At 37.0% G+C, this 115,343-nt stretch carries 122 protein-coding genes, 16 tRNA genes, 2 pseudogenes and 1 other annotated feature (2 of these 141 cut by a window edge); of the genes and pseudogenes, 28 read left to right on the top strand and 112 right to left on the bottom strand.

The window, feature by feature from the left end:
- The 14 genes from EL194_RS03475 to EL194_RS03410 all read right to left on the bottom strand — a co-directional run.
- Positions 1-453 carry the beginning of a hypothetical protein gene (locus EL194_RS03475; RefSeq protein WP_003775301.1) on the bottom strand. Its footprint begins 1,131 nt before the window's first position, so the window shows 453 of its 1,584 coding nt (coding positions 1-453); the start codon lies at positions 451-453; the stop codon falls past the left edge of the window.
- A complete protein-coding gene (locus tag EL194_RS03470; RefSeq protein WP_003775299.1) occupies positions 443-1,141 on the bottom strand; it encodes an ABC transporter ATP-binding protein in 699 nt (232 codons plus the stop codon). The genes EL194_RS03475 and EL194_RS03470 overlap by 11 nt, the downstream gene beginning before the upstream one ends.
- A 70-nt stretch (positions 1,142-1,211) precedes the next feature.
- On the bottom strand, positions 1,212-1,676 hold the full coding sequence (locus EL194_RS03465; RefSeq protein ID WP_003775297.1) for a hypothetical protein: 465 nt from the start codon (positions 1,674-1,676) through the stop codon (positions 1,212-1,214).
- Positions 1,676-2,293, bottom strand: a complete 618-nt coding sequence (locus tag EL194_RS03460; RefSeq protein WP_003775295.1) for a cyclase family protein — start codon at positions 2,291-2,293, stop codon at positions 1,676-1,678. Before EL194_RS03460 ends, EL194_RS03465 begins: the two co-directional genes overlap by 1 nt.
- A gap of 249 nt (positions 2,294-2,542) precedes the next feature.
- Complete coding sequence (locus EL194_RS03455) at positions 2,543-3,061, bottom strand: tryptophan transporter (RefSeq protein WP_034886755.1); 519 nt, start codon at positions 3,059-3,061, stop codon at positions 2,543-2,545.
- Positions 3,062-3,152: 91 nt separating this feature from the next.
- Positions 3,153-3,388 (bottom strand) — a binding site (T-box leader).
- A gap of 45 nt (positions 3,389-3,433) precedes the next feature.
- Positions 3,434-4,912 (bottom strand): ATP-binding cassette domain-containing protein, encoded by a 1,479-nt coding sequence (locus EL194_RS03450; RefSeq protein ID WP_003775291.1) that lies wholly within the window; start codon positions 4,910-4,912, stop codon positions 3,434-3,436.
- A gap of 149 nt (positions 4,913-5,061) precedes the next feature.
- A complete protein-coding gene (gene murJ / locus EL194_RS03445) occupies positions 5,062-6,588 on the bottom strand; it encodes a murein biosynthesis integral membrane protein MurJ (protein ID WP_003775289.1) in 1,527 nt (508 codons plus the stop codon).
- Positions 6,589-6,761: 173 nt separating this feature from the next.
- Positions 6,762-6,837, bottom strand: a tRNA-Arg gene (locus EL194_RS03440).
- A gap of 8 nt (positions 6,838-6,845) precedes the next feature.
- Positions 6,846-7,328 carry a pantetheine-phosphate adenylyltransferase gene (gene coaD, locus EL194_RS03435; protein ID WP_003775287.1) on the bottom strand — a complete coding sequence of 161 codons (483 nt, stop codon included), beginning with the start codon at positions 7,326-7,328 and terminating at the stop codon, positions 6,846-6,848.
- A 360-nt stretch (positions 7,329-7,688) separates the two neighbouring features.
- Positions 7,689-8,111 carry a flavodoxin domain-containing protein gene (locus tag EL194_RS03430; protein ID WP_016357287.1) on the bottom strand — a complete coding sequence of 141 codons (423 nt, stop codon included), beginning with the start codon at positions 8,109-8,111 and terminating at the stop codon, positions 7,689-7,691.
- A gap of 69 nt (positions 8,112-8,180) precedes the next feature.
- Entirely contained in the window at positions 8,181-8,486 is a 306-nt protein-coding gene (locus tag EL194_RS03425) for a PTS sugar transporter subunit IIB (protein WP_003775282.1), read from the bottom strand.
- Positions 8,487-8,561: 75 nt separating this feature from the next.
- Positions 8,562-10,091, bottom strand: coding sequence for a helicase HerA-like domain-containing protein (locus EL194_RS03420; protein WP_003775280.1), 1,530 nt, complete (start codon positions 10,089-10,091; stop codon positions 8,562-8,564).
- Between the two features lie 80 nt (positions 10,092-10,171).
- Positions 10,172-10,480, bottom strand: a complete 309-nt coding sequence (locus EL194_RS03415; protein ID WP_013853133.1) for a PTS lactose/cellobiose transporter subunit IIA — start codon at positions 10,478-10,480, stop codon at positions 10,172-10,174.
- Positions 10,481-10,714: 234 nt separating this feature from the next.
- A tRNA-Thr gene (locus tag EL194_RS03410) sits at positions 10,715-10,790 on the bottom strand.
- A gap of 52 nt (positions 10,791-10,842) precedes the next feature.
- Here EL194_RS03410 and EL194_RS03405 point away from each other — a divergent pair.
- Positions 10,843-11,346: pseudogene (locus EL194_RS03405) on the top strand (LURP-one-related/scramblase family protein); the annotation flags it as partial.
- 28 nt (positions 11,347-11,374) lie between these two features.
- Here EL194_RS03405 and EL194_RS03400 read toward each other — a convergent pair.
- From EL194_RS03400 to EL194_RS03290, 23 genes are all read right to left on the bottom strand, one after another.
- Complete coding sequence (locus EL194_RS03400) at positions 11,375-11,791, bottom strand: PPC domain-containing DNA-binding protein (protein ID WP_013853134.1); 417 nt, start codon at positions 11,789-11,791, stop codon at positions 11,375-11,377.
- Between the two features lie 98 nt (positions 11,792-11,889).
- Complete coding sequence (locus tag EL194_RS03395; RefSeq protein ID WP_003775271.1) at positions 11,890-13,386, bottom strand: ATP-binding cassette domain-containing protein; 1,497 nt, start codon at positions 13,384-13,386, stop codon at positions 11,890-11,892.
- A 115-nt stretch (positions 13,387-13,501) separates the two neighbouring features.
- Positions 13,502-13,984 (bottom strand): nucleoside 2-deoxyribosyltransferase, encoded by a 483-nt coding sequence (locus EL194_RS03390; RefSeq protein ID WP_003775269.1) that lies wholly within the window; start codon positions 13,982-13,984, stop codon positions 13,502-13,504.
- An 11-nt stretch (positions 13,985-13,995) separates the two neighbouring features.
- Positions 13,996-15,684: a Na/Pi cotransporter family protein gene (locus EL194_RS03385; RefSeq protein WP_013853137.1), complete on the bottom strand. Its 1,689-nt coding sequence runs from the start codon at positions 15,682-15,684 to the stop codon at positions 13,996-13,998.
- A gap of 122 nt (positions 15,685-15,806) precedes the next feature.
- Complete coding sequence (locus EL194_RS03380; RefSeq protein WP_034886753.1) at positions 15,807-17,510, bottom strand: Na/Pi cotransporter family protein; 1,704 nt, start codon at positions 17,508-17,510, stop codon at positions 15,807-15,809.
- A gap of 127 nt (positions 17,511-17,637) precedes the next feature.
- Positions 17,638-18,072 carry a GNAT family N-acetyltransferase gene (locus tag EL194_RS03375; protein WP_003775263.1) on the bottom strand — a complete coding sequence of 145 codons (435 nt, stop codon included), beginning with the start codon at positions 18,070-18,072 and terminating at the stop codon, positions 17,638-17,640.
- Between the two features lie 138 nt (positions 18,073-18,210).
- Positions 18,211-18,286, bottom strand: a tRNA-Ala gene (locus EL194_RS03370).
- Between the two features lie 22 nt (positions 18,287-18,308).
- Positions 18,309-18,385 (bottom strand) — tRNA-Ile (locus tag EL194_RS03365).
- 352 nt (positions 18,386-18,737) lie between these two features.
- Positions 18,738-18,813: transfer RNA gene (locus tag EL194_RS03360), tRNA-Ala, on the bottom strand.
- Between the two features lie 19 nt (positions 18,814-18,832).
- A tRNA-Ile gene (locus EL194_RS03355) sits at positions 18,833-18,909 on the bottom strand.
- Positions 18,910-19,074: 165 nt separating this feature from the next.
- Entirely contained in the window at positions 19,075-19,515 is a 441-nt protein-coding gene (locus EL194_RS03350) for a Dps family protein (protein ID WP_003775262.1), read from the bottom strand.
- Between the two features lie 163 nt (positions 19,516-19,678).
- A tRNA-Ala gene (locus EL194_RS03345) sits at positions 19,679-19,754 on the bottom strand.
- Between the two features lie 275 nt (positions 19,755-20,029).
- A tRNA-Ala gene (locus EL194_RS03340) sits at positions 20,030-20,105 on the bottom strand.
- A 19-nt stretch (positions 20,106-20,124) separates the two neighbouring features.
- Positions 20,125-20,201, bottom strand: a tRNA-Ile gene (locus EL194_RS03335).
- 169 nt (positions 20,202-20,370) lie between these two features.
- Positions 20,371-20,778, bottom strand: a complete 408-nt coding sequence (gene rpsI / locus EL194_RS03330; RefSeq protein WP_003775261.1) for a 30S ribosomal protein S9 — start codon at positions 20,776-20,778, stop codon at positions 20,371-20,373.
- 8 nt (positions 20,779-20,786) lie between these two features.
- The gene (rplM, locus tag EL194_RS03325; protein ID WP_003775260.1) at positions 20,787-21,224 is read right to left on the bottom strand and encodes a 50S ribosomal protein L13; all 438 of its coding nucleotides are present in this window, start codon (positions 21,222-21,224) and stop codon (positions 20,787-20,789) included.
- A gap of 104 nt (positions 21,225-21,328) precedes the next feature.
- Positions 21,329-22,066 carry a tRNA pseudouridine(38-40) synthase TruA gene (gene truA / locus EL194_RS03320; RefSeq protein WP_003775259.1) on the bottom strand — a complete coding sequence of 246 codons (738 nt, stop codon included), beginning with the start codon at positions 22,064-22,066 and terminating at the stop codon, positions 21,329-21,331.
- On the bottom strand, positions 22,063-22,860 hold the full coding sequence (locus tag EL194_RS03315) for an energy-coupling factor transporter transmembrane component T family protein (protein ID WP_003775258.1): 798 nt from the start codon (positions 22,858-22,860) through the stop codon (positions 22,063-22,065). Before EL194_RS03315 ends, truA begins: the two co-directional genes overlap by 4 nt.
- Positions 22,857-23,705 (bottom strand): energy-coupling factor transporter ATPase, encoded by an 849-nt coding sequence (locus tag EL194_RS03310; protein WP_003775257.1) that lies wholly within the window; start codon positions 23,703-23,705, stop codon positions 22,857-22,859. The genes EL194_RS03315 and EL194_RS03310 overlap by 4 nt, the downstream gene beginning before the upstream one ends.
- On the bottom strand, positions 23,681-24,508 hold the full coding sequence (locus EL194_RS03305; RefSeq protein WP_003775256.1) for an energy-coupling factor transporter ATPase: 828 nt from the start codon (positions 24,506-24,508) through the stop codon (positions 23,681-23,683). Before EL194_RS03305 ends, EL194_RS03310 begins: the two co-directional genes overlap by 25 nt.
- Before the next feature lie 16 nt (positions 24,509-24,524).
- Complete coding sequence (gene pepT / locus EL194_RS03300; RefSeq protein WP_003775255.1) at positions 24,525-25,751, bottom strand: peptidase T; 1,227 nt, start codon at positions 25,749-25,751, stop codon at positions 24,525-24,527.
- 81 nt (positions 25,752-25,832) lie between these two features.
- Positions 25,833-26,015: a hypothetical protein gene (locus tag EL194_RS03295; RefSeq protein WP_003775252.1), complete on the bottom strand. Its 183-nt coding sequence runs from the start codon at positions 26,013-26,015 to the stop codon at positions 25,833-25,835.
- Between the two features lie 138 nt (positions 26,016-26,153).
- Positions 26,154-28,322 carry a 5'-nucleotidase C-terminal domain-containing protein gene (locus EL194_RS03290; RefSeq protein WP_003775250.1) on the bottom strand — a complete coding sequence of 723 codons (2,169 nt, stop codon included), beginning with the start codon at positions 28,320-28,322 and terminating at the stop codon, positions 26,154-26,156.
- A 202-nt stretch (positions 28,323-28,524) separates the two neighbouring features.
- Here EL194_RS03290 and EL194_RS03285 point away from each other — a divergent pair, with 202 nt between their 5' ends.
- The gene (locus EL194_RS03285) at positions 28,525-28,989 is read left to right on the top strand and encodes a hypothetical protein (RefSeq protein WP_003775247.1); all 465 of its coding nucleotides are present in this window, start codon (positions 28,525-28,527) and stop codon (positions 28,987-28,989) included.
- A gap of 10 nt (positions 28,990-28,999) precedes the next feature.
- The gene (locus EL194_RS03280; protein WP_003775244.1) at positions 29,000-29,206 is read left to right on the top strand and encodes a helix-turn-helix transcriptional regulator; all 207 of its coding nucleotides are present in this window, start codon (positions 29,000-29,002) and stop codon (positions 29,204-29,206) included.
- Here EL194_RS03280 and EL194_RS03275 read toward each other — a convergent pair.
- The 39 genes from EL194_RS03275 to EL194_RS03080 form a co-directional block, all read right to left on the bottom strand.
- Positions 29,201-30,094, bottom strand: a complete 894-nt coding sequence (locus tag EL194_RS03275; RefSeq protein ID WP_003775242.1) for an N-acetylglucosamine kinase — start codon at positions 30,092-30,094, stop codon at positions 29,201-29,203. The two genes, EL194_RS03280 and EL194_RS03275, sit on opposite strands and share 6 nt — an antisense overlap.
- A complete protein-coding gene (locus EL194_RS03270) occupies positions 30,091-31,179 on the bottom strand; it encodes a DUF871 domain-containing protein (RefSeq protein WP_003775240.1) in 1,089 nt (362 codons plus the stop codon). Before EL194_RS03270 ends, EL194_RS03275 begins: the two co-directional genes overlap by 4 nt.
- 381 nt (positions 31,180-31,560) lie before the next feature.
- A complete protein-coding gene (locus tag EL194_RS03260; RefSeq protein WP_003775236.1) occupies positions 31,561-32,841 on the bottom strand; it encodes a PTS sugar transporter subunit IIC in 1,281 nt (426 codons plus the stop codon).
- Between the two features lie 344 nt (positions 32,842-33,185).
- Complete coding sequence (gene rplQ, locus EL194_RS03255) at positions 33,186-33,548, bottom strand: 50S ribosomal protein L17 (protein WP_003775234.1); 363 nt, start codon at positions 33,546-33,548, stop codon at positions 33,186-33,188.
- 11 nt (positions 33,549-33,559) lie between these two features.
- The gene (locus EL194_RS03250; protein WP_003775232.1) at positions 33,560-34,519 is read right to left on the bottom strand and encodes a DNA-directed RNA polymerase subunit alpha; all 960 of its coding nucleotides are present in this window, start codon (positions 34,517-34,519) and stop codon (positions 33,560-33,562) included.
- Positions 34,520-34,551: 32 nt separating this feature from the next.
- Positions 34,552-34,941, bottom strand: a complete 390-nt coding sequence (gene rpsK, locus EL194_RS03245; RefSeq protein WP_003775229.1) for a 30S ribosomal protein S11 — start codon at positions 34,939-34,941, stop codon at positions 34,552-34,554.
- Positions 34,942-34,970: 29 nt separating this feature from the next.
- Positions 34,971-35,336 (bottom strand): 30S ribosomal protein S13, encoded by a 366-nt coding sequence (gene rpsM, locus EL194_RS03240; RefSeq protein ID WP_003775228.1) that lies wholly within the window; start codon positions 35,334-35,336, stop codon positions 34,971-34,973.
- A 15-nt stretch (positions 35,337-35,351) separates the two neighbouring features.
- A complete protein-coding gene (gene rpmJ / locus EL194_RS03235; protein ID WP_016357297.1) occupies positions 35,352-35,465 on the bottom strand; it encodes a 50S ribosomal protein L36 in 114 nt (37 codons plus the stop codon).
- Between the two features lie 23 nt (positions 35,466-35,488).
- Positions 35,489-35,707: a translation initiation factor IF-1 gene (gene infA, locus EL194_RS03230; protein WP_003775226.1), complete on the bottom strand. Its 219-nt coding sequence runs from the start codon at positions 35,705-35,707 to the stop codon at positions 35,489-35,491.
- Complete coding sequence (gene map, locus EL194_RS03225) at positions 35,704-36,474, bottom strand: type I methionyl aminopeptidase (protein ID WP_003775225.1); 771 nt, start codon at positions 36,472-36,474, stop codon at positions 35,704-35,706. The genes infA and map overlap by 4 nt, the downstream gene beginning before the upstream one ends.
- Positions 36,471-37,121: an adenylate kinase gene (locus EL194_RS03220; protein WP_003775223.1), complete on the bottom strand. Its 651-nt coding sequence runs from the start codon at positions 37,119-37,121 to the stop codon at positions 36,471-36,473. Before EL194_RS03220 ends, map begins: the two co-directional genes overlap by 4 nt.
- Positions 37,122-37,139: 18 nt before the next feature.
- Entirely contained in the window at positions 37,140-38,438 is a 1,299-nt protein-coding gene (gene secY / locus EL194_RS03215) for a preprotein translocase subunit SecY (protein WP_003775221.1), read from the bottom strand.
- A complete protein-coding gene (gene rplO / locus EL194_RS03210; RefSeq protein ID WP_003775219.1) occupies positions 38,438-38,878 on the bottom strand; it encodes a 50S ribosomal protein L15 in 441 nt (146 codons plus the stop codon). The genes secY and rplO overlap by 1 nt, the downstream gene beginning before the upstream one ends.
- 12 nt (positions 38,879-38,890) lie before the next feature.
- On the bottom strand, positions 38,891-39,397 hold the full coding sequence (gene rpsE, locus EL194_RS03205; protein WP_013853151.1) for a 30S ribosomal protein S5: 507 nt from the start codon (positions 39,395-39,397) through the stop codon (positions 38,891-38,893).
- Between the two features lie 14 nt (positions 39,398-39,411).
- Positions 39,412-39,768 carry a 50S ribosomal protein L18 gene (gene rplR, locus EL194_RS03200; RefSeq protein WP_003775216.1) on the bottom strand — a complete coding sequence of 119 codons (357 nt, stop codon included), beginning with the start codon at positions 39,766-39,768 and terminating at the stop codon, positions 39,412-39,414.
- A 21-nt stretch (positions 39,769-39,789) separates the two neighbouring features.
- Positions 39,790-40,335 (bottom strand): 50S ribosomal protein L6, encoded by a 546-nt coding sequence (rplF, locus tag EL194_RS03195; protein ID WP_003775214.1) that lies wholly within the window; start codon positions 40,333-40,335, stop codon positions 39,790-39,792.
- Between the two features lie 15 nt (positions 40,336-40,350).
- A complete protein-coding gene (gene rpsH, locus EL194_RS03190; protein ID WP_003775212.1) occupies positions 40,351-40,749 on the bottom strand; it encodes a 30S ribosomal protein S8 in 399 nt (132 codons plus the stop codon).
- Between the two features lie 21 nt (positions 40,750-40,770).
- The gene (rpsN, locus tag EL194_RS03185; RefSeq protein WP_003775210.1) at positions 40,771-41,040 is read right to left on the bottom strand and encodes a 30S ribosomal protein S14; all 270 of its coding nucleotides are present in this window, start codon (positions 41,038-41,040) and stop codon (positions 40,771-40,773) included.
- On the bottom strand, positions 41,040-41,585 hold the full coding sequence (gene rplE / locus EL194_RS03180; protein WP_003775209.1) for a 50S ribosomal protein L5: 546 nt from the start codon (positions 41,583-41,585) through the stop codon (positions 41,040-41,042). The genes rpsN and rplE overlap by 1 nt, the downstream gene beginning before the upstream one ends.
- Positions 41,586-41,599: 14 nt before the next feature.
- Positions 41,600-41,908 carry a 50S ribosomal protein L24 gene (gene rplX / locus EL194_RS03175; protein ID WP_003775207.1) on the bottom strand — a complete coding sequence of 103 codons (309 nt, stop codon included), beginning with the start codon at positions 41,906-41,908 and terminating at the stop codon, positions 41,600-41,602.
- A gap of 9 nt (positions 41,909-41,917) precedes the next feature.
- Positions 41,918-42,286 (bottom strand): 50S ribosomal protein L14, encoded by a 369-nt coding sequence (gene rplN / locus EL194_RS03170; protein ID WP_003775205.1) that lies wholly within the window; start codon positions 42,284-42,286, stop codon positions 41,918-41,920.
- 12 nt (positions 42,287-42,298) lie between these two features.
- Positions 42,299-42,559, bottom strand: a complete 261-nt coding sequence (rpsQ, locus tag EL194_RS03165) for a 30S ribosomal protein S17 (RefSeq protein ID WP_003775202.1) — start codon at positions 42,557-42,559, stop codon at positions 42,299-42,301.
- A gap of 14 nt (positions 42,560-42,573) precedes the next feature.
- A complete protein-coding gene (gene rpmC / locus EL194_RS03160) occupies positions 42,574-42,777 on the bottom strand; it encodes a 50S ribosomal protein L29 (RefSeq protein ID WP_003775201.1) in 204 nt (67 codons plus the stop codon).
- Positions 42,774-43,196, bottom strand: coding sequence for a 50S ribosomal protein L16 (gene rplP / locus EL194_RS03155; protein ID WP_003775199.1), 423 nt, complete (start codon positions 43,194-43,196; stop codon positions 42,774-42,776). The genes rpmC and rplP overlap by 4 nt, the downstream gene beginning before the upstream one ends.
- Before the next feature lie 2 nt (positions 43,197-43,198).
- Positions 43,199-43,975 (bottom strand): 30S ribosomal protein S3, encoded by a 777-nt coding sequence (rpsC, locus tag EL194_RS03150; protein ID WP_003775197.1) that lies wholly within the window; start codon positions 43,973-43,975, stop codon positions 43,199-43,201.
- 14 nt (positions 43,976-43,989) lie between these two features.
- Positions 43,990-44,325 (bottom strand): 50S ribosomal protein L22, encoded by a 336-nt coding sequence (gene rplV, locus EL194_RS03145; RefSeq protein WP_003775195.1) that lies wholly within the window; start codon positions 44,323-44,325, stop codon positions 43,990-43,992.
- A 1-nt stretch (position 44,326) separates the two neighbouring features.
- The gene (gene rpsS, locus EL194_RS03140; RefSeq protein WP_003775192.1) at positions 44,327-44,602 is read right to left on the bottom strand and encodes a 30S ribosomal protein S19; all 276 of its coding nucleotides are present in this window, start codon (positions 44,600-44,602) and stop codon (positions 44,327-44,329) included.
- A 21-nt stretch (positions 44,603-44,623) separates the two neighbouring features.
- Entirely contained in the window at positions 44,624-45,460 is an 837-nt protein-coding gene (gene rplB / locus EL194_RS03135) for a 50S ribosomal protein L2 (RefSeq protein ID WP_003775190.1), read from the bottom strand.
- Between the two features lie 80 nt (positions 45,461-45,540).
- Positions 45,541-45,825: a 50S ribosomal protein L23 gene (gene rplW / locus EL194_RS03130; protein ID WP_003775188.1), complete on the bottom strand. Its 285-nt coding sequence runs from the start codon at positions 45,823-45,825 to the stop codon at positions 45,541-45,543.
- Positions 45,825-46,454, bottom strand: a complete 630-nt coding sequence (gene rplD, locus EL194_RS03125) for a 50S ribosomal protein L4 (RefSeq protein WP_003775187.1) — start codon at positions 46,452-46,454, stop codon at positions 45,825-45,827. Before rplD ends, rplW begins: the two co-directional genes overlap by 1 nt.
- Positions 46,447-47,139, bottom strand: coding sequence for a 50S ribosomal protein L3 (gene rplC, locus EL194_RS03120; protein ID WP_003775186.1), 693 nt, complete (start codon positions 47,137-47,139; stop codon positions 46,447-46,449). The genes rplD and rplC overlap by 8 nt, the downstream gene beginning before the upstream one ends.
- 15 nt (positions 47,140-47,154) lie before the next feature.
- A complete protein-coding gene (rpsJ, locus tag EL194_RS03115) occupies positions 47,155-47,466 on the bottom strand; it encodes a 30S ribosomal protein S10 (RefSeq protein ID WP_003775184.1) in 312 nt (103 codons plus the stop codon).
- 250 nt (positions 47,467-47,716) lie between these two features.
- On the bottom strand, positions 47,717-48,244 hold the full coding sequence (locus EL194_RS03110; RefSeq protein WP_003775183.1) for an HdeD family acid-resistance protein: 528 nt from the start codon (positions 48,242-48,244) through the stop codon (positions 47,717-47,719).
- Positions 48,245-48,399: 155 nt separating this feature from the next.
- The gene (tuf, locus tag EL194_RS03105; RefSeq protein ID WP_003775179.1) at positions 48,400-49,584 is read right to left on the bottom strand and encodes an elongation factor Tu; all 1,185 of its coding nucleotides are present in this window, start codon (positions 49,582-49,584) and stop codon (positions 48,400-48,402) included.
- A 90-nt stretch (positions 49,585-49,674) separates the two neighbouring features.
- Positions 49,675-51,741 (bottom strand): elongation factor G, encoded by a 2,067-nt coding sequence (gene fusA, locus EL194_RS03100; protein ID WP_003775178.1) that lies wholly within the window; start codon positions 51,739-51,741, stop codon positions 49,675-49,677.
- A gap of 30 nt (positions 51,742-51,771) precedes the next feature.
- Entirely contained in the window at positions 51,772-52,242 is a 471-nt protein-coding gene (rpsG, locus tag EL194_RS03095) for a 30S ribosomal protein S7 (RefSeq protein WP_003775176.1), read from the bottom strand.
- Positions 52,243-52,272: 30 nt separating this feature from the next.
- Positions 52,273-52,692, bottom strand: coding sequence for a 30S ribosomal protein S12 (gene rpsL / locus EL194_RS03090; RefSeq protein ID WP_003775175.1), 420 nt, complete (start codon positions 52,690-52,692; stop codon positions 52,273-52,275).
- A gap of 215 nt (positions 52,693-52,907) precedes the next feature.
- Complete coding sequence (gene ytvI / locus EL194_RS03085) at positions 52,908-54,002, bottom strand: sporulation integral membrane protein YtvI (protein ID WP_013853156.1); 1,095 nt, start codon at positions 54,000-54,002, stop codon at positions 52,908-52,910.
- Between the two features lie 56 nt (positions 54,003-54,058).
- Positions 54,059-54,580, bottom strand: coding sequence for a thermonuclease family protein (locus EL194_RS03080; protein ID WP_003775170.1), 522 nt, complete (start codon positions 54,578-54,580; stop codon positions 54,059-54,061).
- A 120-nt stretch (positions 54,581-54,700) separates the two neighbouring features.
- Here EL194_RS03080 and EL194_RS03075 point away from each other — a divergent pair.
- The 8 genes from EL194_RS03075 (at position 54,701) to EL194_RS03040 (ending at position 56,369) form a co-directional block, all read left to right on the top strand.
- Positions 54,701-54,791, top strand: a tRNA-Ser gene (locus tag EL194_RS03075).
- A gap of 29 nt (positions 54,792-54,820) precedes the next feature.
- Positions 54,821-54,896, top strand: a tRNA-Asp gene (locus tag EL194_RS03070).
- Positions 54,897-54,903: 7 nt separating this feature from the next.
- Positions 54,904-54,977 (top strand) — tRNA-Gly (locus EL194_RS03065).
- A gap of 244 nt (positions 54,978-55,221) precedes the next feature.
- Positions 55,222-55,297 (top strand) — tRNA-Asp (locus EL194_RS03060).
- A gap of 3 nt (positions 55,298-55,300) precedes the next feature.
- Positions 55,301-55,374 (top strand) — tRNA-Gly (locus tag EL194_RS03055).
- Between the two features lie 23 nt (positions 55,375-55,397).
- Positions 55,398-55,473: transfer RNA gene (locus tag EL194_RS03050), tRNA-Asp, on the top strand.
- A gap of 3 nt (positions 55,474-55,476) precedes the next feature.
- A tRNA-Gly gene (locus EL194_RS03045) sits at positions 55,477-55,550 on the top strand.
- Positions 55,551-55,652: 102 nt separating this feature from the next.
- Entirely contained in the window at positions 55,653-56,369 is a 717-nt protein-coding gene (locus EL194_RS03040) for a hypothetical protein (protein ID WP_003775167.1), read from the top strand.
- A gap of 10 nt (positions 56,370-56,379) precedes the next feature.
- On the opposite strand, the gene EL194_RS03035 is transcribed toward EL194_RS03040, so the two are convergent.
- The 8 genes from EL194_RS03035 to EL194_RS03000 form a co-directional block, all read right to left on the bottom strand.
- The gene (locus EL194_RS03035; RefSeq protein WP_003775164.1) at positions 56,380-58,383 is read right to left on the bottom strand and encodes an FtsX-like permease family protein; all 2,004 of its coding nucleotides are present in this window, start codon (positions 58,381-58,383) and stop codon (positions 56,380-56,382) included.
- A gap of 84 nt (positions 58,384-58,467) precedes the next feature.
- A complete protein-coding gene (locus EL194_RS03030) occupies positions 58,468-58,866 on the bottom strand; it encodes a GyrI-like domain-containing protein (RefSeq protein WP_003775162.1) in 399 nt (132 codons plus the stop codon).
- A 63-nt stretch (positions 58,867-58,929) separates the two neighbouring features.
- Positions 58,930-60,879 (bottom strand): FtsX-like permease family protein, encoded by a 1,950-nt coding sequence (locus tag EL194_RS03025; RefSeq protein ID WP_003775161.1) that lies wholly within the window; start codon positions 60,877-60,879, stop codon positions 58,930-58,932.
- Between the two features lie 11 nt (positions 60,880-60,890).
- The gene (locus EL194_RS03020) at positions 60,891-61,064 is read right to left on the bottom strand and encodes a translation initiation factor IF-2 (protein ID WP_123244838.1); all 174 of its coding nucleotides are present in this window, start codon (positions 61,062-61,064) and stop codon (positions 60,891-60,893) included.
- A gap of 114 nt (positions 61,065-61,178) precedes the next feature.
- Positions 61,179-63,140: an ABC transporter permease gene (locus EL194_RS03015; RefSeq protein WP_003775156.1), complete on the bottom strand. Its 1,962-nt coding sequence runs from the start codon at positions 63,138-63,140 to the stop codon at positions 61,179-61,181.
- Positions 63,130-63,897 (bottom strand): ABC transporter ATP-binding protein, encoded by a 768-nt coding sequence (locus EL194_RS03010; RefSeq protein ID WP_003775155.1) that lies wholly within the window; start codon positions 63,895-63,897, stop codon positions 63,130-63,132. Before EL194_RS03010 ends, EL194_RS03015 begins: the two co-directional genes overlap by 11 nt.
- A gap of 131 nt (positions 63,898-64,028) precedes the next feature.
- The gene (locus EL194_RS03005; protein WP_003775152.1) at positions 64,029-65,033 is read right to left on the bottom strand and encodes a sensor histidine kinase; all 1,005 of its coding nucleotides are present in this window, start codon (positions 65,031-65,033) and stop codon (positions 64,029-64,031) included.
- A complete protein-coding gene (locus EL194_RS03000) occupies positions 65,023-65,697 on the bottom strand; it encodes a response regulator transcription factor (protein ID WP_003775151.1) in 675 nt (224 codons plus the stop codon). Before EL194_RS03000 ends, EL194_RS03005 begins: the two co-directional genes overlap by 11 nt.
- 102 nt (positions 65,698-65,799) lie before the next feature.
- Between EL194_RS03000 and EL194_RS02995 the strand changes: the two genes are divergently transcribed.
- A complete protein-coding gene (locus EL194_RS02995) occupies positions 65,800-66,591 on the top strand; it encodes a CorA family divalent cation transporter (protein WP_003775147.1) in 792 nt (263 codons plus the stop codon).
- Here the strand turns inward: EL194_RS02995 and EL194_RS02990 are convergent.
- Positions 66,588-67,175 (bottom strand): LexA family protein, encoded by a 588-nt coding sequence (locus tag EL194_RS02990; RefSeq protein ID WP_003775145.1) that lies wholly within the window; start codon positions 67,173-67,175, stop codon positions 66,588-66,590. The genes EL194_RS02995 and EL194_RS02990 overlap by 4 nt on opposite strands.
- Positions 67,176-67,299: 124 nt before the next feature.
- Here EL194_RS02990 and dinB point away from each other — a divergent pair, with 124 nt between their 5' ends.
- Positions 67,300-68,520 carry a DNA polymerase IV gene (gene dinB, locus EL194_RS02985; protein WP_003775143.1) on the top strand — a complete coding sequence of 407 codons (1,221 nt, stop codon included), beginning with the start codon at positions 67,300-67,302 and terminating at the stop codon, positions 68,518-68,520.
- 28 nt (positions 68,521-68,548) lie between these two features.
- Here the strand turns inward: dinB and EL194_RS02980 are convergent, their stop codons facing one another.
- Positions 68,549-69,796 carry a sensor histidine kinase gene (locus EL194_RS02980; protein ID WP_232012995.1) on the bottom strand — a complete coding sequence of 416 codons (1,248 nt, stop codon included), beginning with the start codon at positions 69,794-69,796 and terminating at the stop codon, positions 68,549-68,551.
- Between the two features lie 94 nt (positions 69,797-69,890).
- Positions 69,891-70,619 (bottom strand): LytR/AlgR family response regulator transcription factor, encoded by a 729-nt coding sequence (locus EL194_RS02975; protein ID WP_003775139.1) that lies wholly within the window; start codon positions 70,617-70,619, stop codon positions 69,891-69,893.
- Between the two features lie 216 nt (positions 70,620-70,835).
- Here EL194_RS02975 and EL194_RS02970 point away from each other — a divergent pair, with 216 nt between their 5' ends.
- A complete protein-coding gene (locus tag EL194_RS02970) occupies positions 70,836-71,174 on the top strand; it encodes a hypothetical protein (RefSeq protein ID WP_013853163.1) in 339 nt (112 codons plus the stop codon).
- A gap of 153 nt (positions 71,175-71,327) precedes the next feature.
- On the opposite strand, the gene EL194_RS02965 is transcribed toward EL194_RS02970, so the two are convergent.
- The 4 genes and pseudogenes from EL194_RS02965 to EL194_RS02950 all read right to left on the bottom strand — a co-directional run bounded on the left by EL194_RS02965 (position 71,328) and on the right by EL194_RS02950 (position 77,226).
- A complete protein-coding gene (locus tag EL194_RS02965) occupies positions 71,328-72,530 on the bottom strand; it encodes a hypothetical protein (RefSeq protein ID WP_013853164.1) in 1,203 nt (400 codons plus the stop codon).
- 200 nt (positions 72,531-72,730) lie between these two features.
- Positions 72,731-73,084, bottom strand: a pseudogene (locus tag EL194_RS08735) (DUF262 domain-containing protein); the annotation flags it as partial.
- Between the two features lie 238 nt (positions 73,085-73,322).
- Positions 73,323-76,175, bottom strand: a complete 2,853-nt coding sequence (locus EL194_RS02955; protein ID WP_115354972.1) for a DUF3427 domain-containing protein — start codon at positions 76,173-76,175, stop codon at positions 73,323-73,325.
- Positions 76,176-76,197: 22 nt separating this feature from the next.
- On the bottom strand, positions 76,198-77,226 hold the full coding sequence (locus EL194_RS02950) for an NAD(P)/FAD-dependent oxidoreductase (protein WP_003775133.1): 1,029 nt from the start codon (positions 77,224-77,226) through the stop codon (positions 76,198-76,200).
- A gap of 180 nt (positions 77,227-77,406) precedes the next feature.
- On the opposite strand from EL194_RS02950, the gene EL194_RS02945 reads away from it, so the two are divergent.
- The 3 genes from EL194_RS02945 to pepF all read left to right on the top strand — a co-directional run bounded on the left by EL194_RS02945 (position 77,407) and on the right by pepF (position 82,274).
- Positions 77,407-79,725, top strand: coding sequence for an HAD-IC family P-type ATPase (locus EL194_RS02945; protein WP_003775132.1), 2,319 nt, complete (start codon positions 77,407-77,409; stop codon positions 79,723-79,725).
- A gap of 59 nt (positions 79,726-79,784) precedes the next feature.
- A complete protein-coding gene (locus EL194_RS02940) occupies positions 79,785-80,402 on the top strand; it encodes an ankyrin repeat domain-containing protein (RefSeq protein WP_003775131.1) in 618 nt (205 codons plus the stop codon).
- A gap of 69 nt (positions 80,403-80,471) precedes the next feature.
- Positions 80,472-82,274 carry an oligoendopeptidase F gene (gene pepF / locus EL194_RS02935; RefSeq protein WP_003775130.1) on the top strand — a complete coding sequence of 601 codons (1,803 nt, stop codon included), beginning with the start codon at positions 80,472-80,474 and terminating at the stop codon, positions 82,272-82,274.
- Positions 82,275-82,323: 49 nt separating this feature from the next.
- Here pepF and EL194_RS02930 read toward each other — a convergent pair whose 3' ends face one another.
- From EL194_RS02930 to nagA, 3 genes are all read right to left on the bottom strand, one after another.
- Positions 82,324-82,719, bottom strand: coding sequence for a hypothetical protein (locus EL194_RS02930; protein WP_034886744.1), 396 nt, complete (start codon positions 82,717-82,719; stop codon positions 82,324-82,326).
- 92 nt (positions 82,720-82,811) lie between these two features.
- Positions 82,812-83,648 (bottom strand): M15 family metallopeptidase, encoded by an 837-nt coding sequence (locus EL194_RS02925; protein WP_003775126.1) that lies wholly within the window; start codon positions 83,646-83,648, stop codon positions 82,812-82,814.
- A gap of 60 nt (positions 83,649-83,708) precedes the next feature.
- The gene (gene nagA, locus EL194_RS02920) at positions 83,709-84,863 is read right to left on the bottom strand and encodes an N-acetylglucosamine-6-phosphate deacetylase (RefSeq protein ID WP_003775124.1); all 1,155 of its coding nucleotides are present in this window, start codon (positions 84,861-84,863) and stop codon (positions 83,709-83,711) included.
- 155 nt (positions 84,864-85,018) lie between these two features.
- On the opposite strand from nagA, the gene EL194_RS02915 reads away from it, so the two are divergent.
- Complete coding sequence (locus EL194_RS02915; protein WP_003775123.1) at positions 85,019-85,741, top strand: glucosamine-6-phosphate deaminase; 723 nt, start codon at positions 85,019-85,021, stop codon at positions 85,739-85,741.
- Between the two features lie 41 nt (positions 85,742-85,782).
- On the opposite strand, the gene EL194_RS02910 is transcribed toward EL194_RS02915, so the two are convergent.
- Positions 85,783-86,112 carry a zinc ribbon domain-containing protein YjdM gene (locus EL194_RS02910; RefSeq protein WP_003775120.1) on the bottom strand — a complete coding sequence of 110 codons (330 nt, stop codon included), beginning with the start codon at positions 86,110-86,112 and terminating at the stop codon, positions 85,783-85,785.
- A 202-nt stretch (positions 86,113-86,314) separates the two neighbouring features.
- On the opposite strand from EL194_RS02910, the gene agaF reads away from it, so the two are divergent.
- Positions 86,315-86,749 carry a PTS galactosamine/N-acetylgalactosamine transporter subunit IIA gene (gene agaF / locus EL194_RS02905; RefSeq protein WP_003775118.1) on the top strand — a complete coding sequence of 145 codons (435 nt, stop codon included), beginning with the start codon at positions 86,315-86,317 and terminating at the stop codon, positions 86,747-86,749.
- Between the two features lie 26 nt (positions 86,750-86,775).
- Here agaF and EL194_RS02900 read toward each other — a convergent pair whose 3' ends face one another.
- The gene (locus tag EL194_RS02900) at positions 86,776-87,963 is read right to left on the bottom strand and encodes a helix-turn-helix domain-containing protein (RefSeq protein ID WP_003775116.1); all 1,188 of its coding nucleotides are present in this window, start codon (positions 87,961-87,963) and stop codon (positions 86,776-86,778) included.
- Positions 87,964-88,012: 49 nt separating this feature from the next.
- On the bottom strand, positions 88,013-91,072 hold the full coding sequence (locus tag EL194_RS02895) for a polysaccharide lyase 8 family protein (RefSeq protein WP_034886742.1): 3,060 nt from the start codon (positions 91,070-91,072) through the stop codon (positions 88,013-88,015).
- A gap of 266 nt (positions 91,073-91,338) precedes the next feature.
- Here EL194_RS02895 and EL194_RS02890 point away from each other — a divergent pair, with 266 nt between their 5' ends.
- Positions 91,339-91,902 carry a TetR/AcrR family transcriptional regulator gene (locus EL194_RS02890; protein WP_003775112.1) on the top strand — a complete coding sequence of 188 codons (564 nt, stop codon included), beginning with the start codon at positions 91,339-91,341 and terminating at the stop codon, positions 91,900-91,902.
- Positions 91,903-91,914: 12 nt separating this feature from the next.
- The gene (locus tag EL194_RS02885) at positions 91,915-92,322 is read left to right on the top strand and encodes a DUF2871 domain-containing protein (protein WP_003775111.1); all 408 of its coding nucleotides are present in this window, start codon (positions 91,915-91,917) and stop codon (positions 92,320-92,322) included.
- A 54-nt stretch (positions 92,323-92,376) separates the two neighbouring features.
- On the opposite strand, the gene EL194_RS02880 is transcribed toward EL194_RS02885, so the two are convergent.
- A complete protein-coding gene (locus tag EL194_RS02880) occupies positions 92,377-94,095 on the bottom strand; it encodes a DUF885 domain-containing protein (RefSeq protein ID WP_003775108.1) in 1,719 nt (572 codons plus the stop codon).
- 3 nt (positions 94,096-94,098) lie between these two features.
- Positions 94,099-94,905 (bottom strand): alpha/beta hydrolase, encoded by an 807-nt coding sequence (locus EL194_RS02875; protein WP_003775106.1) that lies wholly within the window; start codon positions 94,903-94,905, stop codon positions 94,099-94,101.
- A gap of 179 nt (positions 94,906-95,084) precedes the next feature.
- On the opposite strand from EL194_RS02875, the gene EL194_RS02870 reads away from it, so the two are divergent.
- Positions 95,085-95,846, top strand: coding sequence for a putative ABC transporter permease (locus EL194_RS02870; RefSeq protein ID WP_003775104.1), 762 nt, complete (start codon positions 95,085-95,087; stop codon positions 95,844-95,846).
- 18 nt (positions 95,847-95,864) lie between these two features.
- Here the strand turns inward: EL194_RS02870 and EL194_RS02865 are convergent, their stop codons facing one another.
- The 7 genes from EL194_RS02865 to EL194_RS02835 form a co-directional block, all read right to left on the bottom strand.
- On the bottom strand, positions 95,865-96,377 hold the full coding sequence (locus tag EL194_RS02865; RefSeq protein ID WP_051009467.1) for an ECF transporter S component: 513 nt from the start codon (positions 96,375-96,377) through the stop codon (positions 95,865-95,867).
- Positions 96,378-96,467: 90 nt separating this feature from the next.
- A complete protein-coding gene (locus EL194_RS02860) occupies positions 96,468-97,490 on the bottom strand; it encodes a LacI family DNA-binding transcriptional regulator (RefSeq protein WP_003775100.1) in 1,023 nt (340 codons plus the stop codon).
- A 92-nt stretch (positions 97,491-97,582) separates the two neighbouring features.
- Positions 97,583-99,499: an alginate lyase family protein gene (locus EL194_RS02855; RefSeq protein ID WP_003775098.1), complete on the bottom strand. Its 1,917-nt coding sequence runs from the start codon at positions 99,497-99,499 to the stop codon at positions 97,583-97,585.
- 64 nt (positions 99,500-99,563) lie between these two features.
- A complete protein-coding gene (locus EL194_RS02850) occupies positions 99,564-100,379 on the bottom strand; it encodes a PTS system mannose/fructose/sorbose family transporter subunit IID (protein ID WP_003775095.1) in 816 nt (271 codons plus the stop codon).
- Complete coding sequence (locus EL194_RS02845) at positions 100,366-101,163, bottom strand: PTS mannose/fructose/sorbose/N-acetylgalactosamine transporter subunit IIC (protein ID WP_003775094.1); 798 nt, start codon at positions 101,161-101,163, stop codon at positions 100,366-100,368. Before EL194_RS02845 ends, EL194_RS02850 begins: the two co-directional genes overlap by 14 nt.
- 52 nt (positions 101,164-101,215) lie before the next feature.
- Positions 101,216-101,704 (bottom strand): PTS sugar transporter subunit IIB, encoded by a 489-nt coding sequence (locus EL194_RS02840; protein WP_003775092.1) that lies wholly within the window; start codon positions 101,702-101,704, stop codon positions 101,216-101,218.
- 14 nt (positions 101,705-101,718) lie between these two features.
- A complete protein-coding gene (locus EL194_RS02835) occupies positions 101,719-102,915 on the bottom strand; it encodes a glycoside hydrolase family 88 protein (RefSeq protein WP_003775090.1) in 1,197 nt (398 codons plus the stop codon).
- A gap of 272 nt (positions 102,916-103,187) precedes the next feature.
- Here EL194_RS02835 and EL194_RS02830 point away from each other — a divergent pair, with 272 nt between their 5' ends.
- The 4 genes from EL194_RS02830 to EL194_RS02815 all read left to right on the top strand — a co-directional run bounded on the left by EL194_RS02830 (position 103,188) and on the right by EL194_RS02815 (position 106,726).
- Positions 103,188-104,165: a bifunctional 4-hydroxy-2-oxoglutarate aldolase/2-dehydro-3-deoxy-phosphogluconate aldolase gene (locus EL194_RS02830; protein WP_003775088.1), complete on the top strand. Its 978-nt coding sequence runs from the start codon at positions 103,188-103,190 to the stop codon at positions 104,163-104,165.
- 13 nt (positions 104,166-104,178) lie between these two features.
- Positions 104,179-105,201 carry a sugar kinase gene (locus tag EL194_RS02825; RefSeq protein ID WP_003775086.1) on the top strand — a complete coding sequence of 341 codons (1,023 nt, stop codon included), beginning with the start codon at positions 104,179-104,181 and terminating at the stop codon, positions 105,199-105,201.
- Between the two features lie 14 nt (positions 105,202-105,215).
- Positions 105,216-106,010 (top strand): gluconate 5-dehydrogenase, encoded by a 795-nt coding sequence (locus EL194_RS02820; RefSeq protein WP_003775084.1) that lies wholly within the window; start codon positions 105,216-105,218, stop codon positions 106,008-106,010.
- Positions 106,011-106,084: 74 nt separating this feature from the next.
- Positions 106,085-106,726 carry an RpiB/LacA/LacB family sugar-phosphate isomerase gene (locus tag EL194_RS02815; protein WP_013853184.1) on the top strand — a complete coding sequence of 214 codons (642 nt, stop codon included), beginning with the start codon at positions 106,085-106,087 and terminating at the stop codon, positions 106,724-106,726.
- A gap of 328 nt (positions 106,727-107,054) precedes the next feature.
- On the opposite strand, the gene EL194_RS02810 is transcribed toward EL194_RS02815, so the two are convergent.
- The 4 genes from EL194_RS02810 to EL194_RS02795 form a co-directional block, all read right to left on the bottom strand.
- Positions 107,055-109,178 carry a hypothetical protein gene (locus tag EL194_RS02810; protein WP_003775080.1) on the bottom strand — a complete coding sequence of 708 codons (2,124 nt, stop codon included), beginning with the start codon at positions 109,176-109,178 and terminating at the stop codon, positions 107,055-107,057.
- 91 nt (positions 109,179-109,269) lie between these two features.
- Complete coding sequence (locus EL194_RS02805) at positions 109,270-110,391, bottom strand: hypothetical protein (RefSeq protein ID WP_003775079.1); 1,122 nt, start codon at positions 110,389-110,391, stop codon at positions 109,270-109,272.
- Positions 110,392-110,497: 106 nt separating this feature from the next.
- The gene (locus EL194_RS02800) at positions 110,498-111,670 is read right to left on the bottom strand and encodes a BaiN/RdsA family NAD(P)/FAD-dependent oxidoreductase (protein ID WP_034886739.1); all 1,173 of its coding nucleotides are present in this window, start codon (positions 111,668-111,670) and stop codon (positions 110,498-110,500) included.
- A 50-nt stretch (positions 111,671-111,720) separates the two neighbouring features.
- On the bottom strand, positions 111,721-112,896 hold the full coding sequence (locus EL194_RS02795) for a MalY/PatB family protein (protein ID WP_003775075.1): 1,176 nt from the start codon (positions 112,894-112,896) through the stop codon (positions 111,721-111,723).
- 97 nt (positions 112,897-112,993) lie between these two features.
- On the opposite strand from EL194_RS02795, the gene EL194_RS02790 reads away from it, so the two are divergent.
- A complete protein-coding gene (locus tag EL194_RS02790) occupies positions 112,994-113,404 on the top strand; it encodes a hypothetical protein (protein WP_003775073.1) in 411 nt (136 codons plus the stop codon).
- A 10-nt stretch (positions 113,405-113,414) separates the two neighbouring features.
- A complete protein-coding gene (locus EL194_RS02785; RefSeq protein ID WP_003775071.1) occupies positions 113,415-113,627 on the top strand; it encodes a hypothetical protein in 213 nt (70 codons plus the stop codon).
- A 58-nt stretch (positions 113,628-113,685) separates the two neighbouring features.
- Here the strand turns inward: EL194_RS02785 and EL194_RS02780 are convergent, their stop codons facing one another.
- Positions 113,686-114,585 (bottom strand): hypothetical protein, encoded by a 900-nt coding sequence (locus tag EL194_RS02780; RefSeq protein WP_003775069.1) that lies wholly within the window; start codon positions 114,583-114,585, stop codon positions 113,686-113,688.
- 69 nt (positions 114,586-114,654) lie between these two features.
- Positions 114,655-115,343 carry the 3' portion of a hypothetical protein gene (locus EL194_RS02775; RefSeq protein ID WP_003775067.1) on the bottom strand. Its footprint extends 664 nt past the window's final position, so only the last 689 of its 1,353 coding nucleotides appear in the window; its start codon lies beyond the right edge, outside the window; it ends in the stop codon at positions 114,655-114,657.

Genomic DNA, 115,343 nt, shown 5'->3' with positions numbered 1-115,343 from the left:
CACACTTTGGTCATACATCACGACCGTAAACATAATAGCAATACAATAAAGTATGCGTTCAATGATGTCATGATGCAAACGGAAATGATAATAAGATTTAAAGTCAACTTTGAAAGAACGAATTAAGGTCCATTTTTCAATCGAATCATCACTTGAAATTGTGGTCACACACGCTCTTATGATTACCAATAGAAACCAAATAAATTCAACGGGCACTTGTGGTAATGCTTGAGCAAGTATCCCAAAAATAAGAAATAAGTAAATAAACTGATTCGCAATCATTTTAAGATAATGAAGAACCGTTACAATACGACCAAGCTTCTTTTTTCGTTCTGTATTCTCATAGACGTTAGCATAAATAACCTTTCGTAATGGTTTAATCGAACGCAGATAGTATAGAAATCGATTTGTTCGATTTACAACGTTAATATCTTTTAGGACACTATGATTCATGATTATCACTTAAGATATCAATAATATCTTCCTCAAATGAAGAGTCGTGTAAGCGATCTGAATCCAAAAGTGTTGCATTGCCATGATGCAAGATAATCACCTCATCACAAATATCTTTAGCAATCTGCATCATATGCGTTGATAAAACCATAATGCAGTCTTCTTTGAGCGCAACAAGTTGACGTTTCATTTCAATGGATGCAACCACATCAAATGAAGTGAGCGGCTCATCCAAAAACAGTACTTTCGGCTTCAACATCATGATGCATAACATTTGAAGTTTATTTCGCATACCATGTGAATAATCTTTAATCAGTTTATAGCGATCATCTTGGTTAAATTGAATCGAATCAAAATATGCATGAACATCCTCGCGTATAAAACCTTGATCTTTATGAATATCAATAAAAAACGTTAAAAATTCAATTCCCGTTAAAAATTCCGGCAACATCGGATTTGTATAAACAAATCCTACATCATGTTGTGTTAAGAGGCTACCGTCATCAAAACACGCGATACCACTATCACGTGGTATTTCTTGACTAATACAATTAAAGAAAGTGGTTTTCCCTGCACCATTTCTCCCCAATAACGCATAAATTTTACCCTTCTCAAGCGTTAAGTTAATGTCTTTCAAAACATCTTGATGATCAAAAGATTTCGAAAGATTCTTAATCTCTAATTTCATACTTCCACCTCTGTATCGTTACACCAATACATTACCACACCGTATTCAGTGAATCAATAAAAAATGCACGCTATTGCGTGCATTTAAAGTTTTGTTGTGTTCGATATGTTTTAAGTGCTTCTAAAGACAACACAGATTGCTCAAATGTTGTTGTAGCGATCTGAAGTTCATTTGAACCCATCATATCAAATAGATAACGATGAGAAATTAAAAAGGTTCCTGTACTGTAATCTTGGTCTGTACTTACCATTGTAAAACGTAGGTGTTCTTGATTCAAAATTTCTTTAAACATTACAATTTCCTTTTGAGGAAGTTGTGTTAAAAACCAGTCATCAACACTCTCTTTCAAATCGCTTATTTGAAAGGTATGCAAACGTTCTACGGTATAATTATTGACCAGTGTATCACGATAAGTCTCATGTACAAGACTTCCATCCACAACATAATCCTTTTCACAGACTAGCTGCTGATTCCTTTGACATCCTGTTAGCCCTAAAAGTACTACCGAGCAAATACATCCCCAATACCGTTTCATTATTTTAATACTGCATATGCGCGAACAGGACTTGCTTCCGCTTCGATTTTTAGGGGTACTGCAGAAATAATAAAGTCTTTATGGTAGCGCAATGAATCCAAATTATTTAAATTTTCTAAAATCATAATATCCGCATCCATAAGAATGTTGTGAACATAATAAGGTTCTAAATCGGGTGATGGAATGTCCATCCCAACCATTTTGATTTGTTTTTCTACAAGAAACATTGCCAGTTCCTCTGTAAATACCGGATGATCTTCAAAATAAACCTTTTCACCACGGCGCTCATCAAATCCAGTATAAAACACAACCACATCCCCTTGGTTCACCAAGAGCTCATAGTCCGGTTTATAATCAATTTCTTTTTGATTGCGAACATCAATCATAACTCCACGACCAATAAAGCGGTCAATGGGGAAATTACTGATAAATCGCTCGTCACTTGATAAATGCATTGGAACTTCCACATGGGTTCCTGTATGTAGAGATGCAGTTACAGAGTAGTTTGTATAACCATCATCTTCAAAACATGCATCCAGATCAAATTTCGTTTTCGTATCTCCTGGGAAAACCCCAGTTGCTTCATTAAATGTTTGTGTTAAATCGATAAGTTTCATATATTTTATCCCTCGTTCCTATTATAACGAAAAACTATGTGAATGCTAGTGTGAAATTATCGTATTTATACACACAATCATACACTCCCCTTAGCAATTTAGACTTTTTAATCTCATATTCGAACCTGACACACTTATGTACCACCGCCAATAACGTACTGCCAGAACCCAATCTTGCACAACGCGAAACTAAAAGCTAAAAACACAAAAGAATGATCAACGTTGGATTGATACGAAACAATCTCAAAATTAAAAACGAAGATTTACTTCTTTTTTGGGTTTAATCCGGTCTAACACTTTCGAAACAAGTAATACGAGCAGACTATTTACGACCATTGCGGGAAGAATTATTCCAAATAGAAACATTTGAAATGGCAGTTGAATCCCACCTAAGGCTTGCACAACGCTTAAGAATATCACGCCCGATATGAGTGTACCCATACCTGAAATAAAACAAGAGGTTACTTTTGGACTAATTCGATTTACAAGAAACTGATAACTGTAAAACACGAGTGGCCCGGTAATTAATTTATCAACCACGTTTGCGATTTCACCACCTGGCATTGAAGTTGTCATTGCAGTTAAAAAACCACAGACAATGCTAATCACGGCAACCTCATGAAATGATTGCAGTTCAAACAATGCAAAGAAAAAGAAAGCCAGCATAAAGTCAGGCTTCATCAAACCAACGGTTCCAGGGACCGTGATATGTAATACAAGACCCAATGTTAGAAACAGGGTTGATATGGTTAAATTTTTGATTTTCATTTTATTCGCTCCTTTATCATAATTTTTAAACCAAAACACGTCACTTCATACCACAGTCATCACCTCCCTTAGAACAAAAAAAACTCCACCCATACAGGGCGAAGTCTTCGCGGTACCACCTGAAACACTACGTAAAATACGTAACTCAATAGGAATACAAACATATTCCTGTCCTGTTAACGGGGACAACCGTCGTAAACTACTTACCGAAGTGTTCATTCCGCCTTTCATGAGGCCATTCACTTTCGAAGGAAGTTCTGTTCACACCAACCACAGACTCTCTGGACATACTTCTTGAAAGTTACTCTTCTCAATCATTAAGTTTGTTATTAAAGCAATAATAGCACGTATTCTACTGCTGTCAAGCATTAATTAACGTTTTATAAATCCCTTGGGTGTCATCTCAAGAACATCTTCAAATACATGATCGATAAGTTGACGGTCATGTGTAATACACAATACCGCTCCTTTATAGTCCTCAAGCATTTCATAAATCGCCACCAAAGAAAACGGACTAAGATTCCGAGTTGGTTCATCTAACAATAATACGTCTGGTTTCGTCCGTAAAATTTTCAAAAGCGAAATTTTCGCCTTTTGACCTCCCGATAAAAATTCTACCGGAATTTCCATCTCATCGGAAGTAAAGTTTAAACCTCCTAAAGCGTAACGAACGGCAGTGCGCGCTTCCTTATCACTCGAGTCAATACAGTTTTCAATCGCATTTTTCTTAACATCAAGATTTCGATGATAATCTTGATGCATAACACCAACATTACCTGTTAGCGATTGAACGATTTCATTGAATAAAGTTGTTTTACCACAGCCATTAGGACCTACAAGCGCAACCTTCTCACCCGACATCAACGTATAGCGATAGTCTGTGCCAATCACACGTCCCTTTATAAACAATTGGTTGATATCAAATGTAAGCACAACTTTTAAAGGCCCTGTTGTTTGATGAACACTTTCAATCTTAATCGCCACTTCTTGATCACGGTGGATCAGTGTTTCTTGCTTTAAGCGTTGATTCTTTTGTGCTTTTAGATTCTTCATTTTCTTTTGTAGTCCAGGATCTGCACGATTTACATTTTGAAGTTGATGACCTACTTTTTGATACTGTTTCTGCCACTTCGCTTCTTGTTTTGCATGAAATCGCTTTTGAAAACGAACTTGTTGGTTATGATGGGACAAAGATCGATCTCTACTTTGAATGTATTCATCATAAGACCCTTCAAACAAGGTTAATTTTGAAATTGATTTACGGTGTAATTGTTCAAAATGAAGGATCCTGTTTGCGCTATGCCTTAGTGTTTCAAGATCATGGGAAACAAAAATTATAGGTATAGTCTGCGCATCCATCCATGCTTCAAACCATATCAAACCATTCATATCTAAATTGTTTGTTGGCTCATCCAACACATAACAGTCAACAGCTAGTAACTGAAGTTTTAATAATTGAATACGAACGCACTCACCACCACTTAAAGACGTCATGCAACGATCATAATCGCGTTCCGTCAACATCGGTACCATGGATAAAAACAACGGTACAAAGTCCCCAAAACGATCCCATGAGCCCTCCAACACAAACTCAAGAATTGTTTGTGACCGCTCTTCCGAACTCAATTCTTGACCTAAATAACCGAAAACAATCGACTCCGGATGCAAAGCTCGACTCACTTTCAAATTCCTCATTTCAGGACAGTTTACAAGCGATTTAAGAAAAACACTTTTACCATTACCTTCTTCTCCAACAACTCCAATACGATCACCATGATTTACAGACATAGAAAAAGACGTGATAAGATCACGTCCTTGTTTCGTCTTAACATCTAGACTTATGTTAAACATAGAAAAACGCCTCCTTTTTAGTTATTATGTTTTAACGTAGGCGCATTTCCCATAAGTCTCACCGGATAGCAATCTGCTACCTTTCTAGTCCAATAAAATATAACACGTCTCATTCTCGCAAACAAGTAAAAAGTTCTCAAATGAGAACTTTAGTGTTTTACCTTACTTATAAATTTTCCTTTAACGCTCTCAATCCCTTGATCAAATTCTTCAATTTTCATTAACTTGACAGAAACGAAGTAGACAAGAATTCCAATCAAGACGACAAGAACCAGTCCCGTTACCAAACTAAAGTTAGGACTAATAAATGGATAAGCGAAGAAAACTACCGCTGCCATAATCGATCCAGAAACAATCAGTTTTAAAACAGTTTTGAAAATATACTTATTATTGAAATCGCCAATCATCTTATACAAGAAATAATAGATTAGAATAAAGTATACGAGTTTGGAAATACTGGTACCCAGTGTTAATCCTGGAAGCCCCATAAACTGAACAAAGAATAAACTCGCCACAATGTTTGACGCAACAGAAATTGCTCCATAAACCACAGGTCGACGTGTATCACCCAAAGAATAAAAGACGCGGAGTAAAATCATCGCATTCGCATTCACGATAAGACCAAGACATGAAGCTATTAATACATTCGACGTTAAAACAACCGCTTCCGGTGTGAAAGCTCCCCGGCCAAAAAATAATTGAACGAGAGGTTGTGACAACACCATCATTCCAAGTGTTGCCGGAACAACAATCATATTCACTGCAATAAGCGTGTTTGAAATCGAATTCTTTAAGCCCTCATCATCACCATTGGCCGCAAACTTTGCCATAGCTGGAAAAAGCACCGTAATAATGGAACTTACAAAAAGACCAATTATTGAATCACTAATTTTATTTGAGTAATTCACAATTGAAATCCCACCTTCAATAACACCTGAAGCAATGGTTTTATCAAAAATTGCATTAACTTGATCAATTGACGACCCAATGATAACCGGAACCGCCATTACAAGCATGATTTTAATATGTTCATCACGAATTTTTAATTTAAATTGATGTTTATAACCGGATCGCTTTGCAATCAGATAGATAAAGAAGGATTGGCTGGCAATCGCTAATGTTACCCCGTATGCAAGCAGATAAACAGAATTTCCTTTCGATAAAATAATACTTATAACAATTACAATATTCATGATCACATAACTGATACCATGAGCTGCAAAGCGTTCTTTAAGTTGGAGGTATCCTTGCAATACCGCTAAAATTGTTTGAAAGAACACAGCGAGTAATGTGATGCGTGTAAATGATACTGCCAATGCCATTGTTTCAGCATTAAATCCTGAAGCAAAAACCCGTACTAAAGGTTCTGTAAAGATCTCGGCCAATATAATAACACCAATAAAGACCACAAGTAAGATATTAATGATATTGCTTGTGAACGCCTCCGCTTTATCGCTACCCTCACGTTTATGAATCTTACTAAAAATCGGAATAAACGAAGTTGTAATCCCGGTTGCAATGAAACTAAACAACGAATTCGGAATTGAAGATGCAATAATGTAAGCATCTGTGATTGCTGTTGCACCAAAATACTTCGCTAATAACAACTCTCTAAAAATTCCAAAGAATTTATTAAATACCATCAGCAATATTAAAACTATTGCGTTCTTTTTCATAAAATATAATCCTCTCTTAAACTCATAAAATGAGATATTTGATTTGTGTTTTTATTTATTTTATATATGTATAGAACATTATATCATAAATCCCTTTAAAAACTGATGTGCTCACAAAGAGATCATGAAAACAATAAAAAAACTCTTGATAGCATTTCAAGAGTAAAAACATTTGGTGCGACTTACAAGAATCGAACTTGTGACACAGCGCTTAGGAGGCACTTGCTCTATCCACTGAGCTAAAGCCGCATTACAACCTAAACTACAATATCATATTTTTGATACAGTCGCGTTGCAACACTTTGTGGAACAAATCCTTTAAGATCACCACCATAACGGGCTATCTCACGTGCTACACTTGAAGATATGTATGAATACTTAGGCGATGCAACCAAAAACAAAGTCTCAATCGTTTCATTTAAAACACGATTTGAAGTCGCTAATTGTAATTCATTTTCATAATCCATGACTGCACGAATTCCTCTAATAAGAATTGGACACGCTTGTTTTTCCGCAAAATCAATTGTGAGTCCTTCACCAATTACAACCTCAACATTAGAAAGATGGCTTAAGCACTCATGAGCCATTTCTAAACGTTCTGACATCGTAAACGTTCCAGATTTTTTTTCATTTACCATAATAGCAACAACAACGTGATCAAACATTTTTGCACAACGCTCGATTAAATCAATATGACCTGTTGTGATGGGATCAAAAGATCCTGGATACATAACCTTCATAGACATACCTCACTTAGGTCTATTATAACGTATTTCGATTTTATAAAAAAGCCAAAAGCGGACAGACTTTTAACTTTTTTAGGATGGATCCTTGTTTCGTGAAAAGATACTGAAAGCATTGTGATGAAAACAGAAAAAAACACATCTGGGAGTGATGTGTTTTTCTAAGATCCATCGTCAGTATTATTGGAGGAATACTTAATTTATATAATTTTGAGGAAATAGATTATCTATGAGCGATGGTCTAAAGGACAAGTTTTTTAGATAGGTGAACTATCTATAAACTTATTATACCTTCCAAATGAAAAATGTCAACACTTTTTACAAAGAATATGTAAATTATACATTCAATGAAAGAATTTACATTGATAGCACTGTTTTCGTTTCTTCATACGCCTCTTTTAATTGTTCTTCTGTCGGTTCCCATTGGTACGCAAATTTACGTTCCACAATACCACCAGCATCCACAATTTCTTGTTCCCAATTTTCAATCCAAACACCTTCGCCCCAATCATATGAACCAAAAAGAACGATACGTTTTCCCGAAAGCATCGGAAGCAGTTCATCAAAAAACGGTCTGAACTCATATTCTTCAACATTCTCGTCATTCATAGCAGGCGATCCTAAAAATAATACATCTGCGTCAATAACGGATTCAGCCGTTACATCTGATACAAAATCATTACTGCCTTCAATGCCCAAATCTTCAACTGCTTCGAATATTGAATCCGCAATCATTTGCGTATTCCCTGAAGCTGAATAATACACGATATTTATTTTCATAATAACCTCCATCGTAATTACTTACTATTATAAAATAAAAAATGTTAGTTTACACTAACATTTTTAGATTTAAGCATCGCCAAGTACTTTTTTAACTTCCGCAATGACAGCTTCACCGTTCATAGTACCGTATGCACGCATATCGATAACTTCAATTGGTTTTTCTGGTAATTGTTTTTGAACTGTACTTAAATTGAAACGAACTTGAGGTCCTAGTAGGATGATGTCTGCATCAGCACCAACACGTGCGGCTTCACTTACAGCGTGAGCTGATATTTCTACGTCATATCCTTGTGCAGCAGCGGCTTCTTGCATTTTTGTAACAAGGATACTTGTTGACATACCTGCTGAACATAATAAAATAATTTTTCTCATAATATCCTCCTCGATATGAAACTATTATAACAACAAAGGCAAATAGTGTCTATAAGAAAGCGTTAACATTTCTAATCATTTCTTCCCAGTAAGGATTCCCATTATGTTTCTTGAAATCGCTTTACCTAACTCATTCCCGATAGTACTCATCGTTCGATTCATTCCTTTTTCAATTGGTGTCTGACGATGTCTTGTTGTGGTCTTCTTACGATTTTGTAATTTTTCTTTTTCTTTTTCCAATTTTTGTTTCTCTTTCTCGAATGCGAGACGTTCTTTTTCAAGTTCTAAATTCACTTTTTCCTGCTCCTCTTCAATCCCTGCTTGAGTCATTTTTTCTGCTAGTGACTCATACGCTGAAAATCGATCAATCGATTCCATATATTTTTGATTAAAACTACTGTTATGAATCATTGACATTCGCATGCTTGCATCCACTTCAGCCATAAGACTTTGCGGCGGCAACACGAAAGCACGTTCCGCAATTTGTGGTGTTCCCTTTTCATCAAGCGTTGAAATAATCGCTTCTCCCGTACCCAGTTCCATAATCGCTGTCTCAGTATTGAAATTCGGATTAGTTCTAAAACTTTGAGCTGCAGCTCTTACCTGTTTTTGTTCCCCAGGCGTGTATGCACGAAGTGCATGTTGGATTCGGTTCCCAAGCTGACTTAAAACGCGATCTGGGATGTCTGAAGGACTTTGGGAGATAAAATACACACCCACTCCTTTTGAACGAATCAACTTAACAACAAGTTCAATTCGATCCACTAACGCTTTCGGAACGTCCTTAAACAGAAGATGCGCTTCATCAAAGAAGAACACCATCTTTGGTTTCTCTACGTCCCCAACTTCAGGTAATGTTTCAAAAAGTTCCGATAACATCCAAAGTAAAAAGGTTGCGTAAAGGGTTGGTTGGCGGAACAACTCAACACTATGAAGAACATTAATCATACCGCGTCCATTTGAATCCGTACAAATCCAATCTTGGATATCTAAAGCAGGTTCACCAAAGAAAATATCTGCACCTTGTTCTTCCAAAAAAACAACTTTACGAACAACTGCGCCTATTGTCTGTGTAGACATTAAACCATATTGCGCAGCAAGTTCCTTATTGTTTTGGTAAACATAGTCCAACATCGCTTTTAAATCCTTAATATCCAGCAACAACAAGCCTTGTGTATCCGCAATTTTAAAAACTAAAGATAACACACTCGCTTGCGTTTCATTAAGATCCATAAGTTTTGAAAGCATAATAGGACCCATTTCAGAAATCGTAGTACGAACGGGAATACCACCCTTACCGTAAATATCCCAAAACGTTACAGGAAACCCTTTATATTCAAATCCATCCACGCCAAACTTTTCAACACGGCTGGATACATTAGGGTTATCAACTCCTGCGGAGGCAAGTCCGGACACATCACCTTTAATATCCGCTAAAAACGTAGGAACACCTAAGTCACTCAATGCTTCCGTTAAAACTTTCAACGTAACCGTCTTACCAGTACCTGTAGCACCCGTAATCAATCCATGACGATTTAACATCTGCGGTAAAATATACACTGGTGCTTCGCCCTGTGCAATCCATATTTTATTTTCTTTTAACATGATGATCTCCTCATTTTATGTTTACATCTAACTAATTGCATTGTACCATGTGCCTAAAAATAAAAAAAGAGCCACAGCTCTTATTGAATTTTCTTGTGAATGTCAATAAGCTCTGTAGCCATAATTTTTAATACTTCTGCGCTCATCATTTGATCTTCCGCATGAATCAACAACAAGTTCACTTGTGTTGCGCCATTTTGAGCTTCTTGTTGAATTAATTGTGCATGAACACGATGTCCCTCAACAAATTGTTCTTCACCTTCAGCCATAAGCTGTTCTGCACGTTCGAAGTCGCCCTCTTTCGCTGCCTGAATTGCTTCCACAAAACATGAACGAGCCGACCCGTTAAATGAAATCATTTGAAAACTAAGTAATTCTAAACCTTCCATGATATTCTCCTTTATGTACATTGTCATTATATCAAATTCATTTTCAAAATGGTAGCCTAATAAACTGAAATAATATTTCATTCATTTCCTTTAAATAAAGGACATAAACCCCTTACAATCTAAATATCATTTGAAATGTTTTTTCTATATATTTCAAAATGCATCCATCGACTGTATGGATTAATTGTGATAAACTGAGATTATAAAAAAAAACACCAACTGGTGTAAATGTTATGGTGCCGGCTAGAGGACTTGAACCCCCAACCTACTGATTACGATTCAGTTGCTCTACCAATTGAGCTAAGCCGGCGTGATTAAATTGTACATCTCATTTACATCCAAATCAAGACCCTAGGAGAAAAAATATGAAATTATATGTAAAACAACACGTACTGTCGATTCGTGATCGATTTGATGTCAAAGACGAATATGGCACAACCCTATATTCAGTGCATGGCTCAATTTTAACCATTGGTCGTAAATTCACAATTACGGATGCAACCCAAACACCTGTTGCGACCGTAAAACACAAGCCCTTCCATTTTTTATCTCAATACATCATCAGCACTGCCGATCACAATGTTCTTTTAAAAAGGGATTTGTCATTATTTAAAATGAAATTCTCGCTTAAACACCTTGACTGGAAACTCAGCGGTGATTATCTTGGACATCGTTACAACATTACTTCGCACAACAAAACACTGATGACGCTGTCCAAGAAATGGTTTAGTTGGGGCGACAGTTATGAATTGAATATTCACGATGACAACAATGCCTTGCTATGCCTTTGTATAACCATTGCGATTGATGCGGAACTTGCGAATTCAAGACGTGCTGCTCAAACTGCACAAAGCTCAAACACATAAAAAGAACGGAAGCTTCCGTTCTTTTTTCTTAACTCTCTTTACATACATTACCTGTAACTTCAATTTCAAGTTCCTTAAACCCAGATAACTCACCTTTGGTTCGTGTTAATTGATGATGTTCAAGTTCAATGATCACAATTTCCGCAGTTGACTTTACGGTACACCCCAAAGCAACATGACCACCGAGAACTTTAAATTCCAAGTCACTGATGGACGCATGAATATGGTGACCCCCTTGAGAAACCGTTCCAACGCACGAAACAATTTCATAGGGTCCCTGTAATTGAATTTCTTTTTTATTATGACCTTTACGAAAGACAACACTGGATAAACTTCCAACGCATGTCCCTATATATCCTGATGTAATTTGAAATTTCTTACAGTAAGCATCAATTCCTTGCAATAAATCATCACCAGGCATTAACCGAATTACATGTTCTTTCATATTCCCACCGTCCTTATTTCTTATTCTACTTGTTTTCACGCAAAGTCTCAAATAGATTCTATTTCAATTTTCTTCACAAAAAATTCACCCGGGAAATATTATGAAATAATTGAGAGTCCCGAAGCATCAAAATAGTAAATATCCTCAAAAACTTCTTGGATAAGCGTTCGGTCATGTGTTACGGAAATGATCGCGCCTTGATACTCGTTGAGTAAGTTATAAATAACCCCTACACTCAAAGGACTTAAATTACGAGTAGGCTCATCAAGAATGATGACTTTAGGATTTTTAAGAACAAGTTTTAATAATGACACTTTTGCTTTTTGGCCACCAGACAACAGATGCATTGGTGTATTCATTTCAATCTCTGTGAACTTTAAACTACCGAGGTGGTTTGTAATGCTACCACGTTCATCTCGAGACCCTTCTACAACACAATTTTCAATCGGCGTAAGATTATAGTCAAGATTAAGTTCATAGGATTGATGCATGACACCAACTTCATGAGTATCAAAGGATTTCACAATTTCATGCAGCAAGGTTGTTTTTCCGATGCCATTACGTCCGACAATCGCAATCCGATCACGACTGTAAACCGTGAGTTGTAGATTATGCGCTAACACTGTTTCCCCGCACTTCAATTCAACCTCATGGAAATCCAAAATTTTTTTATGATGAACTTTTTCTTGATCATCAAAGGAAAGCTTAATCGCCCCTTCGAAATCTCGTTTTTCAGGTAAAACATCCCGTTCAAATCGTCGTTCCATTGATTTAATATTATGCATTTTTTTCTTCAACAGGCGTCCCTTCGCAGGATCTTGTCGCGTTTGCGTGCGCTGACGATGTTCTACTTTTTGATATAACTTAAGCCAACGCTCTTCTTGTTTTTGTTTTTCCTTTTGTCGCATCTTTAGATCGTGGTTGTGTTTTTGAATATGACTTAGAAAATCTTCAGAATACGCTTGGTATGTTCCCTCATACACAGTCACACGAGAACGTGTTTTACGATGGGTTTGTTCAAGATGAACAATACGATTCGCACATGTTTGTAAAAGCATAATATCATGCGATACAAAGATGATTGGAATGGTTTGCGACAGCATCCAAGCTTCAAGCCAGATCAGTGTATCCAAGTCTAAGTCATTGCTGGGTTCATCAAGAAGATAACAATCACACGGATGAACCATCAACTTCAATAACTGCAGACGTACACGTTCACCACCACTATATGTCCGCATTGGACGATTTAAATCTTCAAGTTCAAAATGGGGCAATAATTCCTTTAAAAGTCGTGAGACACTACCATAAAGGTCCCATTGCTCGTTAATGATGTAAGGCAATGCATCCAATTCAAGCTCATCCTGAGTCATTTCTTGATTTAGATATCCAAATACAACAGAATGACTGCTTATTGTTTTCGTTACATAGAGATTTTTAAGTGATGCATCTTGAGCGAGGGCTTTAATTGTTAAACTCTTACCATTTCCCTCTTCTCCAATTAATGCAACACGATCATTTTGATTTAAAGACATAGAAAAAGGCGCGATAAGCTCGCGCCCTGCTTCTGTCTTAATATTAAGACTAAAATTAAACATGACAAAACTTCCTCCTATTTTATGATTAATGATTTAGAAAGAATTTCTGTCCATGTTCCCACCGCCTTATGAGTGATACTATAACCAAAAATAAAGGCACTGTCAACTCCACCACTCATAGACCAAGTATTTCACCGATAAGTTCAATTAAAGATTGTTCATCCGTAACAACAGTACCCTTAAGTTTAATAAGACCTACAGTGTATAGATTTACATAAGAAAATTGTGATTCCGCAACATCACGCAAAGCATTGATTTTCTCAACATTATTTGCGCCTTGCTGGCGACTGTCGGTATAGAGACCGATTATTGGAATGTTTGCTTGATATGCAACACCAACCTCGGATGCAACACCTGCATCAATGGTTTGTCCATCCAAAACCGCAATAACAAGATCTGACTTCAAAAGCGCATCAGTATCTGCTTTCGCAATCATCATTGAATTCGCATAACTGTTTTTATCGTTAATTTCTATCTGTTCCTGTGGAAGGTATACTTCCAAGTTTGGATAAGCAGATCGAATTTGCGAAACAACTTCCGCATTATAACGAAACTCCATATGTGTAAACAACGGACTTGCAAAATAAATTTTCTTCATAATATCCCCCTTTAGTGTTCGTCTGAAGTATGCAACTTCACAGCTGAAAACATATTACGTGCAATGTTAACGCCATGATCTCCAATACGTTCAAGAATACCTAAAATATCAATGTAAATGGAACTTGTAACCTTCGCATCACAAATTCCCTCCGCCATACGTTGGAAGTGTTTTTCACGATACTTTTCCTCGATAAGATCCATATACTCCTCATCACGGCATAATGAATCAAATCCCGATAAATCTTCACGCTCAAATATTTTCGTAGAACGCTTCAACATATCCATTAGGAGTTGATACATGGTATCCAAATCACGAAGTGCATCTTCGGAAAATGACTCACGATTCTCAAAACTCATTTTGTAGAACTCTACTAAATTGGTTGAGAGATCACTCATGCGCTCGTAATTTTTTATAATTTCTAAGTTTTTCGTATATTCTTCTGTAATATGACCTGAAACATCTGTCTGTTTCGCAATCTCAAGTAAATACTTTGTAAGATCTGTATCCAGACTGTTAACCATTTCCTCAAGTTGCATCACCACATCATAATCTTCCATATCACGTGAATGTAGGAATTGATTTGATGTTTCCACGGATTCTAAAACCAAATCGGCCATTTTAACGATTGTTTTACGTGCTAATTGAAGCGCACCTTCTGGGAATGTTCCAATTAAACCGTAATCAAGGGGTTTAATTTTCTCACGTTCTTTGATTTTATCTTCTCCTGGGATTAAAAACTCCATGAGTCGTATAAATGCAGGTACAAAAGGTATAATCACAATCGCAAAAATAAGATTAAAGAAGAAATGGTTCAGTCCTACCGCAAATGCCGGTGAACCGCCAATTAATTCATTAACACTTACAATAAATGCAGAGTATGGCTCAATTAATATCATAACAATAATTGCACCTGTAAAGTTAAAAATTACATGAAACCATCCAGCACGTCGTGTTGATACAGAACCACCAATGGATGCAAGTACTGCTGTAAGTGTCGTCCCGATATTTGATCCGAATACAAAGGCTGAAGCAGCCACCATCGACATACCACCATTTGCATAAATTTTTTGTACAAGCGCTATGACAGCCATTGAAGAGTTAATAACAGCCGTAGCAATCGTACCTGCAAAAAGAGCAAGCCAAGGACTTTGAGACATTTTAAGCATAAACGCTTCAAAGAATGGGTATTCTTGAATCAAAATAAGCTTATCACTCATAAGCTTTAGACCCACAAACGTAATTCCAAAACCAAATAAAATTTGTCCAATATTTTTATACTTTTTCCGTTTTGAAAATGCTATGATCATTGCACCTACAAATAAAAAGTAAAAACCTAATTCATCAACATTTAAACCAATCATTAATGCCGTGACTGTTGTTCCAACGTTTGCACCAATTGAAATACCAATTGCTTGATCCAAACGCATCAATCCTGCACGTACTAAACTAATTGAGATAACTGTCGCAGCAGTACTGGATTGCATGATTGCGGTAATCGCAACCCCAACCAAAATTGCCATAACGGTATTACTCGTGTATTTTTCAATATAATCTCGTATTTTAGGCCCTGCGGCTTCTTTTAATCCTTCTCCAAGGAACTTAATCCCAAGAATAAAAAGGCCGAATCCACCTAGAATGACATTAATACCCAAATCCGAAAATGACGGATTTTGAGTTGCCAAGAATAAACTATTCATTCTTTCCTCCATAAAAAAATTTAGACCATCACCATAATATCACAATATCATTCAAGCATGGTACATATTTCTTTAAAAGAATGAAAAGAAAAAACTGAAACTTTAAGGTTTCAGTTTTTTAATTAGTTATTTGATTTTAGAATTACTTCTTCTCGATTTTCATGAACACCAACTGCGGAATGCACATAACGTGAAACATTAACACCATGATCCCCAATACGTTCTAAGATACCGAGAACATCAATGAAGATGGAACTTGCAACCTTTTCATCACAAATGCCTTCCGCCATACGTTGGAAGTGTTTCTCACGGTATTTATCCTCAATCAAGTCTAAATACTCCTCATCACGAATTAAAGCCTCAAAACGTGTTAAATCCTCAGTATCAAAGATTTTAAGAGAACGACGCATCATATCCATCAAGAGTTTATACATCGTATCCAAATCATGTAATGCATCTTCCGAGAAATTCTCACGGTTTTCAAAAACCATGCGATAGAATTCAACGAGATTTGTTGATAAATCACTCATGCGTTCGTAATTTTTAATGACTTCTAAATATTTTGTATACGTATCCGCAATATGTGAATCTGAATTACTATGTTTCATAATTTCCAACAAGTATTCCGTTAACTCCGTATCCAACTGATTTACCATACCCTCAAGTTGCATTACAATTTCATAATCTTCATCATCTTTTGAATGAAGGTAGGCATGCGATGCATCAACCGCTTCGAGCACTAAATCTCCCATCTTGGTTGTACGTGCCTTCGCTAATTGAAGGGCACCTTCTGGATAAGTATGAATAATTTCACGATCAAGAGGTTTCAGTTTTTCTCTGCTTCTAATTTTGTCTTCCCCAGGTATTAAGATCTTAAGAAGACGAATAAAGGCAGGAACAAACGGAATTACAAGAATCGCAAAGAAGAGATTAAAAACGAAATGCGCAATTCCTACTGCCATCGCATCCGTACCACCCATGAATGCATTAATTTTTAAGATAAACTGCGAATAAGGTGTTACAAACAGCATCATCAAGACTGCACCAATGACATTAAACATTGTATGGAACAAACCTGCACGACGTGTTGCAATGGAACCACCCATTGACGCAAATAGTGCCGTTACCGTTGTACCAATATTGGAACCAAACACAAATGCTGTCGCAGCCACCATTGACATACCACCATTACCATATATCTTTTGAACTACCGCAATTGTTGCGGAAGATGAGTTAATGATTCCTGTAAGCACCGTACCACCCAACATCGCAAACCATGGATGATCGGATAACTGAACCATTAATGCTTCAAAAAATGGCATCTGTTGTATCAACATAAGTTTTTCACTCATAATCTGTAACCCAACAAACGTTAAACCAAATGCAAGAACAACTTGACCGTAGTTCTTGATATCACGACGTGATGCAAATAAGACCATCATCGCACCGATAAACAAGAAAAAATAACCCATTTCATCAATATTCAAACCCACAATAATCGCTGTAACTGTTGTCCCAATATTTGCACCCAACGAAATCCCGATTGCTTGATCTAAACGCATTAATCCCGCACGAACAAGCGAAATCGATATAACCGTTGCAGCAGAGCTTGATTGCATAATCCCTGTAATCAAAGCCCCTACTAAAATCGCAGAAAAAAGGTTGCTCGTATATTTATCAATATAATCGCGCATGCGATTTCCCGCAACTTTTTTAAAGCCATCCCCTAATAAATTAATTCCCAACATAAACAAGCCGAATCCACCTAAAATAACGTGAATTCCTAAATCCATAATAGACTGTGATTGTGCAGCCAATAATTGCATAGTATGCCTCCATTTATAAAATTCGACCATCCACATAATACCACGTGAAAAAACGGTGAATATGAAATTAAATTAACATTTCTATTTTTAAGACACCAAACATACAAAATTCCATTCTAAAATAGACTTAACGACGCTTCATATGCAAGATTGGAAATGGACGTCCTGCTTCATCAAACTCCGAGCGTTCAAATACCTCAAACCCTAAATGCTCATAAAATCCTCGTGCTTGATAATTTTGTTCATTCACATCCACTCGATCAACTGCGTATTCTGCTATTGCATACTTAATTAGACGTGAACCGACTCCTTTCCCGCGTGCTGAGGCATCCAGAAAAAGCATTTCAACTTTATGATCTAAAACACCCATAAAGCCAGTAATCGTATCATAATCTTCATATACAACAACCGCATCCATTGAAGCAAATGCCGTATGAACTTCTGGTCGCATCGCATCAATCATTTCTTCCGTAACAAAATCATGCGTATCACGCACAGACTGTTCCCATACGTCCACAAGACGCATCACATCATCTCTATGTATATCAATCGTTCGAATCATATAATCACCTCTTACCCTTATTATAGCGGTTAAGGCGCGATTGAGACGGACATTTTAACGAGAGTTCTGTGTATTCTTAAGATAAACACGTTTATAACATAAAAAAAACATGACCGAAGTCATGTGTTAATTGATATATGGTGGAGCTTAACGGGATCGAACCGTTGACCTCCTGCGTGCAAGGCAGGCGCTCTCCCAGCTGAGCTAAAACCCCAAAATATTGTGTCAAGTTAAAATGGTGGGCCTGAATGGATTCGAACCAGCGACCTCACCCTTATCAGGGGTGCGCTCTAACCAACTGAGCTACAGGCCCATTTCCTTGACTGCCTTAATAATATACCACCCAAAACATAGCGTGTCAATAAGATTTTCAAACAATTATCACTTTTTAAAGCTATGTTCTTTTACATCACCATACACACAAAAAATAACATAAAATTAGAACTAAAACACCTGCTTTCGCTCAAATAGATCGTATTCTCATCACACTCAAATATGAAACAAGAAGTGGGAACATAAGCTATTGTTTCAGAGACTGCAAAAGATCATCTATTCTAGAATCTGATCTAGGATTACGACCACTTCATTTTCGGTTAGACGTACATAAATAAAAACGCTTATATCGAGTATGTAATCTCAGTATAAGCGTTTATGAATATATAAATTGGTGGAGCTTAACGGGATCGAACCGTTGACCTCCTGCGTGCAAGGCAGGCGCTCTCCCAGCTGAGCTAAAACCCCAAAATTTAAATAAAAGAAATGGTGGGCCTGAATGGATTCGAACCAGCGACCTCACCCTTATCAGGGGTGCGCTCTAACCAACTGAGCTACAGGCCCATTTCTTAACTGCCTTAATAATATACCACTCTCAAACACCCGTGTCAACACGAAATGGACCAAAACAAACAAATAAAAAAAATAAATCAAAAACGTGATTTTACTGACGCATTCTATCCTCAAAACATAAAAAAAAGCATCCAAGGATGCTTTAAATAAAGACTATTAATCACGAATGTATGCGTTGAACATCCATAAGTTCTTGCCAAGATCTTGTGATACTGCAGTAAAGTAGTCTGCTGTTCCAGGATCATTTGCTGCTTCAGCAAGTTCAACCAAGCGTAATGCGGAACGATTCATGTGTTCAAAATCAACAATAAGGTGTTCAAATCCTTCTTTTGCTGTTTTCCATGATTGATCCAACTCTTTAATTGAAGTCATTTTAAGAACTTCTGCTAAGTTCCCAACAGGTTTTGATCCGATTGTTAGAAGGCGTTCTGCAACTTCATCAATACGTTCTTCTGCTTCTTCATAATATGTATCCATTTGTTCATGTACCGGGAAGAATCCTTCACCTTTTAAGAACCAGTGGATATTATGAATTTTCATACCCAAAACAATTTGATCCGCTAAAAATACATTCATTTCTTCATACAAGTTATTCATCTCAAAATCCTCCTATAGATATAGTATAACGCTGATACCACCGTATTTGCAATGAAATGACCGTGATAATCTTGTAACAAATCATCACATAATTGAAGTTGAAGACATCCCTAATACGATATATAAAAAAAACGACATTCAATGTCGTTTGTTATTTGAAATTTGGTGGAGCTTAACGGGATCGAACCGTTGACCTCCTGCGTGCAAGGCAGGCGCTCTCCCAGCTGAGCTAAAACCCCATGTATTTCGTGTATTTATAATATCATAGGAATCTAAAAAAAACAATAGCTAATTAAGCAATATAGTATATATTTTAAATATTCTAACACCTCGTTATTCAGGCCCCACGAAGGGTAAACAGCACAGTATACAGTTAGAGATGCAAAGAAGGGCAAACACGGCTTAAATCGGCGTATATAGGCTTACTGAGACAACATTATGTTAATAGAATCTATCGCCGAAAACTGAATGAATAATAAAAAAACCATTCAATGAATGGCTATTAATTTTAAATTGGTGGAGCTTAACGGGATCGAACCGTTGACCTCCTGCGTGCAAGGCAGGCGCTCTCCCAGCTGAGCTAAAACCCCAATAATTTATTTAAAGAAATGGTGGGCCTGAATGGATTCGAACCAGCGACCTCACCCTTATCAGGGGTGCGCTCTAACCAACTGAGCTACAGGCCCATTTCTTAACTGCCATAACAATATATCATCTATGAATAAGGGTGTCAATTGATATTTGTGAAATAGTGAAATTTCATTAAAAAAGCTTCTTTAAGGTGATTTTAGAGCCACACAAGTACAAAAAAACTCCCACCGAAGTGAGAGTTTCCAAAATTGAAAATCTTTGAGATTAACGTTTTGAGAATTGAGGTGCACGACGAGCGCCGCGTAACCCTGGTTTTTTACGTTCTTTAGCACGTGGATCACGTGTAACGAATCCAGCTGCTTTTAACAATGGACGGTAATCTACTGATGCTTCCATTAAAGCACGAGTAATACCATGACGGATTGCTCCGGCTTGACCTGTTAAACCGCCACCCTTAACATTAACATTTACGTCAAATGTATCTTGAGTTGAAGTAACTTCAAATGGTGAACGAACTGTCATACGTAATAGTTCTGAAGGCAAATGCTCTTCAATTGGTTTGTGATTAATTGTAATCACACCTGTTCCAGGAGTTAAATAAACACGAGCAACAGATGTCTTACGACGTCCTGTACCTAGGTATTGTACAGCGTTTTTGTTTTTTGTTGTCATATATTCTCCTATCCCTTAATAACCATTTCCACAGGTTGTTGTGCTGTGTGTGGGTGGTTTTCGCCCTTGTATACAAATAAGTGTGTACGTTGTTTATCGCCTAAACGTGTATGTGGTAACATACCATGAATAGCTCTTTCAACCCATTCGATTGTATATGTTTCGCGCATTGTACGTGTTGAACGTTCTCTCATACCACCTGGGTAGTGTGAGTGATTGTAGTACATTTTCTTATATTCTTGATCTCCACTGACTTTAATTTTGTCAGCGTTGATTACGATAACGTAATCTCCACCATCAACGTTAGGTGTGTATGAAGGTTTGTGTTTACCACGTAATACATGTGCAACTTCACTCGCAAGACGACCTAATGTCATGTTTGTTCCGTCGACGATGTACCATTGGCGTACAACCTCTGCTGGTTTCGTCATAGTTGTTTGACGCATAATAATTTCCTCCTAAACCAAAAGTAGTTTCCGGGGCTACTATTGGCATAAAGTGCCGATTACTATTGTATGCTTTTTATAGGCTCATGTCAAGAAAACAAACTTTATTTATAGTTAACTTTCTTTAAGTATAAACCACACGCATCAATATTGTAGGAAATACTGTTTTTATCAGCCGCTTTAAGCATCTGGGCGATCTCATGAGCGTCACATTTACCACTTCCACATGCAACACATGTCGCAACAATCATGCGAACCATATAACGCAGAAATCCATCACCTATTATCACAAAATTAAGGTGATCATCCGATACGATTAAATCGAAATTGGTAATCGTTCGGACCTGATTTTCAATTTCATCAAGACCGGTTGCATTGAAAGACGTGAAATCATGAGTACCAACAAAAGATTCCATCGCATCGCGAATTGCTTGAAGGTCTAAGGCCTTATTGTATTGATAGACATAATTCCGTTCAAAAAGATTGTAGGCTCCCATATTAAGTCGATATTCATAGGTTTTTGATACGACATCAAAGCGCGCATGAAAATTTGGTTCAACCGGATGGATGTCTGTTATCACTATATCATTGGGTAAAAGTGTATTAAGTGCACGAAATAATTGCTTTTCATCCATATCCACAACATTATCAAAATGAAATACCTGCCCTAGAGCATGAACCCCTGCATCTGTACGCCCTGAACCACTAATATGAATGGGTTCTTTATTAATTCTTGTTAGTACCGATTCAATCTCTGTTTGAACACAACGACCAAAAGGTTGTTTTTGCCAGCCTTTGAACATAGATCCATCATATTGAACCGTTGCTTTAAATCGCATCATAAACGACCCAATCCAATCACTACAATCAAGACTGCAACACAAAGAAACAACATAAACCAATCCGAAAATCTAATTTTCAGTTGTTTATAACGTGTTCTTGTTTTACCGGGATAATAACCACGCGCTTCCATGGCATCGGCTAAATCTTCAGCACGATGGTAAATTGAAACAAATAAAGGAATTAACATCGATATGGCACCATTAATTTTTTCTTTAAATGATCCTTCTTTTAAATCGACACCGCGGCTTGCTTGCGCATCCATAATTCGTTGTGTGTCTTCTATAAGCGTTGGAATAAAACGAAGTGCAATTGAAATCATCATTGCAATTTCATGAGAAGGGACACCAATTTTTTTCAGTGGATTTAATAAGTCCTCGATACCAAGCGTTAGATCCAGCGGTGCGGTTGTAGCTGTAAGCAGCGTTGTAACCATAATCATTAGAACTAATCGCGTTACAATAAATGCAGTTTGGTAGAGGGCACCGCTGTATATTTTAAAGAAAGCAAATTGAACTAATAAAGTCCCCTCACGAATTAAAAACATATTCATGACAAATAGGAAGACCAGCATAAATAACATGGGCTTTATGGATTTAAGGATAAACTTAAAGGTTAATTTTGAAGCAAGGATTGCGCATACGAAAAAAAAGAAAAGGAACACGTTTGCCCAAACATTTTTCACCATAAAAATAGACACCATAAGGACAAGCATCGCAATAATCTTAATGCGCGGATCTAATTTATGTATTTTTGAGTCAAGTGGGACATAACGACCTAATGCAATATCGTTCATTTTAAATCCCTCTCAATCAATTTAGCGATATCATCAAGTTCCAAAGATTGGGCTGAGTTAAAGCCATTCTTTTGAAGTAATTGCTTCAACTGTAGGATTTTTGGTGCTACAAATCCCAATGATTCAAGTTTATTTGAATCATCAAAGAAATCCTGAACGGGTCCATCGTAAAAGACACTCCCTTGATTAAGCACTAAAACATTATCCGCATATCGTAGAACATGATCCATATCATGGGTTACCATAATAACCGTTTTCTTCATTTCTTGGTTTAGACGAACAAACAAATCCATCATATCTTTACTCCCTTGAGGATCAAGACCCGCTGTGGGCTCATCAAGAACAATTACATCCGGATTAGTAGCGAGAACACCTGCAATTGCAACGCGGCGTTTTTGCCCTCCTGAGAGATCAAGCGGTGATCGTTTCCATATATCAGGATGAATCCCTACAAGATTTAAAGACTGCGATACATTTTCTTGAATTTGTTCTTCATTAAAGCCAAAATTCTTAGGACCAAAAGCCACATCTTTGTATATTGTCTCTTCAAAAAGTTGCATTTCAGGAAATTGAAATACCAAACCGACTTTTGAGCGTAATTGCTTCAAATTTCGTGTCTTATCGTTTGCTTTGATTTTATGATCTAAAATAGTTACCACACCCCTTGTGGGTTGAATGAGCCCATTCAAGTGTTGGACCAAAGTGGACTTACCACTTCCGGTTGCTCCAATAACGGCCGTAATTTTTCCAGTTTCAATTGTAGTGCTAACATCCGTCAACGCATGATGAGAAAAGGGAGAATTAGGAGCATAAACATAACTTACATTTTCGAACGTAATTGACATAATTCTTCCACCATCCCTTCTAAATCATATGGCGTTGTTAACTCGACACCACATGCCTTCATTGCTTGAAAAAATTTAAGACTAAAAGGAATATCCAGCGATAATGCCACTAAACGTTCTGCATGAACTAATATTTCTTCAGGTGTTCCTTGCATCTCAATTTTACCTTCATTCATTACAATTACATAATCACTCATCGTGACTTCTTCAATGTCGTGGGTAATCGATAAAATACTCATTTTATTCTCAGTATGCAATTCATGAACAAGATCATTCACTTCTTTTCGACCTTTTGGATCAAGCATACTTGTCGCTTCATCTAAAACCAGCAACTCAGGTTGCATAGCTAAAACACCTGCAATTGCTACACGTTGTTTTTGTCCCCCACTTAATTTTGTAGGCTCATGATTTAAAAAATCTTCCATGCCGACACGTTTTGAATATGTCTGAATCAATGCGTCCATTTTATCGGGGTCAATCATGCGGTTTTCCAAACCAAATGCGATGTCATCTCGAACCGTTGAACCAATAAATTGGTTGTCGGGATTTTGAAATACGATGGCGATTTTTTCTCGGATATCGTAAACATTCTCTGGATTTAATCGCAATTCATCAATTTCGATGGTTCCTGCATTACTTTCAAGTAACCCAATTATAAGTTTTGCAAGTGTTGATTTACCACTTCCATTATGACCAATTACGGTTACATAATCGCCCTTTTTAACATTAAAAGATACGTTGTCGACAGCTTTTCTTGTCCCATCGTAAGAAAACGTCAACCCATTAACTGCTAACTGTTTCAACTCTAATCACTCCAAACTAGCGCTTTGTATTTAACTCTGAAATCGCAATAATTAACTCTGTAGCTTTAGCCATTGTTTCCACGACCGCAAACTCATGTTTACCATGGAAATTCTCACCACCCGTAAAGAGATTTGGTGTTGGTAATCCCATATAGGAAAGACGGGATCCATCCGTGCCACCGCGTACTGGTGCAATAATAGGTTCCACATCAATCGAAACCATAGCATTTTTAGCCAATTCCACAATGCTCATGTCTTTTTCAATAATGTTTTTCATATTGTAGTAAGTATCTGTCGTTTTTACGGATACACATTCATAGCCATATTTCTCATTAAGTTTGGATGCAATGGTGTCTAGCGTTGCTTTACGGTTTGTAAATAGATCCATATCGTGATCACGAATAATAAATGACATCGTTGCATCTTCAATATTGGAATTCATTTCAGTTAATAAATAGAATCCTTCATAACCCTCAGTATGTTCAGGTCGTTCTTGAACTGGTAACATGGCAAAGAATTCATGTGCTACCACAGAAGCATTAACCATTGTGTCTTTCGCAGATCCTGGATGTACTGAAACACCCTTCACCGTAACGATTGATTCAGCCGCATTAAAGGTTTCATATTCCATTTCCCCTAAAGCACCACCATCAACTGTATACGCAAAATCAGCACCAAATGCTTCTACATCAAAACTCTCAGCTCCTGTACCGATTTCTTCATCAATCGTAAATGCAATACGAATATCACCGTGTTTTACTTCTGGATGCTCAACAAGATATTCCATCGCAGTCATGATTTCAGTTACTCCGGCTTTGTTATCCGCACCCAGTAATGTCGTACCATCGGTAACAATTAATGTTTGACCAACATAATCTTTAAGTGATGGAAACATCGATACTTTTGAAATGATATTAAGTTCTTCATTAAGAACAATATCTGAACCATCGTAATTTTCAATAACACGTGGCTTAACATTTTCGGAATTAAAATCCGCTGTATCCATATGTGCAATAAATCCAATGGTAGGCACATCACTGTCAATGTTTGATGGACATAGAGCTGTCACAATTCCAAACTCATCCATGTGAACTTTTTCAAGACCGATTTGAATACACTCATTATAAAGAACTTCAGCTAAATCAAATTGGTTTTTCGAGGATGGAATCGTCTTTGACGCCGCATCGGAACGGGTATTAATTTTTGTATAACGAACAAGTCGTTCTATTAGTGTCTTTTTCATTGTTTACCTCACCTTTTTATGTGTTTACTTATGATATTTTATCATATTTGAGACCTTAAAACTAAAAAAAGCTTAGTTTTACTAAGCTTCTTCAGATTCATCAATTTCTTGTGCAAGTTCTGAGACCGTATCTGCAGCAGATCGGCTGATTTCATCGAGAGTTTCAATCGTTTTCTCAACATGCTTTTTATTATTTTGATTCATATAATAACCAGCAGCTCCAATTGCGGCGCCAAGAATTGCGAGTGGAAATACTTTTTTCATAGATGATCCTCCCTTTCTTATCTATTACTATTCTAACACAGATTCGAATGGAAATTAAAGTTATAAGATACGGAAGATTGTGTAAACTTCGTGTTAATTTTAATGTTGAATCTAGATTTGTATCTAGACCCTGATTTCTTACTGATTATCCGTTTCTTTTTTATGAATTCCTCTCACAAGAAGCCAACCAAGCACGGCTAAACCGCTACCTAGACCCGAGATATAATGATTGTCTATACCTGTTTTTGGTAAGGTTGAAATGTTTGAAGTTTCTTGTTCGCCCGATAAAACAGGCTTATTCACGACTTCAGTTGGTAATGAAGGATTTTTCGTATCGATTTCAGGTGTCACCGGTTTTTCAGTTTCCACAATGGGCTTATTGATGTCTTTAAGCTTGAGATTCGCAATCGCATCCTCTATCTGCGCAATTGCTTTATTGATATCGTCTTGTGAAACAGGTTGAGCGGTTCTCATGGTTAGAGATTGAAGGTAGGATTCTCCTACAGCAATCGCGTCCTGAAGGTTTTGATAACTTTCTTCTGTATAAGCATTCGGTTTGATTGCCTTAGCTTTATCTAAGATTTGTTCCAGCGCCTCAAATTCTAAAGGTGTAACACTTGGGATGGTATAATCTTTTTCAAGTATTGAAATAATACGCTGTGGATTTTGGTTTTCATCATATCGTTCCCAATCGATAAATGCGTTATGTTCCATGAAATCTGCGAAGACTGCATCAAGTGACGGGCCTTCTTCACGTGGTCCGCCTAACATCGAGTAACCATCTCCACCGGCAGCGAGAAAATCATTGGTCGCCATGTAATAGGTCTTTTCTAAATCAATAGGAATCAATCGATCCTGCTCTGCATCATAGATATCAATTCCTAGGACGCGACTGGATGCTTCTTTACTTGAGTCATAATGGATGCGTATCGTATCTGAAACATGTAAGAAACCTCCGTTTGATCCTAGTTTAGGAAGACCATTATGATCAGGAACGTCCTGCACATCCGTACGGAGTGAGAATTCAAACATATCCCATACTTGTCGGCCGGTTACGGAAATTTGCGACATGACATTCCCAAACGGTAAGACACTAATAACATCACCTAATGTTATCGGTCCCTTTGCAAGATTTGCACGAATACCGCCACCATTAATAACTGCGAAATCCGTAGGGTTTTTAAATCCTTCTTTTCCATAAGCGACCATCGAGTCCGTTATGATATTACCCAGATTAGTTTCTTGAACACGAACCAAGTCACGTTGACCTTGGAAATTAATAGGATTGTTTTCTTTTATTACTTTAGAAACGAGATCTGAATATGCAGCATCTGATGATTGAATAATTTCCATAATTTCTGGATCGGGTTGATTTGCGATATCTTTTAAAGGAATTAATTTCGCAACACTCGAACTGAAATCATCCAAGTTTAGCGTTACAAGTCCGACGTTATTAAGATGTTCTCCAGTTTGAACTAGGATTACATTATCACCGACATGAATACCATTTTCAATGGGCGTATGAGAATGACCATCTACAATGAGAATCTTCTTATCTTTCATGTCACTGTTTTCAGATAATGAATGTGCTAATGTGTCTGAGCGCCATGCATCTTTCGTCTCATTATCAATACCGAGATGGGTTAAGACTACATAAAAATCCGCATCCTTGTAATCTTCTTTTAAAATTTCATGCGTAACTGTTGGAATTGGATCCAACCATGATATCCCTTCGATATTTTTAGGATGGGTTTTCGTTTGCGTTTCAGGAGTTGTTGCCCCAATCACCGCAATTTTATAACCATCTTTTTCAATAAGTGCAGAGTTTGAACTCGGTTTCGAGATTAGAATCGATTCTTTAAACACTTTTTGATTAGACTCTGTATAAACTGTATTCGATGAAAGAACCGGAAACTTTAAGTTTGAGCCAAAACCTTCCGCTTCACCCAATGCAACGGCTGTACCAAAATCAAACTCGTGATTTCCAACTACCATTGCATCATAACCGACGGCATTCATGATTTTTGCCATACTTGCCCCTTTATCGACGTTTGAAATGGGGAGACCTTGAAAAGCATCACCACCATCGACTAAAAGAAGCGGATTTATTTCATCTTTTAAAGTTTTAATATGGGCAAGACCGAGTGATTTCGTACCAAAACGACCATGCATATCATTGGTATGCATAATGGTAACCGTATTTACGTCTTGCGTGGCATTATCTGCTGCCACCGAAAGGACAAGATGTCCGGGAGTAATAAGCGTCAAAAGCGATAAAACTAAAAGAATAATTTTCGGTTTTTTCATTGTAACTTCCTCCTACAGTATCAATCGTAAGAAAAAAACAGGGATAGTTCAAGCATAATCCGATGAATTCGATACCATTGATGTAATTCCGCAAGTTAAAGCAATTCTCCAAAATATCATTTAATAAAAAGACATTATAATGTAAACTTAACTTGACACAAAACTTTCGTTAGTGTAAAGTTGACTTAACAGGAGGAGTACTATGAAACAAACACGTAACCGAATTATTTACGTAATAATCCTAATATGGGGATTTCTAGGAACCATGATCCAATTTGATAAGATAAAACAGCTAATCCTTAGTGATGCGGGTATAGAACCCGTCACAAAGCAGGCTAAAATTTCAATTATATGGGTCTTTCTTTTCATTACATTTTCCCTTACCGTTCTTTTTATTTACAAGAGAAAAAGTGGGGATTCTTGGAGAACATTTCTATTTGAAGAAATTGACCAACTCAATGAGGATGAGCGCAGCATTTTAGTTGATGCTCCAGCTCGACGCTTTGCGGGCAATATTCTTGTATTGACCGTACTCGTTTACCTATCCGTATTAATAATGGGACCCCTTTTAGTTAAAGGGCGTACGATACTTTATGCAATCGGTATCCTTTTCACGATCTATGAACTTTGTTATTACTTCAAACTAAGACAACTTTACTATCGCTAGGAGGCCTATTTTGATACTAAATCATATTCGAGATAAACGCGAAGCACTCGGTTATACTCAGCAATTTTTTGCGGAACAAGTCGGTGTATCACGACAAACCGTTATTGCACTTGAGAAAGGATCTTACAATCCGTCTTTAGAACTCGCTTTTAAATGTTCAATCGTTTTGAATTGTACCCTCGATGGTCTCTTTCAATACGAAGAAAAACCCTTATGAAATTTCATAAGGGTTTTTTTGATTTAGAAGTAGATATGCAGCATACTCTACAGATTGATGATACGGTACGACATCATAGGCTTCATGAATATGCTCGATTAATGAAGCGCGAACACATTCATTATTTAAAAGCACACCGCCACCAAAAGCAATCTTCGTTTTTCCATTGAGTTCAAAACTGTTTGCGAGCTTCGCAAGTTCAATACCTGCATTACGATAGATTTCGGAAACATGGTCAACATGTAAGCAACTAGAGCCCACAAGACTTACCTCTGAGGCAAAATTTCGATAACGGTCTTGCGCTTCATTCACTACACCCACTAGATCATAAGGATGGTTTAATTTGAAATGCTCCATCATCGCGTAATAGAAATCCGACTTCGGTAAACGTCCATCTGATTCTTGAGTAAAGACACTTAATAAATGACGTCCGATCCAAAAAGCACTTCCCTCATCCCCCAACAAATATCCATAACCGCCACGACGATCCGTAGTACATCCTATTTTCCGCATCGCAATTGAACCCGTACCAGAAATAAGATAAACACCGTCATGATTATCCAAAGCTGAAACCATTGCGAATTGCGCATCATTCATTATCAAAGCATTTGGAAAAACAGACCAAATGGCATTCTCAATTTTTGCTCTTATTTTTGAGTCGTTTCCATAACCCGCAGTCCCAATCGCAACCGCAATCATTTCAAAAGAATATCCACGTGTTATAAATTCGTTTTTTCCTCGCTCCAAAATACTTTGAATTCCATCAAACCCAACTTGCATGTAATGAATGCTCTCCAAACGTAAAGTATCGACTTTATCACCATCCTGGTTAAACAGAACCATGCGTGTAAACGTTCCACCCGCATCAATACCTAAATAATACTTCATAATGTAAAGCTAAACTTTTGCCATGGCTTAATGCGATCTAGTAAGAAGCGTTCTTCTTCGATGACATGACCCACGACATTTGATTTTCCTGTGTTTTTCATATCTTTGGTCGCTATCTGCAATTCACCAGCGTAATGACCAAATAAACTACTCTCAATGATAATATCACCACGTTTGATTACATCCGGAGTATTAAAGATTTTAAAGTCGTGCCCTTTATACTTTACACGAGACATCGTAGAACGTATCAAGTAGTCCCCCAGATCACCACGATTAAAATGAGGTTCTTCTAAGACAATTTTCCGTTCAATTTCAGGAATATCTTGAACTAATTCGACGGATAAATTCAGCTTATAGAGATCAATTTTCTTAATCGCATTCATTTCATCTTTTGTAGGATAACAGTTTGAAATAATAATGTCATCAACGACGTTCATCGCTACATAATCTTTTATTTGCACATCTAATGGTAAATAACGATGTGACTCTAAAGTAACAAGACCATCTGAAACCGGCCATGGTCCATATGAACCTTCCGCTTGACTTGTCACAAATGCTGCAGAACGCAAACCATATTTTGTAAAGTTTTGAGTGCACTTCACAAAAAAGTCCTCATTAAGACCTGAATAAGGGTGTGGATAAAAATTATGACAAGCAATCAAATTATATTGATTTGGTTGATAATCCATAATTGTATCGATGTAATGTGTATCATTACTCATATTAATTTCTATTTTTAAATTATATGGATTGAAAGTCATCATCGCCTCTTCACTTCCACCAAAACCAGCATCAAGTCTTAATCCATCGGCCTCAATTTCAGAAAAGAAAGAAAGATCTGCGTAACTGATTTCGAGGTCTTTGAAGACACGTGGACTCACGTCCACAATAATCTCAAATCCTTTTGATCGTGCATAACGGTTTATTTCTAAAAACTCATCTTTGATGACGGTTTTAGGTTTATCAACCGATAACAGACACGAAAAAATTCGTGAGAAGCCTGCATCTGCTGCTTCATCGATATACTGTTTCATTGATGCTACTGACGATTTGTCAGGATAAATTGAAATTCCTAGTTTTCTCATATTAACTCCTTATATATATAATATTTCGTATATCCAAAATGTCGAGATAAGTCCTATCAAGAAAAATAAAACGATCACCATCATCCAAAATGAGCGTGATAAACGTTTATTTGTTTCAATAAAAAAGAAACAAAAGCTTGTAGTGAAGGAGGTAATCCCAGATATTACAAGTACCTCAATCCATTTTTGATTCAATCCTAATTGTCTAAGCATTGCAGGTATTAAGATTGTTCCTAAAAGGATACTCCCAACAATTATGAATGCACTTTTAAAACTTATAAGTGGTGCAGAATTACTTTTTTCATATCGATACATAGTATACCTCTTTTTTTAATGAAAGAGGTCTTGCGGATGCAAGACCTTCGTCTAAGTTTAAGTCTATTAATTGCCAATACGTTCTTCTTCTAATAGTTTATTATCATAAATTTTAAAGAATGGATAGTAAATCACAACTGAGATTATTATTAATATAATATTTAGAATCGAGGCTCTATAGTCTCCTCCCGTTGCGATATAAGCACCAATTGGGCCAGGTAAGGTCCAAGGTGCCGTTACAATAACACGGTTTACAAGACCGGCTGATGTAGCCACCCATGCGATAATCGTTCCCACCATTGGGGTAATAATAAATGGAATAATAAGAATTGGATTCATCACAATTGGTGCACCGAATATAATCGGTTCGTTAATATTGAAGCATGCTGGAATAAATGCTGTTTTCCCAAGTGATTTAGCATACGCAGATTTCGAGAAAAATGCCATCGCGATTGCAAGACCAATTGTAGCACCTGAACCTCCGATCCAGATAAACCATTGATAGAAAGGTTCTGCACTTATTGCTGGAAGTGCTTGTCCAGCTACTTGAGCCGCGGTATTTTTATCAAGAAGTTGTAGCCAAATAGGTCGTGCTAATGTACCGATAATGGATACACCATGAATCCCAAATGACCAGAAGAACGTTACTAAGAATACAATGATAAGTACGCTTGGTAAGGTATCCGCTGCATGGACAATCGGTTTAACAAGTCCTGCAATAAATGTATGCCAGTTAAAACCGATCCAATATGTAATTGTTGCCATGAGAATAAGAATAATTGCGGTTGGCACAAGTGCTTCAAAAGAACGGGCTACAGATGTTGGAACTTGGGGTGGCATTGAAATTTTAAAGTTTGATCTATCAGTCCAACGAAAGATTTCAACTGCAAGAATGGAAGTAATAATACCAACAAACATACCTGCTCCACCAAGGTTTGCCATTGGTAATACCCATCCAGATACATCCAATCCTGCATCTGCTGGAATGTTAATCGGAATAAAAGTCAGTAGAAAAGCTGCAGTCGCTAGAATCCCTCCTGATAGTTCGTCGAGATCATAAGATTTAGCCAAACTAGATCCAATTCCGAATGTTGCATACAAGGTCATGATTGCCATAGACAATCGGAACGGTAATAATATTTTGGCTGCATGTTCGGTTAGAAATTGATAAAGTTTCCAATTTTCAGGCAATGGCGGTGCTGCGAGAATTAAAAAGAAAGATCCTACAATAATTAACGGCAATGTTGCGATAATCCCGTCACGAATTGCACGTAAATGTCGTTGGTTCGCAAGTTTAGCCATTGGCGCGGACAATTTTTCATCCAAAAACTTAATAAATGCGTCCATATTTCTCCTCCTTGGGTACCTATGTACCTTTAATATTAAATTACCTTATTTCATTGAATAAGTCAAACTATATTTTCAACGTTTAAGAACATATATTGAAATAATATTTCTTTATGTGATACATCTTAGTCAACCCTTCCTAGACTGCCTATGGCACTTTAATAATTCGTTGCCTATTGACTCGATAACGTTCGAATTACGCTAACATACCCACTCTATAGCGTTTAGAGCACAAAAAAACCGCTTTAGATATCTAAGCGGTTTTAAAAGAATTCATTGAAGTATCTCGAGACGGAAACCCGAAGGCTTGCGTGCATACTATAATTTATCTTTTTTAACTAAAATTAAACGAATTCAATAATAGCCATTGGAGCTGCATCACCGCGACGCATTTCAGTTTTGATTACACGTGTGTAACCACCATTACGGTCTGCATATTTAGGTCCAACTTCATCAAATAGTTTTTGAAGCGCTGTTTGACCAGTTTTTTCATCTGCAACAACGTTAAATACGATTTTCGCTGCTTCACGACGAGCATGTAAGTCCCCGCGTTTTGCAAGAGTTACAAGTTTATCAGCAACTGAACGTAGTTCCATTGCTTTCTTTTCTGTTGTTTCGATTCGACCATGAACAATTAAGCTAGTTGAAAGATTGCGTAGCAATGCTTTACGGTGAGCTGAATCACGACCTAATTTACGGTTTTTCATTCTATTTCCTCCTATTCAAATGATTTAAAGCCTAATCCAAGATCATGGAGTTTGTCTTTAACTTCTTTAAGTGACTTCTTACCTAGATTACGAATGCGCATCATTTCATCTTCAGTTTTAAGTGTTAACTCTTCAACTGTTTGAATACCTGCGCGCTTTAAGCAGTTATATGAACGAACTGACAAGTCTAAATCTTCGATCATCATTGTTGCCATTGGATTTTCAACGCCTGATACATCAGGTTTAATTACTGATTCTGTTTCATAAACTGAATCTTTAATTGCAACAATTTGTTCTAAATGGTCCATTAAAATTTTTGAACCTAATGATAACGCTACTTGTGGTTGAATTGAACCGTTAGTCCAAACTTCCATAATTAAACGATCATATTTAGAGTCTTGACCGACACGTGTCGGTTCGATGTGATACTTAACTCTTTCAATTGGAGTATAAATAGAATCTGTAAAAATCGTGCCAATTCCTTGTGATGCATTTTGATAGATTAATTTGTTTTCATCAGAACTTACATAGCCACGACCATTACGAGCTTTAAGCTCCATCTCTAACACTGCACCTTCTGCAAGTGTTGCAATAATGTGATCTTTATTTAAGATCTCCACATTTGCTGGGCATTCGATGTCAGCTGCTGTAACAACTTTAGGACCTTTTTGTGAGATTCGAAGTGTGTAAACTTCTTCATCTTGTACATTTAAAACAAGATCCTTAACGTTGAGAACGATACCTGTAACATCTTCTCCTACGCCTGCAATTGATGTGAATTCATGATACACACCCTCAATTTTGATTGAGTAAACTGCTGCGCCTGGTAAAGATGAAAGGAGTACACGTCTTAGCGCATTCCCGATAGTATTACCAAAACCACGTTCAAGTGGTTCGATAACGAACTTACCATAATGTGCTGTTTCATCAAATTCTTTTACTTCAAATTTCGCACGTTCAAACTTGTTCATCTATGAATACCTCCTTGTTATAGTTTATATTATTATCCACGTGGACGTTTTGGTGGACGGCATCCATTGTGCGGAACTGGTGTAACATCATTAATTACACTAATTTCTAGTCCTGCTACTTGAAGTGCACGAACTGCCGATTCACGACCTGGTCCAGGTCCTTTAACACTAACTTCAACTGTTTTCATACCATGATCAACTGCCGCTTTAGCTGCTGCTTCTGATGCCATTTGAGCTGCATAAGGTGTTGACTTACGTGAACCCTTAAAGCCTAAAGCACCAGCACTTGACCAAGCGATAACATTTCCTTGTTCATCTGAGATTGTAACAATAGTATTGTTAAATGTCGAATGAATATGTGCAACTCCGCGTGCTATATTCTTACGGACACGACGTTTACGAGCTACTTTTGCTTTTGCCATTACGTTTTCCTCCTAATTAATTAACCTAATTATTTCTTCTTATTCGCTACTGTACGACGAGGTCCTTTACGTGTACGTGCATTTGTTTTTGTACGTTGTCCACGAACTGGTAAGCCACGACGATGACGGATTCCTCGGTTTGAACCGATTTCCATTAAGCGTTTGATGTTAAGGTTAACTTCACGACGAAGATCCCCTTCAACTTTGATTGATTCTACTTCACGACGGATTGCATTAACTTGTTCTTCAGTTAAATCTTTAACGCGGATATCTTCGCTGATTTCGCATTTTGTTAAGATTTCTTTAGATGTTGTTAAGCCAATACCGTAGATATATGTTAATGAGACTACTACACGTTTGTTACGTGGAATGTCAATTCCTGCTATACGAGCCATTAATATGACGTCCTCCTATCCTTGTCTTTGTTTGTGTTTTGGATTTTCACAAATAATCATTACTCTACCATTGCGTCGAATAACTCTACATTTTTCACACATTGGTTTTACAGATGGTCTTACTTTCATAGTATTATCCTCCTAAAACTATCTTATTTATGTCTAAATGTAATGCGCCCACGTGATAAATCGTAAGGCGAAATCTCAACAGTCACGCGATCTCCCGGTAAAATGCGAATGTAGTGCATACGGATTTTACCAGATACGTGAGCTAAAATTTCATGACCATTACTGAGTTCCACCTTAAACATTGCTCCAGGCAATGTATCAAGAACTACTCCATCTACTTCGATAACATTTTCTTTGCTCATGAGTGTTTAAAAGCCTCCTTTGTTCGAGTTAAAATTTCATAACTATCTTCAAGAATTACTACTGTATGTTCAAAATGAGCTGTTAAGGATCTGTCTTCTGAAACGACAGTCCACTCATCATCTAATACAGATGTTTTATTGGTTCCAATTTGAACCATAGGTTCAATCGCAATAACCATATTTTTGCGAAGAAGCGCTCCTTTATTAGGAACACCAACATTGGGTACGTATGGAGCTTCATGCATCGAAGTTCCGACACCGTGTCCTGAGTATTCAACAGGTAGTCCATAACCAAATGGTTGAACAACCGTCATTACTGCATGACCAATATCTCCTATACGATTTCCCGCTACAGCAGCTTCAATTCCTGCAAATAACGACTCTTCAGTTACTTTTAATAAGTTTTGTGCTTCATCACTTATTTCCCCAACAGGATATGTCCAAGCATGATCGCTGTAATAACCTTTATAAATAGCGCCAACATCAATCGTGATAATGTCGCCATTCTTGAGGATTACCTCTGAACTAGGAATACCATGAACTAAAACTTCATTTACCGAAGCACATATTGAACCCGGAAATCCATCATAACCAAGAAACGCTGGTGTTGCACCTTGACTCAGAATATAGTTACGAGCAATATCATCCAAATGTTTGGTTGATACGCCTGGTTGGATTGCTGCTTTAACTGCCTCTTGGCATTCAAAAGCAATTCTACCTGCCTCGCGCATTAATTCTAACTCACGTTCTGACTTGGTTGATATCATTTAACCGCCTCCAAGATGTTTTTTATCTCATTCATAACATTTTCTGCAGGTTGAGATGCATTAACGTCACGAACTAAACCTTTTTCACGATAATAATCGATAACTGGTTTTGTTTGGTTAATATACTCTTCAAAACGGACTTGAAGTTTTTCTTCATTGTCATCGCTTCGTTGGTATAGTTCTCCACCGCAAATATCACATTTAGATTCTACTTTAGGTGGATTATTGTCAATATGATAGATTGCACCACAATCTTTACATAGACGACGGCCTGTAATTCGATTTACAAGCTCCTCATATTCTACCTCAAGATTGATTACTAAATCAATAGGGCGGTTAATATCATTTGACATTACCTCAAGTGCTTCTGCTTGATGTAAGTTACGTGGATATCCATCCAATAAGTAACCATTCAAGCAATCATCTTTTGAGATACGCTCTTTTACCATGCGGTCGGTTACTTCGTCAGGCACAAGTTTTCCTTGATCAATATAAGATTTTGCTTCGATTCCAACTGGAGTAGCATTTGAGATAGCTTCTCTAAACATATCTCCAGTTGAAATGTGAGCAACATTGAACAATTCAACAATATGCGCTGACATTGTACCTTTACCACTACCAGCAGGACCCATGATTAATAAATTCATAAACTGTCCTCCTAATTGTTATTTGTTAAATAAACCTTTATATGAACGTTGTGTCATACGACCCTCAAGTTCTTTAACTGTTTCAAGTGCAACTCCGACAACGATGATGATACCAGTACCACCGATTGCTGTACTTGCTGGAATTGCTCCTCGTGTAATCATTGGTAACACATGAGGGAGTAGTGCTACAAACGTTAGGAATAACGATCCTAAAACCGTAATACGATTTAAAATTGTACTAATGTAATTTTTTGTATCTTTACCCGGGCGAACACCTGGGATGTAAGATCCATTCTTACCGAAGTCCTCTGATATTTTTTCAGGGTCAACTTGTAAGTGAGTGTAGAAGAATGTGAATGCAATTATTAATAATGCATAGACAATTAATCCTACAGGTTGTTGTAAGCTCATTGTTGTTGTCATGAATTTATAGAAACCACTATTTTGGTTAATCCAACTCATTACAATAACTGGTGCTTGCATAATTGCTCCAGCAAAAATTACTGGAATAACTGATGCAGAGTTAATCATTAATGGCAAATGGTTCATACTCTTACCACGTGTAGTTCCACCTACGTTTGATGTATATTGAATTGAAATTTTACGAACGGCACCGTTCATATAAATAACAAGAATAATAATCGCTAAGTATAGAAGTACATATACTGCACACCATACAAAGCCCATAGTTGTACCACCCTTAGTCATTTCAGCGAAAGCGCCTTTAAATTGACTTGGAAGATTTGATACGATACCTGCGAAAATAATCATTGATAATCCATTACCTACACCCTTTTGAGTGATTTGATCACCAAGCCATAGAAGGAACATTGTTCCCGCAGCCATTACAGTTCCCATAAAGAAGTAGTCCGCTACAGTACTACTCAACAAAATCTTATGTTGATTGTTGAGTAAGCTAATAATTCCAATCGCTTGAACGTATGCTAATACCACTCCAAGATAACGTGTAATTCGGTCAAGTTGTAATTTACCCTTTTGACCAGATTTCGTTAACTCAGTTAAATATGGTATAACATCCATTGATAACAATTGGATAATAATTGATGCGGTAATGTAAGGTCCTACACCTAGAGCGAAAATTGAAAATGATTGGATAAACCCTCCACCAAGAATATTCATCATTCCAACTAATGTATTTGAGTTTAGTTCGCTTGCCATTGATCCTGCGACTTTAACGCTATCGACGTTAGGAACAGGAATAACTGTTCCTAGTCGATAAATCAATAACAATGCAAGTGTGAAAATGATTCTTATTCTGATTTCTTTATTTTTGAATAAATCAGTAAAAAATCTCATTAGATTACCTCTGCTTTTCCACCTAATTTTTCAATACTTTCAACTGCTGATTTTGAGAATGCGTTAGCTTTAACAACTAATTTTTTCTCTAATTCACCTTGACCTAAGATTTTAACTCCGTCAAGTGTTTTTTTGATAATTCCTTTTTCTAAAAGTGCTTCAATTGTAACTTCAGTTCCGTCTTCAAATACGTTTAATGAACTTAAGTTAACAACTGCGTAGTCCACACGGTTAACATTTTTGAAACCGCGTTTAGGAATACGTTTGAACAATGGTGTTTGACCACCCTCAAATCCTAGTGCAACACCACCGCCACTACGAGCATTTTGACCCTTGTGACCTTTTCCTGATGTCTTACCAGTTCCTGAACCTTGTCCACGACCAAGACGTTTACGATCTTGGCGTGCACCTTCATTGTATTTTAATTCATGTAATTTCATAAAGGCCTCCTACTATCGTACGTCTTCGACTTTGATTTCTCTTAAACTCGCAACTTCATCAACAGTTTTCATTGATTCAAGTGCTTCAAATGTTGCACGAACCATGTTGATTGGTGTACGTGAACCAATACATTTTGTTAGCACGTCAGTAACTCCTGCTAACTCCATAACGTCACGAATTGCTCCACCAGCAATAACTCCAGTACCTTCTGCTGCAGGACGTACAAATACTTCTCCGGCACCAAATTTTCCTGTGTTAGCGTGTGGCAATGTTCCGTTAATCATCTTAACGTTAATTAAGTTTTTCTTTGCGGCTTCAACACCCTTGCGGATTGCATCTGGAACTTCGTTGGCTTTACCTGTTCCGAAACCGACGCGACCTTTTTTGTCACCAACTACAACTAGAGCAGCGAAGCGGAAACGACGACCACCCTTAACAACTTTAGTTACACGATTGATGACAACAACGCGTTCTTCGAATTCTTGTTCACGTTGTTCTCTTCTAGGTTTACGATTCATCATGTTCCTCCTTATTAAAACTCTAGTCCAGCTTCTCGAGCTGCCTCTGCTAATGCTTTAACACGTCCATGATAAATATAACCACCACGGTCAAACACTACAGATTTAATTCCATTTTCTAATGCTAATTTAGCTACAGCGTTACCAACTTGCGCTGCTGCCTCAATATTACCGCCATTTGCGAGTTTCATTTGTACCGATCCTGCTGATACTAATGTGTTACCTGTAACATCATCAATAACTTGTGCAGAAATGTTTCCATTTGATCGATACACGCTAAGACGTGGGCGTTCTTGCGTTCCACTGACTTTACGACGAACTCGAGCATGACGACGAACTCGTTCTTGATTTCTTGATATTTTTTTTGCCATCGTTCAAATTCTCCTTTCCCACTATTTCTTAGCTGCTGTTTTACCCTCTTTGCGACGGATAACTTCATTCTTGTATTTAATACCTTTACCGAGATATGGTTCAGGTTTACGAGTAGCACGAATGTTTGCTGCCCATTCTCCAACGCGTTGTTTATCAACACCTGTGATGTTAATAGCTGTTGCGCTAGGTACTTCGATATCTACACCATCTTCTAGTTCAAACTCGATTGGATGTGAGTATCCAACATTCAAGACTAACTTGTTATCTGACTTAGATGCACGATACCCGATACCAACTAATTCTAGAGATTTAGTGAATCCTTCACTTACTCCAGTAATCATGTTAGCGATTAGTGATCGTGTAGTACCATGTAATTGTTTAACTTTTTTTGAATCATTCGGGCGTTTAACGTTAATTTCGCTTCCGTTGATTTCGATTTCGTAAAGCTCACTGAACTGACGTGTTAAAGTTCCCTTAGGACCTTTTACTGTCACCTCATTGCCAGCTTTTAATTCGACTTCAACGCCTGCCGGAATGGTAATCGTTTTATTTCCGATACGTGACATTTAGTGTCTCCTCTCTTACCAAACGTAAGCTAAGACTTCGCCACCAACATGTTTAGCGCGAGCTTGCTTGTCTGTTAGCATACCTTCTGAAGTTGAAATGATTGCAATTCCAAGTCCGTTAAGAACACGTGGAACTTCATTTGTCTTCGCGTATACGCGTTTACCAGGTTTTGAAATTCGTTTTAACCCGCTAATTACTCGTTCGTTGTTAGGACCATATTTAAGAACAATTGTAATTGTCTTCTTGATTCCTTCACCACTAACTAGGTAGTCGCGGATAAAACCTTCTTCTTTCAAAATTCTAGCGATTTCTGTTTTTTCTTTACTTGCTGGAATTTCAACTACATCGTGTTTTGCTTGAATAGCATTACGAACACGTGTAAGTAAATCAGCGATTGGATCTGTTACATACATCTGAAAAGCTCCTCCTTTATACTACCAGCTTGCCTTTTTAACGCCTGGAATTTGCCCTTTATGAGCAGCTTCGCGGAAGCGAATACGAGACATACCGTATTTACGTAAGTATCCGTGAGGGCGTCCGTCAACCATATCGCGGTTGTGAAGACGTACAGGTGATGCATTACGAGGAAGTTTTTGAAGTCCTTCGTAGTCACCTTTGGCTTTTAATTCAGCACGTTTTTCTGCGTAGCGATCTACGATCTCTTGACGTTGTTTTTCACGAGCGATTTTTGATTTCTTAGCCATTAGTTACCCTCCTTTTTAAATGGCATGCCTAACATTGAAAGTAAAGCATAACCTTCTTTATCTGTTTTAGCTGTAGTAACGATAGTAATATCCATACCACGAACTTTATTAACTTTGTCAAAATCAATTTCTGGGAAAATTAATTGTTCTTTAACACCCATAGTATAGTTACCACGTCCGTCAAATGATCCACCGTTAATACCACGGAAGTCACGTACACGAGGAAGAGCAACTTTGATAAGTTTTTCTAAGAAGTCATACATTTTTTGACCACGAAGTGTAACTTTACATCCAATAGGCATATCTTCACGTAATTTGAAGTTAGCAATTGATTTTTTAGCTCTTGTGATAACTGGTTTTTGACCAGTAATAATTTCTAAATCAGCAACAGCATCATCTAAGAATTTTGTGTTGTTGATTGCTTCACCAACACCCATGTTAACTACGATTTTTTCGAGTTTAGGTGTTTGCATTACTGAAGTATAGTTAAATTCTTCAACTAATTTAGCAACTACTTCATTTTTGTATTGTTCTTTTAAGTTCATTTAGCTATACCTCCTTATTTTACTGCTGCGCCTGATTTTTTATAGACGCGAACTTTTTTACCTTTTTCTTCTGTGTAAGCTACACGGCTTGGAGCTTTCGCTTTAGCATCGTATAACATTACGTTTGAAACATGAATCCATGCTTCTTGTTCAATAATACCACCCTCTGGGTTCATTTGGCTTGGTTTCATGTGTTTTTTAATTAAATTAACACCTTCAACCTTAACTTTGTCATGTTTAGGTGAAACTTCAATGACATCACCAATGGTGCCCTTGTATGAGCCTGTAATTACTTGAACATTATCTCCACGTTTGATTCTCATAAAAGCCTCCTATAACACTTCCGGTGCTAATGATACGATTTTCATGAAATTATATTCACGAAGCTCGCGAGCTACCGGTCCAAAAATACGAGTTCCGCGAGGAGTCATATCATCTTTTAAGATAACAACTGCGTTGTCATCAAAACTAATGTATGATCCATTTTCACGACGTACACCGTATTTAGTACGAACTACTACCGCTTTAACGACATCACCTTTTTTAACTGTTCCACCAGGAATAGCGTGTTTTACTGTTCCAACAACAATGTCTCCAATGCTTGCTGAACGACGACGGCTACCACCTAGGCAACGAATTACTAAGATTTCCTTAGCACCAGTGTTGTCAGCGACTTTACATCTTGATTCATTTTGTATCATCTTGACAACCTCCTACAATACTTCGGCTTTTTCAACTAATTTAGTTACGCGGCAGAATTTAGTTGCTGATAATGGACGAGTTTCCATAATTTCAACAATATCTCCAACTTTGATTTCATTAGTTTCATCATGAGCCTTGAATTTTTTTGAATAGTTTACACGTTTTCCATACAATGGATGACGTTTTGACGTTTTTACTTCTACTACTACCGTTTTATCCATTGCATCAGATACAACAGTACCACGGTAAACTTTGCGCTTGTTTCTTTCCATCGCGTTGTGACCTCCTACTTATTGTCACTAAGCTCGCGCTCAGTGATCACTGTCTTAATCCGAGCAATCGTTTTACGGATTTCTCTTAATCGAGCAGGATTTTCAAGTTGACCAATTGCTTGTTGGAAACGTAAATCAAATAACTCTTCCTTTAAAGCATCAATTTCAACTAATAAATCAGCGTCATTTTTTTCACGGATTTCTTTTACTGTTGTCATACTTGTTCCTCCTCTCCCTTTTTAACAAATCGAGTTTTAACTGCTAGTTTGTGTGAAGCTAAGCGGAACGCTTCGCGTGCTACTTCTTCAGGTACTCCAGCAATTTCAAACATTACTCGACCTGGCTTAACAACTGCTACCCAACCTTCAGGTGCACCTTTACCAGAACCCATTCGAACTTCTAATGGTTTTTTAGTGATTGCTAAGTGAGGGAAGATTTTAATCCAAACTTTCCCACCACGTTTCATATAACGAGTCATTGCAATACGAGCAGATTCGATTTGACGGTTACTTACATAGTTTCCTGATTCAGCAACCAAACCGTATTCTCCAAAAGCAACAGTACGTCCAGCTTTTGAACGTCCCTCGTATGAAAGACGATGTGGTTTTCTATATTTTGTACGTTTTGGCATTAACATAACTAGTTACCTCCTTGCTCGTCTTTTGATGCAGCTGAAGCTGCTGGTTTTGCATTACGTGGGTTGTTGTTTGGACGACGGTCGTTACGACGACGACGTGGTCGATCAAACTTACCACCCTTAGGTGCTTCAGGTTCTTGAACCTTTTGACCTGGTAATACTTCACCGCGGCAGATCCAAACTTTAACACCTAAGATACCAAATTGAGTATTAGCTTCATAGTGTGCGTAGTCAATGTCTGAACGAAGTGTATGAAGAGGAACGATTCCCTCTGAATAACCTTCTGAACGAGCCATATCTGCTCCACCTAAACGGCCTGAAACGGCAGTTTTGATTCCTTTAGCACCTGCACGCATTGTACGTTGAATTGTACGTTTTTGAGCAGTTCTAAATGATGCACGTTGTTCTAATTGCTCCGCAATATTACGAGCAACTAAATGAGCATCTAAATCTGGGTTAGCAACTTCTAACACTTTAATGTTAACTGTGTTGCCTTCTGAGATTTTTGCAATATCTTTTTTAACTTTTTCAATATTTGCACCATTAACTCCAATAACAACTCCTGGGCGAGCTGTACGGATAATGATGTCAACACGATTCTTTGATCGTTCGATTTCTACGCGTGATACATATGCATCTTTAAGATTTTTGAAAATATAGTCACGAATTAATTTATCTTCGTGTAATAAATTTGCGAAATCTTTTTCAGCATACCAACGTGATTCCCAATCACGAATGACACCAACGCGCATACCGATCGGATGTACTTTTTGTCCCATTGTCTGTCCTCCCTTTAGGCGCGTTCCGAAACCACAACAGTGATGTGGCTTGTACGCTTCATGATTGGCGCTGCAGAACCTTTAGCACGAGGTCTGAAACGCTTCATTGTTACACCTTCGTCAGCATAGCATGCTGAGATGTAAAGTTTTTCTTCATCTAATTGATGATTATTTGTTGCATTTGCAATTGCTGAGTCTAAGACTTTAGCGATTACTTTTGAAGCAGAATTAGGTGTATATCTTAAGATAGCTGCTGCATGATCAACATCAAGTCCACGAATTTCATCTAGAACAAGACGTGCTTTACGTGGAGTAACACGAACTGTTTTAACTATAGCTTTTACTTCCATATTAACGACCCGCCTTCTTGTCAGCTGCGTGACCTGTATAACGACGTGTTGGTACGAACTCACCTAATTTATGTCCTACCATGTCTTCAGTAACAAACACTGGAACGTGTTCCTTACCATTATGCACCGCAAACGTATGCTCAACGAATTGAGGGAAAATAGTTGAACGGCGTGACCATGTTTTAATTACTTCTTTTTTGCTTTCTGCATTTAGTTTTTCAACTTTGTTCATTAAATGAAGATCACAAAATGGTCCTTTTTTTAAACTACGACTCATATCTTTCTTCCTTCCTTTCGTCTACTTATCATTGCGTCGACGTACAATTAACTTAGTCGATGCTTTTTTATCTCTACGAGTTTTAACACCCATAGCTTTTTTACCCCAAGGTGTCATAGGTGACTTACGTCCGATTGGAGTACGTCCTTCCCCACCACCATGAGGGTGATCAACAGGGTTCATCGCAGAACCACGTACAGTTGGGCGAATACCCATGTGACGTTTACGTCCAGCTTTACCAATGTTAACTAATGAATGTTCTGAGTTTCCAACCTCACCGATTGTTGCACGGCATGTTGATAAAATCTTACGAACTTCACCAGATGCTAATTGAACAGTAACATGTTTTTCTTCAACACCAAGAACTTGAGCTGATGTTCCAGCTGAACGCACTAATTGTGCTCCACGTCCTGGTTTTAATTCGATATTATGTACTAATGTACCTTCAGGCATTTGACCTAATTCTTTTGCGTTACCAACTTTAATATCAGCTGATGCACCACTATAAATTACGTCGCCTACTTTTAGTCCTTTAGGAGCTAAAATATAACGTTTTTCACCATCAGCGTAGCTTAATAAAGCGATGTTTGCTGAACGGTTTGGATCATATTCGATTGTTGCAACTTTTGCTGGAATATCATCTTTGTTACGTTTGAAGTCAATAATACGGTATTGACGTTTATGTCCACCACCGATGTGACGAGTTGTAATACGTCCTGTATTACCACGTCCACCAGTTTTACTTAGTGGAGCTACTAATGAACGTTCTGGTTTAACATTTTTAGATAACTGTTCGTTAGCTAAAGTTGTCATCCCGCGACGTCCAGGAGTAGTTGGCTTATAATGTTTAATTGCCATGTAATAATTCCTCCCTACGCAAGTTATCCGGAAATAGCGTAATTCTTCCGATAAGTTTTATTGATTAAAGAACTTTAAGATTAAAGAACTTCGATTTTTGAACCTTCAGCAAGTTTCACGATTGCTTTGCGAACTGCTTTAGTTTGTCCTTCGTAACGTCCTACACGTTTTTTACGTGGTAAAACGTTGATAACGTTGATTTTTTCAACTTTAACATTGAAAATTTCTTCGATAGCTTGACGAATTTCGATTTTGTTTGATCCTTTAGCTACTTCAAAAGTAACTTTGTTATCGTTTTGTTGCATCGCTACTGTTTTCTCAGTAATAATTGGACGAACAATAATATCTCTAGGGTTACGTTTCATTATGCAAGCACCTCCCCAGCTTCGATAGCTGCTTTTTCAGTGAATACAATTTGATCGCAATTTACGATATCATAAACGTTTAAACCTTGAACATCTAACATCATTGTGTTTGATAGGTTACGCATTGATAAGTAAGCATTGTCAATATTTTCTTCAGCTGAAACAACAAATAGAGTTTTCTTGTTTAATTTAAGTGCATCCATCACTGCGATGAATTCTTTTGTCTTAACGTTTTCAACTGTTAGGTTTTCAACAACTGACATTTCTGAATCCATAACTTTTTGTGATAATGCTGAACGTAAAGCTAAACGACGAACCTTACGGTTAAGGCTGTATTTGTAGCTTCTTGGAGTAGGTCCGAAAACAACTCCACCACCACGCCATTGAGGAGAACGGATTGACCCTTGACGAGCACGACCTGTTCCTTTTTGACGCCATGGTTTACGTCCACCACCGCGAACCTCTGTACGGTTCTTAGTTTTGTGTGTACCTTGACGAAGTGAAGCTTGTTGCATAACAACTGCTTCAAAGATTGTTTGGTTATTTGGTTCAATTCCAAATACTGCTTCGTTTAACTCAAGTTCACGAAGACTCTTGCCTTCAAGGTTTAAAATATCTAACTTAGGCATTTTCGGAATCCTCCTTAACTGCAAAGTCAACTAATTCAACTGGATCTTTAGATTTAACGCGTTTAACTGTTGATTTAACAATTACGAAACCTTTTTTAGGTCCAGGAATGTTTCCTTTAATTAATAGATAGTTACTTTCTGTATCAACTTTGATAACTTCTAATTTTTGGTTTGTTGTAGTGTATCCACCATGTTGTCCTGGTAAAATACGTCCTTTTTTAATTACAGCAGGGTTTAATCCACCTGTTGCAAGTGAACCAACTCCACGGTGAAATCCTGAACCGTGAGCTTTTGGTCCGATTTTTTGGTTCGCACGAACGATTGAACCTTGGAAACCATGTCCACGTGAAGTTCCTGTTACGTCAACATATTCCCCTTCGCTGAATAAATCAGCTTTAATTTCTGCGCCAACCTCGAAATTCATCATTTCTGAGCCAGCGATTTCACGAACAAATTTCTTTGGAGCAGTGCTTGCTTTAGCAGCGTGAGCAATCTCAGATTTGTTTGCACGTTGTTCCTTCACATCGAAGGCACCTAATTGAACTGCTTCATAATTGTCTGATTCCATTGTTTTCTTTTGAAGAACAACGTTTGGTAATACCTCGACAACACTAACTGGAATTAATTTTCCGTCAGTTGTGAAGACTTGTGTCATTCCTAATTTACGTCCTAGTAATCCTTTCATGATAACTCCTCTCTACTAAAGTTTGATCTCGATATCAACACCGCTTGGTAGATCTAAACGACTTAATGCGTCGATAGTTTCTGCCGTTGGGCCAACAATTTCAATCAATCTCTTGTGAGTTCTTGATTCAAATTGTTCACGAGAATCCTTATTAACGTGTACTGATCGTAAAATTGTTACGATTTGTTTTTCTGTTGGTAACGGTACTGGACCTACTACCTTTTGTGCGCCGTGATCGTTAGCAGCTTGAACAATTTTTTGTGCAGCACTATCAATAGTACGGTGTTCATAAGCTTTTAAACGAATACGAATAAAATTCTTTGCCATGGAAATTCCTCCTTCTACTGTCTATTTCCAATAGACCTGCTCTGTACAAATTCCCCGGCTTCTCACTGACCATGACAACGCTATTCAGTGTGCCGGCAACCTTGCACTTCTATGCAGTCGCTTAAGTATTATACACTATCTATCTGTAAATTCAAGGGGTTTTAATGCTTTATTTTGAAATTAATTAAAACACTTCTTTACTCTATAAAAAACCGACTATTAAGCGTCGGTTTAACAATATATTCTATTATCAGATGCTATCGGTTGGGATAAATATAATTACCATACGCTCAATACCCGCGATAATAAATTGGAATCCCACCGCTGTAATGAGAATACCACTTGCAAGGATCGGATTAAATAAAACATAAACACCTAAGCCAATCGTAATGATATTTAAGATAATGGAAAAAATTGCCATGCCTCCACGGCTGATAGCTGATACAAACGAAATATGCACAATAGAACTAATAATCATCGTGAATACTAATAAGTATCCTAATACCGCGCTCGCAATGAACTGATTTCCAAAAGCAAATAATCCACCAATAATCATTTGCATAATCCCTTCGACCATTAGAAGCGATTTTCCAGGAATAAAAGCAGGAATGCGAATAGAATCAATTACGGCCACAAATCCAGATATAAGAAGAAAAACACCAATTACTAAAATTAATGAAACGAGTGCTTCATCGGGATTTGCAATTATAATGAATCCAACAACCGCTAAAATAATTCCTACTACAAAAGACAATACTCTATTTTTCCAACTATTCATATTTACACCTCCTTAATAAATAAATTATACGTTTCAACTTGTAAAAAAAAAGAATGTTGTAACAAGATTGCTAGTTCTTGTTATTAAAACTATCCTTTTTTTGATACAAAGACAATAAAGAAAAACCTCTACGATGTAGAGGTTTAAGTGTTAAATTATTTAACGATTTCTGTAACGTTACCAGCACCAACAGTACGTCCACCCTCACGAATTGAGAATGTTGTACCTTGCTCTACAGCGATTGGAGCGATAAGTTCTACAGTCATTTCTACGTTATCACCAGGCATAACCATATCAACACCTTCAGGTAATTGAATTGTTCCAGTTACGTCTGTTGTACGGAAGTAGAATTGAGGACGGTAGTTGTTAACAAATGGAGTATGACGTCCACCTTCTTCTTTGCTTAAGATATAAACTTGAGCTTTGAAGATTTTGTGAGGAGTTACTGAACCTGGTTTTGCAAGAACTTGACCACGTTCGATTTGCTCACGGTTAACACCACGTAGAAGTGCTCCAACGTTATCACCAGCCATAGCTGAATCTAACATTTTGTGGAACATTTCGATACCTGTTACAACAGTTTTTGATGTAGGGTGAATACCAACGATTTCAACTTCTTCGTTAAGTTTTAATTCTCCACGTTCTACACGTCCTGTAGCAACTGTACCACGACCTGAGATTGTAAATACATCTTCGATTGACATTAAGAATGGTTTGTCTGTATCACGAACTGGTTCTGGTACATTAGCGTCGATAGCATCCATGAGTTCGATAATTTTTTCTTCCCAGTTTGCTTCGCCTTCTAATGCTTTAAGAGCTGATCCGCGGATAACTGGACAGTTATCTCCGTCGTAATCGTTTTCTGATAGTAATTCACGAACTTCCATTTCAACTAAGTCGATTAACTCTTCGTCATCAACCATGTCACATTTGTTCAAGAACACTACGAAGTAAGGAACACCTAATTGTTTTGCAAGTAGGATGTGCTCACGAGTTTGTGGCATTGGACCATCTGTAGCTGAAACAACTAAGATAGCACCATCCATTTGTGCAGCACCTGTGATCATGTTTTTAACATAGTCAGCATGGCCTGGGCAGTCAACGTGTGCGTAGTGACGTGCTTCTGTTTCGTATTCAACGTGTGAAGTTGAGATTGTGATTCCACGTTCTCTTTCTTCAGGCGCCTTATCGATTTGGTCGTAAGCTTGAGCAGCCCCGCCACCTTTTTTAGCTAATACGTTTGTAATAGCAGCTGTTAATGTAGTTTTACCATGGTCAACGTGTCCTAATGTACCAACGTTAACATGGGGTTTGGAACGATCAAATTTTTCTTTTGACATGTGCAATTTTCCTCCTATGTATAAAATATTGCCTATCAACTATATATTAAGATAATCTTCATATAAAATCAATACGTAAATATCAACTGGTTATTTTTTCTTTTTAGCAACTGTTTCTGCAATGCTCTTTGGCACTTCTTCGTAGTGATCAAATTGCATTGATGAGTTACCGCGACCTTGTGTAAATGAACGAAGGTCAGTTGTATATCCAGACATGTTTGAAAGTGGAACCCAAGCTTTAACGATAACTGCGTTACCGCGTTCTTCTTGATCACGAATTTGTCCACGACGTCCTGAGATATCTCCCATAACTGCTCCTAAGTATTCACTTGGTGCTGTGATTTCAACATTCATGATTGGTTCTAACAATACTGGATTACATTTTTTAGCAGCTTCCTTGAAAGCCATGCTAGCAGCGATTTTATAAGCCATTTCAGAGGAGTCAACATCATGTGATGATCCATCGAATAATGTAGCTTTGATATCAATTGCAGGGTATCCGGCAATTAAACCATTTTGAAGTGCAGCTGTAAGCCCTTCTTGTGCTGGTTTAATAAATTCACGAGGAACTGTTCCACCAACAACTTTATCAACCCATTCAAAACCTTTACCTGGATTTGGTTCAAACTTGATCCAAACGTGTCCATATTGTCCACGACCACCAGATTGACGAACGAATTTACCTTCACAGTCTGCTGCACTGCGAATTGTTTCGCGGTAAGCAACTTGTGGAGCTCCTACGTTAGCTTCAACTTTGAATTCACGTTTCATACGATCAACAAGAATGTCTAAGTGTAACTCACCCATTCCGGCAATGATTGTTTGTCCTGTTTCATCATCAGTATATGTTTTAAATGTTGGATCTTCTTCAGCTAATTTAGCTAAAGCAAGTCCCATCTTATCTTGGTCACCTTTTGATTTTGGTTCAACGGCAACGTTGATAACTGGTTCTGGGAAGACCATTGATTCAAGAATAATTTCTTTCTTTTCATCACAAAGTGTATCCCCTGTACCTGTAACTTTAAGACCAACAGCAGCAGCGATTTCACCAGCATAAACATTTTCGATCTCTTCACGGTGGTTAGCATGCATTTGCATGATACGGCCGAAACGTTCACGTTTACGTTTTACTGAGTTATATACTGGTCCACCTGATGTTGCAACACCTGAATACACACGGAAATATGTAAGACGTCCAACAAATGGGTCAGTCATAACTTTAAATGCTAAAGCTGAGAATGGTGCTTCATCACTTGCTTCACGAACAGCTTCTTCACCATTTGGTAAAGTACCATTTACAGCTGGAATATCAACTGGTGAAGGTAAGTAATCAATAACTGCATCAAGCATCGCGATAACACCTTTATTCTTATAAGCAGCACCACAAAGTACTGGGAAGAATTCACCACTGATTACAGCTTTACGGATAGCAGTCTTGATTTGTTCAACTGTAGGTTCAACACCTTCAAGGATAAGCATCATAAAGTCTTCATCAAAATCAGAGATTTGTTCAAATAACACTTCACGAGCTTCAGCTACTTGAGCTTTGAACTCTTCAGGAATTTCAACAATATCATCTGTTTTTTGTGATACGTCAGCAAACATATGTGCTTCTTGCTCAACGATATCAATTAGACCATCGAAATAGTCTTCAACCCCAATAGGGATTTGGATTGGTGCTGATTTAGCTCCTAGACGATCAACAATAGTTTTTGCTGACATATAGAAATCTGCACCGGTTGCGTCCATTTTATTAATGAACACGATACGAGGTACGTTATATTTTGTAGCTTGACGCCAAACAGTTTCTGTTTGAGGTTCAACACCTGATTTAGCATCAAGTACTGTAACCGCACCATCAAGAACACGTAATGAACGTTCAACCTCAACAGTAAAGTCAACGTGACCAGGAGTATCAATAATGTTTACACGGTGGCCCTTCCAAGCAGCAGTTGTAGCAGCTGATGTGATTGTAATACCACGTTCTTGCTCCTGCGCCATCCAGTCCATCGTTGCAGCACCATCATGAGTTTCCCCGATCTTATGTGTACGACCTGTATAATAGAGAATACGTTCTGTTGTAGTTGTTTTACCAGCATCGATGTGAGCCATGATACCGATATTACGCATTTTATCTAATGAAAATTCTCTTGCCATAAGATGTAAGTCTCCTTTTCTACGTTAATCTTACCAACGGTAGTGTGCGAATGCTTTATTGGCTTCAGCCATTTTATGCACGTCGTCACGTTTCTTAACTGAAGCACCTACACCATTTGATGCATCGATGATTTCAGCAGCTAAGCGTTCTTCCATTGTTTTTTCTCCACGTGAACGTGAATATTGAACAATCCAACGAAGTCCAAGTGTCAATCGACGTTCTTGAGTTACTTCAATAGGGATTTGGATGTTTGATCCACCAACTCGGCGAGCTTTAAGTTCTAAGACTGGTAATACGTTGTCTAAAGCTTCCTCAAATACTTCCATTGGTTGGCGACCTGTTTTTTCTTCAATAATTGCAAAAGCGTTATAAAGAATTGATTGTGCTAAACCTTTTTTACCATCAATCATGATTCTGTTGATTAAACGTGTTACTAATTTTGAATTATAAATTGGATCAGCAACTACGTCGCGCTTTGGAACATGTCCTTTTCTAGGCATTTAATTCACTCCTCTCATTTTTGATGTTAATTAATCTTCTTGTCTTGGTTTTTTAGTACCGTATAGTGAACGGCTTTGACGACGGTCAGTTACACCAGCACAGTCCATTGTTCCACGAACGATGTGGTAACGAACCCCAGGTAAGTCTTTTACACGACCACCACGAATAAGAACAACACTATGCTCTTGTAAGTTGTGACCGATTCCTGGAATATAAGCCGTAACTTCCATACCATTACTCAAACGAACACGTGCATATTTACGTAATGCTGAGTTAGGTTTCTTAGGTGTCATTGTACCAACACGTGTACACACTCCACGTTTTTGTGGACTATTTACTTTTGTTGTTTGACGTTTAATCGTATTTAAACTACGACCTAATGCCGGTGATTTCGATTTGTAAACGCGTTTTGTACGACCTTTTTGAATCAATTGGTTAATTGTAGGCATTAATTTTCTCCCTTCTTAAATTTCTATGCACACAGTACCATGTGTGCCATAACTCACATATTAATTAGGTTTCCACGAAAGAAACCCAGTATTAATTCATAAGCCTTTACATTTTATCACACTAATCGTGCTTGTCAACATATTAAACAAAAAAATATAAAAATCGAGAGAGTCGACGAAACGTCTCTCTCGATTCAATTTATTATATGTTTTAATTAAGCTATTTCGGTTGGCTCCTCTGTTCTACGAAAAATATTTATTTTGCCTTCATCATGCAATGTTTTTAATATTGTCGCAGATATTGGAAGTGCAAATAACCCTATGAATCCAAACATCTTCAGCCCTACATATATAAGGATAAGTGTCGCTAGCGGATGAAGTCCTATTTGATCCCCTACAATCTTTGGCTCTAATATATTTCGAATTACAGTGATAACAATGTAAGTAATCATCAACCCAATCCCTAATGGTGTGTTACCCATGATGAGTTCAATAATAAACCAAGGAATCATAACCGTTCCGGTTCCAAGCACTGGAAGGATGTCTATAATTGCCACCATAAAAGCTAAGCCAACAGGATTATGGATACCTAGAATAAAGAACGCAAATGAGAGTTCAACAAATGTCAGTGACATTAATTTAGCATAAGCTCTTAGATATTTACCCAAAACGGAAATTAGCCCATCTTTAATATCTAAGATTAAAGTTCTTTGTTTTATAGGAATCATCCCCATCACACTACTTACAATTCCTTGATAATCTAAAGTGAAGAAGAAAGATGAAATAATAGCAATTAATATTGATATTAGAACACTTGGAATTGAAGAAATAAGTCGTGTAATAAAATTAATTGTCCCGCCTGAAATACCTTTAAAAATTCCATCAATACTTTGAACTACAGAACGACCAATCGACTCAATAATATCGATGACATCTGGATCAAGATTTACGACTGCACCCTCCACCCAAACAATAATCGATTCGATTGCCGGAGAAAGCGTTGTCTGATAAAAACTTGGCACAGCTTTTGCGAAATTTTGGATACCCGCAATAACTGCTACCAAAATCCAAAATATAGCCGCCGCTAATAATATATAGAAAAGAATAACCACTAATAATGAGGAACCTTTTTGATTTCCTATTTTCTTTGTGAGCTTAGATATTACCGGTTTCAATAGGAATGCAATCACAAAACCAATAATGAAAGGCATCAAATATTTCGTTGAAAATTTAAGGACCAATGCCGCAAGACTAAAACTTATTGCAAAATACAGAATATTAATTATAAAATTTTTACGTTTTTCAATCATAACTTCCTCCATCTATAATTTATTTTAAAGATTTCAAGATTCAATGTCTACCTTTATCATTTCCAGATACCCACTTTTTGTTTTTTCGCATGAGCTTGTAAACCATTCAGTTTATCTACATAAAGATAATCACCATAAATATATTTAACTTTTGCAAAACCTCCTGAAACTAAAAGTTCCTGCAAAAGCGCATCATCAACGTATACCCAAGCGATAACACGACCATACTTATCATACTTATTAGCTTCCGGATCATACTCAAGTTCAATTTTTTTTGCGTTTTTTAAATGTTCACAAGTAAATGAGCTTGCTTCCTCTGCAAAAAATTGAGGATTGTATTGATCGTTCTGACGCAGCTCTGGCGTATCAACAGCAATAAAACGGACTTTCTCTTTTTTTCCACCAATGTTTAGTTGTGCTGTATCCCCATCAATACACTTGTGAAGTGTAACGTGCTCCATATTTGAATTATTATGTGGCTTTGCAAATTCAGATAGAAGAAATATTATTACTAAAACGACTAATAAAGTGATTTTAAGTAACATATTCGCGGTGTTTTGTTTAATTTTATTGTTCATAGACACATTATACCCTAAACAACGACAAATATTAAAAAAAACAATAAAATCCTATTGCCTAAGACCTATTGTTGTGATAATATGAATGAGCACTCAAAGAAGAGGGCAAGAAACAAACTTGGAGATGTACTCAAGTGGCTGAAGAGGTGCCCCTGCTAAGGGTATAGGTCGGGTAACTGGCGCGGGAGTTCAAATCTCCCCATCTCCGCCATTATTTTGTTTCTAATATATAAATAAAATGGTCCAGTGGTGTAGCGGTTAACATGCCTGCCTGTCACGCAGGAGATCGCGGGTTCGATTCCCGTCTGGACCGCCATTTTTTTGCAGGTGTAGTTCAATGGTAGAACACGACCTTGCCAAGGTTGAGGCGGGGGTTCAATTCCCCTCACCTGCTCCAAAATATCAATCAAAAAGAACAGCTTTGTTCTTTTTTTTATATCTTAGCTTAATTCAACACTCATCGAAATCAGTAGTGATTGCTTTTCCCTCTCTTTTAAGGCTTTATGTTGACTGTGAGGTGGCATTCCATCACTGATTTAGAGACAAACAAAAAAAACTAGTTTATGTTGTAAAAAAGGCTTGGAATAAGAATTTATCTATGGTAATATATATGAGCGTTAAGGGATTAACGTTTTGCAAATGGTCCAGTGGTGTAGCGGTTAACATGCCTGCCTGTCACGCAGGAGATCGCGGGTTCGATTCCCGTCTGGACCGCCATTTGCAGGTGTAGTTCAATGGTAGAACACGACCTTGCCAAGGTTGAGGCGGGGGTTCAATTCCCCTCACCTGCTCCAAGTACAATTTAATGTTTGCAAATGGTCCAGTGGTGTAGCGGTTAACATGCCTGCCTGTCACGCAGGAGATCGCGGGTTCGATTCCCGTCTGGACCGCCATTTGCAGGTGTAGTTCAATGGTAGAACACGACCTTGCCAAGGTTGAGGCGGGGGTTCAATTCCCCTCACCTGCTCCAAATATTTAACTTAACTCTATAAGATAACTTATAGAGTTTTTTTATATCAAAGATTGGCTTTAAAATAATATACGTTATAATGCTTTTATAGGAGGATCGTATATGACCGCATCGCTGTATATTTTTAATATTATGGATAGTTATCAAATTGTTGTCGCAATCATCAGTCTATCCGGTGTTTTACTTAGTTCATTATTTGGATATATCAGTTCCTACCTTGGTAGAAAACAATCTGCCGATACTGAACTAAAGAAAATAAAAGAAAACCACCAGAAACAGATCGATCAAGAGAAGAAACTCGAGAAAGATACCAAACTTCGAATTGTCTTACAAGAACTAACAGAAGGTTACTATGCTTTAAACTACGATCAATCAATTCCTGGAACTTACTTCAATACATCAGAAGGTCAAGAAATTTTTAATCGTGTCATGTCTTTTATCACAGCATATGGTGACGAGCACTCCGTACAAACAACCATATACCTCCAAAAGGCAATTTTTGGAAGTCATCTCTTGAGTACATATTATGGTCGCTTGTCAGAATACGTACAAGACGACCTTACTTACACGATAGATTGGATACGATATGAAACAAATGCCCTTACATCCATCTTAATCGCACAACTTCGCTATGATATCAGTAATGAACTACTGAATCCTAAAGATCTAATGATGGTAAAGTATAATAATGATAATCCGATTCTTAAAGACTTCTTTGAATTCGGCGTCGATCTGTTTATTGAGATGCTTGAACTTGAGCACTTTTATCCATGTATTGAAAACCATACGGCTTTAAAAGAAAAAACATATTCAAATTGAATATGTTTTTTTAATTACGATGTGGTCGAATTATTCGCTTACTATTCATATAAGTAATAACAAAATAAATAAGGTAAAACAGAAACACGATCACAACTGTTGAGATGCTTAATGTATTCGATGGATAGCCTAAGTTAATTAGATTTAAATTCCGCTCTACCGCAATTAATCCAACTACCGTATGAATTAACGCGACACCAAGTGGCATAAAGAAGTATAATGCCGTTTGTTTTAAAAGCGCACGATGAATCATGTTTGATGAGGCACCAATTTTTCGAAGGATTTCATAGCGCGCTTGGTTATCACTTGCTTCCGATAATTGTTGGAGCGCTAAAATAACAAGACTTACAATTAAAAGTACAATCCCTACATAAAGTCCCACTGCCGCAATAATAATTTCAGTACCCATTCCCGTAAGACCTGAATTATATCGGGAAAGAACATCCGTTGCATAGTATTCTGTTGGATCATCCTTTTGTTTTTGATTCACATGCTCCACAACCCGCTCAATCTCCGCTTCTGATGAATTAAACATATTCCCACTCACAATTGTTTTAATAAAAACATCGGGCCAAGATGCCTTGATAAGATTCAGATCCTGATCATTGACCACAAGGATTGGGTAACCGTTTGATTGATTAGAAATGATGACAAAATTCACATCATCATAAGGTTGTATTTGAAATTCTTGATCATTAAAAACGTAGGGTTTGCGGTAGTCAATGACATCAACCAAGCGTGCACGCATGGTCACAAGACTGTTGTAATCGGGTTGAAAGTAAAGTTGATTTGGTGCGAGTTTAAGTTCTGGTTTCTTATGAAATGTACGGACTTTATTGTAATCACTTAGCGTTACAAGCGCTAAGGGTTCTCTTAATGGTTTGATATCATCATTCCCTGATGGCACAAGGAGTTCAGTACTAAACGACTCTGATCGATAAAGATTAACTTGAAATCCTTCTTCAAATAACTCATCCAAACCCAAATCAGTTTGATAATTTTTTGAAATCCCCACATCATCATACATAAAAGTGAGTGTTAAGTCATAAGGAACGGTTTCTTCCGCAGAAATTGAAATCCGTTTATTAAGATTTAATCCTGTTGCTAAGATTGTAATCCCAAATAACAAGGTAATCGATACCACGGCCATTACACGGTAAGTTGAACGAATTTTATTTGAGACTTGTCGAATGACAAACATGTTTAAGTTCTTGTAGTAGCGTGAACGACTTAAACGTACAATGTGCTCCACAGATCCCGCTAATGATTTAAATAAAAGTATGGTCGCAAAGATTCCAACACCCACAATAACAGGCATAAAGATAATGAGCTGACCGGCTTTAAGCACCCACAAATAGTCATAAATCAAAATGGCTATGGCACTGATAAACTGAAATAAAGTCCATCCCACAGATGACGTTAGCATCATTTCTTGTATTCTGTGTGCATTAAATAATTCGTTTAACGTAATTTTGCGTAGTTTTCGTTGATTTAAAAACATTATAAGTACAAAAATACCACTGAAACAATAAATTGTTCTTTGAGCACCGTTAATTGAAAAGATAAACTGATAATGAATGGGAACAGCCAAGATTGTTCCCATCATTACCCCTGTGATTTGCGTCAAAATATAGCCTGCGAAAAGACCCATAAAAAGAGCCACAAGCCCAATTAAGAATGTTTCAGTCATAAGTATCAAAGACATTTTAAAACGAGACATCCCTAAAAGCATGTAAAGACCGAACTCTTGTTTACGTCTTCCAATAATAAAGTTATTTGCATATACAATAAGAAACGCGAATATCACCACAACAATCACTGAGATGACATTTAGAGCTTCTGACACAAGTTCAAACGTGCGTCCCATTTGATTAGTAAGTTCCAGGATTACTGCTTGATCTTCAAACGATCCAAAAATATAAAAAAGAGCTACCGAAAACGCCAATGTCACAAAGTACACGGTATAATCTTTATAACTCTTTCGTACATTTTTAAACGCCATTTTAATAATCATCGACCTAACTCCTTAATCGTATTTTATCACACTTTGATGAGCACTCACCTTACATTCTCGTAATAAAAAAGAATAACATTTATGTTATTCTACGGCGATGAAGATATCAATACGTCCATCTTCATAATATTTTTCAAAATCAATCGTGTAAGCGCGCTTTAGCTTACCCGATGTCTCCAACGACCAAATTAATTTCCAAGTATTTAGAACACCAAATTTATCTGCTACATCAACAGGAAACACTTGATAATCATTGCGATCATCCACAACTAATAATTCACTGGTTTGTTCATATTCTGTCGCAAGTCCAAGTGAATACAATCCTTTATAGTCTGTTTTGTAATCCGTATAAACTGCATATTTTGCGGCATCATAGTGTGGTAATGATGTGTTAAATCGTTCCCACATTGAGGTGAGTTTTTGCTCAAACTCAGGGTCATCAAGACTATTTGTACGAATATCTTCTCTTATAAATAAATTCATGGAAAGCTCCTTTTATACTACAACTATAATACAACATTTTATAAAAAAAACTAGATGAATTCTCTAGTTTCCTTTAATAATTGACTTACTTCCAAAATAGGTAGCACTAAAGTAGATTAAATAGATCACAATCACTCCGAAACACGTTAAGAATGTCGGTACGATGCTGCTTGCTTTTAACCCAGCTAGATCTAAGTTTACATTCACCGCACGAATTCCAACCCATGCATGAATTCCTGCCAACAATAGTGGAATAAAGAAGTATAATGCAACTTGTTTAAAGATTGAGTGATTCATCATCTTGGAATCTGCACCCAGTTTTGAAAGAATTTTATAGCGAGCTTGATTGTCGTTTGCTTCTGAAAGTTGTTGGAGGGCAAGGATGACACCACTACTAATCAAGAAAACAACTCCCAAATAAAGTCCCATAAAAGTAAAGACCAATTCAATCCCCAACAACATCTCAAAAAGTTCTTGTGACGTGACGCTTATGATATCGTTTTGATCATAACCGAGTTCAAATAGTTTCTGTTCAAGTGATGTTTTCACTACCGCACTTTTATCTGTATCGATATTATAAATTGTAGTCATCGTCACTGGTTTGGTTTGCTCTTCCTGTATCTTCTGTAGCGTTTCTGTACTCATAAACAAGATAATATTATTGAAGTCACCATTCCTTACACTCATATCCGTAACGTTTTGATCATCAATCACATCCAAGGCTTCACTCCCTAAGTTAAGTAATGTCGTGCTTGATTTTAACCCTTTGTAATGTTGTTTTAAACCATAGGGATAGACTGCTTGATTTTTAAGGGCGATATTTGGTAGTCCGTGCAGCTTCCGCATCATATTATAGTCATTAATATCTGCTAAATAAAGACGTGGGGTTTGTTGGTTCTTAGATTCCACGACGATATCCTGTAAAACCTCTGCCGTATATTCGGTATTATAGATGTTCATTGACACCGAAGCATCTGTTTGTTGTTGAGCGATAAATGTTTCAACCTCAAAATCACGATTAATTGTTGAATATGGAATCATAAGTGTGTAGTCAAAAGGTGTGTTCCGTTTCACTTGTTCATCCATAACTGAATTAAGGTTGAATCCTGTTGCCAGCGTTGCAATCCCAAAGAGAAGTAAAAGACTTACCACTGCCATCATTTTATAGGTTGTATTTACCTTTGAAGCTACTTGTCGAAATACAAACACGTTTAGGTTTTTAAAATACAAACCTTGATTCATCTGCATAAACTTAAGCATAAAGCCTGATAGAGCTTTAAAAATGATAAATGTAGCGAATGAGCCCAAGGCAATAATAAAAGGCATGAAGATTACAAGATGAATCGGAACAAGTGCCCATTTATATGCAAGAACGAGAAGTCCAACACCGATGATAAAAAGTAATATCGGATGTTTGTTTTCCGTAGTTTCATTAACTCGGTCTGCTTGAAATAGTTCGATGACTTTATGTTTTCGTATCACCGTTCCATTAAATAGTAAAACGATGATAAAGATTGTGGAAAAACTCAGAATAGTTTTAACCGTTGCGTTAAGTGAAAAAATAAAATGATAACTTACGTTTGCTTTAAGCAGACGTGCACTTGCGATTGCGGTAAGTTGTGATCCGAAGTACCCTAAAACCAATCCGGTAAATAATGAAATCACACCAATATAAAGGGTTTCATACGTTAAAATTTTTGAAATCGTTCGTTTGGGCATTCCCAATAATGTATAAAGTCCTAATTCTTTTTGCCGACGTCGAATGAGAAATTGATTTGCATAGAGAATCAAGAATGCAAATACGACTGATATAATTGCGGACATCACATTCATAGTTGTTACTAATGCTTGAACCGCTTGACCTTGTCCTGACGTCATTTTTAAAATCGACGATTGTTGTTCAAAGGAACCAAATATATAGAATAACGCTACCGAAAAGGTAAGCGTAATAAAATATACAGAATAATCTTTGTAACTTTTCTTAACATTTCTAAGTGCTATTTTTAAATACATAAACGTCTCCTTTATAACGTAATAATCGTTGTAATGACAAAACTTGATAATGCTTGTCCGATTGCCTGTTCTTCGGAACTCATTTCCGAAAGCATGGGTTTGTTCTGTGACTTTTCAAAGTAATCTTTTCTTTTGTTTTTTTTAGTTCCATAACTTCCTAGGATATTTCTAAGTTGTGTTTTCATATGCATTCTCCTTGTTGTCTATAGTATAGAATTTATAAAGTTTTTGAACCATCGAATCTTCTTACACTAAACTTACAACAATGTCATCTTAAAAAAACACACCTTTCGGTGTGTTTAATCTTCAAGGATAATTGCTTTACTTGAGGAATAGGTAATGATGAAATAGATGAGATACATTACGATTATCGCGATTGTTGTAAGCAATGCAGGCATCATGGTATCGGGGGCAAGACCTGCAAGGTTTAAGTTTACATTCATCGCCTTAATGCCAACATAGGCGTGTATTAACGCAATGATAAGAGGTAAAAAGAAGTAAATTGATATTTGTTTAAGAATGGAGTTTTTGATGAGCTTTGAATCCGCACCAAGTTTTGAAAGCACACGATAACGTGCTTGATTATCACTGGCTTCTGAAAGTTGTTGAAGCGCTAGTACAACTACACTACTCAACAAGAAAACAAGTCCTAAATATAGGCCAACATACGTAAAGAGCAGTTCAGTTCCATTCATGGATTCTATAACTTCATTAGAACTAATAATGGAATGGTACAAGCCCAGTGACTTACCTTCTAGATTTTGATTAATCGTTGTTACAACATCCTCTTGTGTGCCTTCGACTCCAATATTATATACAAAAGTGTTTTGATTCCATGCATCCTTTGAAATCATTTTTGATTGTAAGCTTGGAAGATGGGAATCATTTACCACGAAAAGGGCACCATGAATCATCGATCCATTCGCAATCCTCACGGATTTTCCATCACGATTTTCCTGAAGTTTAAAGGATGTATCGAGAATATTGATGTGATCAAGTTTCAATAAATCATCAATTTGTAAACCTGCTGTAGGAGCTTTTTGGAAAAATACGTCCTGATTTGAAAGTTGAATGGGTTCCAATCCTTCATGCATGCGCAAGGCATTAAAATCCGATTGTGTCATAAATAGAATCCGTTGGTTACCATAAAGTTCGTGGGTCATCCCCATATCTTTCGCTTCAATTCCAAGATCATAAATCGATGCAGCAATATGATTTTTAATTCCCGCTACATCTTCAAATAGACTTGAGTAATCGTTACCTTCAGACCCCGCAACAACAACACTGACATCATATCCAGTTGCTTTCTCAACTTCATTTCCTAAAACATAATTTAAATTGAAGGCTGTCGCAAGAGCACCGATGGCGATCAAGAGCATCAAAGTAATCACCGCCATCATTTTATAGGTCGAACTAATTTTCGCGCTTACTTGACGGAAAACAAAGCTGTTTAAACCTGTGTTGTAGCGTTTTTGATTTATCTGCATAAATTTAAGCATAAAACCTGAAAAAGAAAGAAACAACATAAAGGTACCCAATGCTCCGGTCACAAGGACTAAAGGAAGCAAACGAATCAGTTCTAAGGGTTTTAATGCAAGTTTGTAGGCATATCCAATAAGTACACATGCCAGGATAAAGACCACGACACTCATCCACGTTTTACGTACCTTAAGCGTTTCATTTTGACGTTTAGAACGGAGTAAATCAATTAACTTGTACTTATTCAAAATGACACCGTTAAAGATCATTACGACCATAAAAATAATCATAAAACATACGATGGTTTTAAGGGTTGCGGACATAGAAAACACAAAATGATATTGTGTTGAAACACTTAAAACCTTCGCACTCAATAACGTTGTAATTTGTGATAAGGCAAGACCCAAGAGTAATCCTGAACCCAATGAAAACACACCAATATAGAGTGTTTCATAAATCAGAATGCGTGATATGTAGCGTTTGGGCATCCCCAATAAGGTATAGACACCCAATTCTTGATGACGACGTTTAATCAAAAAATGATTGGCATAAAGAATTAGAAACGCAAACACGACCGCAACTATATACGACATTGCATTCATAATGCGAATCAATGCTTCAACCATCGATCCTTGGGATGTACTTAAATTCATAATCGAAGCTTGCGCTCCAAAAGATGAGAAAACATAGAAAAGGGATACCGAGAAGGTTAAGGTAATGAAGTAGATAAAGAAATCTCGATAGCTCTTCTTAACATTACGAAGCGCGAGTTTAGAGTACATTAGCGGAATCGCCTCCAAGTAAGGTTACAACGTCAATAATCTTATCAAAAAAATCTTTACGGCTATCATTTCCTCGTACCAATTCATTGAAGATTTTCCCATCTTTAATGAAAAGAATGCGTTTCGCATAACTTGCACTGAAGGCATCATGGGTTACCATCATAATCGTTGCTTGTTCTTGTTCATTTAATTCTTGAAGTTTCTCAAGCAACATACGGCTTGATTTCGAATCCAATGCACCTGTCGGTTCATCCGCTAAAACAAGACTTGGATTGGTGATCAATGCGCGTGCTGAAGCAACACGTTGTTGTTGTCCACCTGACATTTGATACGGAAATTTTTGAAGAACCTCTTCGATATCTAAAAGACGCGCAACACTTTGAATGCGTTGATCGATTTCTTTATGGTTTATATTTTGAATTGTGAGTGCTAAAGCAATGTTTTCATATGCAGTCAGTGTATCCAGTAAATTAAAATCTTGGAAAATAAAACCCAGTTGCTCACGACGGAATCGTTGTAAGTGATCTTTCTTAAGTTTTGTAATATTTTGACCATTCACACCAATGGTACCGCTGGTCACCGAGTCAATTGTGGAAATGCAATTAAGAAGCGTCGTTTTACCAGAACCTGATGGTCCCATAATTCCTACAAACTCCCCTTTTTCAATTGTGAATGAGACACCATCAAGTGCCTTGGTAATATTTCCTTTTTTACCGTAGTATTTTTCGATATTGTTTACATCTAGTATTGTTGTCATAAGCAACCTCCTACAATTAGTCTAAAGAATTCTTGATGGTACTACCATTCATTATCATTACAGTTTTATGACATTATTGTCACTTACTTTTATTATAGTGTATTTGGACAAAAAAAACCTCGATCTCGAGGTTACTTAAACATCATTTGTGATTTTGGAAATACAAAGGTTACACAGGTTCCCTCATGACTCTCAATTTTAACGTCCAAATTGAGTTTACGGCTTAAGGTTTTCACAAGATACAAGCCCATACCTGTCGCTTGTTTATTTTGACGTCCACGCTCACCAGTAAACCCGCGCTCAAAGACACGTTCTAAATCTCCTACAGGTATTCCTGGACCATTATCACAGATTATAAGTGATATTGAATGTTCTTGGATTGAAGTTGTAACATGAACAATGCCTTCGCCCTCATCCACATACTTTAAGGAATTGGAAAGCACTTGTTTTATCATAAACTCAAGCCACTTCGGATCACTATAAACATTTGCTTCGGTTACATCCAATTCAATTTGTATCTTTCGTTGAATAAAAATGGGTGCGAGTTCTTTAATCACATTACGAATGTGTGTATTTAAATTGAGCGCTTGAATCATATAATCTTTTTCAAGTGAACTTGATCGTGCATAAAAGAGCACCTGTTCAAGGTAATTTTCAACATGACTCATTTCACGCATCAACAAATTCATCTCCGCACTTGAATGGTTCGAAGCAATTAACTTTGCACCGGCCAAGGGCGTTTTAACTTCATGGATCCAAAGTTCAATATATTCTTTGTAGTCTTCTTGACGACGCTTATAATCACTGACACGATCAGCCATCGACTTATTCACTTCTTCCATCACTTCAATCCAAAGCGTCGCGTCCAAAAAACAACCCTCAGGAATCATTTCCGTCAAAAGATACTTTTGGTCCAAACCTTCCAAATTCATCAACAGTTCATCATAAAATCGTTTTCGGCGTGAAAACTCTACCACCAATACCACAACCAACACCAAGCCCAGTAGAAACATAACAATCCCAACAATTTCATGTTGAACACCCACTGCTGTTAGGAAAAACAAAACAACCACTTCCAAAACCCCAACAAGAATCAGAAGATATGCTTTATCCGCCAAAAAATCTTTAGTTTTCATGAATTGTATATCCCATCCCACGCTTTGTCTCGATAAAGTCCACAATTCCAATTTCCTCAAGTTTCTTGCGTAATCGATTAATATTTACTGTCAAGGTATTATCATCCACAAACCAATCCGTATTCCATAGGTACTGCATTAGATCTTGACGTGAAACAATACTCCCCTTATTCGCAATCAAATATGAAAGAATTCGTAATTCATTTTTCGTAAGTTCTTGTTCTTGTCCCATATAGCGTACCATTCCACGGGGTGTATCCAACTCTACACCCCTAAGCACAGTTACTGCGTTATCATTTTTTTCATAAGCACGTCGTAAAACAGATTGTAATCGTGCCAATAGGATTTGTAAATTATATGGTTTGGTAATAAAATCGTCCGCTCCTAAGTTCATCGACATAAGTTCATCCATCGTACTGTTTCGACTTGTTACGACAATAATCGGAACGGCACTGATTTTACGGATTTCTTTTGCAAGATAGTGACCTTCAACTTCTGGAAGTGATAAATCCAAAAGCACACAATCAGCCACCTCTTGTTTAAACGTTTCCATAACGTTTTTAAAATCAGTAATGAGGGTTGTCTCATATCCGTTCTTTTTTAAGAAACTGCTCAATTCATTACGAATCGTATCGTTATCTTCAATGATCATGATTTTATACATACACTGCCTCCAATTAAATCTATTATACACGAATCTTGTTTAAGGTTTTCTTAATTTGAACTTCTCCACTCATGGTATAATACACATAAAGGAGGATTCACCATGAATCTTATAATCTATCAAGACGCTCACACACTTTCGCTCCCTGAATACATCCGTCAATCCTTAACGGATAAAGCAGAGCTTGCACATATACGACTCCTTAATGGTAATTTCTATATTATTCTTAACTATCCCAGTTCACCCGAGAACATTCAACCCATCTGTATTGAACAAATCGGTTTGGACTTTAATCTTTATTGTCATGAGTCCGTCTCTTTTTCGTCGGATGTTCGAAATACTTCCTTAACGGACCTTCTCTTGCATACGCTTAAAAACTACGAAGTCATGGTCCAAGTTATTAACGCCAAACTTTCTGAATATGAAGAGTCGATGGAGAATCTTGTTACGAAAGCAAACATTAAAGCACTTTTTAGCTTAAGTCGTAAGTTAATCCGATATCAAACAGCGATTAATGCTATTGGTGATGTTACTAACTATATCGTCGAAGCAAAACCCGAAGCCCTTTGGCTATCTGAACTTTCTTCTGAATACACAAACATCCGAATTGAAGTCAATCAATTAGTTCAAAATATCGAGATGTATCAACAAATTATTAACTCTATTGTTGATGTATCGGAATCACTTTTTTCAAATCGTTTAAATAAAATTATGCAAACACTCACATCAATTACGCTTGTACTCTCAGTACCAACATTCATCACAAGTTTTTATGGCATGAACATCGACTTACCATTTCAAGATCACCCGCATGCTCTATTAATTGTTTTTATGTTTAGTTTTTTCTTAACTCTTGGGGTAGTCATATTCCTGCGTAAAAAAGACTACTTCTAAAAATCGACACGAACATTTAAGACTTTCCCAATCACTTCTACCGGCAACATCAACACTTCTTCTGCATTGTAATATTGCGTGGGATAGTCCGGGTTGGTTGCCTCAAGTATCATCAAATCATCTTTTAAAATAACACGCTTGACCGTCACTTCATCGCCTTGAATTAAAACAACAGCGATATCACCCGAGACGATGTCTTGCGTTTTTTTTATGAAAATCAAATCACCCTCATAAATACGCGATCCCGTCATGGAATCACCCACAACCTTCAAAAAATAATCCCCTTGATCATACTCCCGTTTTGAAACTTCTTCATAAGCAATAATATCTTGATGGGCTAATAAGTCATACCCTGCTCTTACAACACCGAGAACGGGTTTAAAAAAATGATAAACCCAATAATCCGGAACATTGATTTTAAATAAATCTGACAAGCGTTCTTGCTTCTCTAAAGATATCTTTTTAATAATTCCTGCTTCCCACCGAGACACCGTCGATTTACTTACACCTACTGCATCCCCCACTTCTTCTAACGATAATTCATGCCGTGCTCTAAAAATCGAAACCAATTCTTGTAATGTCATAATCTCACCTCTTAACGTTATTATACGCAAAATGCAATCGCCAAACAACACGAGTGTTATTGTTGCGTAGTTCGATTGATTTACGCAATATTTTAACTTATACTGAGTCTATTGAGGTGATTTTATGAAACAACGCTATATTCTACATTGTGATATTGACTACTGTTTTGCGCAAATTGAAATTATGAAAAACCCTTCCTTAGCCGATGTTCCAATGTGTGTTGGTGGTGATGAATCAAAACGACACGGTATCGTCCTAGCACGAAATCCGATAGCAAAGGCCAAGGGTGTGAAAACCGCAGAGACCTTAAATGAAGCTCGACGAAAATGTCCCGGTCTTGTGATTGTCCCTCCTTCATTTGATGACTACCTAACGATAAGTAATCAAGTTAAAGACATTTATCGCGAATATACGGATAAAGTTGAATCGTTTGGAATTGATGAAGCATGGGTTGATATTTCAGACTCTTTATTACTCTTTGGAAAACCGGGGGATATCGCCACCGAAATCCGCAAACGAATTAAAACAGAAATTGGTTTAACCGTCTCAATCGGTATGAGTTTTAATAAGATATTTGCGAAACTTGGATCCGATTTGAATAAACCTGATGGGCTAACGATTCTTATGGAATCTCATGTGAAATCGATGATTTGGCCGCTTCCCGTCCAAGATTTACTCTACGTTGGTCCTAGCACCCAAAAGAGTTTAAATAAAATGGGCATTCGCACCATTGGTGATCTTGCATGTGCGGATGAAAATCAGTTACACACTCATATTGGCAAAATGGGGAGTTTACTAAAGTCTTTTGCGAATGGTGATGATACTTCAGAGGTGAATCCACACACCGACCCTGCCAAATCAGTCGGTAATGGCATGACCACCCCGCAAGACCTTGTCTCAATCGAAGAAGTTCGACGCGTTTTATTTGTACTTGCGGAGTCTGTTTCAAGCCGGTGTCGTAACATTGAGAAAAAGGGAAGTGTCTTACGAATATGCATTCGTAATAACCAGCTTGAAACCCTATCAAGACAAAAGAAACTCAATCAACCTACTAATACGGTCGATCAAATTGTGAATGAATCGCTTTTCCTCATCGAACGCTATTGGGACCAAAAACAGCCTTTACGCAGTATCACCATTACACTTAGTGATCTCGTTTCCACCACCCAACCCATTCAACTATCTCTCTTTGATGAATCAGTATCCGCAATTGATGAAACCATAGACAGCATTCGAGATCGCTTTGGACATCATGCCATCAAACGAGCCAATGTCCTGCTTCAAAAAAACCTCGAGAAACGAAACCCCAAAGCTCATATCACCAGTTTTGGTCATAACCAATAAAAAAACACCTCATCTCGAAGTGTTTTTTTTATGATTCTACTGGATGTTCTCGAGGGAAATTCATAACAACCTTAAATACATCGTCATCGACTGACCAAGTTGTTACTCCACCTAGTTGTTCAATGGTTTTGCGAACAATTTTAAATCCAAGTCCTCGTGACCCTTTATCCGTTGTTTTGGTGCTCTCCAAATCTTCATGATAAATCCCATCGAAACGATTGGAAATCATGACATCAATCCAATGATCACGAAGTTTCGATTTAACTGTAACGAAACGCTGTTCTTTCGGTAAAAGCAATGCTGCTTCATATGCATTCTTAAGGAGATTTGTAAAAATGCGCACGATTTCAAGCTCCGTTAATTTAATCGTTTCATCCCAGTAGAGTGTACATTCAAAGGTAATTCCGTCATTGGTACACGTATTCGCAAATTCCTGCATAATCGCATCTAGTAAACCATAATTCGAATATGTCGGATGAGTCGTTAAACCATCAGACATTTGAACCCCCATCTCATCTAAAATATGAATTGCCGTTTCATAATCATTTTTTCTTAACAAGGTATTGATAGTTGAGAGTGTATTTTTATAATCATGACGAAACTCACGAAACGATTGTGTATAAACTTGATACGACTTATAGTGTTTCACCTGCATATCCAATTGTTTTTGAAGCGCGACAGTTTGTTTTTCATATTCTAGTGCTTCACACGATCTTACGGAATTTGCTACTACAATTGCAGCGACCCCCATAACCACGATACAAGTAAAGAGATACATAAGCGTGAACCATTGATCATTGGCTGTATAACGCCCCCCAAAACTAACAATTGTCAAATAAAAACCCAGGGATAATTTCATAGTCGTCACAAATAAAACTTGATCTGTATTCCGAAATAAAGCCTGAATTCGGGATGTCGTAACAGAAAATTTTTGAAGAATTATAAATAAAACAATCACAAAAATACAAGTAGTTTGAAAGCTGATCAAGTCACTCATCTTTCCCGATGCAATATAACGAATTGGCATACCTGTAATTAACGAATACATACAAAACACAAAAGCGCGTACAGTATAGAAATAGAATACATGCCGAACACTTGCATATGCAGCCATTGTCGTTGATATTTTATAAATAATTTTAAAACTAATAAACATAACTAAAAGCATGAAAAGATAGCTGACGTACGCTTCAAAATCAAAGCGTCGCGAAAAAAGAACTAATATCGAACTTAAAATCATACAAATTGCCAACGAAATATTGCCGTATGATCTCATATCAGCATGGTCTCTCATAAAATATACTGATAAGTAAGTGTAAATGTAGTAGGTAATTGTGGAAGTAATCACTAAAAATAAATACAACATCTCTCTACTCCCAATTGTTTTCTACGAATTTATTGAAACTTTGCTTAACATCACTTTGGTATGCTTTACCAATCGGCAACTCTTCCCCATTTTCAAGACGAAGTGTCTGGTTTTTAAAGAGTACTATATGGTTTAAGTTAACGAGATAAGAACGATGTACACGAACAAAATTCCGATTCGCTAGACGTGTCGTTAAGTGATCCATGGTCTCATAAAAATCAAAATATTCATCGTTATTGAAATGTACACGCATCACACGACGATAAATCTCGAAGTGAGATATGTCTTTAAATGGAATACGTCGTGATTCCGCCCCGAAATTACAATCAAAAAAATCACCCGATCGTTTATCAATTTGTGTCAGTGCTTGTCCTAATACGGTACGAAAACGAGTATCATCCGTATCCTGCTTTATAAGATAATTGAATGAACCCACATCAAAGGCATCAAAAACAAAATCTGATGATGAAGTAAGAAAAATAATCTGCGAATTATAACCCATCCTACGGATTTGCTTTGCAACCTCCACACCATTAATTTCATCCATAAAAACATCTAGAAAAATAATATCTGGTTCTTCATAATGATCCGTTAACTCAAAAATCAAATCCTCACCCCGAGAAAATGAGCTTAGCTCAACTTCCAATCCTCGCGACATCACATATCGCTTAATCAAATATCGATATTTCTCAATGACATCATTATCATCGTCACACAAGACAATACGTACCATACAAGAACCCCCTATTCATTGATTGTATTATAACATGTTGCGTAAAAAGATACACAATTCACTAGGTATACGGTTCATATTCACTATACTTTTACCAGAATTTCATACAAGTTTTATCATCACAAATCCTGCCAAAATTAAACACATATATTTCATAACACATGTGTTTAATTTTCATGTTAATGTGGTATTCTTTCCGAAGAAAGGATGAGGTTTATGAAAAAAAACAATCGAATCGTAGTCCTGTTCTTAATGTTTACTCTATTAATTGGATGTCAGGCTACCCACCAAACCCGAACACTCATCACAGATAAATCATCAATCAACCATCCATTTATCGTTACCTACGTTACGGGTAAATTTTCCGAATATGGATACTCTGTAAATCAAGATGAACAAATTAAAATCTACAAAGACAATGAAGAAAAATGGACCTTCATCCAAACAGCTCCCGACAACACCGAAAGCATCATCACCGTAATGTGGGATGGTCAATCCGAGATAGCGGAAACAATTTTTGTGCAAGTGGCGAATAAAGTGGTGTATAAGAGATAAAATAACGTTTTGAAATAATAAGAGTCGAGAGCGTACTTTAAAAGAAATAGTAGATTATTTAATAAAAAAACTAAGATTTTGAACAGACCATTGGTCTTTCTCATCAAGTCTTAGTTTTTTCACTTACACTTTAACCTTAAGAAGATTGTGAAATCACTTGTACAGCTTTGAAACTATACTAGTAATTATCTCTCTTCCTCTATTCTCTATGAATTTTTTGGATCGAGTCAAATTGTTTTTTTCATTTTCAATTTCTTCAATTACTTCTACTAAAGTTTGATGACTTGGATATATAGACCTTTCCAAAATTTTTTCCTCAACATACGTACCAGGTTTTAGGTCATAAAGAGTTCGATCTTTTTTTGACTTATTATTTGCTTCATCCAATAACATGATATTTCCTAGACTCCCCGCTGGAACATCATATTTCTTATACTTGCTGTCTTTGCTAACTATTTTTCTTGGAATTATATGTTCAAACTCATATTTATCAAAGGTGAAGCCACCTTCCAGATTAGAATAAAGTGTAATTAGTGATTTAGATATATGGTCAAATTGAATACTAGAAGTTAATCTGGTTTCAAACCACTTTAGTAAACTCGCCTCTATTTGATCTTTCGATAGAACCACAGTATACCTGTTTTGACCATCTATATATATTTTATCTAGCTTTCCATCACCTGCACCGGACCAATAGTTGTTACATAAATCTTCTAGATAATAATATATTAAATTATTATATGTTTTAGTTGTCTTGGTCTTAGTATTCTCGTTTACGATTACTTTATTGTCGACAATAGAATACTTCACGGACCAAATGGATGCAAAATATGACATAATTTGAAAATTTGTTGCACCATCTAAGCTACATTTATTTCCGCTACTTATACCAGGCATTTTAAAATAACTATCGAACACTTTATTAGTTTTTCCGTATATATCTAATGTCTTTTCCACAATATTTTCTATAAAATCGGCACCATTGTCATCATTAAATAATTTCTTGAATGCAATAATTTCATGTAATTTTTTGTTGCTTTTTTTTAGTACAATAGCAAGTGTAGAATATCCTAGTTCATTTGCTAAATCTTCTGTGTTCTTACGAGAACTTTGAAAAAAAGCAGGTAAAGATTCTATTATCAACATCCCATAAGCATAACAAAATTCTGAAAGATTAATTTCATGTTTATTTCTAATTGTTTCTGCATCGAAATCTTCGATTTCAATTTCTCTCGACTGCAAAAGATCCTCGTATCTATCAATAACAATGCGTTCAATTTTCTGGTTATACTTTAATTCATTAAGTCTTATAATTGTATCGCTCCATTGTGCAGCAAAAACCTGATACTTAGACAATTTTTTTCCGCCTCGGTTCAAATTTTCAAATACAATAGCTAATTCACTTTGATCACCTTTAAATTCTATACATGGAATTTTAATGCTTTGAATATCAATTTTTTTAGCAATATCTTCAAAAACAAGTCCCTGAATATCACAAAGATTCGCTACTATATAACTCTCGCTAAGCCTCTCATCAATGACTTGAGATTCATTATTTAGACTTGAGATTCATTATTTAGACTCGAAATTCTATCAAACAATTCTGAAGCTTTAAGTCTTTCTTCAGAACTCTCTTTGATTAACAACTTTACAATGATATCCACTTTGTCTCTAATCGAGCTGTAGGTATTCGAATTAACTTTGTCTCTAGTATAACCAATAATATCTAGTATTTTTTCAGTATAAATTGTAAGGTCAATGTATTCCTCGGGGTGATCCTTAAAATCCTTTATAGTACTGAATCTTTGCAGTCCGTCTATCAAACTAAATTTATCATTATCTTCATATTTATAGATTAGAATAGAACCAAATGGATACCCATTTGAAAGCGTTTCTATAAACTCTTGCTCTTGCTTTTGTTTTTTTACTCCAAACCAAGCGTCTTTGAAATTTTGGTACTACGATCTTGTATTCTAGTTCAGTATACTCGATCATCGATATATCGTAATTACTTCTCATTTTTGTCCCTCCACTGTTTACATACTATATTACTATATATTTTATAGCAATAAAGCATGTAATTTACGCTACTTACTATTAAACTTATGAATTCATTACAATAATAATTTTTATGTTAAATTTATATTACTAAAAACCTGTTATGTACGAGTATATATCATGTCTAATAGTATGTTTCATTTTAAAAACCACATTAACGATCGGTAATTCTTTGTTTTTAGCAATTATTGTACTTTCTTTAATCTGTATCGGTTCCATTTCTCCTAAATAGAAAAATTGTCCAAGTTCTGCATCTTCTTTTTTGACAAACAATGAGATCAATGTATTTTTCTCTTTTGAATTTTTTATAGCTTCAATTTCTGGACCAGTAATTTTAACATTATTTCTGCTCATCCAACTGAATGTATTTTGATCAATAAATTTATCATCATACCGAATCGAATCCTCAATTTTATCATCCTTATGATAAGTTACAAAAATTGGAATTGTATTGTTCTTAACCATATAACCATAAACAGCAGCAGATGAGTCCTTTTTCCAGTTAAATAGCCAGCACATATCTTTACGAGTATATCGTTCATATAAAACCATACCTGATTCAACTTTTCTATCTATATATTTTTCATTATAATTAACTAAACCTAAATCGATGATTCCTCGTAAATGAAATGAAAGTGTACCCATATTTTGGGAATGACTTAATTCATCATTCAAAATCCAATCATTATTTTGTGCAATGATTATCGGCTTAGAACCGTACTTAACAAAGAGATCTGATTTTACGAAACCCAACTGTAACATGTTTATCGTAGAATCATACTCAGCCTCGTTTCTGCACAAATCTCGAACCATCTGATCATTAATTTTTCCTTGATTTAATATTATCTCGAGAACTCTTAATTCAGTATCTCTTTTTCCTGAAGAAACTTCCTTCGATAACATCGTTAGGATTCCAATTTCATAGTCAGAAAGAGTCCCTTCGTAAGTTGTATCAATTTTCTTAAGGAATGTGAAATAGTTTCCATAAGAAGATGATTTAATAAATAATTGAGGATCAATTGATTTTTCAGTTATAAATTCTTGTAATGCAGGAATTCTTCCCAGTCTGTATTTTAAGTTATTATATTCTAAACGTAAGTGCTTTGTAGCTGAAAAGTTTGTATTATCAATTACTTTATAAATTTGTGTTAACGCTGTCTTATCGAATTCTACAGTTGAACTTCCGGGAATCGTGCTTTTCCCCTCAATTAAGTATTTTTTAATCTCATCCTTGGAATAGCTTCGGTTTCCGGACAGTGCAATTGGAATCATGTAGTTATTTGAATAGTTTCCTATAAAATCAATTACCACAACATAATCCTTATTTTTTGATAATCTTAATCCGCGTCCAAGCTGCTGTATAAAAACAATAGATGACTCTGTCGAACGAAGCATCACCACTTGATTAATTTCTGGGATATCAATTCCTTCATTAAAAATATCTACCGTTAAAATATAATTAAGATCGCCATCATCAGAGGTGAGACGTACAATTGCATTTTCACGCTCCTCTTGTGAATTTTCCCCGGAAAGTGAAATAGTTCTGATCCCTCGTATATTTAGTTTTTTAGACAACTCTGATGCCTCTTGATTTGTACTACAAAACATAAGCCCTTTAAGTTTATTACCACAATGACCATAGTATTTTGTATATTTCAATATATGTTCGATACGATCTTCTGAAACCAATTGACCAAACTGACTATGATCATTAATAATTTCTCCATCAATTTGCAAATCTGTTATTCCAAAATAATGAAAAGGTACTAACATATTCTCTTCTAGAGCTTTTTGCAATCGTATTTCATAGGCAATGTTATAGTCAAAGAGCTCAAAAACATTTAGAGAGTCACTTCGCTCTGGTGTAGCAGTCATTCCTAAAAAGAACTTTGGTTTAAAATACTCCATTACATTTAAATAGGAATTAGCAACTGATCGATGCGCTTCATCTATAACAATATAATCAAACTCATTTTGTTTAAATTTTTGAAGGTTTTGTGGTCTAGAAATTGTTTGAATGGTTGTAAATAAGAAATCAAACTGGTCATCCTTATAATTACCACTAAATAATCCCATTGATCGATCGCTAATTATCGATTGAAATGTATTCATTGCATCCTTCGCAACTTGTTCTCTATGAATAATAAATAACATTTTTTTTGGTTTTATCGCTTTTACATCAAAGGCAGCTAAATATGTTTTTCCCGTGCCTGTTGCTGAAATTACAAGTGCTTTTGTAGCACCTTGCTTTCTAAAATTTTTTAAGTTTTCTAAAGCTTCGCTTTGCATTTTATTCGGTTTAATTTTTTCTTCAAATTGATTCAAATCTTCAATTTGTTCTTTAATTTGTTGATGTATATTATATTTTTCTTCATACTCGTCGATCCATGAATTAGTCAGAACTGTCGAGTTTTTCCATAAATAATCAAACTCATCAATGGAATCCTTATATATTTTTCCATCTTCTAAAGAACTTAACTTAATATTCCACTCGTTGTTTGTTGTTAATGCACCTTGAGTGAGATTTGAACTACCCACGATAAGGTTAGAATATCCTTGATGGTGAAAAATATATCCCTTAGAGTGCAGCGGTTTATTTTCATGTACACGTATTTCGAGATTAGGATATGACATTAATTTCCTAAAAACACGTGGGTTATTAAAATATAAATAAGATGACGTAATTATTTTCCCCTTTATATCATTCTCGATACAATGTAACATCTGATTCGCCAGGATGCTTAAACCACCTTCAGTGATGAAAGCAACAGTCATTTTGTATTCTTTACATGTAAGAAGTTCTTTCTGTATTGTCGTTAATACTTTCTCTCCACGTCTATAATCATTTATAAGTAAGTCTGTTAGTAGTTTTTCATTTGATAAAAGTGTGTTATCTAAATATGATGTTTCTAAACTACCCTTGAGTAATGCTGTTAGTTCCATATTTATTTTCCCCCAGATTTATTTATAGTTTATCACTTTTAATAATACTTTGCGCAAGTTTAGAACCTATTATAACCCCAGTAGTCAATCCCGAGGAACCCAACCCACTTGCTTGATATACACCCGGTTCGCCTTCTACTTCCCCATAGAAAGGACTAAAGTCCGAGCTCACAGCACGTGTTCCTACACGTACGTGATCAATTTCAAGTTTATCTATATCTGGGAAGTGTTTCTTAGCCTCACTTTTGAGGTATTCACTTGAATTCGGATCGATATCTAAATTAAATCCTTTTTCATTTTCATGGGTTGCACCAATGACCAATTGTCCTTGATTTCCATAAAGAAAGTCAATTTCTCCCTGTGGCATAAATACGGGATAGTTATGATTGGGCTCGAGAATATTCTTGAATTCTATAAGTTGTCCTTTTTGCGGTTTCACACTGAGTTCCTTATTTGGAAATTGTTCTTGTAACCAAGCCCCACAAGCAAGGATGACTGCATCATAGGCTTGCCCATCAACCATAAGCTGATTTTCTTGACGTGACCAGTACACGCGCTTATTGATTACGGTAAGATTTTCAGCTTCTTTCTGTAATGTCTCGATTAGTTTTAAGCCATCGACCTGTGCTCCACCTGAAACATAAAGTGCTCGATCACATTGAATAAAGGGCGGTAACTTTTCTTGAAGTGCTTCGCCTTCTAAAATTTCCACTTCCCCCATCTCAGGTGCGTCGATGCGACGTTGTAATGCGATTTTATAGAGCTTATCTAATAATTTATCATGTGTTATAAGTGCGCCACTTTGACGATAATAGGATGTGTCTTTGAGGTCTTGGTTCAACGTTTGATAGAATGCTGCTCCTTCACGTGCGAGTTGGTACCATTCTTGATTGTGACGCTGACTAACCCAAGGACAGATAATACCCACCGCTGCTTTGGTTGCTTGTCCCGTTGTATCATCATATAGGGTAACTTGGTTGCCGTGTTTACTTAAATAATAGGCAGCTGTCGAACCAACAATACCGCCGCCAATAATTGCGATTTTTTTCATCTTTGATCCCCTTTTACTTCTCTTATACTAGTGTATCAAAATATACCAGATATGTAACAAAATTGTAACTTTCGTCATAAGTTCAAAATAATGATGTATACTTTGTACTATAACACTAGTATAGTGTTGATTTTTCTTTCGATTAAATTTATAGTTATAAATAGATTACGGAGTATCGCTATGCAAAATAAAAAAGGTCTAACGACACAACAAGTAAAACAATTAACTCAGGAAGGCAAGGTCAATCGTCTACCTAAACCCGAAATTAAATCAAATGCGCAAATCATTTTCAGTAATGTATTTACGCTTTTTAACTTATATAACATTATTATCGCATCCGCACTTGTTTATGTAAAAGCATGGACAAGTTTATTCTTTATGGGTGTCATCATTTCAAATACATTCATGTTTATTTTCCAGGAAATACGTTCTCGAAATTTAATCAGCAAACTCAATATTATTATCTCTCCAAAAACGACAGTGATTCGTGACGGTCAACGACTTGAACTGGATAACGAAGACATTGTTCTTGGTGATTTGGTTTATTATGAGGCAGGAAATCAAATCAGTGCCGATGCACGGATTGTGGATGGTGCTGTGGAAGTTAATGAGTCCCTTCTTACTGGTGAAGTTGATCCTGTCGATAAAACGGTTGATGCGGAAATTTTATCCGGAAGTTTTATTGTCAGTGGTGCGTGTTATGCAGAGATTATTCATGTTGGAAAAGACAACTACGCCATTAAAGTAACTTCTGCTGTGAAAACTAACCGCGTTATTTCTTCTGAACTGCTTAAAACGTTTAAAACGGTTACTAAAATTACAAGTTTCTTTATTATTCCAATCGGTGCCATTTTACTTTACCAAGGTCTTGTACTACGAGGTCAAGCTTTTGATTCAGTAATTGTTAATACTGCAACTGCACTACTTGGTATGCTTCCACAAGGTCTGGTACTGCTCACTACCTTAGTCCTTATTGGAGCCGTCTTAAAACTTGGTTCTAAGAAAACACTTGTACAAGATTTATACGCAATTGAAACCTTGTCGCAATCCAGTGTACTGTGCTTGGATAAGACAGGGACATTAACACATGGTGTAATGAAGGTAATTCACGTGGAAACACTTGATGAGATTCTCTATGAATATATGAGTTCGTATATCGAAAACTCAAGTGATAACAATGCTACATCGACTGCAATTAAAGACTATTTTGAAGTCATTCCAACACAACTTAAAGCTGTCGAACAAATACCGTTCTCCTCCGCGAGAAAGTGGGCGGGGATGAATTTTTCTAACAATCACGCAGTGCTTGTTGGTGCCCCTGATATTTTACTCCCAGGAACACGAATTCCTGAAAAAGTTGAATCTTTACGACGGGATGGTGCACGAATTCTATTAATCTGTGAGTCCCTATCACCCGTTCATAAAGATAGTTCTCTCAAAGGAATTTTACCGCTCGCTTACATTGCCTTAGAAGATCCAATTCGTGATGACGCATACGATGCTATACAATTTTTCCGAGAAAATGATGTTACTGCAAAAGTTATCTCAGGAGATAACGTAGAAACCGTTGCCGCGATTGCTCGCAAAGCAGGTATTGAAAACTATCAAAATGTTGTAGATGCACAATCTCTAAAAACGGAAGAAGACTTAACGGAAGCCATTCTTAATTGCAACGTTATTGGTCGGGCAACGCCAAATCAAAAACTTGATTTTGTACGTATCCTTCAAGAACATGGTGAAAAAGTTGCCATGACTGGTGATGGTATCAATGATGTTCTTGCTTTAAAAAACTCTGATTGTTCTATTGCTATGGGAGAAGGTAGCGATGCAGCCTTGCATATCTCACAAATCGTTGTAATGGACGGACAACTCTCGACACTTGTAGATGTTGTGAAAGAGGGGCGTATGGTGATCAATAACATCACCCGTTCCGCATCCATGTATTATCTACGAACAATTCTAACCATATTTATTGCCATTACTGCAGTGGTTATGAATGTTCCCTTCCCGTTTATTCCCTTCCAGATTACATTAACAAATATGTTTATTGATGGATTCCCTTCATTCATGTTGTTGTTCCAACCAAGTTATGAACGGCCTAAAGAACGAATCCTTAACCATGTTTTACGTCATGCATTCCCAAATGCCATGACCATTATTCTGTTGTGGCTCTTCCTAAATATTTGGGGAACCCACTTTGGATTAACAACAGAGGTTGTTCAAACGATGATGTACTTTATTAACGGTTATGTATCAATCGGTATGATCTACCGCATCTACAAACCCCTCAATCTGTATCGAACAACGGTCCTTATCATCAATGTTATTGGATTTGGACTTGCAACGAAACTCTTCTGGCCTCTCTTAGAACTTCAACCACTCAGTCCAGAACATGCGCAATTCACTGCAATCCTTCTGATTGTTGCCATCCCTATTGTAATCATCATCCATAAATTAGCCCTTATGTATATTGATTACACAAATACAAAAAACATCTAGAAAACACAAACACCTTCCAAAATGGAGGGTGTTTTTTGGTTTAAACCTAGAAGTGTGCTATGATTAAGACAGAAAGGATTGATATTTTGAATGAATTGATCGAAGCAATTCATCATAATGACATTGATTCAGTTCAGACAATCCTTATCAACGACCCACACGTCGTATCTCACCCTTCAGGTGATCGTTTGCAATCCCCCCTACAAGAAGCAATTCAAAACAGTCGTCTTGAAATTGCTCAGTTAATTATTGAAACAAAGGATAATGTTAACTTTATGGTTCAAGGTGAACTCGAACATTGGCAGCAACCTATTTTACACGTTGCCATTAGTGAAGCCTTGAATCATTCACGTTATCCCCGACCTCAACGAGACGGCCCTAAAAATGATGGGGTTCTTTTCGACAAGCATCTTGCTTGTCTTAAACTCTTGCTTGATGAGGGTGCGGATGTCCATGGTCAAGATTCATTTGGAAATACGCCTCTTATGCGAGCTGTTTTAGATGTCATTAATATTGATTTGGGAATTGTTGATTATGAATTTGAAGAAGATATTCGTCGTGTGTTTGGATTACTCATTGATAAGGGTTCTGATATTCGTGAAGCTACAAACACGCGTAAGTCTATTTTTGAACTGTACCGAAATCATAAAGTGATGAATTATATACCAAAAGGATGAGGATTTTACTCATCTTTTTTATTATCTCCGCTTAATTTTGATATAATAGTCAAAATTAGGAGGTTTTTTATGGCAAAGAAATTAGTACACCGTAGTGACGTTAATCCTGAACATACATGGGATTTAAGTGGTCTTTTCAAAACGGAAGAGGACTACAATCAAACATTTGATGAGCTTGAAAAAGAAGTCGATACGTTTGTTTCTACTTATAAAGGGCAATTAAGCACGCCTGAGATGATTGTTGAGGCATTAGGTGTCTACGCACCAATGTATGAGAAAATGGTTCACCTTGGCACTTATAACAGCCTTAGTGCTTCCGCAGATCAATCAAATGAAGAAACCATTCAACGTTATGGTCTTTATGCAATTCGCACAACTGAAATTTCTAATAAACTGACATTCTTTACATCTGAAATATCTGGCAATGATTATAAAACATTAGAAGATGCAGCACAGCTCGATGAATTTAGTAAAGGATTTTTAAAACAGATTCTTCGTGAAAAACCACATGCTTTATCACCTGAGGTTGAAGCTGCTGTTACCGCATTAAATGCCGCATTGGATGCCCCTTACAGTATTTATAATCGCGGTAAACTTCAAGATATGAGTTTTGATGATTTTGAAGTCAACGGAAAGACATATCCCAACAGTTTCGTACTTTTTGAAGGCGAATGGGAATATGAGATCGATCATGATGTACGTCATAAAGCATTTGAAGAGTTTTATGGAAAACTTGCGGAATACCAACATACTTTTGCGGAAGTCTACCAAACGCAAGTTCTCAAAGAAAAAGCACTTGCAACCCTTAAAGGCTTTGACTCTGTGATTGATTATCTTCTTTTCGATCAAGAAGTCTCACGCGATATGTATGATCGTCAAATTGACTTAATCACAGAACATCTGGCACCACACATGCGTAAATACGCTCAATTACTCCAATCCGTTCATGGTTTGGAGTCCATGTCATTTTTCGACTTACTTATGCCCTTAGATCCTGGATTTGAACCGGATATTTCAATTGAAGCATCACGTGAAAAATTACTTGAAGGATTAAGCATTCTTGGTGACGACTATCTTGCGATGGTTAACCGTGCTTTTGATGAACGCTGGATTGATTTCCCACAAAACATTGGAAAATCAACGGGTGCATTCTGCTCAAGTCCTTATGGCGCACACCCTTATGTCCTTATTAGTTGGACTGAACGTATGCGTGAAGTCTTTGTCTTAGCACACGAGTTGGGTCATGCAGGACACTTCTACCTTGCCGGACAAAATCAAAATATTTATGATACACGTCCTTCCCTTTACTTCATCGAAGCACCTTCAACCATGAATGAACTTATCATGGCAAATCACCTAACAACTCAATCTGAAGATCCACGCTTCAAACGTTGGGTTCTATCTACAATGATTAGCCGTACCTATTATCATAACTTTGTAACCCATCTTCTTGAAGCGGCTTATCAACGTGAAGTATACCGTGCCGTAGATGCTGGTAAGCCTTTATCAACATCAGGCCTTAACGCTATGAAGCGCTCAGTACTTGAAGCATTTTGGGGTGATGTGGTCACAATTAATCCAAATGTTGAGCTCACATGGATGCGTCAACCACATTACTATATGGGACTATACCCTTACACTTACAGTGCTGGATTAACCATCGCAACTGAAGTAAGTCAAAAAGTCTTAAACGGAACTTTGGACATTGAACGTTGGAAAGACGTATTGAAAGCCGGAGGAACCAAAACACCGCTTGAACTTGCGCAAATGGTTGATGTTGATCTTTCAACAGATGCACCATTACGTCACACCATTGAACACATTGGCTCGATGATTGATGAAATTATTGACCTTACTGAACTAATGAAATAAACCACAAAAAAATGCCGAAACATCAAGTCGATGTCCCGGCATTTTTTTGTTATGTTGTTTGTTGGTAATCTTCGATAATCACCAACAATGCATTACAAAGCTTGTCATAGCCTTCATCATTGCGATAGGCAAGATCCATGTCATAATCAGCGAGTAATGCTTTTTCCGAAATTTGACCTGCTTCGACACGTTGAGCTGTTTGACCACTTTTACGAATCTCTTTAATAATATCCAGACACTCATGAATGGTCGTTCCTGATAAGGCTTTTTGCTTTTTAATAAATTCAGTAATGTTATCACAATATGCTTCAAATTCATCATTCCAGTGTTTGTTCTCATGGGTTTGAGCTTCCGTACGTAAACTTTGGATTTGTTTTAATACTGCCCCAAATACATGATCACCTTCAGGAATTAGATTTGCTAATTTTTCATTACAAGGTTCCATAAAGAATAAACCTCCTTTAATAAAATATATCATGTTTGTTTCCTTAAATTCACATTAATTATGAAGAATCAAAGGAATTCATGGGTACAATTTTAAAATGGCAATTGATTCAGGTATGCATCGAGACTTTTATCTGCGCTTATGATTTTTTCCGAAAGTGCCCCAACATAACGATAATGCCATGGTTGAAATGCATATCCGGTCTCTTCTTCTTTGCCTTCAGGATATCGTTGGATAAAACCAAATTGATATGCGTTGTCTTGAAGCCATTGATACGCTTTTGTCTCAACAAACTCCAGTTCATTCCAAGTTTCAATATCATCACCACCGATATCAAATCCATATCCACTACGATGTTCAGAACAACCATCTTGCCCTCCATAACGATGGGCAAGTTCGATTCCATACCGTTCTTTGTTGCCTTCATACAACTGGTTTTGGAATTCATGCGAATGATAACTACTTATTTTTCTTAATACAATACCGTCTTTCAGTGCTGCGGCTTGCATGTATAAAAATTGATTTTCAGCCTCATAACGCGGACCCGGTTCATAACTGGGTGGTAAACAATGACCACGGTCAACCACCAGAATTCCCTTCCGATAGACACGTGTACCGTCTTCCATTTGATAGATATCATCCAGTTCTTTAGCGAAAGCATTGATGCGTTCTTCAAACTGATTTAATGCCTCCATGGTTTGAATGCTCCCTAAATCATCCTTTAATTCTAGATAAGCAAGACGATGGGTTGAAAGGACATCACGTTGTTCATAAAACTTCAGAACACGCATATAATCATCAATGAGATCTAAACCTTCAACAGTTAGGTTATTTTGAATAATAGGTTGTGTTATTTCAGGACTTGTTGGTTTGCATCCTGTGATGAGTAGAAGTGTGATTCCTACGATTATTTGATATTTTTTCTTCATATTCCTATTCTATCGCATTCATACCACAAAAAAAAGGATTCCGAAGAATCCTTTTGGGGATTATTTTTGATATCCGATAACACCACGGCAGATTGTTGTTTGGACATTAATATCATCATCACAAATAACGATATCTGCATCTTTATTGATCGCAATGCTTCCTTTGCGTCCAAAGATTTCTAAGTGTTTCGCAGCATTTTCTGATGACATCTTCACAAGATCATGCATTGGAGCACCCGTAAAGTGTTTGATGTTACGGACTACAAAATCCATTTCAGCTACTGAACCTGCAAGCGATCCTGTCGCAATACGGCATTCTTTCCCTTTTTTAATAACTTCTTGACCACCAAGGTCATAATTACCATCAGGAAGTCCTTTCGCGCGCATTGAGTCTGTAATCGCGATAAAGTTCTCTGCACCTTTAATTTGGTATGTCGCTTTCACAACATCCGGATTTAAATGAATACCATCACAGATCATTTCTGCTTTAAGTGTTGGATTCATAAAACCAGCTGTAACGGCCCCCGGTTCACGGTGATGATGTGGTTTCATCGCATTATGGAAGTGTGTTAAGTTTGAGAGTCCATTCTCAATTTCATCTTCAATTTGTTGGCACGATGCATCCGTATGACCTGCGGAAGGCACAACATTTAACGAACGTAAGTGATCGGTAAATCCAATTTCTGCTTCTTCTGGTGCATAAGTAATGACCTTAATCATTCCTTCTGAGACATCCCAGAAATGATCAAATGCTTCAAGTGTTGGTTTTAAAACATATTTTGGATTTTGTGCTCCAATATGTTTAGCGGAAATAAAGGGTCCTTCTAAATGAATCCCTACGATTTCTGCTTCCCCAGGTTTATTATTGTTTTTCGCATACTTCACAATCTCACCTAAAGCTTTATCTACAGCTTCAACGGATTGTGTCATGGTCGTTGCACAATAAGATGTGGTACCTTCTTTCGGTAAGAAACGCGCAATGGTTGCGACTGCTTCTTCAGTACCATCCATATTATCAGCACCATTGGCACCATGAATGTGTTGATCAATGAATCCTGGTAAAACATTCATTCCCTTCGCATCCACAATTTCACCTGAATAAGCGGGAACATTTTCCATTAAACCAAGCGCCTTAATGGTTTCATTTTCTGTAAGCACATAACCGTTTTCGATTACGCGGTCTTCTAAATAAATACGTCCGTTTATAATTAACATCGTAATTCCTCCTTGTAACCTTTGTTTACCTTATAATTATAGCACTCTTAATCCGTAACACAATTATAATAAACAATAGTTTTGTTGTTGTTTTGGTTTGCTTTATTGATTCGAACCCTTATAATATATGGGAGAAAGAAGAGAGGTTATTCAATATGAAATTATATGTTGTAGAAAATAGCGATGCAGGAGCAGCGTTAGGTTTCGAACTCATTAGTAAAGATTTAAACGAAGGAAAATTAAATGTATTCGGTTTGGCTACAGGGAGCACACCGATTTCATTCTACGATAAAATTACTGCAAGTGATTTAGATTTCTCAAATGTTATCTCAATTAACTTGGATGAATATATTGGTATTGGCGCAGATCATGATCAAAGTTACCACTACTTCATGAACAAGCATTTCTTCAGTAAAAAACCATTCAAAGTAAACTATTTACCAAATGGTTTGGAAGAAGATGCAGAGAAAGAATGTAAACGTTACGATGATATTATTGCTTCAAATCCAATTGATGTTCAAATTTTAGGACTTGGAATCAATGGTCATATTGGTTTTAATGAACCGGGAGCATCATTTGAAGGATTAACACAAAAAGTTTCACTTACAGAATCCACAATTGAAGCAAACGCACGTTTCTTTGAAACTCGTGATGATGTACCACGTTATGCTTACTCAATGGGTATTAAATCCATCATGTCAGCTCGCAAAATCGTATTATTTGCATACGGTGATGCGAAAAAAGATGCTGTTTACAATATGATGGAAGGGACACCTACAGAAGACTGTCCTGCAAGTGCACTTCAAAATCACGATGATGTCATCGTAATTATTGATAAAGCTGCAGCAGCTTTATTAGACCTTTCTAAACATCAATAAGACCGGAAACGGTCTTTTTTTATCTCATAAAAAAAGAAAGACTAAGCTTTCTTTACAAATTCTGATTTTAAACTCATGGCACCAAAACCTTCGATGCGACAATCAATATTATGATCCCCTTCCACAAGTTTAATATTTTTAACCTTTGTACCTTGTTTTAAAGCACTGGATGCCCCTTTTACTTTAAGGTCTTTTGTGATGACGATATCATCACCATCTGTAAGCACCGTTCCATGTGCATCCTTAACCACAAGCATTGCTTCTTGAGTGCTCAAGGCATTCCATTCATGTCCACATTCTGGACATACGAATAAATCTCGATCTTCATACGTGTACTTTGAAGTACACTGAGGACAATTAGGTAATGTCATTGTATCGCTCCTTTATCTCTTCTTATCTATTCATGAGTATACCGTGGAACCTTAAGAGTTGCAAATTAGACTTGAAGTTAGACGGTTAATAATTTATAATGCTATTTGTATTGTTAACTTGAGAAGTTGCTCCATTTTATGGGATTGGCCTCACATAAAATTCTTTTTCAAGAATAGTATATTTTAAAAGGAGATTAATACTATGATCGGAATTATCGTTACAGGTCACGGAAGATTTGCTGAAGGTTTGTCTTCATCCGTTGAACTTATTGCAGGTGCACAACCTCAATATAAAAGTGTTTTATTTTTAGAAGAATCAGGTCCTGAAAAATTATCAAGCGATCTTAAAGAAGCGATTGCTGAAGTAAATACAGGCGAAGGTGTTCTTGTCTTTACAGATTTAAAAGGTGGAACACCCTTTAAAGAATCCGTTATGATCGCAATGAACCATACTGATGTACACGTTCTTGCAGGAACTAACCTACCAATGCTTCTTGAAGCAAGTTTAATGCGTCTAAGCGAACCTGCAATTTATGACTTTGCGAAATCACTTGCTGAAACAGGTGCTTCACAAGTTGAACTCTTTGAAATGCCTGAAGCTGAAGAAGCTTCTGACGATTTCTCAGACGGAATTTAATTTAATATTTCAAAAAGGTCCCCGCATTAGCGAGGACCTTTTTCTTGTGTATAAATTTTTTGTGCGTACTCACTTGGCGCAAAACCAAAGTGTTGTTTAAACTTTCTTGAAAAATAATGAATCGAGCTAAAACCAAGTTTTAAAGCTACATCTGTAATAGGATACTTTCCTTCAAGAATGAGGTGCTTAGCCCGTTCGAGTTTCTGTTCATTAATATATTGTTTGGGGGGCATATCAAAGTATTTATTAAACAATAATTGTAAAGCAGATCGGGATATCGCAAATTGATTACAAATATCTTCTACCGATAAAGGACGATGAATATTTGCTTGGATATACGTGTAAATTTCATCCATCATTTCATTCTCAAAATTAACTTGAATGGGATTGGATGTATTATGACTGCTTGACGGTTCATCATATTGAAACAGAAGAATCATAATTTCCTGGAGATAAGATACCATCAAATCTTTCGCAAAAGGACTTTGTTCCTGCTCTAAAATCGTTGATTGTCGGATAAAATGATTCATTAAGGTATACAGTTCATTCCCACAACTCATGACACGGTTTTGAATGTGTTCAATGGATTGTGGAAGCATGTTCATATCAAACATAATCGTTAAGTAGGAACATGCATTTTCACCAAGCACCGACTGAGTATGAAATTGACCGGGGAAGTACAGAATCATTTCTTGATTTTCCAAGGTAAATGAGGTCCCTTCAATTTCTGTAGTTAATACCCCTGCGTCCACGTAAGTAAGTTCCCAATAGTTATGCGCTTCCCCTTCAAAGTGATAATTTTTTCCCTTCACATTATAATAATAGGAATAAATTTCACTGACACTAAATTGTGGTTTAATGGATACATATTCAATTTCGGATTCCAAATTGGTTTCAATCATCGTCGGCTGACCCTCGGTTTGATAGGATATTTCAACCATAGCGCTTTGGGTAATCGGCATCAGTGCATAACGAATATGAGGATGAATTACTGCTGTTCGATGAATAACAAACCGTTCGCGATTCCCATCTGCATCTTCTACCAAGATAACGGCGATCCCTTCCACAACTCGGATATAGGTTGCTTCGGAAACAGCAGTGAGCGCGTTGGGTTTTTTATTGGCTAAAATTTTTGAGATGATGGGATATAAACTGACTTTATCCGTCGCATGACCGTATTTTAAAAACTGCGGTCCTGTGGTTTTTTGATACATTGCTTACCTCCTATAAGACGAAAAAGCACACATGTGCTTTTTCTATATATTATTTTTTATTTTTACGTTTTCCGTAAAGGACAAAGCATCCTCCGACAACAACAAGTACACCCACAAATGGTAGGACATTTTGCGGTGTAACACCGGTTGATGGCAATACCTTAACGTCTTTTTCACCCAAGGCAAAGAGTGAGAATGAAGCAGTATCAAAGGTAATACGCGTTCCATCTTCTACCCATGCGAGTGATTCGAATCCATCTTTTGTTTCATGGTAAACCTGGAGGCTACCACGATCTAAGGATTTTTTCGGTTCAATTGAGACATTGACTGGATTTTTAGGTTGTACCGCATGACCATCACTCAAGAGTGTGATGTCATAGCCAACTGTATTTTTTAATCCGTCAACTGAGAGGTTATTGTTGATTGAAACACTTAAACTTGTATTTTCAGGGAGATCACCTTCCGTATAGGTAATCACCACATTGGATGCATCATCCACAAGAGTTAATGTTTTTGGTGTTTCTGGTTTTACTTCTGGTTTTTCAGGTGTTATAACCGTTACAGCTTCAAGTTGTAGGTGTTGAGATACACCGTTTTTATTTTCGGTATTCACTGTAATGTGTGTTTTTCCGTTTTCAATTACAGCATCGCCATTACCTGATACCACATCAAATGTTCCATCTAAAGTAAATGAAACGGTTGCTTGTTTGTGCGTTGGATCTTGAACTGCAAAGTTTAAGCCCTTACGCATCACAATCATTTTACTGTTAGTACTTAAATCTTCCACAGTGTGATCTGCTTCATCAAAGAATGCATAACCTGTCATACCAAGATCTTTTTGACGAACAGCATGAACGCCATCTTCTTGCGCAACAATCTCAATAGGATTTGCTTTCGCATATGCTTCTGTTTCATCAGCACTTGCATTTGGTATGATCGCATAAGCATATTGGCTTGTTTCTTTACCATCATGTTCATACGTTACCGTTGCGAATTGACGTGTCACTTCTTTATCGGCACCACCCACTGTTTTATTACGAACATATGAGTATTTTTGTGTATTGCTTGATGTATTTACATTCACATCTTGGTTTCCAAAGAATACATAACCTGTGTCTTTATTAACACCATCTGTACCCATTGCGAGCCATTTAAGTCCTTTTTGAACACCGTTTTCAAGATCTTTTACCCCTTCTTGGTTTTCACCTTTAAGGTTAATTGTATCCGTAGTTTCAAACATACGGTTTTCAACGGTTGTTGTTAAGTCACGTTGTTTTTCATCATGAATGTTTGATCCTAAAGCAACAATTTCATCATCAAACATAAACCATGATTTATTCGCTTCTGCGTTTTTATAAACTTTGAAATCTTCAGGAAGAAGTCCTGCTTGCGCATCCGCGTAAGCTTCATCATCACCCAATTGCATTGCGGATGCACCGTAGATTCCCATCTTCACATCACCCGAGTAGTCGTTAGTACCCAATGGGAAGTACACGTATTTATTTTGTGTAATGGATCCTGCTTCAAATCCTTCAGCACGATCATAGAAATCTTTTCCGTAAAGTTCTGGAATTGTTTGGCGTACTTCATTAACTGTTGTGATTCCAGGAAGTTTATGTTGATCAACGGTTGCATAGAAGTTAATACCATGCATGCTTGTTTGATCGTTTCCACTTTGGTAAAGGTAATATGCACCATCACCTTGGAACCATGAACGAAGGTTTTCTCCACTCATGTATTCATATTTAGAGATACGATTTGAACTTCTTGAAAGCGCAAATGCAAAGCCTTCACGTGTATGGATTGCTTTATCCATTAAGTTAAATGCGTAATGATCATTTGTTTCTAATGGGTTTAATGCTTTGATTTCTGAATTCTTAACAATCGCTTCATAAGCTGCAATATTTTGAATTGAAACAAAGGTTGCGGGATTAATGGTTGAGCGAATGTTTTCAATTAAATATTTGATATAGCTTTGAAGTTTCAGTTGTTCTGCTTGAGGAAGGCTTTGGGATAGTTGTACAAAGGCTTCAATAACACTTGATGCATCTCCATAACCGGATCCAGTTCGAGATACAGCACGTCCCTTCACAATTTCCATCATGTATCCTTCATACATTACAGGCGCAAAACCACGGTAAATCCATTCTTGAACTGTATCCAATAAGGTATCATTTTGCCATTTTGTACCATCTAATACGGTTACAAGTTGCGCAATACGACCGAGTAATACTTTTCCATATGATCCCGTATAAGCAACCGTTGAGTGTTGTACAAAGGATCCATCTTCATAAAAACCATCCGTAACACCATGTTGGAGGTTACTTGGGTCAATCGTACTAAATACGGTCATTGAATTTTCTACGGCTTTACTAATGCGTGCTTCATCCTTGAGCACAGCACCTTGAAGAATGCGGTTAAATGTAATATCTGTAAGGTTTGCACCTGTGTGTTGGCGTGCATCAAGGTTTACATCACCAATTGTTGGGTCACCCGGTTTCGCATCACCACGGATATAGGAATCCATCGCGATTACGGATTCTTTGATAAATCCTGGAAGTGCAGCTTCGATTTCATCACCAAGTAGGAACATGATGTTTGATAAGCTTTGAGGTACACCAATTTCCCAACTGTACCAGTTTCCATAGTAACCTGTATCCATTTTATTAAAGTAGTTATCACCCAACCACTTAATACCATCTAAAACTGCCTTTAACGCTTCAGGGGATTGATAAAGGGGGTTTTCATTACCTGGCATCGAGTAAGCCAAGGCAATCGCATTAAGTTGTTGATATGATTTTTGTAGGTTTGTGGACAAGTCGTGATCGGTTTTACCACCACCACGTAATACTAAACCTGTAATGTATTCATCATCATGACCAACGATGGATTCCATTGCTTTTTTTCCGTTGGTATAGATTGCGGTAATTTTCTTTTGATTCACTGCATCGTTGTTGATTGTTTCATTTCCTAATAAATATTCACGATAATTGCTGTTTATTTTGTCAATATCGTTATGATCCGCTGTAACGCTACGAACCCCTACCATCGATAATGACACTGCAAGCGTCATTAAAAATGTGAACACTTTTCTAATATGTTTCTTCATTTTCGTCTCCATTCAAATTTAAAGATTAGTCCTAAACCGGTTTACAAACGAATTATATGTTAACGGTTACATTGTGTCAACACCTTTTTAAAAAATAGGTGAACCGGTTTTGTGAAAATCGATGTTTTTTTGACGAAGATGTTAATCGTTAATAACTTTATGATAAGATAGTGTTAGAAAAACGCAGGTTGTTCTCGAATTCAATTTCGTTGACACCATTTATCGACAGGCGTATAATGAACATTGTTCAGTAATGAGGTGATTGAATGAAAAAAGCAGTAATAAGTAAGGAATCGCTCCTTGAGGTTGCGAAAGATATTGTATTTAAAGATGGCTTGGATAAGTTAAACATGCGTAATTTAGCGCAAAAAGCAGATGTTTCCATTGGCTCTGTATATAATTACTTCTCCTCCAAAAATGATCTGCTCTTGGATGTCATTGAAGATTTTTGGAAACAAGTTTTTTATGATGATATCTGTAAAGTTGATACAAATATTCGATTTGTAGACTTTATAGAACAGATATATGATCGTTTGCGTCATCATATCGACGAGTTCAATTCCTTGTTTATGAGTCATGTGGAAATCATGAATCAAGAAGCAAAAATGAAGGGACATCATGTCGGAATGCAATATGTTGATCATATTCGAACCGGTCTTCTCTATGTTCTTCAAGAAGATTCAACGATTAAATCCACTGCATTTACCGATTCCTTTACCCAAGATGGGTTGTTGGATTTTGTATTTCTTCATGTATTTATCTCATTACGTAAAGGTAGTCCAAACATTGATTTTCTTGCGGAAGTTCTAAAACGACTCTTATATGAGTAGAAAGAGGTTTATATGAAAAAGATGATTAATACGTCCTTTGCTTATCTGATTGCAGGACTTGTTGGTGGTGTGTTTTATCGCGAATTTACGAAATTTCAAGGCTTTACCGGTTTTACACGATTGAGTCTGATTCATCCACATTTATTGGTCTTGGGTATGATTTTATCCCTGATTGTGGCTTTGTTCTTTATGAAATTTGATCTTGATAAAAACCCTAAGTGGAATCGCTTCTATATTACTTATAATTTAGGTGTGATTACCACAACACTGATGCTTTTGGTACGAGGTCTTACTGAGGTCCTAAATATTTCTTTATCTTCAGGAATGTCCGCTGCCATTTCAGGTCTAGCAGGTCTAAGTCACATTATCTTAACTGTTGGAATTATGTATTTATTCACCCTATTACGCAATGAAGCTTAAAAAAAACACCAATACGACGGAACTTGGTCAGTTCCATATTGTATTGGTGTTTTTTTATTGAGTTTGTAAATATTCATCAAACAGTATATCCATTGTATCAAAACTTGCACTGCCTAAATCAAGAATCATTTGATGAAATGTTTTCTCATCAAATGCATCCCCGAGTTCTTTTTGAGCACGTTCTTTCATGCTTTGAATTGACATGGCTCCATAATAGTAACTCCAGATATTTCCTGGTTCTAAAATGATTTGACGATAGATTTCATCCCGTTCTTCCTCAGTATTGTTTACGTATACCGAATCAAAGAAGGCCCCCATCTCCTCACGACTCCAATCATTATAATGAATACCGATATCCACTTCTAGAAGAATTAAGTACATGGATTCATAAAGATCGCGTATATAATCTTCATATCCTTTTGGACCACCTAGGTATCGGACGGATAGTAGTTCAACATATTGTGCCCAACCTTCGGTCATCGCATTATTTCGAATGTACAGTCGAATTGGATGCATCCCTTTAATACCACGCATATATTGTGTTTGATACATATGTCCCGGAATTGCTTCATGAGCAAAGGTTGTAAAGTTTGCAGGATCAAAAGTACTATTAATGTAGATGCGTTGCGTGTGATCTGGATTGCTGTCAATTGGCGGAACATAATAGAATGCCGGATTAGATATAGCCGCTAATGATGCATCGATATTATAAACTTTATAGGGTATTTCAGGAATCTCAGGGAAATCTCTTAGACTTTTCTTATAAAGGTCATCAATTAAAGCGTAAGCATCTTTGTAATCAGGTGCGCTTTGCTTGGATTCAAAGTCCTGGTATTCTTGAAGCTTGTTACTGGTTTCCACGGCTTTCAAACGTTGATAAACTTCAATACGACGGTTACTAATCCACATTTGAAATTCTGGAATTGTTAAATTTCGTCCACTTAATGATGGAATTAAGGTCTCATAGTAAGTTTTTCCGTTTTCAAGATGGGCAAGGCCTCGATTGGGTCGAGTCTTTACCGTTTTAAGATCGTTCTCCAACTTCACAAAAGCATTATAAAAGACATCTCGGATGGCTTCACGATTCTCTTGGATGGTTGCGGTCTTTTCGGATTCTTTAAGAAATTCTAGGGATGATATTTTTGAATCAAATCCTTTAATTAAGAAAAAATCATCGGAGAGGGATTGTTCTTTCATAACTGCTACGAAATCCGTTAACTTTTCATGTTCAAACTGAGTCATCATTTCTGTCTTATTATAAAATGCAATAGATTCATCAAAATACGTTGGTATTGAGTCAATTAAAGAGAAATAGCCACGAATATCACTTTCAGTTCTAAAGGTAAACCCTTCGAGATATTGGGGAATGGCATCCAACTCTGGATCCACTTGAAATTGAAATGGTTGATAACCCGAGGCCATGCGTTCCAATTCATAGAGAAGCACACGCTTATCAATAATTTGTTGGTCTGATAACGTTCGATCTTTAAACTTACGGATATTCTTTTGAATATCTTTAATTAAGTCTTTCGACATTTCAAAATCTTCTTCACTTCCAAGTCGAAATGCGTAATGTTCAACATCCACATCATATTCTTCAGGATGTTCTAAGAGATAATTACTTGATGGGTCGGTTGTTCCAATCATTGACACTAAAGCTGTATCTAATGCACTCTCAAAATCTTTGTTTGTGCCATCATTACTGGGTGATGATACAAATTGGCAACCAAACAAATTAATCAGTATGACTAGTATTGTTAGTGTTTTTTTCATATATTATCCCACCCTATTCAAATTTTCGAGCCATGTATTCGTTGCATCCATCACCATTTCCTTTTTTCGACTTTGAAATATATTATGACCTACACCTTCAAGGACTTTCAATGCTTTTGCACTGCTACTCATGCTTTCGTAAAACATTAGTGACGATTCTAAGGGAACAATTGAATCGCTATCTCCATGGAAAATAAGACAAGGACACGCATAGCTGCTCATCCTGGACTTAAAAACTGTTGGTGCATGGATTAGGGTCTCTAAGACAAACGACTGCGTAACACGCTTAAACGGTCCTTTAGACAAAGCCTGTTCAATCATGCTTAATTGCCACAAATCATCTTCAATTAATGAAGTAAATAACGCTAAAACTGAGATTGAGGATTGGTCAAGTGAAGCCCATTCATCTTGAACACAAAGACCGGGTGCAAGTAAAATTTGCCCATCAATACGATGTCCATAATCCAGACCATATAACGCTGTTACCATCCCACCTAAACTAAATCCCATCGTATAGATTGGACAATCCGAATCAAGTGTTTTTGAATAAGAAACAAGCGTATCCAAATCTAAAATCAGATCACGATAATCGTTTAAATCACCCAAAGGTGCTCTTGTTCCACCATGACTTCGCATATCATAACGAATTACCGTATAACCACGTTGGTTAAGTCCGTAAGCTACCGAGTTATAATAAACAATTTGTTCTAAAAAGCCATGACTGATAATCACAATCCCTTTAGGATTTCTTACCTCACTCAAAGAAACTTTTAATTCCGTGTCGTCAAAGGCTTTAATAAATAATTGCATAAGTCACCTCAAATCCCACTTCTTACTTTTATCATATTGGAATTTAGGACAAAAGTATAGGAAAAAGAGAACAAATTAAGCGATTTTCGAAATATTCGTGGATAAACGACACGATTCAACGAACCCTTATTGAAAATATGGTATACTTTCAATATCGTTTAGAAATTTGAGGTAATTGTATGAATGAGATGATTCCAACATTTTTTATATATTGGGTAATTTATGGTGTAATTGGATGGATCATGGAAACGCTATACTGCTCGATACCAGAAGGAAAGTTTGTGGAACGGGGCTTTTTGAATGGACCAATTGTGCCAATCTATGGATTTGGTGCATTGTTTGTTTTAAGCATCTTGAAACCATTTTTAGATAGTCCAATTCTAGTATTTGTTTTAGGGTTTCTCTTAACAAGTGTTTTAGAGTACATTACAAGTTATATTATGGAAAAAGCATTTGGGATGCGTTGGTGGGATTATTCCGACTATAAATATAATATTAAAGGCCGTGTTTGTCTTTTAAACAGTACAATGTTTGGTGTTCTCTGTGTTGTATTAGTTGAATGGATTCACCCTATTGTTACTAATATTATTGCACGCTTTAGTCCCACAACAATACTCTTAGCATCAAGTGTCTTAGGTGTAATTATAGCCGTTGATTTCGTTGTATCTGTTATATCTGTATTGAATCTTAAGAAACGTCTTAAGTCCTTGGAAGTATTACATACTGAAATGGCAGAACTGATTCATACATTTAATGAAAAGAGTACCTTGCGCATTGAAGAAATTAAAGAACGAATTGCGGAACTTAAAGCGGAATACAAGTTTACAGAACGTCGTCTTATTCGCTCATTCCCGACTATGAAAGCAGAGCAGTTTAGCGAGTTCTTTGAAGATGTGAAATCAGCTGCACGTTCCAAACGGAATAAAATTAAAAAAGATTAGAAAAAACACCTTGACGTATCAAGGTGTTTTTTTTGGATTTAAACTTGAAACAAGCTTTACCATTCTTGGATAATACAGTGTCGCTAATACGGCTGCAAGAAGTCCTTGGAAGACATCACCTTTAAGAGCAATCAGCATCGCTGCCCAACTTTGCGCAAGCCATACTGCAACAAATCCGTACATCACCATCATCCAAAGCCCCGCCAAACCAAACGGAATCCAACGACGTGATGACTCCAAATGATTTCTGAATAAATATAAGATGACCACTTCACCCGCTTTAATACACAAGGTAAATGGAGCATACACGGCATACCCCGCCATTAGATCGGCTCCCGCACTTCCAATCCCTGCAGCAAACAAAGCGTAAGGAAAGGGTAAAACAGCTACTGAGATCATAATCACAAAATCACCAAGATTTAAATAACCTCCTGTTGCCGATGGAATTTTAATCATCATCGTAACAACTGTTATCAAGGCACTCATCATTGCAGTAAGAACCATCCATTTTAAAGTGTTTGATTTATCCATAACATCCTCCTCTTCTTTTTTTATTATACCACCTGTTTCATATGCCTTTAATTCCACTCATTCAATTTAATACAAATTAAAAAAAGAGATCTACAGAAGATCTCCTTGGCATGTTGATTCTTGCCAGTTAATATTACATTTAAGAATTTGGTTGGGTGCTTCCATATAGTCCCCTTCAATACGATCAATAAGAATACGTCCGGCTTGATAGCCTTCATCATATGCTGGTTGAACAATTGTGGTAACAGATGGCGATGCGACATTGGTCCACTCTGTATTATCAAAGCCAAGTAAACCGATGGTTGTAGGAATTAGATTTCGTAATTCTTTTAAACCCATATAAACAATTGGTAGAAGCCAGCAATTGGCTGCAAAGATCAATGTTTTACGGTTTAACATAATGTTATTGCTGATAATTTCTGTAATTTCAGCAGGTGTTACATTATCCGATACGATTTGCATATTACATTGTTTCCCATTAAGTGCTAGCGCATCAATAAAGCCTTGTGAGCGTTCTTGACGTGTTGAGAGGATGCTTGGATCTGCGGTTAGAAGAATAAACTCCTCATAGCCAAGTTTCATCATTTCCTCGGTTGTTTCTAAAACGGCTTCATAATTATTCGTTTTAACCCAAGGGTTGTTTTGAACATTTGTTTGTGAATCAATAAAAACAATTTCTTTATTTTGAGAACGAATTTTCTTAATCAACTTATGAAAACTTGTCGTTGGTTGGACAATAAACCCATCAACACCCATAGCAAGCATACGGTTAACATAATTTTCTTCATTTTCAATATCGTAGTTTGTATTCCCTACGATAAGTTGATATTTCCCCTCTTTCGCTGCTTCATCAATTCCTTTAACAATCTGATTCGCAAATGCATTCGTAATATCACCGATGATTACACCGATAAGCTTCATGCTTTTTGCATTTAATGAGCGCGCGACAACACTGGGACTGTAATTTGTTTCCTCAATTACTTTTTCAATGCGTTCGCGTGTTTCCGCACTCATTTTATCAAATTTTCCGTTCAAGAAGAATGAGATGGTGGTTTTAGATGTACCCGCCAACGAAGCGATTTCTTTAATCGTTAACTTCTTTTCCTGAGTCATGTTTAATTCCTTTCATCAACTTATTTTTTTACATCATAACGTACTTATTATATTACTAAGTAAACCGATTAACAAGTTGTTAACTTTCACAATTAAGCGCGCATAACCTTTTGTCCAAAGCGATTTGAGCGTATAACACATTTCGCATGGAACGGTTTGCCATTACAATACATAATTTTCTTACCTTGCCAGATCTCTTCATGAAGCACACTAACTTCAATTTCCTCGCCCTCTGCTTTAAAACTGTAAGCACAGCCACGAGTATCATCGATGGGCGTATCACCATTTTGAAGAATAGGAATTCGTTTAACATCCCATTTTGGATCTACAAATAATGTAACATTAACGCATTCATCCTCAAAGCGCTGTTCTTGGACTAAAACAGGGTGTGTCGATGGTTTGTTGTAGGTATATGCAATGACATCCGATGTAAGCTCAATTGCTTGCGTGCTTATGACATTCAATTTTGTTTCATCTTCGAACTCTATTATACCATTTTGATACACTAATGATTCATCTAAGTGATACTTCATTGTAGCAACATGGCTTCCTTGAGCTTGTATCGCATCTACAATTATCCAAATACCGTCATCAATCACAATAAGCTTACGTTGATGCACCGAATCCTTCGCAAGAAGAGCACCCTCATAATAATGACAGTTTCCATCATGGCGGACATAATTTTTAAGTGGCTTATAAAAAGAAGCATACGTCCATGATGTATCCGGTACTGCAGATGGTTTTCCATCCAAAATTACAGTATTATGGCTTTCCATACCTTTTAAATGCATCCGTCGAGGATCATCTTCTCGATAGGTTAAACGACCGGGATCAACCAAGACAGGTTTTCCTCGGAAATACGTAGAAACATGAAGATTATCTGCATGTCCATGACCACTTCCTAAAGAACCATTTGTAAACATGGTGAAATGCGCATCCGTACCCCAGTGACTGCGAGTTGTATAAATACCACTGTCCTCACCATCATAATTTAGTGAGATCGGTACTTCCATCTCAAACGCATCAAATTCATCTTGAGCTTGAACACCATAGGCATAACACACTTCAAAATCAAGAACTGAATTCGCACGTGATTTATAAAGCGGATTATCTAAAGCAACTGCGCAAGTTCCCATGATACCACTCAACATCGTTCGATCACTATCACCATAAGCAATCATGTCATTATGAGGTGTTGCTTGATAATACAGGGCATAAGCCATTTTATCGAGAGTATGTTTTAATCCTTCTTGATTGTTTACGTATGGCAACGCTTTTAAACCATAATTTAAAACTTCAACATGATACATCGTTGATTGTTCCCAATGCATCCCATCGGGATAGACTTGGATTTCAAATTGTGTGGTGATTTCATCTTCAATCCATGCTTTAAACCCTAAATCCGCATCTGTTTGTAACCATCCAAGATACTTCGCTAAAACACAAGTCTGAATACTTCCCCAATTACTTAAGGTATACTTAGTTAGATAATGATCTTTGAGATACAATGCTTGGGTTTCAAGACTTGATTCAATCAACTTAAAACTTGCCTCATCCAGAAGATTATAGACCTTTAAATAAGGGCATAAATCCAACCAGTTATTCATACGCATTGCAGTGTCAAGCGTGCGTGTTGATGGACCGGATGTAAGTGGTGTATGGGCACCAATCCAATTCGATACCAAATCGTGGGCATGTTTAATATATTTTAAATCATCCGTCAATACCGTAGCCATTACTAATAATGGAAGATAATCCATTCGATTCAACATAAATATCCACTCATCATCGCCATTTGGTGTGGTTGTCCACCCAAATGGATTTAAGGTGTAAGGTGTATCACATGGCTCCATATCCCAATCACGAGTGAATGTAAAGATATTCATCATCAGTTGATCTGCATAAGCGACCACATCATTTTTCTTAAAATCATATAATAATTTTAAACGTTCTAGATCAAGTTTTTGTGATTTATGTTCAATTGTTTGATATAAAGAATTCTTTACCATCTTATGTTCTCCTTATGAATAAAAAAGAGAACTACTTATCGAAGTAGCTCTCTAAAGTTAAATACTAAGCTAAGATTCCGAAGAAGCTTAAGGCAACACCAAGTACTACTGTAAGAATAACAAGTTTGTATGTATTCCAACCTTTTTTCTTAATTAGATAGTACATTAAACCTGTATAAAGCATTGGTAACAATGCAGGAGCAACTTTGTCTAAAAGACCTTGGATGTTAACTGTTGATTGTTTAACACCTTCTTGGATTTCTCCAGCTGCGAATGAAATATCAACTTTCATCTTAACAAATGTGGCTGCAAGACCTGAAATAACTGTAACACCAACAATGTTTGCCGCTGTTGAGATTTGTTCCATCTTTTCACTTAATTTATCAATAATGCTTGTACCAACTTTATAACCATAAACACCCATTCCGTAACGAATACCGAATAATACAGCGTTAATAGTGATTAAGAATAGTAGTGGAGCAATTGCAACACCATCCATTGCAAGTGATGCAAAGATTGTTGAGAATAAAGGTGCAATCGCAAATTGTGATAATGAATCACCAATACCAGCAAGAGGACCCATTAAAGCCATCTTGATTGGACGAATTTCTGACTCAGGACGTCCTTCATCAGCCATTACTAAGTGTAATGATGTAATGAAAGGAAGTAATTGAGGGTTTGTGTTATAGAATTCACAGTTTGCACCAAGTGCTGCTGCGAAATCATCATCATTTGTATGTACTTTTCTTAAAGCTGGGTATAGAACTAAAGCATAACCAAGACCTTGGTAGTTACTGTAGTTAAATCCATTTTGTAAAAAGTATGAACGTGCTGTTGTTTTGAAATAATCTTTTTTAGTTAATTTATTAGATCCAGTCATCGTTACCTGCCTCCACTTCTGTTCCTGATACATTTACTGTGTTTTGTGAATCATTGTATTGTTTCACTGCAAAGATAGCACCTACTAAAGCAATACCGATTACTGGTAATTGGAAGTAAGCTGCACATACATAACCTAAGATTACGAATGGAATTAATTCTTTCTTAACCATTACAGATAAGATCATTGCGAATCCAATTGCAGGTAACATACCACCAGCAACGTTTAAACCTTTTAATAACCATGCTGGGATTAATTCAACAAGTTGTGTTAAAAGTTCCATACTGTAAGCACCCAAGAATCCTAATAGGAAACCTACGATAGCAAATAGTAATACTGTAAAGTTTGTAGTCATACGGAATTTCTTGAAATCTTTGTTTTCTAATGCTTTTGCAGCACTCTCAGGAGCACCAGCGCGGATTGTGTAAACAAATGTTTGTAAGAATTGAATTGCAACAGCAAATGGAATTGACAATGCTAATGCACTTTCAGGTGTAATTGATGAGTTTGTAATTGCCATCAATGTACCGATGATACCAGGACCGATTGGGTTAGGTGGAACAGTTCCTCCGGCTCCAACACCGAATCCCATAAATGCTAATTCAGAAATAGCACCTACTTGTAAAGCTGTTTGAAGTGCACCTGGGTGACTTCCGTTTAAGATTAACCCAACACCAAATGCTAAGAATAAAGCACGGTTTGAGTAGATACCCCATAACATACCTGCGTAACAGAATGCAGTCCATAGACCGATTAGTATCGCTTGAAATAATGTAATATTCATTATTAAATTCCTCTCTTTTCCTTTTAGAAATAAATAGTTATTGCCTTAATGCTTAAATATATTTACGGATGTCAACTGGTGCTGCACCGTCTCCACCATTAGGTGTTGTTTGAGTGTTGAAAGCAATATCTTTTGCTACCATTTTTCTTAGGCAGTCTTTATCATCTTCACCTAAGAAGATTGAACGTGTAACTTTTTCTTTGCCTTCACAATTGTGAATGTTTCCAATATTGATCTCTGAAATTGGAACACCACCTTCAACTAAACGTAAAGCATCTTTTGTATCCTTAACAATCAAGAAAATTGTTTGTTGTGGTGACGCTTTATGAATAACTTCGATAACTTTGTCAACGGGGAAGAAACGCATTGCAACTGATTTTGGAATTACAGTTTTCATGAGAGTCTGAGCCATGACATCTTGTGCAGCTTCATCATTTGCCACGATAACGGTGTTAACGCCAAGTGATTTAATCCAAAGCTGACCTTGACCGTGAACGAGACGTTCATCGATACGTGTCATTACAATATTTGGAGTACTCATAATTTACCTCTTTCTTACCAATACAATTCCCAGTCTTTATAAAGACGCATTAGAGCTTCTAAATAATAGTAGTCGCCCCAGATGTTTCCTTCATCCACACCTTTTCCACTGTGCCATGAATAGACACCGTGATAAAGCACTGGATTTCCTGGTTCATGTGTTGTTTTTGTATAGTTGTCGATCAACGATCTTAAGATTGTGTGTGATGCTCCCTCATACACAGTTTTAAGTTCATCATTCTTCATATATTTGATCATTTCTAGCATACCACATACTGCAATTGCTGCAGCACTTGAATCGCGTGATTGATCATCACCATCTGTAAAGATGAGATCCCAATAACATACGAAATCTTTTGGTAAACGGTTTAAGAAATAATTTGTCATTCCTTCGTGTAGTGGGAACACTTCATCTTCATGTGTATAACGGTAGTTTAATGGAATTCCATAAACACCCCAAGCTTGGCCTCTTGCCCAGGATGACTCATCGTTATAACCTTGACGTGTAGCACCACGTACTGGACCACCTGTTTCAGGATCCATGTAGAATGTGTGGAACGCACTTGCATCATCACGAATTACGTATTGACAGCTCGTGTAGAAATGACGCTCTGCGATATTCGCATATTTGTCATCACCCGTTACTTCTGTTGCCCAATATAATAATGGGATGTTCAATAAGCAATCAATAATGAAACGGTAATGCTCAGGATTGTTATACTCGCCCCAGGCTTGTATAAACTCACCTTTTTCTTGCCAACGGGTAATGAGCTTATCAGCCGCTAAAACAGCAGCTTCTTTCGCTTTTTCAGAACCTGTTAGTTTGTAACTTGCCACACATGATAATGAATATAAGAATCCAAGATCATGGTGATCAATTTCAATATCATTTACAACACGGTGGTGGAAAGAATCAACATTTTTATCTGCGAGCTCACGATACTTCTCATCACCTGTGTATTCATACGCCAACCACAATAGACCAGTCCAAAATCCGTCTGTCCATTCGATATTATCGATGATCGGATATTTCAGATCTTTTGTTGCTGACCATGGGAAGCGCTCACCAATGTGCTCCATATTGAGATCAATCTTCTTAATGGTATCTTCAATTGCTTGCTTCACTTCTTCTTTTGTAAGCAGTGTTGCATTCTTGAAAATATCAATATCGCGGATTGGCTCAATGGTCACTTGCTTAATATGCTTTTCCATGTAAGTACCTCCTTGAAAAACGTTTATAAACTGGTTTACTGGACATACGCATTATAGCCCTTGATTTTTGTCATGTCAACGGTTTTTTTTAATAAATCTAACCGCTTTCATGTGAAATTATCATTTTTTTCACAATTTAGTCCTTATATATAGGCGAAACTTTATTTTTTTAGTAAACCAGTTGACAAAACCGGTTTACTCACCTATTATTGTCTTAGCTGGTTTGCTAGAGACCGACTGGACATTGGTCAAAATAAAAGGGAGACTACTATATGAGTGAAGTTTTAAATAGAGTTGAAAAAATCGGTATCGTTCCCGTAGTTAAAATAACTGAAATCGAAGATGCATTGCCAATGGCACAAGCACTTTATAACGGTGGCATCGATTGTATGGAAATCACATTCCGAAGTGAATTTGCGTTACCCGGAATCGAAATCATCGCTAAAGAATTACCAGATATGTTAATTGGAGCGGGTACTGTCTCATCAGTTTCCCAAGCCGAAACTGCAATCAAGGCTGGGGCACAGTTCATTGTAACACCTGGATTTAATCATGACGTTGTGAAATGGTGTGTTGAAAATGATGTTCTTGTATTACCTGGAATTTCTACAGCATCAGAACTTGAAACAGCAATCTCTTACGGATTGACAAACGTTAAGTTCTTCCCTGCAGAATCAAGTGGTGGTGCTAAGAAGATCAAAGACCTCAGTGCACCGTATGCTGACATTACATTTATGCCAACAGGCGGAATTAATGCTAAGAACATGCATGATTACTTAGCTTTACCTTGCATTAATGCTATTGGTGGTAGCTTCATGTTACCTGCTGATGCGATTGCAGCTAAAGATTGGGATACCGTTGAACGCCTTAGTCGTGAAGCAGTGGATGCATTGTTATCATATGAATTAATTCATATTGGTTTCAATAACAACACTAGTGAAGAAGCCAAAGAAAATGCTGAAGTATTATGTAATTTGTTTGGATTTAAGTATTATGGAAAACCTAAGAGTCATTTCGCAGGTCGTGGTTTTGAATTCCTAAACTCAGTGGGACGTGGCAAACACGGACACTTTGGAATTTACACCCCTTACCCAGAACGTGCTCTGTATCAATTAGAGAAAAAAGGTATCCATGTTGTAGAAGAAACAATTACTCGCAACAAGAAAACAAACAAAATCAACTTTGCATACTTAGATAAAGAAATCGCAGGATTTGCCATTCATTTGATCAATCCTGACGTGAAGATGTAGAGAGGGTATTTAAATGAAAAAAGTAATTACATTTGGAGAAATTATGCTTCGTCTTGCTCCAGAAGGTTACCTCCGTTTTTCGCAAGCTGATCGATATCAAGCGACTTACGGCGGTGGCGAAGCAAACGTTGCTGTTTCACTTTCAAACTTTGGAGTGGACGCAGCATTTGTAACAAAATTACCAACCCACGCAATTGGACAAAACGCTGTTAACGATTTACGTCGTTATGGTGTTGATACAAGCAAGATCACACGTGGTGGTGATCGTGTAGGTATCTACTTCTTGGAAAAAGGTGCTTCACAACGTGCAAGTCAAGTTGTTTATGACCGTGCACATTCCGCAATCGCTGAAGCAAAGCCAGAAGATTTTGACTGGGATGCAATTTTTGAAGGTTATGACTGGTTCCATACCACAGGAATCACACCTGCTTTAGGTGAAAACGTAGCCGAAATTACACTACAAGCTGCAAAAGCAGCTAAAAAACACGGTTTAACTGTGAGTTGTGATCTTAACTTCCGTAAGAAGTTATGGAGTAATGAACAAGCAAATAAAACAATGGGTGAATTAATGGAGTATGTTGATGTTGTCATCGCAAACGAAGAAGATTCACACGATGTATTTGGAATTTCAGCTTCAAACACAGATATCACAACAGGTGAAATCAACCATGATGGTTATATTGATGTTGCAAAACAACTTCACGAGCGCTTTAACTTTAAAGCAGTTGCAATCACATTACGTGAAAGCATCTCAGCAAGTGATAACAATTGGTCAACAATGCTTTATACAGGCGATCAAGCTTATTTCTCAAAGAAATATAACGTTCGTATTGTAGACCGCGTTGGTGGTGGAGACTCATTCGGTGCTGGATTAATTTATTCAATGCTACATGATTATACACCGCAAGATGCAATTGAATTTGCTACAGCAGCTAGCTGTCTAAAACACTCTGTAGAGGGTGATTACAACCGTGTTACTGTTCAGGAAGTGGAAACACTTGCTAAAGGTGACGGTTCAGGTCGTGTACAACGATAGGAAAGGAATTAAATATGAGTAACTTTAAAATGGAAAACTTCCGTTTAGACGGAAAAATCGCTCTTGTAACAGGAGCATCATACGGAATTGGTTTTGCTTTAGCTCAAGGATATGCTGAAGCAGGCGCAACAATCGTATTTAACGATATTAATCAAGACCTTGTAAACAAAGGACTTGCAGCATACGAAGCAGAAGGCATTAAAGCTCATGGTTATGTATGTGACGTAACAAATGAAGAACAAGTTACAGCAATGATCAAACAAATTGAAACAGAAGTTGGAACAATCGATATTCTTGTAAACAACGCAGGAATCATCAAACGTGTACCAATGATCGAAATGTCAGTTGAAGATTGGCGTCAAGTTATTGACATCGACCTTAACGGACCATTCATCATGTCAAAAGCTGTACTTCCTTCAATGATCGAAAAAGGACACGGTAAAATCATTAACATCTGTTCAATGATGAGTGAACTTGGACGTGAAACTGTAAGTGCTTATGCTGCTGCTAAAGGTGGTTTAAAAATGCTTACTAAGAATATTGCATCAGAATACGGTGAACACAATATTCAATGTAATGGAATTGGACCTGGTTATATTGAAACACCTCAAACAGCTCCATTACGCGTTGATGGACATCCATTCAACAGCTTCATTATTTCAAAAACACCAGCTGCACGTTGGGGTAAACCAGAAGATTTAATGGGACCTGCTGTATTCTTAGCTTCAGAAGCATCAGACTTCGTAAACGGACACATCCTTTACGTTGATGGTGGTATCTTAGCTTACATTGGTAAACAACCAGCATAGATTGAACATTTAAACGATGTATCGAACGCCACGTGGTGGACACACCACGTGGGTTATTAGAAAGAGGATTTAATATGAAAATTGCATTAATTAACGAAAACTCACAAGCTGCTAAAAACGGAATTATCTTAGCATCATTAACACAAGAAGCTGAAAAAGCTGGGCACACAGTTGTAAACTACGGTATGTACAACGGTGAACAAGAACACCAATTAACATATGTTAAAAACGGACTTCTTGCTTCAATCTTATTAACTACAAAAGCAGTAGACTTTGTTGTTACAGGTTGTGGAACAGGTCAAGGTGCTATGTTAGCATGTAACTCATTCCCAAATGTACTTTGCGGACACGTTACAAACCCATTAGACGCTTACCTATTCGGTCAAGTAAACGATGGTAACTGTATTGCAATGCCATTTGCACAAGGATTCGGTTGGGGTGGAGAATTAAACCTTAACTACACATTCGAAAAATTATTCTCAGAATCATTTGGTGGTGGATATCCTAAAGATCGCGTTATCCCTGAACAACGCAACAAAAAAATCTTAGATGGTGTTAAAGAAGTTACACACCAACCATTAATCAAAATTCTTAAAGAAATCGATCAAGACTTCTTAAAAGAAACAATTGACTACCCTGAATTCAAAGAATTATTCTTTGCAAGCTGTCAAGATGCAGAAATCGCTGAATACCTTACTTCAGTATTAGCTGCTTAATAAAATAATTAATTTATACGAAGGCTCCACAAATCGTTCGTATAAACATTTCTCCAAATATTACACTGAATCTGTGTCTTACAACTTGTAATTTCTCCTTTATCACAATTCAGTGCCCTTCTACCGGCTTCCAATCGCAGAAGGTCAACTAAGCCTTAATTCTCCGATATAGTTAAGGTTTAGATATGATAGCAGATAGACGTTTACGTCGCTCTTCCTTAATTACACTGCTATCAGTAAGCGCAATACTTCCTACTATATCCCGTCTTAGTAGAAAGTACACATAATATAATAATTGAAAAAGACCCTGCTTCCTGGGTCTTTTTTTTTATCGTTTATGACGGAATAGGATTCCGAGAATGCAAAGTAAAGATCCGAGTAACCATGATGATTGCTCAGGCACTCCGGTTGCCGGTAGGTATTTTGGCTTACTGTGAAGAGGTTTTAGATCGTCTCTTGTATTCTTTGAATATTCAGTGCCCTTTTGTACTTCATGTGAAAGAGGCGCTTGTACTTCTAAGTCCTGATGATTTGGATCATTTAAATGTTCTACCGCCTGCTTATGCATCAAGTTCATTAGAACAGGACTTTCCACATCTTGCGGTATACTTTGTTTTAATGCCTGTGAACTACTTGTATTAACGTCCATATCTTTGTCTTCTTTAACTACATGATACATTAAGGAATCATGTGTTTTATTCGCAGGCTTAGAGTCTACGTACCTAGGACTTCGCATCAATATAGGTTCAGAATTATCCTGTTGGTTTGTTACGATTCCATCTTTAACTACCGACTCAAATGGTCTAAATTTAGGTAATAGTTGTTCGAGATGTGAATGACTCTCAGGCATGACCTCCTCATTTTGAATCAACCGATTCATTTTCATATCCATTGAAGGTGATATCAATTTTATCTCTTTGTTCGGCTCTACTTGGGTAGAAACGAATGTTTTAGAAGCACTTGGTTTGGGCTCATTTGTTACCGCATTTGAAAGCGAAGATTCTGTATGCATGTCATGATTTTTCTCCATTATTTGCTCTGTGTCCTTTATCGCCCCTATTTGTATAGACTTGGACTCGCTTGGTTTTGAAGCATCTAATGTGACGTTACCTGGTAGAGGTTCAGTTTGCAGGTCTTTTGTTTTTTCAGAGATTAAGTCTGATTGCTGATGATTATCAGACTGGATTTTTCCTACTGGAACTTTCATTTCTTTTGAACTTATCTCAGTTGATTCCTCAACATCCTTCAAAGCGGTATTTGACGCTCCCTGTTGCGGAAATAAATCATTCTTTGTATTGAGTTCAAAAGGATAAATATTAAGGTCGTAATGCTCCATTAAATCCGCCAAATCTTGACTTGTTTTAACGTCATGTTTTTCAAGTAAACTTTGCTTTTTACTTTCATCAAGTTGATTGAATCGATTCACCATACGATTTACAATCGTATCAACATACTTATCATGTTTCTGTTTCAAATCCGTTAAACTACATCCATAGTTCCGGTCATCACTATAAACATGATGTACAACCGTTCCTCGTGGTGTGTTATGTTCTTCTAAAATACGCACTTCATCCAACTCATTAAAACGAATACTTTTGCGTTTTGAATCAAACAAATCAAATCGAGCTCTTAGTCCCATTGGTAAATCATCTAAGGGTTTGTCTGGGTCTTTTGTTATGGAAGCACCGCTTCCTTCCACCTCAAATTTGAGCTGACCGTAACCAAATGTACCATCATCAACCAAACGAATGTGTTTCATTCCTTGTTCATGACTAACTTCGATCCGACCACCTTCAAATGTGATTAGAGGTTTGGACTTTGTTAAGGTATACCGTTTAATATCCGGTTCTTTGCCATCTTGAGCCCGTATCACCGAAACGGTTACATCAACAAGTTCATTAAAAAGTAGATTGTTGTGTTCATAATTTTCAAGATGAAATGGACTTAAATAAAGATCGTAGCCAACCATACCCTTTCCATCTTTTTGAACACCACGAAAATCATCATTGACATCGACATACCACTGGGTCATGCCTTCATCTTTCTTTAGACTTCTAATTTTAAATGGAAGTCTTTTAGGACGTGTTAGATCTAATTGAGGTATTGTAATCTTTTGTTTACGCAAAATACCTCGCATATCATAACGATTCGTTCGAATTACTGGTTCTTCGCGTGCTGTATCAATAATGTAAGCATAGTTTTGGTAGTTATCAATCCCCTCATCCAAATCATCTTCTAGAAGCGTATAGTAGTAGTTTAACTCAACTTTATCACAGACAAAAGTCTGTGAACCATCCTCAAAAATTTGGATTACCGGTCTAAAACTATCAGCTGGAATTGTATATTTGTTCCATAAATGCTGACGTGCTGCATCATCCATCCCATCATCTGCTGCAATGGGAAGCGCAAGCATCATACAAAAAATCATTAATAGTAGTGCTTTGATTTTCATTACTAACTCCTTTCGACGACAAGTATAGCACCGAATTTCATTAATCAATCTTAAATCAAAACCGCTCATGCAAAAAAAATGCCCGAAGGCATTAAGAAGTCGGTGAACACGTAAGATTATTATCCTGAAGTTCCAGCAATACATTTTCAAGCGACTGTTGGTATGAGACAGGTTGCATTGGCATCAACATCGACTCATCTATTAAATCCCTCTCCAACATCAAGTTGGTATAGCCTGAAGCGATCGCAAACATTCGATTATTATACTCATACTGATAAACAAACATTAAAGTTCCATTCACATAAGCTTGTTGAGAATCACGATCTCGAGCATTCGCAATATTCTTAGGTAAAATGCCATAACAGACATAAACCTCTTGCGTATCCGCATTAACCGTATCCTCAACCCGCTTCTTCGCGTCAATACGAAGACGATCTAGATTATTAATCTCATCTGTATTCTTCGGAACTTTAGCCAAGGTATCCACATCAAAAGCCATACTTGTTTGTGCGAGCATAATTCTGTGTTCTAACATAAAGGTCTTACCTGCTGTCGAAGGTTTAACCGTCACCGTCACCGAGTCACCAATCGATAAATCACTTGGATTCACAATTGAATAATCTAACATCGAAAACAATTCAGACATAACATCATCCGCTAACAGAACACCGGAAGTATCCATTTCCGCAATACCTTCACCATTGGATCCGCTGAATCTTAACTTAAAACCATCGAAAGGATCAAAGACCACTTCGTTATGAATTTCCTGAACTACAAAAACCTTTTCGGTATCCGTAAATAGAAGTTTATTTGAATCCATAAAGCGTTGTGTCGATTCTGGTACTTTCGCTTTTAGGACGACCCGATCGCCAATTTTCAAATCCTGATTCGGTTCAAGAGAATATTTAATTGCCTTATGCACACGATTTAGTTGTGGATCTGATTCGATTAACTTCTTATTGATTTCAATAAAGCCAGTCGCACCTTCACCATCACCTTGGAACCGAACACTCACATTCTCAAACGGATCAATTTTCGTGATACGATAGACATGATCCCAAAGAAAATAACCACCCACCGAAATAAAACCAAGAATCAATAAGATTATGATCCAACGGGTACGATTCTTATTGGAATCACTCGGCAAAAAGGTTTGTGTCTTATCAACAGATGACGATGGTACAGTACGATTATTTTGATTTTGTTGTGACATACGGCCTCCTTTTCTATAATAATAGCATGGAATGAATTGATATTGTACCTATATACTGTCCTTTACAATACTTTTAATGAACAAAGAAAAAGTACACCGTAGTGTACTAATCTTCAAGTGCAAAAAGTCCTGCTGTATAACCTGTTGAAAATGCTGAAGTTATATTGAAACCACCTGTGTAGGCGTTATAGTCCATCAACTCGCCACAGAAAGAAATCGTTGGATTAATCTTAGAACGCATCGTCTTTGGATCAATTTCTTTTAGATTAACGCCACCATTCGTCACAAATGCATGTGCAAATCCTCGTGTAGCATAAACCGTCATTGGGAATTTTTTAAGGGTTTGAATGATTTCATGATCCCCTTTGCAAAATGTTTTAAAATAAGCGAGTAAACGCTTTGGAATGCCTTGTTCTTGAACAAAGGCTTCCCAGTCTTCTTGAGCTTGTAATTGCTCTAACGAAATCTTCGGTAAAAAATCAATGCTTAAGTTTACAGGATTCTCTTTATCTAAGATACGCATAACATAAAAACTTGCACGTAAAGCAGCGGGACCTGAAATTCCAAAATGAGTAAACAATAGATCATGAGTAATACTGTGTTTAATCTTAGTACCTTTATACACGTGAACCGTTACATCATGAAACGATAAACCTTGTAACGTTTTCTCTTGAACAAAAAGATCATTAGAAACCAAAGGAACTTCTGCAGGTACAAGATCTGTAATTGAGTGACCCAGTGATTTAGAAAGTTCATAACCGTTTCCATCCGAACCCGTTCCAGGAAGTGTACGACTTCCTGTTGCAAGAATTAGATGGTCATAAGGAAATTTTCGTGTCTCAGTAAGAACAACTTGACTTGCAGTGTCGATCCCTGTTACAAAGGCATGTAAATGAACCTCAACATCTGAATTCAAAAGCTTACGATTCAATGCCTCTACAATATCTTGAGACTTGTTACTTTCTGGAAATACACGATGATGATCTTCAATTTTTAAAGGACAACCATTTTCAGGGAAAAAGGATTGAATGCTTTGTGGGTTAAAATTCGTTAAACTCGAAAACAAGAATTTACCATTTTTGGGCACATGCTTAATAACCTCTTCATTGCTTACATTTGCGGTAACATTACAGCGTCCCCCTCCGGTCATCCGTAATTTTTTTCCTAATCGTTCATTGCGTTCAAGTAATATAACATGAGCTTGAGGATGATTTATCTTAGCAGAAATTGCAGCCATCATCCCCGATGGACCGCCTCCAATAACAACAATATTTTTCATATAAAACTCCAATCTTTCTCTTATTATACATAAAAAGAGTGATGAATTCATCACTCTTGAATAGCAGATTGGATTCGCTTGAGCGCAGCTTCTAAAATTGACTGAGGACAAGCAAGATTCATGCGCATAAATCCATCTCCCGAATCCCCAAATTTTGAACCATTACTTAAAAACACATCGTGTGCTATCAATTTCTCTATTAATACATCTTCAGAAAAACCAACATCTCGGAAATCAAGCCATTGAAGATAAGTCCCTTCAAGAGGAAAAACACGAATGGGGAGTTGTTCTTTCTCGACAAATGTTTGAACCAAGTGATGATTCTGAGCAATCAGTTCAACAAATTCATCAAACCACGTTTCACATTGAGTGTACGCAATTTGTGTTGCAGCTAATCCCAAAATATTAGTACTTAACGACCCACTGGCACGAGAAACATGCTCTTTATACTGATTTCTTAACGATTCCGATGCGATAATCACATGCGCATTTTGAAGCCCTGCAAGATTAAACGACTTGCTTGCGGAAGCAAACGTAATCGTATGACTGCAGGCTTTATCGCTTAATGATGCATACGGAATAAAGGTATAGCCTGGCATGATCAAATCACCGTGAATCTCATCTGCAAACACTAAAACATTATGTTTCGAACAAATTGCTTCGATGCGACTTAGTTCATGATGACTCCATACACGCCCAACTGGATTATGCGGACTGCATAATAAAAGCACTTTCGTATTTTCATCTGAAGCCTTTGCTTCAAAATCCTTGAAATCAATCACCATGACATCATCCACTTCCACAAGTTTTGTCTCAACAACCTTTCGATCTAAATTTTCAATACTTCGCTTAAAGGGATAATAAACTGGGGTCATAATCAAGACGCCATCTCCGGTACGTGTAAAGGCCTTGAGGGCATTATTAATCGCTACGACAACACCTGGGGCTTGAAGAATCCAATCTAGTTTTAAATGCCATTGGTGGCGTCTTTGATACCAACGAATAACAGCATCATAATACGCATTACTTGGTGCAGTATAACCAAAAACCATATCATCAAGATAATCTTTTAATCCTTCTGTTAATGCTTTAGGATGAAAGAAATCTACATCTGCTACTGTAAAAGGGAACGCATCGTCACCGTGATGTGGAGCACTTTGATCCATCTCCATCCACTTATAGGAACGGTCATCACGTCGATTGCGTATCGTTTTGAAATTTTCCATATGAACCTCCTGTTCCTACTTTAACAATATCTTCACAATGTTGTGTGAATAACAGCAAAAATCTTATGGTATAATACATTTACAAGAGGTGATTCTCATGCAACAAAATCTTAGTGATGAACTCATACGTGTGGGCAATGATTTAAGGAAAGCACTTGAAAATGCACTCTCAACGATGGATGGTGCTTCTAATTGGGGCTTATTGGATCTTTTAAGTGGAAATTATTATATGACATACACAAAATATCATAAAATTGAATCCGCTGAAGTAAATCTTGCACATGTAAAAGATTTGGCACGCCAATTTGAATGTGAACTGGAAACCTTTAATCAAAGTAGGCCAAACATCATTGATGTAAAACCGTTCCATACCATTTCACATTATTTCTTTGATAATCTTTATGCTGATTTCTTAATACAAGGAAATATTGCGGAAGCAAAAGAAGCATTACGTGAAATGATGCGCTGTACTGAGAATATTATAAGAACAATCAATCATCAATCTTAGAGGAGGTTATATGATTAAAACTAAAGTTTTCCAAGACCACAGTAGTTTAGACGAAGAACCATTAGACGCCTTAAAACAAATGGAATTATTCATTAATCAAGATGATATTGAGTATCTCGGGCATTCCCATGCAAACCGTACTTCACGTGAGCGTTTAGCGGGTTGGACGGCAAAACATTATGATCGCGAAATTATCTTGGTTTATAAGCAAATAGGGTCTTAATAAAACCCCCATATTCACTTTGGTGATGAATATGGGGGTTTTTGTTTCAAGTTATCTGCTAGTCTATAGACTTTTCACGCAACAAACGTAAAATACCAAAGGCATCATTTCGTTGAAGCGATTTATGATACGGTGTTTTTTTCGATGTATTTTCAGAACTTTGAACCTGATAAGAAAACACATCCATACCCATACGATCAACAATAAGAATTTCATTAAAGGTGTAGGCAAATACAACCATCATATAGAGTGGAGATACACCCGTCACTTCAAACGTTCCATCTTCAAGAACATCTTTCAGTGTCTTCCCAATACTTTCTTGAATGCCTTCAAAATGATTTTCAAGTTTATGATGATTCAACAGTTCGATGATTTGATTTTGAGGAACATTGTGACTGATAAAGTGTTCTAATTTTTGAGAGGGTATCTCGAAATTAAGATGATCGTACTGTATTAGGTCTGCATAGAGCGTCAATACAAGATTATCAATGGGGAATTTCGGTGCGGTCAAAACCATCGCTTGATAAAGCGCATGCATCCTTTGCAGACCAAATTCGGAAACCTGGTTCATTTGTTCCACAAACATTTTTAAAACACGGCTACGTGGGTCAACATCCACATGATGTAATAAATACACCGCACTCAGTATCAAGAGTCCAAGCCATAGACTTGTGAATATTACAAGATGATAACGAGACAACATGCCTAAATTCCCACCGGTAATCCCAATCATCATTAAAATTGAGGATGACCCGATAATAATTCGTTCACTGAATTTGAAAGTTAACTTTCGTTTTTTATACAAGAATTCAAAATAACACTCCAGAACAAACCATGAAAGCAAAATCGTAAGAAGCGCAAATGGCATTCCAGTTTCAGGTGACTTATAGAAAAATGAGTAATACGCATAAACAAGAGCACTGACTAAAAGAAGCCATTTAAATTTAAATTTTCGCATATAAGTCCTCCTTAATCTTCCTCATTATAACAAGTTTTATTTCCGGCGTCTTTGATAATCATCTTAATTTTATGGGTTCATTGCGTTTTCTTGCCATTCCCGAATATACATTGTCTCAAATGATGAGAGTGTCGATGAAAAACGTAATAAATCCCACAGTGATACGGAAGTCAGCTTGGAAGAATGTTTCATCAACATCGCCCATTCAAATGCAATGGTTGGTGCTTGTCTAGAATCCGCTAAAACTTTATCGGTTACTTGTTTCTTCATATTCGCAAATAAATCTAAATCTGCTGTTATCTGATAGTCCCAAGTTAATGCATTTTGCTTTTCAAAAAATGATTTGAGAACGAGGTCTAAAAAACACGCCGTTATACCGGGTAATACATCCGAAAACAGTTCCAATAATTCGATTTTTTCGTGTGAACACATGGTTCCAACAGGTTCTTCAGGATTCTCATTATTTAATAGATACACTCCCAAATCCGATGTGGAATAGATGTATTTACCCATTCGATCCATAATAAAAATAGCATTGATTGCATAAGCTACAAAGCTAGAAACTAATATTTGGTCAGAGAGGCTATGTTGCGTTAAATAGATGTTTTCATCATGTTTATTCGTGAGAACGTTATTCAGTAACGAAAAACTTGAAACATCAGTCATGAGAAATGCTTGTCTGTACTTAAAATTATCGTGATGCATGCGGTATGTTTTCCGAAATTCACGGTAGACATCTTGATCTAAATTTCGCTTTA

The sequence above is a fragment of the Erysipelothrix rhusiopathiae genome (genome assembly GCF_900637845.1).
GTDB classification, from domain to species: domain Bacteria; phylum Bacillota_I; class Bacilli_A; order Erysipelotrichales; family Erysipelotrichaceae; genus Erysipelothrix; species Erysipelothrix rhusiopathiae.
Note: the sequence above shows the minus strand (reverse complement) of the source record. Positions and strands in the feature narration are given on the sequence as shown.

Bases quoted from the DNA above. Each gene is read 5' to 3' on its own strand.
- map (WP_003775225.1), bottom strand. From the start codon at position 36,474: ATGATATCAACCAAGTCAGAACGTGAGTTAGAATTAATGCGCGAGGCA.
- infA (WP_003775226.1), bottom strand. From the start codon at position 35,707: ATGAGCAAAGAAAATGTTATCGAAGTAGATGGAGTAGTTCTTGATACA.
- EL194_RS02990 (WP_003775145.1), bottom strand. From the start codon at position 67,175: ATGACATTACAAGAATTGGTTTCGATTTTTAGAGCACGGCATGAATTA.
- EL194_RS03285 (WP_003775247.1), top strand. From the start codon at position 28,525: ATGAAACAAACACGTAACCGAATTATTTACGTAATAATCCTAATATGG.
- rpsG (WP_003775176.1), bottom strand. From the start codon at position 52,242: ATGCCTAGAAAAGGACATGTTCCAAAGCGCGACGTAGTTGCTGATCCA.
- EL194_RS03380 (WP_034886753.1), bottom strand. From the start codon at position 17,510: ATGCAATTATTGGCTGCACAATCACAGTCTATTATGGATTTAGGAATT.
- EL194_RS03020 (WP_123244838.1), bottom strand. From the start codon at position 61,064: ATGAAAACACAACTTAGAAATATCCTAGGAAGTTATGGAACTAAAAAA.
- rplV (WP_003775195.1), bottom strand. From the start codon at position 44,325: ATGGAAGTAAAAGCTATAGTTAAAACAGTTCGTGTTACTCCACGTAAA.
- rplM (WP_003775260.1), bottom strand. From the start codon at position 21,224: ATGCGTCAAACAACTATGACGAAACCAGCAGAGGTTGTACGCCAATGG.
- EL194_RS02950 (WP_003775133.1), bottom strand. From the start codon at position 77,226: ATGAAAAAAATCGCAATTATTGGCGGCGGTATTGTTGGTTCGACAGCT.
- rplD (WP_003775187.1), bottom strand. From the start codon at position 46,454: ATGCCTAAGTTAGATATTTTAAACCTTGAAGGCAAGAGTCTTCGTGAA.
- EL194_RS02855 (WP_003775098.1), bottom strand. From the start codon at position 99,499: ATGGTAAAGAATTCTTTATATCAAACAATTGAACATAAATCACAAAAA.
- rplB (WP_003775190.1), bottom strand. From the start codon at position 45,460: ATGGCAATTAAACATTATAAGCCAACTACTCCTGGACGTCGCGGGATG.
- EL194_RS03035 (WP_003775164.1), bottom strand. From the start codon at position 58,383: ATGATTATTAAAATGGCGTTTAAAAATGTACGAAAGAGTTATAAAGAT.
- rpsI (WP_003775261.1), bottom strand. From the start codon at position 20,778: ATGACAACAAAAAACAAAAACGCTGTACAATACCTAGGTACAGGACGT.
- EL194_RS02995 (WP_003775147.1), top strand. From the start codon at position 65,800: ATGAATCTTATAATCTATCAAGACGCTCACACACTTTCGCTCCCTGAA.
- EL194_RS03470 (WP_003775299.1), bottom strand. From the start codon at position 1,141: ATGAAATTAGAGATTAAGAATCTTTCGAAATCTTTTGATCATCAAGAT.
- EL194_RS03005 (WP_003775152.1), bottom strand. From the start codon at position 65,033: ATGAAAACTAAAGATTTTTTGGCGGATAAAGCATATCTTCTGATTCTT.
- EL194_RS03080 (WP_003775170.1), bottom strand. From the start codon at position 54,580: ATGAACAATAAAATTAAACAAAACACCGCGAATATGTTACTTAAAATC.
- EL194_RS02875 (WP_003775106.1), bottom strand. From the start codon at position 94,905: ATGCAATTATTTATTAAAGCCTTTGACGACACGGAATTAAAAGTTTCT.
- EL194_RS02940 (WP_003775131.1), top strand. From the start codon at position 79,785: ATGATTAAGACAGAAAGGATTGATATTTTGAATGAATTGATCGAAGCA.
- EL194_RS03250 (WP_003775232.1), bottom strand. From the start codon at position 34,519: ATGAACAAGTTTGAACGTGCGAAATTTGAAGTAAAAGAATTTGATGAA.
- rplW (WP_003775188.1), bottom strand. From the start codon at position 45,825: ATGAAACGTAACCCTAGAGATATTATTGTTCGTCCAATTATTACTGAG.
- rpsH (WP_003775212.1), bottom strand. From the start codon at position 40,749: ATGTATGTAACAGATCCAATCGCTGATTTACTTACACGTGTTCGTAAT.
- dinB (WP_003775143.1), top strand. From the start codon at position 67,300: ATGAAACAACGCTATATTCTACATTGTGATATTGACTACTGTTTTGCG.
- EL194_RS02830 (WP_003775088.1), top strand. From the start codon at position 103,188: ATGAGTGAAGTTTTAAATAGAGTTGAAAAAATCGGTATCGTTCCCGTA.
- EL194_RS03425 (WP_003775282.1), bottom strand. From the start codon at position 8,486: ATGAGAAAAATTATTTTATTATGTTCAGCAGGTATGTCAACAAGTATC.
- rplQ (WP_003775234.1), bottom strand. From the start codon at position 33,548: ATGAAAAACCGTAAATTAGGTCGTGATTCAGCTCACCGTAAAGCATTG.
- rplN (WP_003775205.1), bottom strand. From the start codon at position 42,286: ATGATACAAAATGAATCAAGATGTAAAGTCGCTGACAACACTGGTGCT.
- EL194_RS02790 (WP_003775073.1), top strand. From the start codon at position 112,994: ATGCAACAAAATCTTAGTGATGAACTCATACGTGTGGGCAATGATTTA.
- EL194_RS03000 (WP_003775151.1), bottom strand. From the start codon at position 65,697: ATGTATAAAATCATGATCATTGAAGATAACGATACGATTCGTAATGAA.
- EL194_RS03315 (WP_003775258.1), bottom strand. From the start codon at position 22,860: ATGAACGATATTGCATTAGGTCGTTATGTCCCACTTGACTCAAAAATA.
- rpmC (WP_003775201.1), bottom strand. From the start codon at position 42,777: ATGACAACAGTAAAAGAAATCCGTGAAAAAAATGACGCTGATTTATTA.
- EL194_RS03015 (WP_003775156.1), bottom strand. From the start codon at position 63,140: ATGTACTCTAAACTCGCGCTTCGTAATGTTAAGAAGAGCTATCGAGAT.
- EL194_RS02780 (WP_003775069.1), bottom strand. From the start codon at position 114,585: ATGCGAAAATTTAAATTTAAATGGCTTCTTTTAGTCAGTGCTCTTGTT.
- EL194_RS03390 (WP_003775269.1), bottom strand. From the start codon at position 13,984: ATGAAGAAAATTTATTTTGCAAGTCCGTTGTTTACACATATGGAGTTT.
- EL194_RS02970 (WP_013853163.1), top strand. From the start codon at position 70,836: ATGAAAAAAAACAATCGAATCGTAGTCCTGTTCTTAATGTTTACTCTA.
- rplF (WP_003775214.1), bottom strand. From the start codon at position 40,335: ATGTCACGTATCGGAAATAAAACGATTACCATTCCGGCAGGCGTTGAA.
- EL194_RS03220 (WP_003775223.1), bottom strand. From the start codon at position 37,121: ATGAATTTATTAATCATGGGTCCTGCTGGTAGTGGTAAAGGTACAATG.
- tuf (WP_003775179.1), bottom strand. From the start codon at position 49,584: ATGTCAAAAGAAAAATTTGATCGTTCCAAACCCCATGTTAACGTTGGT.
- rplO (WP_003775219.1), bottom strand. From the start codon at position 38,878: ATGAAATTACATGAATTAAAATACAATGAAGGTGCACGCCAAGATCGT.
- rpsL (WP_003775175.1), bottom strand. From the start codon at position 52,692: ATGCCTACAATTAACCAATTGATTCAAAAAGGTCGTACAAAACGCGTT.
- EL194_RS03290 (WP_003775250.1), bottom strand. From the start codon at position 28,322: ATGAAAAAACCGAAAATTATTCTTTTAGTTTTATCGCTTTTGACGCTT.
- murJ (WP_003775289.1), bottom strand. From the start codon at position 6,588: ATGAAAAAGAACGCAATAGTTTTAATATTGCTGATGGTATTTAATAAA.
- EL194_RS03460 (WP_003775295.1), bottom strand. From the start codon at position 2,293: ATGAAACTTATCGATTTAACACAAACATTTAATGAAGCAACTGGGGTT.
- rpsQ (WP_003775202.1), bottom strand. From the start codon at position 42,559: ATGGAAAGAAACAAGCGCAAAGTTTACCGTGGTACTGTTGTATCTGAT.
- EL194_RS03040 (WP_003775167.1), top strand. From the start codon at position 55,653: ATGACCGCATCGCTGTATATTTTTAATATTATGGATAGTTATCAAATT.
- EL194_RS03260 (WP_003775236.1), bottom strand. From the start codon at position 32,841: ATGGACGCATTTATTAAGTTTTTGGATGAAAAATTGTCCGCGCCAATG.
- agaF (WP_003775118.1), top strand. From the start codon at position 86,315: ATGATCGGAATTATCGTTACAGGTCACGGAAGATTTGCTGAAGGTTTG.
- EL194_RS03420 (WP_003775280.1), bottom strand. From the start codon at position 10,091: ATGTTAAAAGAAAATAAAATATGGATTGCACAGGGCGAAGCACCAGTG.
- rpsJ (WP_003775184.1), bottom strand. From the start codon at position 47,466: ATGGCAAAGAATTTTATTCGTATTCGTTTAAAAGCTTATGAACACCGT.
- EL194_RS02815 (WP_013853184.1), top strand. From the start codon at position 106,085: ATGAAAATTGCATTAATTAACGAAAACTCACAAGCTGCTAAAAACGGA.
- ytvI (WP_013853156.1), bottom strand. From the start codon at position 54,002: ATGATTGAAAAACGTAAAAATTTTATAATTAATATTCTGTATTTTGCA.
- EL194_RS03025 (WP_003775161.1), bottom strand. From the start codon at position 60,879: ATGTATTTAAAAATAGCACTTAGAAATGTTAAGAAAAGTTACAAAGAT.
- rpmJ (WP_016357297.1), bottom strand. From the start codon at position 35,465: ATGAAAGTAAGACCATCTGTAAAACCAATGTGTGAAAAATGTAGAGTT.
- rpsK (WP_003775229.1), bottom strand. From the start codon at position 34,941: ATGGCAAAAGCAAAAGTAGCTCGTAAACGTCGTGTCCGTAAGAATATA.
- EL194_RS03350 (WP_003775262.1), bottom strand. From the start codon at position 19,515: ATGAATAACTTGTATGAAGAAATGAATGTATTTTTAGCGGATCAAATT.
- secY (WP_003775221.1), bottom strand. From the start codon at position 38,438: ATGAGATTTTTTACTGATTTATTCAAAAATAAAGAAATCAGAATAAGA.
- rplC (WP_003775186.1), bottom strand. From the start codon at position 47,139: ATGAAAGGATTACTAGGACGTAAATTAGGAATGACACAAGTCTTCACA.
- EL194_RS02895 (WP_034886742.1), bottom strand. From the start codon at position 91,072: ATGAAGAAACATATTAGAAAAGTGTTCACATTTTTAATGACGCTTGCA.
- EL194_RS03450 (WP_003775291.1), bottom strand. From the start codon at position 4,912: ATGTTTAACATAAGTCTAGATGTTAAGACGAAACAAGGACGTGATCTT.
- pepF (WP_003775130.1), top strand. From the start codon at position 80,472: ATGGCAAAGAAATTAGTACACCGTAGTGACGTTAATCCTGAACATACA.
- EL194_RS02785 (WP_003775071.1), top strand. From the start codon at position 113,415: ATGATTAAAACTAAAGTTTTCCAAGACCACAGTAGTTTAGACGAAGAA.
- EL194_RS02930 (WP_034886744.1), bottom strand. From the start codon at position 82,719: ATGGAACCTTGTAATGAAAAATTAGCAAATCTAATTCCTGAAGGTGAT.
- EL194_RS02870 (WP_003775104.1), top strand. From the start codon at position 95,085: ATGAATGAGATGATTCCAACATTTTTTATATATTGGGTAATTTATGGT.
- EL194_RS02900 (WP_003775116.1), bottom strand. From the start codon at position 87,963: ATGTATCAAAAAACCACAGGACCGCAGTTTTTAAAATACGGTCATGCG.
- EL194_RS02795 (WP_003775075.1), bottom strand. From the start codon at position 112,896: ATGGAAAATTTCAAAACGATACGCAATCGACGTGATGACCGTTCCTAT.
- EL194_RS02885 (WP_003775111.1), top strand. From the start codon at position 91,915: ATGAAAAAGATGATTAATACGTCCTTTGCTTATCTGATTGCAGGACTT.
- EL194_RS02945 (WP_003775132.1), top strand. From the start codon at position 77,407: ATGCAAAATAAAAAAGGTCTAACGACACAACAAGTAAAACAATTAACT.
- EL194_RS02925 (WP_003775126.1), bottom strand. From the start codon at position 83,648: ATGAAGAAAAAATATCAAATAATCGTAGGAATCACACTTCTACTCATC.
- EL194_RS02820 (WP_003775084.1), top strand. From the start codon at position 105,216: ATGAGTAACTTTAAAATGGAAAACTTCCGTTTAGACGGAAAAATCGCT.
- pepT (WP_003775255.1), bottom strand. From the start codon at position 25,751: ATGAAAAAGACACTAATAGAACGACTTGTTCGTTATACAAAAATTAAT.
- EL194_RS02810 (WP_003775080.1), bottom strand. From the start codon at position 109,178: ATGAAAATCAAAGCACTACTATTAATGATTTTTTGTATGATGCTTGCG.
- EL194_RS02880 (WP_003775108.1), bottom strand. From the start codon at position 94,095: ATGAAAAAAACACTAACAATACTAGTCATACTGATTAATTTGTTTGGT.
- EL194_RS02860 (WP_003775100.1), bottom strand. From the start codon at position 97,490: ATGACTCAGGAAAAGAAGTTAACGATTAAAGAAATCGCTTCGTTGGCG.
- coaD (WP_003775287.1), bottom strand. From the start codon at position 7,328: ATGAAGGTTATGTATCCAGGATCTTTTGATCCCATCACAACAGGTCAT.
- EL194_RS02840 (WP_003775092.1), bottom strand. From the start codon at position 101,704: ATGAGTACTCCAAATATTGTAATGACACGTATCGATGAACGTCTCGTT.
- EL194_RS03295 (WP_003775252.1), bottom strand. From the start codon at position 26,015: ATGAAAAAAGTATTTCCACTCGCAATTCTTGGCGCCGCAATTGGAGCT.
- EL194_RS02980 (WP_232012995.1), bottom strand. From the start codon at position 69,796: ATGAGATCATACGGCAATATTTCGTTGGCAATTTGTATGATTTTAAGT.
- rpsM (WP_003775228.1), bottom strand. From the start codon at position 35,336: ATGGCTCGTATAGCAGGAATTGACATTCCACGTAACAAACGTGTAGTA.
- EL194_RS03385 (WP_013853137.1), bottom strand. From the start codon at position 15,684: ATGAATAGTTTATTCTTGGCAACTCAAAATCCGTCATTTTCGGATTTG.
- rplX (WP_003775207.1), bottom strand. From the start codon at position 41,908: ATGAGAATCAAACGTGGAGATAATGTTCAAGTAATTACAGGCTCATAC.
- rplP (WP_003775199.1), bottom strand. From the start codon at position 43,196: ATGTTAATGCCAAAACGTACAAAATATAGAAAACCACATCGTCTTTCA.
- EL194_RS03430 (WP_016357287.1), bottom strand. From the start codon at position 8,111: ATGAAAATAAATATCGTGTATTATTCAGCTTCAGGGAATACGCAAATG.
- EL194_RS02955 (WP_115354972.1), bottom strand. From the start codon at position 76,175: ATGGAACTAACAGCATTACTCAAGGGTAGTTTAGAAACATCATATTTA.
- rpsN (WP_003775210.1), bottom strand. From the start codon at position 41,040: ATGGCTAAGAAATCAAAAATCGCTCGTGAAAAACAACGTCAAGAGATC.
- EL194_RS02910 (WP_003775120.1), bottom strand. From the start codon at position 86,112: ATGACATTACCTAATTGTCCTCAGTGTACTTCAAAGTACACGTATGAA.
- rplR (WP_003775216.1), bottom strand. From the start codon at position 39,768: ATGGCAAAAAAAATATCAAGAAATCAAGAACGAGTTCGTCGTCATGCT.
- EL194_RS02800 (WP_034886739.1), bottom strand. From the start codon at position 111,670: ATGAAAAATATTGTTGTTATTGGAGGCGGTCCATCGGGGATGATGGCT.
- EL194_RS03110 (WP_003775183.1), bottom strand. From the start codon at position 48,244: ATGAATAGTTGGAAAAATAGAGTATTGTCTTTTGTAGTAGGAATTATT.
- EL194_RS02915 (WP_003775123.1), top strand. From the start codon at position 85,019: ATGAAATTATATGTTGTAGAAAATAGCGATGCAGGAGCAGCGTTAGGT.
- EL194_RS03375 (WP_003775263.1), bottom strand. From the start codon at position 18,072: ATGATTCGAACGATTGATATACATAGAGATGATGTGATGCGTCTTGTG.
- EL194_RS03270 (WP_003775240.1), bottom strand. From the start codon at position 31,179: ATGAGAAAACTAGGAATTTCAATTTATCCTGACAAATCGTCAGTAGCA.
- fusA (WP_003775178.1), bottom strand. From the start codon at position 51,741: ATGGCAAGAGAATTTTCATTAGATAAAATGCGTAATATCGGTATCATG.
- EL194_RS03395 (WP_003775271.1), bottom strand. From the start codon at position 13,386: ATGTTTAATTTTAGTCTTAATATTAAGACAGAAGCAGGGCGCGAGCTT.
- EL194_RS02835 (WP_003775090.1), bottom strand. From the start codon at position 102,915: ATGGAAAAGCATATTAAGCAAGTGACCATTGAGCCAATCCGCGATATT.
- EL194_RS03415 (WP_013853133.1), bottom strand. From the start codon at position 10,480: ATGGAAGGTTTAGAATTACTTAGTTTTCAAATGATTTCATTTAACGGG.
- EL194_RS02850 (WP_003775095.1), bottom strand. From the start codon at position 100,379: ATGACTGGATCTAATAAATTAACTAAAAAAGATTATTTCAAAACAACA.
- EL194_RS03275 (WP_003775242.1), bottom strand. From the start codon at position 30,094: ATGAAGTATTATTTAGGTATTGATGCGGGTGGAACGTTTACACGCATG.
- EL194_RS03310 (WP_003775257.1), bottom strand. From the start codon at position 23,705: ATGTCAATTACGTTCGAAAATGTAAGTTATGTTTATGCTCCTAATTCT.
- rpsS (WP_003775192.1), bottom strand. From the start codon at position 44,602: ATGAGTCGTAGTTTAAAAAAAGGACCATTTTGTGATCTTCATTTAATG.
- EL194_RS03465 (WP_003775297.1), bottom strand. From the start codon at position 1,676: ATGAAACGGTATTGGGGATGTATTTGCTCGGTAGTACTTTTAGGGCTA.
- rplE (WP_003775209.1), bottom strand. From the start codon at position 41,585: ATGAACTTAAAAGAACAATACAAAAATGAAGTAGTTGCTAAATTAGTT.
- EL194_RS02805 (WP_003775079.1), bottom strand. From the start codon at position 110,391: ATGTCACAACAAAATCAAAATAATCGTACTGTACCATCGTCATCTGTT.
- EL194_RS02825 (WP_003775086.1), top strand. From the start codon at position 104,179: ATGAAAAAAGTAATTACATTTGGAGAAATTATGCTTCGTCTTGCTCCA.
- EL194_RS02890 (WP_003775112.1), top strand. From the start codon at position 91,339: ATGAAAAAAGCAGTAATAAGTAAGGAATCGCTCCTTGAGGTTGCGAAA.
- EL194_RS02845 (WP_003775094.1), bottom strand. From the start codon at position 101,163: ATGAATATTACATTATTTCAAGCGATACTAATCGGTCTATGGACTGCA.
- EL194_RS02975 (WP_003775139.1), bottom strand. From the start codon at position 70,619: ATGGTACGTATTGTCTTGTGTGACGATGATAATGATGTCATTGAGAAA.
- EL194_RS03010 (WP_003775155.1), bottom strand. From the start codon at position 63,897: ATGACAACAATACTAGATGTAAACAATATCGAAAAATACTACGGTAAA.
- rpsE (WP_013853151.1), bottom strand. From the start codon at position 39,397: ATGAATCGTAAACCTAGAAGAGAACAACGTGAACAAGAATTCGAAGAA.
- EL194_RS03455 (WP_034886755.1), bottom strand. From the start codon at position 3,061: ATGAAAATCAAAAATTTAACCATATCAACCCTGTTTCTAACATTGGGT.
- EL194_RS02865 (WP_051009467.1), bottom strand. From the start codon at position 96,377: ATGGATAAATCAAACACTTTAAAATGGATGGTTCTTACTGCAATGATG.
- truA (WP_003775259.1), bottom strand. From the start codon at position 22,066: ATGATGCGATTTAAAGCAACGGTTCAATATGATGGATCTATGTTCAAA.
- EL194_RS03400 (WP_013853134.1), bottom strand. From the start codon at position 11,791: ATGAAAGAACATGTAATTCGGTTAATGCCTGGTGATGATTTATTGCAA.
- nagA (WP_003775124.1), bottom strand. From the start codon at position 84,863: ATGTTAATTATAAACGGACGTATTTATTTAGAAGACCGCGTAATCGAA.
- EL194_RS03030 (WP_003775162.1), bottom strand. From the start codon at position 58,866: ATGAATTTATTTATAAGAGAAGATATTCGTACAAATAGTCTTGATGAC.
- rpsC (WP_003775197.1), bottom strand. From the start codon at position 43,975: ATGGGACAAAAAGTACATCCGATCGGTATGCGCGTTGGTGTCATTCGT.